Here is a 113,487-nt window from a genome sequence, read left to right as displayed (position 1 = left end):
AGGGGTCAGCTCGACCCCGCGGCTGTCGCGATAGAGCAGACGGCTGCCCAGTTGGCTTTCCAGTGCTTTGACACGCGCGCTCGCGGCGGCCGGGGACAGGTGCGCGCGTCGTGCCCCTTGGGTCAGGCTGGGAGATTCAGCGACATGAATGAACAGGCGCAGGTCGGCCAGATCGAAATGCATAGTTACGCTCAGGCGATTCGTGTGCGTTCAGCTTAGCCGAACGCGGGCCTCGGTAATTGCTGATTCTCTGTATGCCGGGCAGGGCGCATCCTACCGAAAAAATAACGCGGGAAGCTCAGATGACCGACTTGACTGCCTGGATTGGACGCAGCGAAGAAGCCCACGACCAACTGAGTCGAAATCTCCTGATGCGCATCGCTGCTACGCTTGGTGATGAGACGCCTGCCCACGGCGAAGCGCTGCCACCCCTCTGGCAGTGGTGCTTCTTTCATGAACCGGTGCCAGAAAACGGGTTGGGTGAGGATGGGCATCCGGTGCGGGGTGGCTTCCTGCCGCCGGCGGACAACCGTAATCGTATGTGGGCCGGTGGACGCCTTGAGTTCCTCCGGCCGCTTGAAGCCGGCGGCGAGGCGCGGCGGGTGTCGACCATCAAGCACATAGAGGAAAAACAAGGGCGCACTGGCGCGCTGCTCTTCGTGACCGTCCAGCACGACTATCTGCAGGAGGGGCGCCTGGCCATCCGCGAAGAGCAGGACATCGTCTATCGCGAGCCGAGCCCGCCGAAGGCCGATAGTGGCGAGCCCATGAGGGCCGGCGATTGGCGCGAGGCGGTCACGCCAACCTCGACGCTGCTGTTTCGTTACTCCGCCGTCACCTTCAACGGCCACCGCATTCACTATGACTGGCCTTACGTAACCGACACCGAAGGGTATTCGGGACTGGTCGTGCATGGCCCGCTTATCGCGACGCTCAGCCTGCGCGCGTTCTGCCGTGCCCACCCCAACGCGCGTTTGCGCCGTTTCGCCTATCGCGGCCTGCGTCCGCTGGTAGCACCGCAACCCTTCGAAGTGGGTGGTCGCATCGTCGCGCCAGGCAAGGCCGAGCTTTGGGCCGGTGACCACCGGGGTCTGGCACAGAAGGCTGAAGTGGAATTCGACTGAACAACGGATCGCGACTGGATGACGGCACAGCCCTATCCAGCGCCGAGACCTGCCGCCTGAAAAAGCATCGAGGAACCGAGATGACGCCGCACAAGAAAGAAGAATTGAACGCCATCCGAGAAGGCGTACGCGCACTCTGCGCCGAGTTTCCTGCTGAGTACTGGCGCCAGCTCGACGAGAAGAAGGGCTTTCCTGAAGCCTTCGTCAGTGCCATGACCGAAGCGGGCTGGTTGTCGGCGATGATTCCGGAAGCCTACGGCGGCTCGGGACTGGGCCTGGCTGAAGCCTCCCTGATCCTTGAGGAAGTGAACCGCTGCGGTGGCAACTCAGGGACCATCCATGGCCAGATGTACAACATGTTTACCTTGCTCAGGAACGGCAGCGAGGAACAGAAACGCCATTACCTGCCGAAGTTGGCCAGCGGTGAGCTGCGCCTGCAGTCCATGGGCGTGACCGAGCCCACCACCGGTACTGACACCACCAAGATCAAGACCACCGCGGTGCGCAAGGGTGACAAGTACGTGATCAACGGCCAGAAGGTATGGATCTCGCGCATCCAGCATTCGGACCTGATGATCCTGCTGGCCCGTACCACGCCACTGGCTGAGGTACAGAAGAAATCCGAAGGGATGTCTATCTTCCTTGTTGATCTGCGCGAGGCCATCGGCAACGGGCTCACCGTCCAGCCGATCGCCAACATGGTCAACCACGAGACCAACGAGCTGTTCTTCGACAACCTGGAGATCCCCGCCAGCAGCCTGATCGGAGAGGAGGGCAAAGGCTTTCGCTACATCCTCGACGGCCTCAACGCCGAGCGCACCCTGATCGCCGCCGAGTGCATCGGGGACGGTCGCTGGTTCGTGGAGAAGTCTGCCGCTTACGCCCGTGATCGCGTGGTGTTCGGGCGACCCATCGGCCAGAACCAGGGCGTCCAGTTCCCCATCGCCGAAGCGCATATCGAAATCGAGGCCGCCGACCTGATGCGTTGGCGTGCTTGCGAGGAATACGACAGCGGCCGCAATGCCGGCGCGGCGGCGAACATGGCCAAGTACCTGGCGGCCAAAGCCAGCTGGGAAGCCGCTAACGCCTGCCTTCAAACCCATGGCGGGTTCGGCTTCGCCAATGAGTACGACGTCGAGCGCAAATTCCGCGAGACGCGGCTGTACCAGGTCGCGCCGATTTCAACCAACCTGATCCTCTCGTACGTGGCCGAGCATTTGCTTGAACTGCCGCGCTCGTTTTAACGGAGCCAAAGAGGGAAGTGCGTCATGAATATCAGCCATCTCGACCACCTGGTGCTGACCGTCGCTGACCTTGAGGCAACGATCGACTTCTACACCCGCGTGCTCGGCATGCAGGTGTCGACCTTTGGCGAAGGACGCAAGGCGCTGACCTTCGGCAACCAGAAGATCAACCTGCACCAGGCCGGAAGCGAGTTCGAGCCAAAGGCCGACCGGCCCATGCCGGGCTCGGCGGACCTCTGCTTCATTGTCGCCACACCGCTGGAGCAGATGATCACCCACCTCCAGTCGCAACAGGCCGTTATCGTCGAAGGTCCGGTGCAGCGCACTGGCGCGACCGGGCCGATCCGCTCCGTTTACCTGCGCGACCCTGACCGGAACCTGATCGAGCTTTCCAACCCACTGGAGCCGAATGCATGAGCCAGCACACCCGGGCGCTAACGGAATTTCTTGCCGGGCTCGCCTACGAGCAGATCCCCGACACCGTGCTTGCGCGCACCGAAGACTTGTTTCTCGACTGGCTCGGCTCTGCGCTGGCCAGCGCCGGGTCACATCCCATTCCGCTGTTCGAGCGATACGCCGAAAAGATGGGCCCTGCCGAAGGCCCGGCGCAGATCTTCGCCAACGGCAAGCGCAGCAGCGCCTATTTCGCCGCGCTGGTGAACGCCGCCAGCTCGCATCTGGTGGAGCAGGACGATCTGCACAACAGCTCGGTGCTACATCCGGCTACGGTCGTGTTCCCTGCCGCGTTGGCTGCAGCGCAGGACCTCGGCAGGTCCGGCCGCGAACTGTTGGTGGCCTCGATCGCCGGCTACGAGGCGGGCATCCGCATCGGCGAGTTCCTCGGTCGCTCGCATTACCGCATCTTTCATACCACTGCGACCGTCGGCACCCTGGCCGCGGCGGTGGCGGTGGGCAAGCTGATGGGCTTCGACCAGCAGCGATTCACCCATCTGCTCGGCAGCGCTGGCACGCAAGCGGCGGGCCTCTGGGAGTTTCTCCGTGACGCGGCGGACTCCAAGCAGCTGCACACCGCCAAGGCTTCGGCCAATGGCCTGCTTGCGGCCTACCTGACCGCCGACGGGCTGACCGGGGCGCAGAACATCCTCGAAGGCGAGCAGGGGCTGGCAGCCGGCATGTCGACGGATTCCAGGCCAACTGCGCTGTCGGACCGCCTCGGCAGCCGCTGGGCGCTCGCTGAAACCTCCTTCAAGTTCCACGCCTCTTGCCGTCATACCCATCCAGCCGCTGATGCACTACTTGATCTCATGCAGCGCGAGGGGCTGAAGGCTGATGACATCGCTGCCGTCACGGCTCGCGTACACCAGGGCGCCATCGATGTGCTTGGTCGTGTAGTGGTGCCCCAGACGGTGCATCAAGCCAAGTTCAGCATGGGCACGGTGCTCGGGCTGATCGCGCTGTACGGTAAGGCCGGACTGACCGAATTCCACACGCACGCGCTCAGCGATCCGCGCGTTGGCCAATTCCGCGAGAGGGTCTCGATGACTCTCGATCCAGAAGTGGACGGCGCATACCCTGCGCGCTGGCTCGGTCGGGTCGAGGTGACCACCTCGGATAACCGCATGCTGCACGGCGCTATCGACGAACCCAAGGGCGACCCCGGCAATACCCTGAGCCGGGCTGAGTTGGAGGATAAATTTCGACGCCTGGTGCAGTTCGCCGGTGTGCGCAGCGGTAACGAGGCGGGCGAGTTGATCGACCAGGTATGGCGGCTGCGTGAGCTGCAGCGGCTGGACGCGCTGGCCTGAACTGAAACGTAGGGTGGATGACGGCGAAGCCTCATCCGCCAAAGTGGCGCCAGAGTGCCCAAGGGCTTGAACAAACGCGTGGAAATGGCTTCGCCGATTTCCACCCTACGCCGATTTTGAAGGAACCAGACATGAACGACACCCAAGCCAAACCTCGCCCGCTCGACGGCATCACTGTGGTCAGCCTCGAGCATGCCATTGCCGCTCCGTTCTGCACGCGCCAGTTGGCGGACCTCGGTGCGCGGGTGATCAAGGTTGAGCGTCCCGGTGCCGGCGACTTCGCGCGCGGTTATGACGAACGGGTCGATGGGCTGGCTTCGCATTTTGTCTGGACCAACCGTTCCAAGGAAAGTCTGACTCTGGATGTGAAACAGGAAGGTGCAAGCCGGGTTCTCGATCAGTTGCTCGCAAAAGCTGACGTACTGGTACAGAACCTTGCACCTGGCGCGGCGGCCCGTATGGGACTGTCGTTCGAGGCCCTCCATGAGCGTTTTCCGCAGCTGATCGTCTGCGATATTTCGGGTTATGGCGAGGGCGGGCCGTACGAGCAGAAAAAAGCCTACGACCTGTTGATCCAGTCGGAAGGCGGTTTCCTCTCTGTCACGGGCGGGGCGGGCGAGACCGAGATGGCAAAGGCCGGGTGCTCGATTGCCGACATCGCCGCCGGCATGTACGCCTACACCGGCGTGCTCTCGGCGCTGATGCTACGCGACAAGACGGGAGAGGGCAGCCGCGTCGATGTATCCATGCTGGAGAGCTTGGTTGAGTGGATGGGCTATCCGCTGTATTACGCCTACAAAGGCGCCACACCGCCGCCGCGCGCGGGCGCCGCTCACGCCACCATCTACCCGTACGGGCCGTTCCCGACCGGTGGCGGTGGCACCGTTATGCTCGGCCTGCAGAACGAGCGCGAGTGGCTGCTGTTCTGCGAAAAGGTGTTGCTCCAGCCCACGCTTGCCAGGGATGAGCGATTCTGCAGCAACTCGTTGCGTTCGGATAATCGCGAGGCCCTGCGCGCAATCATCAATGACGTCTTTGCTTCGCTTGATGCGCTGGAGGTGATTGCACGCCTTGATGCTGCGCCGATCGCCAATGCACATGTCAACGACATGGCTGGGGTCTGGGCACATCCGCAGCTCAAGGCGCGGCAGCGATGGAGCGAGGTCGGCAGCCCGTCCGGAGCGTTGCCGGCTTTGCTGCCGCCGGGGCGCAACAGTGCGTTCCATCCGCGTATGGACCCAATCCCTGCGCTCGGGCAGCACACCGATGCGTTGCTTGCCGAGCTGGGCTACACGCCAGCCGATATTCAGCACCTGCATGAGCAGGGTGCGGTATGAATCCGACGAGGATTCAGTCGATGAACTCAATGATCATCCGCAGCGCGCTGTTCGTCCCCGCAACCCGCCCGGAGCGCATCCCCAAGGCGCTGGCGAGCGGCGCTGATGCCGTCATTGTCGATCTTGAAGACGCTGTCGCGCAAAGCCAGAAAAGCGAGGCGCGGGCTAATCTCGACGGCTTTCTCGCTGCCAATCCCAATGCTGGGGTACTGGTGCGCATCAATGCCCCGACTCATCCTGAGCAGGTCGAGGACCTGCTGATGTGCGCCCGCCACGAGGCAGCCGTCGGCGTACTGCTGCCCAAAGCAGAAAGCGCGGCGCAGGTGGCCCAGGCGACCCGCTGCGGCAAGCCAGTCTGGCCGATCATCGAAAGCGCACGCGGGCTGGCTAACCTGCCGGAAATTGCCCATGCTCAGGGCGTCGAGCGGCTGTCTTTCGGCGCGCTCGATCTGGGCCTCGACCTTGGTTTGTCCAGTGGCACCGACGGTGCCGAACGCATCCTCGATCAGGCGCGTTATGCGCTGCTTCTACAGTCGCGGCTGGCCGGGCTGGCGCCACCGCTCGATAGCGTTTTTCCCGATATCAAGAACTTGCCCGGCCTCGCCAGTTTCGTTGCCGACGCCCGCGACATGGGGTTCGGCGGAATGCTCTGTATTCACCCCAGCCAAGTGGCTGTGGTGCACGAAACGCTGATGCCCAGCGCCGACGAACTGGCCTGGGCGCAACGCGTCCTCGACGCCGGCACGTCCGGCGAAGGGGTCTTCGTGGTGGATGGACAGATGATCGATGCCCCTGTCATCGGTCGTGCCCGTCGCCTGCTGCAACGTGCCGGGCTAACGGTCCCCTGACTGAAACGCTTGCCCGCGAAACGTACCAACCGACAAAAACAAGAGGGTACTTCCATGCTGAGTCATAAACTCAAGGCCATCGCCTGCGCGCTGTCTTTCTCGATCGCCGCTGTGGTCCAGGCAGAGCCGATCACCATCAAGTTTTCCCATGTGGTAGCGGACAACACGCCCAAGGGGCAGGGCGCCCTGATGTTCAAGCAACTCGCTGAAGAGCGGCTCCCCGGCAAGGTCGTCGTCGAGGTCTACCCGAACTCTTCGCTGTTCGGCGACGGCAAGGAAATGGAGGCATTGCTGATCGGCGATGTGCACATGCTGGCGCCGTCACTGGCCAAGTTCGAACACTACGCCAAACCCATCCAGATTTTCGACCTGCCTTTCCTGTTCGATGATCTGGCTGCGGCTGACCGCTTTCAGAGCAGCCCGCAGGGCAAGGCGCTGCTGACGTCCATGGAGGACAAGAACATTACCGGATTGGCCTATTGGCACAACGGTACCAAGCAGATGTCCGCCACCAAACCGCTGCGTGAGCCCAAGGATGCGCGCGGCCTCAAGTTCCGGGTGCAGGCGTCTCAAGTGCTCGAAGAACAGTTCAAGGCCATCCGTGCCAATCCGCGCAAGATGAGCTTTGCAGAGGTCTACCAAGGCTTGCAGACTGGCGTCGTCAACGGCACCGAAAATACCTGGTCGAATTACGAAAGCCAGAAGGTCCATGAGGTGCAGCCATACATCACCGAGTCCGACCACGGCCTGATCGATTACATGGTGATCACAAACACGCAGTTCTGGCGGGGTCTGCCGGAAGATGTGCGTAGCGAACTGGAAGGCATACTGGAAGAGGTGACGGTCGAGGTGAACCGTCAGGCTGACGAGCTGAACCACAAGGCCAAACGCGCCATTGCCGAGTCGGGAAAAACAGAAATTATCCAGCTGACGCCTGAGCAGCGCCGCGAATGGCGCGAGGCGATGAGGCCGGTGTGGAAGAAGTTCGAGGGTGAAATCGGCGGCGAACTGATCAAGGCAGCCGAGGCGGCAAACCAGCCCTGAGCTAAAACGGGCCGCCTGCATCTGCATGGCGGCTTGTTTCAGCTACTGACCTGAGCCGCCCAGGACAGTAGCTGTCTGCTGACTTGCGTTACCGAGAAGCAGGGTCGCTATATCGAGCCGCATGGAGCGGCTCTACCCTCTGTCAGTGGCGAGGGCCTTCCTCCGGTATCGTCATCAATTGCCGTTCCATGTTCCAGTCGAACGGCTCGTCGTTTTCTTCGGCTTCGTAGCGCCGCTCATCCAGGCGCTGGAAGATCTCGATCTCTTCGTCCGGCATGAAGTGCAGGCAATCGCCCCCGAAGTACCAGAGCAGGTCGCGTGGGACCAGATGGGCTATCTGCGGATAACGGTGGAAGACCTGACAGATCATGTCCTGCCCCATGTGGCGTTCTTCCGGTACGTTCTGCAGGTTCATGATCAGCTCGTCGAAGCGCTCTAGAAATAGCGCATGGCTTTCTTCAGAAACCTGTTCTGTCTCACCCATGGCGAGCAGGATGCCGCGCAGATGGGCCAGCAGTGCCAAATTGTGGTCGTGATAAGGATTGGCCATGGTTCACCTGTGTCGTATTGGCGCGCAATTATAACGGCGCGAGGATTAATTGGGGCGTGCTCAGTTGACTCAAGTCCCTGGACAGGGTTCGGTGCAAACGTCGGGTGATCGTCGAGCGGTAAGGTGTGGCGACGCAACTGGCTTGGAGCTGGAGTGTGGAGGTTGAGCGGGTAATCGTTGGCTAGAGGTGCGAATTGCATTGCGCGACTATGACGCATCCGCCAGCTGTTCGGCGCGGTGGCACGATACAGCTGGCGGTAGCTTCGATGACTACCGATGCCAGCGTTCGATCAACGGATGCGTCCCTCGTCCAGCACCAGCTCATCCTTGGCAAAATCATCAACGCTGATGACCTTGCGTCGTGCTGCTTCCGCCGCGGTGAGCTGCTGTGCCTCGGAGGCGTCGAGCACGCCGGCAGCAAGCGCAGCACAGATGGGGTCTTCGCCTGCGGTCGGCTTGACCTCGCCGCTCTTGAGCGCCTTGTGAAGCTTCTTCTGCAGCGGCTGCGAGGCAGCCAGCGTATCGAACGCATCCCGCAAGGCGCCCAGGGCTTCGTCGCTGCCCTCGGGGCGATACACACCTTCCAGAATCTGCTCGAGCGCCGGATCGCCTTCCGGGCGGCCAATAATGCCGGCAACTTCCGCATCGAGCGCATCGGATGGCCCTTTGTGGCGAGCGCCGAAGGGGAATACGAGGACCCGCAGCACGCCGCCGAGCAGGCGGTTGGGGAAGTTGGCCAGTGTGTCGGCCAGCGCCTGCTCGGCCTTGCACAGGCAGTCTTCCATCGCCCAGCGCAGCAGTGGCGCCTGCTCGACTGGATGACCGAGGTCGTGATACCGCTTGAGCGCAGCGGATGCCAGGTACAGGTGGCTAAGAACATCGCCGAGTCGTGCCGAGAGCCGTTCGCGGCGCTTGAGTTCGCCGCCCAACAACATCATCGACAGGTCAGCAAGCATCGCGAAGGCTGCGGCAATACGGTCCAGCGCGCGGAAGTAGGGCCGGGTCAGTTCGGTGCCGGGCGCCTTGCCCATCAGACCGCATGTAAGCCCGAGCACAAGGGTGCTGGCCGTGTTGCTGACAGCGAAACCGATGTGCTGCATCAGCAACGCATCGAATTTCTTGATCGCGGCCTCCCGGTCGGGCTCGTGAACCAGTTCCATTTCCCTGAGCACGAACGGATGGCAGCGAATCGCACCCTGACCGAAGATCATCAGGTTGCGCGAGAGGATGTTGGCGCCCTCAACCGTGATGGAAATCGGGGCAGACAGCCACATGCGGCCGAGATAGTTGCTCGGTCCCATGATGATCCCCTTGCCGCCGTGGATGTCCATGGCGTCGGTGATGCATGCCCGGCCGCGTTCGGTCAGGTGGTACTTGAGGATGGCTGAGAGCACCGATGGTTTTTCGCCCAGATCGACTGCATTGGCCGTCAGGATGCGGGCGCTGTCCATCAGCCATGCGTTTCCGCCTATGCGTGCAAGGGGTTCCTGGATGCCTTCGAATGCTGAAAGTGGCACGTTGAACTGCTCGCGGATCTGCGCATAGCGACCGCTGACATAGCTGCAGGTCTTGGCTGCACTGGCGCCTGTTGCCGGCAGCGAAATGGAGCGCCCGACCGAGAGACAGTTCATCAGCATCATCCAGCCTTTGCCGATCATCTCGCGCCCGCCAATGATGGCTTCGAGCGGAACGAACACGTCCTTGCCCCAGTTCGGACCGTTCATGAAGGCTGCACCCAGCGGGAGGTGTCGACGGCCGATCTCGACGCCGGCGGTATCGGTGGGAATTAGCGCGAGGCTAATACCCAGTTCTTCCTCGTCACCGAGCAGGTGCTCAGGGTCATAGGTCTTGAATGCAACGCCAAGCAGCGTGGCGACCGGGCCAAGGGTGATGTAGCGCTTCTCCCAGTTCAGGCGCAGGCCGATCACCTCTTCGCCTTGCCACTGGCCTCGGCAGATGACGCCGCTGTCGTTCATCGCGCCCGCGTCCGAGCCGGCATAGGGGCCCGTCAGGGCAAAGCAGGGGATATCCGTGCCATTGGCCAGGCGCGGTAGGTAGTGGTTGCGTTGCTCATCCGTGCCGTAATGCATCAGCAGCTCGGCCGGGCCGAGCGAGTTCGGCACCATCACGGTGGTGGCGAGGTCGCCGCTGCGGGTGGCGAGCTTCATCACGATTTGAGAATGGGCATAGGCTGAAAAACCTTTGCCGCCGTATTCCTTGGGGATGATCAACGCGAAGAAACCTTCGGCTTTGATGTAGTCCCAAGCCTGCTGCGGCAGGTCCATGCGCTGACCGACCTGCCAGTCGCTGACCATCGCGCAGAGCGTCTCGGTCGGCCCGTCGATGAAGGCTTGCTCTTCCTCGGTCAGGGTTGCTTTCGGGTAGCCGAGCAGCACGTCCCAATCCGGTTTGCCGCTGAATAGCTGGCCATCCCACCACACTGTCCCGGCATCGATGGCATCGCGCTCGGTGTCTGAGATTGGCGGCAGTACCTTCTTGAACCAGTCGAACATCGGCCCGCTGAAATATTTGATGCGCAGATCCGCGACCAGCAATGGGATCGCAACAGCAATAAGCAGGACCCAGAGGACGATCATCAGCAGTGCTGGTGTTTCCTCTGCGGCGCCCATAAGCACCAGGTAGGCCGCAACGATGGCTAGCGCGGGTACGGGCGATACGCGCAAATGAGCAATCACGGCGATGCCGAGCAGTAAGACAAGCAGCCAGAGCAGGGTCATGTGGTTCTCCTTGTAGAGCGATTGGCGTCCTACCGGAGCATAGGCTTATGCAGAGAGCAGCGTAGTGGGGCAGGTTGCCACTGTAGTCTCGATAATGACCGGAACTCAGTGGGTGAGTTCGGAAATGACCGAGTGTTAGTGATACGTTGTGTTTCGCTGCTAGCGCTACGCTGGCGTTAAAGAAATCGATTAGACAGCAGCGTTGCAAATGCGCCATCGCGCCCTTACTTAGTCTGAATGTCTCTGTGTTGTGTGCGGGCTTATATGACTACTGCGCTATCCATCCGGCAGTTGACCAAGGTTTACGGAAACGGCTTCGAGGCTCTTAAGGGTATCGACCTGGACGTGGCCGAAGGCGATTTCTTTGCGTTGCTGGGCCCAAACGGCGCTGGCAAATCCACCACGATCGGTATCCTCTCGACGCTGGTGAACAAGACGGCCGGCACGGTCAACGTGTTCGGTCATGATCTTGATCGTGACCCGTCAGGGCTCAAGCGGTGCCTCGGGGTTGTGCCGCAGGAATTCAACTTCAATCAATTCGAGAAGGCCTTCGACATTCTGGTCACCCAGGCTGGGTATTACGGCATACCGGCGAAGATCGCCAAGGAGCGCGCCGAGCAATATCTCAATCAGCTGGGCCTGTGGGACAAGCGCGACGTCTCCTCACGCATGCTGTCCGGCGGCATGAAGCGACGACTGATGATTGCCCGTGCGCTGATCCATCGCCCCCGACTCCTGATCCTCGACGAGCCCACCGCAGGCGTCGATATCGAGCTTCGCCGGTCGATGTGGTCGTTCCTGACCGAGCTCAATCGCGAAGGCATCACCATCATCCTTACGACGCACTATCTGGAAGAGGCCGAACAGCTATGCCGTAACATTGGCATCATCGACCACGGGCAGATCGTCAAGAACACCAGCATGCGTGAGCTGCTCAAGCAATTGCATGTCGAGACTTTCCTGCTTGATCTGAAAGAGTCACAGCTGGTGCCACCGGAGCTTGGTGGCTATCCGGCGCGGTTGGTAGATCACCATACGCTTGAGGTTCAGATAGAAAAGAGCCAGGGCGTGACTGATCTGTTTCGAATGCTGTCGGCTCAGGGCATCGAGGTGGTGAGTCTGCGCAACAAGACCAACCGGCTTGAGGAGCTGTTCGTTTCGATGGTGGAAAACAATTTGCCCAGGGGGACCAAATGAACGCGGAATTTCGGCCCAATCTGGTTGCCCTGCAAACGATCGTTCACCGAGAAATACGCCGCTACACGCGTATATGGCCGCAGACACTGCTCCCGCCGGCGATCACCATGGTGTTGTACTTCGTCATCTTTGGAAATCTGATCGGCTCTCGCATCGGTGAGATGGGTGGCTTCAGCTACATGGAGTACATCGTGCCTGGCCTGATCATGATGTCGGTGATCACCAACTCCTACAGCAACGTGGTTTCCAGTTTCTTCAGCAGCAAATTCCAGCGTTCGATTGAGGAGTTACTGGTTTCGCCGGTGTCGCCGCATGTCATTCTGATCGGATTCGCACTGGGGGGCATCACCCGCGGGCTGGCTGTGGCGCTGATCGTGACGCTGCTGTCGATGTTCTTCACCGATCTGCAGGTGCATCATCTGGGGATCACGCTGCTGGTGATTACGTTGACCTCGACCATCTTTGCGCTCGGCGGGTTCATCAACGCAGTATTTGCGCGTAATTTCGACGACATCTCGATCATCCCCACCTTCGTGTTGACGCCGCTGACGTATCTGGGTGGCGTGTTTTATTCGATCAATCTGCTGTCGCCGTTCTGGCAGACGCTCTCGCTTGCCAACCCTATCCTGCATATGGTCAATGCGTTCCGTTACGGCATTCTGGGCGTCTCGGACATCCGTATCGGTATCGCCATCAGTTTCATGGCGGTGGCGGCAGTACTGATGTACCTGTGGTGCATCCATTTGCTCAAAAGCGGACGGGGGATGCGCCAGTAGCCATCGCATCGCTCGTATGGGGCAGCAAGTTATTGCGCCGAGCTGAGCAAGAGGCGGCAAGGGCGCGATGATAAGCAGCGCGGGAACCGCTACACTAGCGGTCATTTTTCGTACAGGTTCCCGCCATGCAACACCCTGCCGAACTGTCACCGCTGGGCAAATCCAGTGCATACGTCGCGACCTATAGCCCTGAGCAGCTCTTTCCCATTTCCCGAGCGGCTAAGTGGGCCGAACTCGGTTTGACCGCTGAGACGTTGCCCTATAACGGTGTGGATATCTGGAATTGCTACGAGCTGTCCTGGTTGCTGCCGTCCGGCAAGCCGGTGGTGGCCATCGGTGAATTCAGCATCCCGGCCGATTCACCGAATATCATCGAGTCCAAGTCCTTCAAGCTCTATCTGAACTCGCTCAACCAGTCGGTATTCGAGAGCCGCGATTCGCTCGTGGAGGTGATGACGCGGGACCTGTCGGCAGTGGCGGGCAAGCCCGTCGGTGTCCGCTTGAGGTCACTGGAAGACGTGGCTGCCGAGGGGGTTGCAGCGTTAGCCGGACATTGCATCGATGGTCTGGACATCGCTGTTGAAATCTATGATTCGCCTCGCCCCGATCTGCTGCGCTGTGACCCTGCGCGTCAGGCCGAGGAGCGTGTGTACAGCCATTTGCTGAAATCCAACTGCCCCGTTACCGGGCAACCAGACTGGGGCACAGTGGTAATCGAATACAGGGGCGCCGCGCTTGATCACGGAAGCCTGCTTGCCTATCTGGTGAGTTTTCGCCAGCACGCGGACTTCCATGAACAGTGCGTGGAGCGGATCTTCCTCGACTTGCAGCGCTTGCTGACGCCGGAACGGCTGAGCGTCTATGCTCGCTACGTGCGCCGCGGTGGCCTGGATATCAATCCTTATCGCAGCACTGACAGTGTCTTGCCGAGCAATGGCCGGCTGGTTCGTCAGTAAGCGGCAGCTGAATGCGGCGAGCGTGGATGATTCCACGCTCTCGTCTCAGGTTTTGTTCAGATACCCATGTTCGCCAGTGTTTGCATGATGTTTCGAAGCGTCATCGCCATATTAGGATGGCTGACCTCGAAACGCTCGACCGCCAGGTTAACCCCGTCGACCAGCGAGTCGTTCTGGTCGACTATGCCCTGGTTGGCCAGGCGAAGCTCGATATCCTGAGCAATCAGCTGCAACGATGCGCGCTCTTCGTTCGTCAGCGGAGCATCCGACGCTAGTTGACTACGCAGCTCTGCCAGCTGTGACTGCAGGTCATGTTCCGACATATTTCGTCCCTCTGTGATTGTTTCTGGGATCTGTTCCGCCAAAGCGTCATGGATTCAGGTTAAGCCAGCGGTCCAGGCTTGTCGTCCGTTTGATTGGATCGAGCACAGTGAAGTTCGCCGTTGCCGCTCCGCATGTCTGCCAGCTGCCGGAAATGGTCCCATTGGATTTATACTGCTGCGCTTTGGTGGGTAGCCACCCCACATATGAGAAGGAGAGGCCTGCGATGGGATTGATCAGCAAGGTTTGGGTCCGGGATTTCACTACTGTCTTCGTCGTCGTGCTGTCGATGTTCGGTGCTTCATCGTTGCAGGCTGGCGAGGAGGACCCATGGGAAGGCATCAACCGCGTGATTTTCAACTTCAACGACAAAGTTGATACCTACACCCTCAAGCCGCTTGCTCAGGGCTATCAGACAATCACGCCGACCTTTCTCGAAGACGGTATCGGCAACGTATTCAGCAACCTCGGCGACGTCGTTGTGCTGACCAACGACCTGCTGCAGGGCAAGGTCCGCGACGCTGGTATCGATACCAGTCGCATCCTGTTCAACAGTACGTTTGGGCTGCTGGGATTCTTCGACGTCGCGACCCGTATGGGCTTGCAGAAGAATGATGAAGATTTCGGCCAGACGCTGGGGGTATGGGGTTTAGGTAGCGGGCCCTACGTCGTGTTGCCGCTGCTGGGGCCGAGCACCGTGCGCGATACGGCAGGGCGTGTATCGGATTCGCTGCTGCAGCCCTATCCCTATATGGATCATGTGCCGACACGCAACGTGACCCGGGCCATCGATGTGGTCGATACGCGCGCAGAGCTCCTCTCCGCCGAAAGAATGGTCACAGGCGACCGATACATCTTCATTCGTAACGCTTATTTGCAGAATCGCGAATTCAGAACTCGCGATGGCCAGGTCGAAGACGATTTCTGATGAATCCGGTCCGCGCTGGCTTGGCCAGGGCGGACCATAGAGGCATCTAGGCGGTCTGCGATACGCTGTCTTACAACTTGGCGATGCTCAGCTCATCGATAAGATGGCCAGGCCCAGGCTTTGCTGGCCATCGCTGTGGACGCCGACACGCACGACCTCTGCTTCTGCATTCAACCCCTTCAGCTCGCTGTGCTCAGAGGGAATATGCACGCTTACCTTATCGCCCATCTGAAGGTGGGTTGCCGCAACTACCTGCATGCCTGTGCTGGAAAGATCCAGGCACGTGGCTTCGTACCGCTGATCGCCCTGCGTCAGGGTGATTACGGTCTCGATCTGCATGCGAATGAAGTCGCGTTTCTCGCTGTAGTCTCTATCTCGCAGGGTCATGATTTCGTCCTCTGGGTTCAGGTTTCGCCAGTGCTTATAGCGCCCGTTAATTCAGCCTGTAAAGTACAGACGGAGCGGTAGCGCCTGGCTTGAAACACGGATCGTATGGGAGTACCGTCTGCGCCTTGAAAAGATCCCATGCCCGGCGCTTTCGCTGGGCCGATGCTTTCGCCAATCATCCTGGCGATACCGCCTGGTAGGAACATGCACAACCCAAGCGCGACGCTGCTGATCATAGATGACGACGATGTGGTACGAGCCAGCCTGGCTGCCTATCTGGATGACAGTGGTTTCAAGGTGTTGCAGGCGCCTAACGGGCCGCGGGGCGTAGAGCTGTTCGATACGGAACATCCCGACCTGGTGATTTGCGACCTGCGCATGCCTCAGATGGATGGCCTGGAGCTGATCCGGCTGATCAGCGAGCGCCAGGCTGACCTTCCGGTAATTGTGGTCTCCGGGGCCGGCGTGATGAGCGATGCTGTCGAAGCACTGCGGTTGGGTGCAGCGGACTATCTGATCAAGCCCCTCGAAGACCTGGCGATGCTCGAGCACTCTGTTCGTCGAGCCCTCGACCGTTCACGCTTGCGTCTCGAGAACCGGCGCTACCGTGAACAGCTGGAAACGGCCAACCGCGACCTTCAGGCGAGTTTGCATCTGCTTCAAGAGGATCAGGATGCGGGCCGCCAGGTGCAGATGAACATGCTGCCGGTTACACCCTGCAGTCTCGACGAATTTCAATTCGCCCATCAGATCATCCCGTCGCTCTACCTTTCCGGCGACTTCGTCGATTATTTTCGCGTTGACGAGCATCGTATCGGCTTTTATCTGGCGGACGTTTCCGGTCACGGTGCCTCTTCGGCCTTCGTCACTGTCCTGCTGAAATTCATGACTACGCGTTTGCTGTACGAATCGCGGCGGGGCGGAGCGCTACGGGCCTTCAAACCTTCCGAGGTGCTCGATCATATCAATCGCGGGCTCATCAACTGCAAGTTGGGTAAGCACGTCACCATGCTTGGTGGCGTGATCGATCAGGAGCGCAACGTCCTGCACTACAGCATCGGCGGGCACCTTCCGATGCCCGTGCTGTTCAGCGGCGACAGTGCGAAATATCTCGAGGGAAAAGGCCTGCCTGTTGGTCTGTTCGTTGAAGCCACCTACGATAATTACGAGATCGAGCTACCCGATTCTTTCAGCCTGACGTTGTTGTCCGATGGCATTTTGGACCTTTTGCCTGGCGAAGCCCTCAAAGAAAAAGAGGCCGGGCTTCCTGGGTTGATTTGCGACGCCGGCGGTACGCTGGCGGGGCTGCAGCAGGTGCTGGGCCTGGCTGATCTGGAGGATATGCCCGATGACATCGCGTTGCTGGTATTAAGCAGGAACCTTGCATGAGCACTGGTAAAATCCAGTTTGCTGAGCAGAACGGTACGTTCGTTCTCAAGTTCGTCGGCGAGATTCGGCTGACGCTTTGCTCAGCGCTGGACGCCACGATCGAGAAAATTTTTTCTTCGCTGAATTTCTCTTCGATCGTTATCGACCTTACCGAAAGCCGTAGCATCGACAGCACGACGCTGGGCCTGCTTGCGAAGCTTTCGATCCTCTCCCGGCAGAAAGTCGGCATGCTCCCGACACTGGTCACGACCCATGCCGACATCACCCGCTTGCTGCAATCGATGGGCTTCGATCAGGTCTTCAACATCGTCGATCAGCCGCTGCCGTCTCCGGAACAGTTGGCCGATCTGCCAAGCCAGGACCAGTCCGAGGACATCGTGAAGAGCAAAGTGCTTGAGGCTCACCGTATCCTGATGAGCCTCAATGAATCCAACCGCGAGGCGTTTCGTGACCTCGTGACCGCCCTGGAGCGGTCCTGAATCAAAGCTTGGTAGGCAGTAACGCTTCGAGCTTTTCCTGATCCCGCGCAAATTGGCGAATGCCCTCGGCAAGCTTCTCGGTCGCCATTGGATCTTCGTTCAATCCCCAGCGGAAGCTGCCTTCATCCATGCTGATACGCGGTTCGGACGCACGGCCAGGTGACAGCTTGCGTTCCAGCGTGCCTTCTTCCTGTGCCAGTTGGCTGAGCAGCTCGGGGCTGATGGTTAGGCGATCGCAACCTGCCAACGCTTCGATCTGACCGGCGTTGCGGAAGCTTGCGCCCATCACGACTGTCTCGTAGCCGTGCGCCTTGTAGTAATCATAAATTCGGCTGACCGACTGGACGCCCGGATCGTCTTCGCCGACATAGTCACGGCCTTCGGCCTTTTTGTACCAGTCGTAGATACGACCGACGAAAGGTGATATCAGAAACACCCCAGCTTCAGCGCAAGCGACGGCTTGAGTAAAGGAAAATAGCAGTGTCAGGTTGGTCTGAATTCCTGATTTTTCCAGCTGCTCAGCGGCACGAATGCCTTCCCAGGTGGACGCAAGCTTGATCAGCACGCGGTCACGAGACACACCGGCCTGCTCGTACAGGCCGATCAGGCGTTCGCCGCGCTGAACCATGGCCTGGGTGTCGAATGACAGCCTCGCATCGACCTCCGTGGAGATTCGTCCCGGTATCAGCTTGAGCACTTCCTGGCCTACCGCGACTGCGAAGAGATCACAGCCAAGGCCGATGTCGCCCTCGCAGCGGGACATGGCCGCTTTCAGATGCTCGGCGTAGCGTGGCAGGGCGGCAGCCTTGAGCAGAAGGGAAGGGTTTGTGGTTGCATCAACCGGCTGGAGGCGGGCGATGGCATCGAGATCGCCGGTGTCGGCAACTACGGTGGTGAATTGCTTGAGTTGTTCCAACTTTGACGTCATAGGGCGCTCTTCCTTTGGTTGGCATGGCTTGGACCCAAGCCCATCGCACCGTTCGCGTTTCGGATGGTCCGGTGGGGCTGCTGTTGGATCGAAAATGACACCGGGTGTTCCAAAGCACTATATCAGTGCCCTTCGAGCAGGTCCGTCGCTTGATCAAGAAGTACCAGCGGCGCCTCTGTTTTGTGCACGTCGACGGACAGCAATTGGCGAAACCGCCTTGCCCCAGGGAAGCCCTGGCCCAATCCCAGAACGTGGCGGGTCACATGATGCATCGAGCCGCCGCTGGCGAGGTGCGCTTCGATATAGGGCCGCATTCGTCGGAGCGCGTCGGCGCGGCTGATGCAGGGCTCCTCGCTGCCAAACAGCCTGGCATCGACCTGAGAGAGCAGATAAGGGTTATGGTAAGCCTCGCGGCCTAGCATGACGCCATCGAAGCGCGACAGGTGGGCTTCGCATTCGGCCAGCGTCTTGATTCCGCCGTTGAGGATGATTTCCAGATCCGGAAAGTCGGTTTTCAATTTTTCCGCAACGTCATAGCGAAGCGGCGGAATCTCGCGGTTCTCTTTAGGAGAAAGCCCTTCCAGTATCGCGATACGGGCATGCACGGTGAAACTTCTGCAGCCGGCCTCTTTGACGTGCCCAACGAAATCGCAAAGCTCGCCATAGCTGTCGCGCCCGTTGATGCCGATGCGGTGCTTAACGGTGACATCAATTCCGACTGCGTCGCGCATCGCTTGCACGCAATCCGCCACCAGTGCCGGGTGGCCCATGAGGCAGGCACCGATCATGTTGTTCTGTACCCGGTCGCTGGGGCAGCCAACGTTGAGGTTGACCTCATCATATCCTGCTGCTTCGGCCATCTTGGCGCACGCGGCAAGATCACTCGGTACGCTGCCTCCTAGCTGCAATGCCAGCGGATGTTCCGCCGCATCATGCCGCAGGAACCGCTCGGCATCGCCGTTGATCAGGGCGCCGGTAGTGACCATCTCGGTGTAGAGCAGAGCGTGCCGAGAGAGCTGACGTAGGAAGTACCGACAGTGCCTGTCTGTCCAATCCATCATGGGGGCAACGGAAAACCTTCGGGATAATATCGAGCGTTCGGTGGCTGGGTTGGAGCTTGGGTTCATGGCATTCCGGCTTTCGATAACAGGTGCTTTGCTGATGGCTTGGTACGCTTGTCTCAATGGGTCATTTCGACGTGGCACTGGCAAGGGGACTTAGCTGGCAAGATGCGTAACGAGACACCGTAACGGTTGTTGCCCCGTTTGCTTCAGTAAAAGGCGGCAAGTTTATCAGTACGGTTGGTACTTCGCGTGCCAGGGTTCGAAGAGCTCCGGGGTTCGGGTCTGCGGCGCTCGCGGTGGCGGCGGTAGGTATGCTGATAGGGATGGTCTGATAAGTGTCAGCAATCGCAGGGCTTGGGCTGTTATCAGCCCAAGCCCTGCGAGAAGTTGACCGATTCCGGCCCTTGCTGATGCTCAGGGCTCTCCTGTACCGCCGGTTGCACCATAGACCTGGCCGGTTATATAGCTGGCTGCCGTCGAGGCAAGCAAGACGTAAACGGGCGCCAGCTCCACAGGCTGGCCGGGTCGCCCAATTGGGGTGCTGCTGCCGAAGCTTTTGAGGTTCTCCATCGTCTGGCCGCCGCAAACCTGCAATGGCGTCCAGAACGGGCCAGGCGCCACGGCATTGACCCGTATGCCTTTGTCGATGAGCTGCTTGGCCAGGCATTTACTGAAGTTGACGATGGCAGCTTTGGTCATCGAGTAGTCGAGCAGATTAGGCGGAGGATCGTAGGTCGTCACCGAGGAGGTGTTGATGATTGAGGAGCCGGCTGGCATGTGTGGTATGGCAGCTTTGGTGATCCAGAACATCGCGTACAGGTTCGTTTTTAGCGTCCAGTCGAACTCGTCGGTGGTGATGTCCAGTATCGATTGCTCACTGTTTTGCCGCGCCGCGTTGTTGACCAGAATGTCGAGTCCTCCTAGCTCTTCTACAGCCTGCTCCACCAGCCGCTTGCAAAAGGCTTCGTCGCGGATATCGCCAGGCAGCGCCACTGCATTGCGTCCGGCTTCGCGAATAAGCCTCACCACATCCTGAGCATCGGGTTCTTCATCGGGCAGATAACCAATCGCGACGTCTGCGCCTTCACGTGCATAGGCTATCGCCGCGGCACGACCAATGCCCGAGTCACCACCGGTTATCAGTGCCTTGCGGCCAGCCAAGCGGTTAGTGCCGTGATAGCTGGACTCGCCGTGGTCGGGTTGTGGTTCCATCTTTTGGGCCAGCCCTGGCCATGGCTGTGGTTGCGCCGGAAAGGGGGGTTGAGGATAGATCTTTTTCGGCGAGCGCAGCGGGTCAGGCGGCGGCGTGGTCGATGTGGACGCTGTGCTGGCGGTCTGGCCCAGGGCTGAGGCTGTCGCGCCGACTGCTACGGTTGCGGCGGCGCCTTGAATGAGTCTGCGGCGTGAAAGGGGATGGTCATCGGAATGCATGGCTACTCCTTCGGGGCTATGCAGCACCTCGCGGTCCGTTGCTTGATGTCGCAATGGATTCGGCCCATTCATACCGTTGGCGGGCTTCGTAAAGTGTTTTTATAGATGCGCCAACGCTGGTGCCGTTCATCGACGGTGATAGTCGGTATCTAGGTAGCGAGCGGTCTATCGGTCGCTCTGACCCTGCTGCCCGACTGGCGGATGCGCACTATCGAGCGCTGGACGGCTCGAAGCTGTAGGTCAATTGACGACTGTAGCGAGGTGAAACATGCGAGATGAAATGCTAGAAACGCACATTAACATCGGCCAATTGTTAGCCGCGAACGATGCGAGCAGCGGGCAAGCCCTTCCGGGAGACCCAGAGGGCGCCACAATCAATGATGCGCCCATGTCCGATCCGGATGTGACGGATGCCGGCGATGACGACATCGATATGTTCGAAGACGACCCAACCATCCCTACCGAGTGACGAAACGACAACCCGTGCGCTGGGCCGGATCAAGCGTGTTCGACAGGCCAAAAAAAAAACCGCAGTCGCGCTGGGCTGACTGCGGTTCGGGTCAAGCCGATGGTGGCTTGAGCGTTACGCTGTTATCGGTTGAATGCGGCACCGGTACCGATGACGCTAGCCGATGGCAGCAGCTGGCTGATGAAGCGATTCCAGCGGGTGATACCAGCCGGCCCAACGAACACAACGTCCTGCGGTTGTAGCGGGAAATGTTGAGCGAGGGCGAATGCTGCCGGAGACTCGGCGTTCAGCTGGAATACAGTGGCCTTCTCGGTAGCGATATTTTGTGCGCCACGAATGACGTATACAGCCTCGCCGTCAGCCGTGTCCTGACGAATGCCGCCTGCGGTGCCGATGGCGTCCATCAAGTTCAGGCTGGTTGCCTTGAATGTCATTGCTTGCGGCTGAACGACCTCACCCAGTACGTAGATCTTTTTCTGATCGTTGTATGGCAGGTGAAGCTGGTCGCCGTCCTTGAGGTAGACCTGATGCAACCAGGAATCCGGGCGGTTCAGGTCGTCAAGGTCAATCATGTACTCACGGCCGTCGCGCTTGAGCATCAGACCAGAGAGGTCCGCGGTGTCTGTGTCGACACCGGCCTGGCCAATGACCTGCACGATTGTCATCGGTGCGGTGGTGACTTCCACTTCTCCAGCAGTGTTAAACGCGCCGGAGAGAACGATGCGCTGGCTACCGAAGCGCAGGAGGCTCACGTCAACCTGCGGGCTGTCGATGTAGTTGGCCAGCCGTCTGGAAATGTCAGAACGCAGCTGTTCAATTGTTTTGCCAGCGGCTTCGACATTTCCAATGTAGGGGTAGAAGAGGGTGCCATCGGGGCGTACCAGGCGACCGTTGGCGTCCAGCTGTTGTTGCGGACCCGACGGAGCGGTCAATTCGGGGTGGTCCCAGACGGTGATGTAGAGCAGGTCGTTAGCGCCAATTCGATAAGTTTCAGGCTTGAAGTTCAGCAGCTCTTGTTTGCTGGAAGTGCCTTTGTCGGACGATAGCTCGCCCTTGAGCATGTCAGGCGTGATACGCATCAGCTGGACTGTACCGTCTTCGACTTCTGCGCCGTCCTTGAACTGGTCGGGGTCCAGATGCTGACCGGGTGCGAAAACGCATCCCTGCAGTACCAAAACGGAAGAGAATGCGAGAGCAAATAAAGGTTTCATGATTTCTTCATCCTTGACGGAATAGTTGTTTTTACGAAGTGAAACTGCAATTCACTTTCTGCTGAAAGAGCAAACAAGCACCGATGCGTCAGCCCGATTGCTCACCAAGCTCATCCGAAGGTGCAACTGAACGCATCCAATCTTTCTGCTCCTCAATATCGCTACTGCGAGCCAGGAAGGACTACCTCCGCGACTCAATGTGAGACCGCTACCTGATGAGCCGCTGGATGGCTGTCGCTCGGTCTGCTTGAGAATCGTCCTCAAGCGGAAACAGACGCTGCATTACTCACAGTAGGCATAGACCGCTTCGTTTCTCGGCGGTTCACGACAAAGTGCATAATTGAAACGATGCTGTGAGAGGAATGCGACGCAGGATAAAACGACCCAGGACAGTGCAGATCATAGGTTTAACTGCCCGCTCTGGCTGCCTCGAACTGGCGCCCTGTCCACCACTGGTACACAGGTTGACCAGCGGTTGTGCTGTGGTCTCGACAAAGTTATTCGCGGACTTCAGCGGGCTGTTCGATCATCCAGCGCAGGGTGTCCTTCAGTTCGATTCGAGGCATGTCGCCAATGAGCGAATCCAGCTTGGCTCGGTTGCCAAACAGGTTCTTCACGTCTGCGCTGCGTACAAAGGCTGGGTTGACCCTGACTTCCATCTGGTGCCCTGAGATAGCGGCAGCCTGATCAAGCACGTACTCAAGCGTATAGGCAGAGCCCGAGCAGATATTGACGGTTTCGCCAATCGCTGTGGGCGTTTCGAGCAGGCGACGGTAGGCTTGGACAACCTGGCGAACATCGCAGAAGTCACGAGCAATGTCCAGATTACCGAGTTCGATCACGCTGGCTCGACGGCGCGTGTGCGAAACGATTTTGGGGATTAGAAATTGTTCAGCCTGGCCGACGCCGGTGTAATTGAAGGGGCGGGTAATAATCAACGGCAAGCGGCCTTGGTACAACTTAGCCAAGAATTCCATCGCGGCTTTGCTGACCGCGTAATCGTTCGCTGGCGCAAAAGGCGACAACTCATCCAGCACACCCTCGGTAGCGTTGCCGTAGACATTCGCGCTACTGGCCAGCAGGACGCCTTCGAGCTCAATTGCGGTGGCTCGTAGCGCTTCAAGGAGGTGCCGTGTACCTAGCAGGTTGGCCGTGTATATTGCATCCGCATCGATATGAGCCACAAACGAAACGGCCGCCAAGTGCACGACGTAGGTTGGCCGTATCTCTGTGAGGATTGTCCGCAGCATCTCGGTGTCGTTCAGCGAGCAGCAATGGATAGCTGATACAGCTGCCGGCAGTTCGCCGACCGGCTGACGGTAGCTGAGGCCATGGACCTCGTAGCCACAGGCTGCGAATTCTTCGGCCATATAGCGGCCTGTGAACCCGGTGACGCCGGTAATCAGCACTTTACGCATGGTCTTCCCGATAGGATGAGTTCCAATTTCAACGACGATAATCACCTTGTATAGGCATGGGATATTGCGCCCCGGTTACGGCCGTCGTCGCACTGGGTTGGCCTAGGAGCAATACGACCGTACGCCGCTGGCATTACCAACTGGCCGCTAGGGTGACGCACCGGCTAGACAGGAGCTGGGTCGGTTACGCAAATGAGGTAACCGGTACAGCCATCTATATGGTGCGTTACCCGTAGCCAGTTATCGCACTTAGAAGGAAAAGCCCTGCTGATTGCGGCGCATGTCGGCGTCCACCATCATCCGGCACAGTTGTTCCAGCGATGTTTTGGGTTCCCAACCCAGCACGTCCTTGGCCTTTTGCGGGTCGCCGATCAGGAGGTCGACTTCCGCCGGGCGATAGTATTTTGGGTTGACCCGCATGACGACTTTGCCGGTTGCACAGTCTATTGCCTGCTCCTGTTCGCCGGAGCCTTCCCATTTCAGCTCGGTATCAACAGCCTTGAATGCCAACGTCACGAAGTCACGTACTGTCTCCGTGCGGTTGGTCGCCAACACGAACACGTCGGGCTCGTCCGCCTGCAGCATGCGCCACATACCTTCGACATATTCCTTGGCGAAGCCCCAATCTCGTTTCGCGTCGATGTTGCCCAGCTCCAGGACGTCAAGCTGACCCAATTTGATTTTGGCTACCGAGTCGGTGATCTTGCGGGTTACGAATTCACGGCCACGTAGCGGCGATTCGTGGTTGAAGAGGATGCCGCTGCAGCCGAAGATGTCGTAGGACTCACGGTAATTGATGGTCATCCAGTGTGCATACAGTTTGGCAACACCGTAGGGGCTACGAGGATAAAAGGGTGTGGTTTCGGCTTGCGGGATAGCCTGGACCTTGCCAAACATCTCCGAGGTTGAGGCTTGATAGAAGCGGATCTTCGGGTTAACGATCCGGATGGCTTCCAGCAGATTCACTGCGCCTGCACCGGTGATGTCCAAGGTCGTCAGCGGCTGTTCGAAAGAAACCCCCACAAAGCTCTGCGCGGCCAGGTTGTAGACTTCGGTTGCGCCGGTGCTTTCCAAGAGACGGATGCTTGAAGAAAGGTCGGTCAGGTCATATTCAACGAGATGCAGGTTGGGATGTTTGTCGATACCCAGCTCTTCGATCCGCCAGAAGTTGACCGAACTGGTGCGACGGAACGTGCCGTAGACGGTGTAGCCTTTCTCCAGCAGCAGTTCCGCCAGATATGCGCCGTCTTGCCCTGTAATGCCCGTAATAATCGCTTTCATGTTCTTCCCTGTTTGAGGATATTTTTGCAAAAGTTGCGTTTACTTCGCTTGTGTCTGGCGAGTGCCGACATCCGCGGATATTTCTAATCTACAGATAGATCGCCTTTCACTTCGTCACGGTGATAGGCATTGATGTGGTTGGAACTTGTTGAATCATGACTCCTGTTTGGCAGGGCTGGCTTTTTGTCTGGCGCTTTTCTCTCTTAGAAAAGCAGGCACGATGTACAACGCATCAATCCAATAACGTTTGGCTAGTCTGCGAGGCTCCATGCACATGCGATGCAGCCATTCGAGCTTATATTCGCGCATCCACGTCGGGGCCCGCTTGATCGTTCCTGTCGCGAAGGAAATGGAAGCGCCGATACTGAATCCCATGCCTGTGCGTTCGGAAGGCTGAGTGGCTGCTGCTAGAACCTCCCCACGTGGTGTTCCCACGGCATAGAGAACGAGTTCGGATGGATGTTCCCGAACAAACTGCAGACACCGCTGCACTTCTTCTGGCTTCTTTATGAAGCCCATAGGCGGGTTGTAGTGATAAAGATTAATGCCTGGGTAAAGGGCTCGAAGTTTGTCGGCTTCGGTCTGTGCCGAGCCGATCAGAACGACACTCAAGCGGTCACTGTCCGCCCACTTGAGCAGGTCAAGCGTCAAGTCACTGCCAGGAATGGCTTCGTCCAGGTGGACGCCAAGCCGGCTGAGCAATGACAACAAGATTCGGCTGTCGCAGAGCCGCCAACGGGCTTTAGCGTAAGCGTCACGCAGCTGGTCATCGTGTTCCAACTGAACGAGGTGATCGACGTTCGGCGTCACCACAAACGAATAGGGTTGCTTGACGCCCTCGCGTATGCAGGACAATAACGTCTTCTTATTGCCAGAATAGAAGTCTATTCCGAACGCATTAGTATCACTCGACACTCATTGATACTCCCTTGAAAGCGCCCTTGATACCTGACCAGGCGAGGGTGGGATTTTTGTATTCCTTGATCGTCGTAACGGCCGACAGCAAGAACGCGGACGCAATCGCAAATGTCGGGCCATAGAAACGCTTGTTGAAGCGGGTGGCTGCGCGGTTGCGGTAATAGTGATAAAACGCGGAGCGGTTACCCAAACTCAGTGACCCATAGTGATATAACCGGCTTTCGGGGATCACCTTCGTCGAAACACCGAAGCGTTTCGCACGGTATTGCCAATCCACTTCCTCGAAATACATGAAGTATTCTTCGTCCATCAGACCGATTTCCTCAGTCAGAGCGGCCGAAAAGGCCAAGCTGCAACCCATGATGTAATCCGGCACATGCTCTGGGTTCTGCTGCTGAGAAGCTTCTATGCTCTGGTCTTTCCCAAGTAAACGAGCCTTGCCCAGGATCGGGTAAAGCTTCCCACCGCCGTAGCACTCCAGACGACCAGTGTCAGCGCTTAGTACGAGCGAGCCGACGAATTGGCGATCGTTACGCTGCAGCGCTTCCAGTAGGGGGGAGAAGGCATCGCTGTCAACATAGGTATCGTTATTGATCACCCAGAAATACTTGGGATTCAGATGTTCCATTGCCCAGCGCAACCCGTAATTGTTGCCACCGGCATAACCGCTGTTGTCGGGGTTACATAATAGGGTCACGTTTGAACAGGCTTTTTCATCCAACCAGTTTTGAAGGGCGAGGGCGGAGCCGTCCCTTGAATCATTGTCGATGATGACGATATGGCCAATCGTCGCGCAATGTTTCAACAAGCTCTCTGCGCAGCTGATAGTTTCAGTAGCAGCCTTGTAGTTGAGAATAAGTGCGACGTTCATGTACTCGTTCCTTGCTGCGGAGATGGCGGGCCCGTAGAGCGTGTAAGACGAAAAGCATGCAGATTACTGGTTGGGTATATTCAAAAAGTCCGTTGAGTGGCCATATCACAAAAAAGGCAAGCATTACCGGATAAACGAATTCCATGTCGCTATTGATGCTACGAGCGATGCGCAGGTAGACGAATAGCGTCAGCGGGACCAGTAGGAATGTTAGAAAACCAAAGCGAAACAGTGTGCCAATAATGCCGATGTCGGAAAGGAAGAAGTGCTCACCGAAATAGGGGATGAAGCCGTCTTGCCACATCAGTGATAAGGATCCGCTGGGTAGCCAGCTCACCAAATTCAAATGACTGAAGACAGATGCAATCGTATGTGGCCGAACACCATCCTCCACATCGCCGTCCAGACTGCTCTCGTAGAACTCGACGTTCAACCCCAGGATTTCCAGCAATTCGGGATAGAAGTAGAGCGGAGACAGAAGGACGCAAAGAGAGGCTGCCCAAACAACGGCCTTGGCTCTTAGTGAAAACAGCGTGAACGCCAAGCATAGGACAATGAGCTGGCGGGTTTGCGTTGCGAATACCAAGGTCAGCAGGAGTACTGCTGCTATAACGAGATACACATTTCGCTGGCGTCGCTCACCATTGATAGGTGACTTCCCTTTTGCCCATATCTGGATGCTGTAGAAATAGGCAAAACAGATCAGGAAAGGCCCGATTGAGGAGCGATCCGGGCGATCCCATGACGTTTGCTCTTCACGTAGATCCGGGAGCAGTCCGAACTTGAAGCACCAGGATAAGAAGACGGCCGTAAGTGCGGCATAGATGAGCGCATGTTCAAACTGGCGAGTGCTGATGTGCTTGGCAAGCAAAAGCAGCGGTACAAACCCAAACGTAAACAGGATTCTCCGCTCTTCGATCAGACCGTAGGTTATGGGTTGGCCAAACGTGAAATAGGAAAAAATGGCTGGCAGAACAGTGAAGACGACTACGCTGTAAAACGCGTAATACATCAGAATACGAAATTCCCTCGATGCGTCTTCAGTGCTTGAAAGAATCAGCAGAACTGCAAACCCAAGGCAAACGGCAAGATAGGCTTCATTGAGGAATTTGAAACCAATCGGGTTGTGCGTGCTGTCGCCGAATACGGAAAAGTGCAAGATGATCGCTAGCACGGTCAACGGCAAAAAAAAGAATCTTGAGCTTATGTTTGTCATTCACCTGGGTCCTTCGGTGCTTTTCCATTCCAGTGCCACTGAGCCGCCACAAACTCAAGCTTTTCTACAGCATCACCACGTTGGTTAATGCTCTGCGCGTCGTCGCTCTACTTATCGCTGAAGTCAGCGCGTCGTCTCACGACGTAACCAGTCACATTCGACGGTGCTGAGCTGTCTGAGTTCCGCTCGCATTAAGCCGTTCGACGTGAAGGTCTAGGTTGGACAAGCGAGTCGCGGCAGGGTTGCGTTCATTGTTGGGCTTTGGCAAAACTTTCTGAACAGCCTCACACCCTGCTGTTGGCTATCGATCACTGCATGTCCGCTCAATCAGAGGTAGGACCGAACTCCGTGCAGCTGTTGGAAATGTGTTTCTGCATCACGTTCATTTGCGGTCTGTCTTTGCCGTCAACAGGTTCGACCGCTAGAACATATTTCCCCCAACCCGGCCCGCCTGCCCAATAAGCGCTCGGAATGCAGTTTTCGTTGAGGTAGCCGAGCAGGTTATCCATAGCGATCAGCATCGACTCGGAGTGACCGGGGACACCGTACTCGCCCAGGAAGCCCTTCAGGTTGTTTTCCTTCAACCACTCGACGAACGGCCGAGCCCGCTCCACGCCCAACATCGGGTCAACCTTTTCATCTTTCGCGTAGCGACCCGAAAAGTCCTTGTCCAAGTAAAGGTGACCTTCGTAAACGAGTTTGTCGGCCGGGTCTTCGATCAGAAAATCCTCGTTGACCTTGCGCCAATGGAACGTGCTGGCCCAACGGTCACCTTCGACAAATATCAAGGTTTCCATATCGACCTGGCGGATAGCGTCGACTGCCGCTTGCGCAGCGGCCGGCCACAGCCCTTTGGTGGAGTGGGGCTCGTTCATGATGTCGTAGCCGAAAAGCGCGGGATGGTCTTTGAATTCCGATGCAAGCTTGCGCCAGACGTTTGCGTAGGCTTCGTAAGGAACGGCAGCGGAGCCAATCAGCTTGCCCTTGTACCGGGCATAGTTGTGCATATCCAAAATGACTTTCTGGTCGTATTCGGCCGCGAAGTCGAGGGTTCGTTTGAGGAGCCGCATCTGGTCAAAGTTAACGCCTTTATAAAGGTCATGTTGCAGGCGCTCCCAGATGAATGGAAAACGTATCAACCTGATGTTCTTGCTTGCGTAATACTCAAAGTAACGTTTATCTGGGTAGAAATAGTTAGTGCCGACTTTCCCAGGCGTTATATGGGGAGCGAAGTTGGCCCCCGACATGTTGATCCCGATAAGATCAATGCCGGTTTTCTTTTCGTCAGGCTGAGCATGTGCAAGCGATACACATCCTGCAAGCATTAGCCCCGCGAGCAATTTTGCGAAGCCAAACAGCGAAGGGTAATAGTGATTTTCCATGGTCACAGATAGCTCCAGTAGCCTTTTCGCTCAGGGCGTGTAGAGTTCCAGTCGAGGTGCGATCCGTTCTCCAAAAAGGAGAACGGATCGGGAGGGGCAGGGTGGAGACGATTGCAGCCGAGCTTACGAAGCGATATTAGATATCTCGGCTCGCGTTACTTGCTTTGATACTCGTACTGGTAATAACCGTATTCACTGTAGGTAGAGGCCTTACGGACCACAGCGTTGAATATCACGCCCTTAACCAAGATGCCGTTTTGCTCAAGTCGGCGCTTGGCAAACTCGATTTCCTTGACGCCGTTGAGGCCGTAGCGCGTGACCATCAGCGTGGTGCCGGCTTGGCTGCCAACCAGTGCGGCGTCGGTTACGGCCAGGATTGGCGGAGTGTCGAAGATCACCAGGTCGTACATGCTGCTGATCTCCTTGACGAAGCGCGAGAAGTTCTCGTGCATCAACAGTTCCGAAGGGTTGGGCGGAAGCTGTCCATGAGTGATCACGTGCATGTTGTTCAACTGGGTTTTCTGAATGGCATCGAACAGCGTGATGCGACCAGACAGAATGTCGGAAAGACCTTTTTCACCCTGACAACGCATGACCTTGTGTAGATAGCCCTTACGCATGTCTGCGTCGATCAGCAGTACTTTCTTGCCCGATTGCGCGATTACCGCAGCGAGGTTGCTGGTCACGAACGATTTGCCCACTGCCGGGCTTGGGCCGGTGACCATGAGAATGTTGTTCTTCGCCTCGATCATTGCGAAGTGCAGGCTAGTGCGCAGGCTGCGCATGGCTTCGGTCGCTAGATCGGCTGGATCGTTGATCGAAAGCAGATACGAGGCGCTGCTCTTGTCGCGCTTGAAATTGGCCAGACGCTTTTCCAGCTGGCCCTGTTTTTCGCTGAATGGAATCGCCGCATAGACGGGAATGCCAACGCGCTCGATCTCCTCAGGATTTTCCACGCCGCGCTTGAGCGCTTCGCGAACATAGACGAAGGCGACGGCAAGGATCGCGCCCAGCAAGGTAGCTACGATGACAATCAGGGGTTTGTTCGGTTTGATCGGCTGGTCGATATCAGCAGCTGCATGGTCGACGATGCGCACGTTGCCCACCGTACCGGCGCGGATAATGTCCAGCTCCTGAGTCTTGTTCAGCAGCATCGAATAGGTTTCCGAGGACACTTCGACGTCCCGGTTCAGGCGTAGCAGTTCCTGCTGGGTGGACGGCAGGGTGCCAATCTGCTTCTCCAGTTCAGTCTTCTGCGCCTGCAGCTGATTGATCTGGTTCATCAGTGCCTGGAAATTCGGGTGCTGGCGGGTAAACCGACTTTCCATCTCGGTGCGTTTGAGGTTCTGCTCTGAAATCTGACTTTCGAGGTCTACGATCCGGTCGAGTACCGACTGGGTTTCTGCAGAGATATCCACCGACCGATTGCCGGTCTGGAACTCGTTCAGAGCCGTTTGCGCTGCGTCCAGCTTCTTGCGCACTTCTGGCACCTGCTCACTCAGAAACTCCAGGCTTTGGGTCGCTTCTGCCGCATTGCGCGCAATGTTCTGGTCGACGTAACGCTGAGCAACGGCCTCGAGTACCCTTACAGCCTTGGCTGGATCCTTGTCTTCCAATGTCACGTTCAGAATGCCGGACTGTTTGCCGCGCTCACCGGCGTTCAGGCGATTCTGATAATCCTCGGTGGTGGCGTAGGTACGGTTTTTCACTACGGAAAAGGTGGTGCCCGGACGTGCGTTCAGCTCCGCTACGGTGATTCCATAATCCGGCGTTTCGATTGGCTCGCCGACGATGCCCTGTACCACGACCTCACCGTCGGGGTCGCGCAGGATGAAGCCATTGTTCTCGGCAGCTTCCAGCGTCAGCTCTTCCCCATGCATCTGGTCTGGCACGATCAATTGCGTGACGCGCAGCGACTCGCCACCCCAGGCGTAGGCTTCGAAGCCCTCCGGATACCAGCCCAGCTCGCCTTCTTCGGTGGGTTCGAATCCGCGGTATATGTAGCCGCCAATGATCGGGAAGTGGTGGGGCTCGATGATGATATCGAGGTTCAGATCCTCGACCGCTCCGCCAACAACCGAACGCGACTTGAGCAGGGCAATCTCGGTTTGTGCAGGCGAAACGGCGGGCGCGGTACCCACCACGTCGGTGAGGCTCGGCAATCCGCCTTTCGGCTGGATCTGAATCATGGCGCTGGCGAGATAGACCGGCGTGGCCAGCAGGGCGTAGGCGACGCCGAGCGCTGCGAAGAAACCGGTAATCGCAAGTATGAGCGCTCGGTTATTCAGAAAAGTGTCAAAGAGGTGCGCAAGATCAATGTCCTTGTCCTCTTTCGTTTCGTATATAGGGCGCGGCATGGTGGTCATTGAAGTTCCTTCTTCTTATTTCAGGTAAGGAATCCAGCTTTCGACGGACTGAGTCAAAAGGCTGTGAACATGTTCAAAGGCGGGCTTGGACTGGCGATAAGGGTCCGGTATCTCCGTATCGTCCAGCCATTTACCTAGCAAGAAGGTCTTGCCATGTACTTCTGGTGCTATCTGGCGGATATGCTGGATGTGACTCTGTTCCATCGTGAGAATCAGGTCCGCCTGGTGCAGCATTTCGCTATCGACCTGTCGGGCACGGTGGGACACATGTTCCAATCCGTGGTCGGTAAGCACTTCATGTGCAGTCTTGTCCATTGGGTTGCCTACTAAAGCACCAATGCCTGCAGAGCTGATGGTTAAGCCTTTGCCCTGCAATTTGTGGGCTAGTAACGCTTCGGCTGCGGGGCTTCTGCATATATTGCCCACGCAGACGATCAATATGTTCTGGAACATCTAAGCTCAGCCTCGCAGCCCTGATTCAAAAGGCACACAAGCAGGCCTGTTACAGAACGCAAATGTGATATTGGCTCGCTTCATTAGTTCAATCTTCCTGCTGCGCGCGCGCATGTCATGTGGCGTAGTTGCCAATTGGTTTTTGATCGATGCGTCGCAGTCAGTAGACGTCTTTATTGAGCAGCAGAGCAGGGATGGTCCGGGCGAGGATGTAGAGGTCGAACCAGACCGACCAGCGCTCGATATAGTCGAGGTCATACTCGACGCGCTTTTCGATCTTCTCGACTGTGTCCGTCTCACCGCGGTAGCCATGAATTTGCGCCCAGCCGGTGATGCCCGGTTTGACGCGATGGCGAGCGGAATATTCCGACACGGCGTCTTCGAAAAGAACACCTGCCGCTTTCGTCGCGGTTGCATGGGGGCGGGGGCCAACCATCGACATGCTGCCCAGAAATACATTCAACAGCTGTGGCAACTCATCGAGACTGGTTTTACGAATAAACCGACCCACTCGGGTGATACGGTCATCGTTACGAGTGGTCTGGCGCTCGGCATTGGCATCCGACTTGGCGTGATACATCGAGCGGAACTTGAAGACTTCGATCAGCCGGTTGTTGTAACCATAGCGCTTCTGTTTGAACAGGACCGGGCCGGGCGAGTCGAGCTTGATTGCCAGGGCCAGTAGCAGCATCACCGGAGCGGCTGCCAGAAGTGCAACGCTTGAAAGAACGATGTCTTCGATGCGCTTGAACATCGGGGACCAGCCACGTAGCGGCAGGTCTGAAGCGATCAGAGTCGGCAAACCGCCCACTTCGGTGATGCGCTTGTTCGCATGGCGGAAGGCGACCATATCCGGAACGAGCAATACGTTAACCGGAAGCTTGCGCAGTTCATTGATGACCTGGCCAATCCGGCTGTCAGCGAACCAAGGCAATGCGACCAACACCTGGGTTACCTTTTCTTCGCGGATCATCTGTTCCAGGTCGCGGGTGTTGCCAAGCAAGGGTAGATCCGCAAGTGTTTTCGGAAGGCGCTCGAGGCGGTCGTCGATGAATCCAAGGACACCGGTGCGAATATCGCGATGATGGGCCAGATATTCGGCAACCCGCACACCGTTGTCGGTGCCACCCAGAATGACGGCGTTCTGCAGATACACCCCTTTCGACATCAGACGGCGGAACAAGGCGAGCATCATCAACCGCTCAGCCCCGAAGAGGATGCCGCTGGTGACAAACCAGAAGGTCAGGTGCTTGGCTTCGAGATAGTCGAACATGCCAAGGCCCTGGTGCATGAAAATCATCAGACTGAAAGCCGCCGCCCAAGCGACGAGCATGGTGCGGAAGCGCAGCAGCGTACTGAACACTTCCTCACTGTAGATGCCTACCGACTGGAAGATGACTACGCTGATGACGCCGAAGAACATCAGGAAAGTGCTGAAGGTGCCTCCGCCGGCAGGTAAATCGAGGGGCAGAAAAAGCAGCAACAGAACGCCCGGCAGCACAGCGGTCAGCCCGTGAATCAGGCGAATGCTGGCTAAAAAGTAATCAACGAAACTGGGGTGGGCGTATTCAAGGGTTCCAACGGACTGTAAGCGCATACAAGGCTCCTTCCTACGGCTATTGCTAGCTCAATACTCGATTTGATCGCCGCGATCCGCGGTTCTGATGGCAGGCGGCTATTGCAACCTCCATCTGGACTAGTGCTCCGACCGCCGCTGCTGAGATGAGTTCACAAAATGCCTAGAGAGGGCGGTTTGCCCGAAAAGAATTAAATGGGCCTCGTAACTAACTGACCAGCAAAAGAAAAATCAATCGAAGCAGTCTTAAGCGGCTCGTTGGGAGGCCTCGTTTCTGACCGATGGTATGCAGCCCATTGCCTGCGGCTTAAGCCCCGGTACGCCGCGTCCCGACAACTTTATGAGGCAGAATCGGGTCTATCTGCGCACATCAGAACGGATGAATGGAATATCGGCATGAATGAATCCAAGGCATTGCTCGTGCTTCATGGCAAGCAGGGGCTCAATGAAGAGCTAAGGGCAGCCGTTCATGAATGGCGGCGGCTCGGAAACGACCTCGCCGTGCGGGTGACCTGGGAGTCGGGGGACACCGCTCGGCTGGTACGGGAGGCGCTTGAGGCGGGTTATCGGACCTTGGTCTCGGGTGGCGGCGACGGTACGCTCCGAGAAATGGCGCAAGCTCTAGTCGACAGTGGAGTCGATGCGAGTCTGGCGGTGTTACCAATGGGCACCGCCAACGACTTTGCTCATGCGGCAGAGATTCCGCTAGAACCATTCGATGCACTCACCTTGCTCAATCGAGAGCCGGTTTGGGTAGACGTCGGCGAGATGAATGGCGACGTGTTCATGAACATGGCGACAGGAGGTTTCGGCTCCAAGGTCACGGCGACAACGCCGTCGGAGTTGAAGCGGGTACTGGGCGGAAGCGCCTATCTATTGACCGGCTTGTCTCGCTTCAGCGAATTGCGCTCCACATGGGGGCATTTCGTGGCGCCGGGGTTCAGCTGGGAGGGCGAATTTCTCGCCTTGGGCATTGGCAATGGGCGTCAGTCCGGTGGTGGGCAGCAGCTTTGTCCCCAGGCTTCGATTGATGATGGGTTGCTCGATATCTGCATCGTTCCGGCGCCTGCCGATACCGTAGGCACGCTAGGTACGTTACTCAGTGGCGGACTGCTGGGCATCGACACTGTCTCCGTCAAGGCACGAGCACCATGGCTTGAAGTTGATGCGCCCGAAGAAATCAGTATTAATCTCGACGGTGAGCCCTTTGCTGCGAAGCGTATGTGCTTTGGTGTCAAGCGTCGGGCGCTGCGGCTTCATCTGCCTGTAGACAGCCCACTTCTGCGCGACGAGCCGCTTATCGAACAGGATGAACCACTTGCATGACCGGTCCAGGTCGCCTTGGTGCCCAGCGACACGCCGCTGGGGAATAAATCGCTAGCTGATCGATAAAGCATGGGCACGATCGGCCGATATCATTGAAGTCCGTATTCGCCAAGGAGCCCGCAATGGCCGGCATTCTAGAGTCAGTCGATCAACGCACCCGATTGGTGGGGCAGAATCGCCTGGAGATTCTCATGTTCCGGCTCTCTGGCCGGCAAAAATTTGCCATCAACGTGTTCAAGGTCCAAGAGGTGGTGCAGCTGCCTAAGATGACGTTGATGCCGCACCGACACAGTTCGGTTTGTGGCGTGGTCAACCTCCGCGGCCAGACGCTGCCGGTTATCGACCTGTCGCGTGCCATCGGCCTGCGCCCACTGGTTCCGGATGAGCGCAGCACCATCATCGTGACCGAATACAACCGTTCCATTCAGGCGTTTCTGGTCGGTGGAGTGGACCGCATCCTCAATCTCAACTGGGAAGAGGTGTTGCCGCCTCCAACCACAGCGGGTCGCCAGCATTACCTGACCGCGATTACCAAGGTCGACGATCAGCTGGTCGAGGTGATCGATGTCGAGAAAGTGCTAGCCGAAATCGTGCCATACGACACCAGCATTTCGCCGGATCGTCTGAAAGATCCAGTGCTTGAGCGCGCCCGCGGTCGCGAGGTGCTCTGCGTCGACGATTCGACGGTAGCGTTGTCGCAGCTGCGCGAAACCCTGAGTCAGCTCGGCATCACCGTGCACACCGCAAGCGACGGCATGAAGGGCCTGAACAAGCTCAAAGCCTGGGCTGATGCCGGTGAAGTGCTTACTGATCGGTTGTTGATGGTTTTTACCGATGCCGAGATGCCGGAGATGGATGGCTACCGCCTCACCACCGAGATTCGAAACGACCCTCGTCTACGCGATCTTTACGTGGTGCTCCATACCTCCTTGTCGGGAAGCTTCAACCTGGCGATGGTGCAGAAAGTAGGTTGCGATAACTTCCTTTCCAAGTTCCAGCCGGAGAAACTGGTCGACGTCATCCGGGAACGGCTGTTGCTGGATGAGAAAGGTTAACTGCGCATCTGCCTGAGGCTCCAATCGAATGCATCTTTCATCGCTCTACCGCTTCCCTCTGAAATCCGGTGCCGGAGAAAAGATCGAGCAGGCTAGCAGCGATGTGCTTGGGCTGGTTGGCGATCGTCGCTGGATGGTCGTCGACGCAGATTCAGGCAAGTTCCTTTCTCAGCGTGTGCTGCCGCAAATGGCGGTACTACAGGCGCGTTGGCAGAACGAACAGCTGGTACGACTCGACGCGCCGGATATGGAGTCGCTGTTGGTCAAGGTGCCCGAGCCGCTGGCTGACGAGCGCGGCGTGGTGATCTGGCGCGATAGTCTGAGGGTACCTGATGCCGGCGATGATGCTGCGGCTTGGCTGACTCGACTACTGGGCCGTCCAGCCCGGCTTGTGTATCTGCCAACGGAACGAGGGATTCAGATCGATCAGGGTTATGCGCAGCCAGGCGAAAGAACCGCTTTCAGCGATGGCTTTCCGTTCTTGCTGATCGGCCAGGCGTCGCTCGATGATCTTTGCGCGCGTATCGGACGCCCACTCGACATGCTTCGGTTCCGACCGAACCTTGTGGTAGCGGGTACAGCGCCTTACGCGGAGGACAGCTGGCGCCGTATCCGCATCGGCGCCATCGAGTTTCGCGTGGTGAAGCCATGTACGCGCTGCGTCATTCCTACCGTCGATCCGCTGACAGCTGAGCGCAGTCCTGACAGAGAGCCACTGGCTAGCTTGATGACGTATCGAAAAGGCGAGGGTGGTGTGTTCTTCGGTCAGAACCTCATCGCTGACGGGACGGGGCAGCTGGAAGTAGGCATGCCGGTTGAAATCCTGGAATAACAAGACGCATATCCTGGGCCCGCTTCCTGGCTTGCCTTATCACTGAATACAGTTAACAACCGTTCGTTCTACGCCGAATCGCTGGTTACACCGGCGATCCGGCGGCGTGTTCATTGGCTTTCGAAGTAGCGCTCATGCCATTCCACAAGTGGCTGCGGCGCGTTTAGCTTCTGCCCGTAAATCACCGAATAAGTGAGCACGTTCTGCACGTACTGGCGAGTTTCGTCGAACGGGATGTTCTCGACCCAGACGTCGAAGGGTAGATGCTTCGCATTCTTTAGCCACTGGCGAACCCTGCCCGGACCTGCATTATAGGCGGCCGATGCGAGCACGCGGTTGCCCTTGAACTGACCGTAGATCTGACTGAGATAGGCTGCGCCCAGTTGAATGTTGGTATGCGGGTCCAGCACTTGCCGCTGGGACGCGAGCGGGATGTTGAACCGCTTCGCCGTCTCCTTGGCCGTAGCTGGCATGAGTTGCATCAGCCCGCTTGCGCCTACACCAGAGCGTGCGTCGGTCATGAAGGCGCTTTCCTGCCGGGTGATTGCAAACACCCAGCTCGGATGAATCTCGCGCGCCTTCGCTGCGCTGACAAGCTTGTTGCGGTAGGGCATCGGAAAGCGAATATCCAGATCATCCCAGTATTTTGCCTGGCTGATGGTTCGGATGGCTGGGAAATACCATTCCAGGTCATAAGCCATGCGTGCCTGAGCAACGAGCTCGTCACGATTGAACAGGCGGCTCACGTGATACCACTCTCGACGTCCATCGACGATCTGACCACGCGCGTGAAACTCCATGGCGCGACGAATACCAGGCGTGTTGCGTACCTTTTCTACAAGTTGCGCGTCGAGCGCAAGCGGCTGATGGTTGAGCTTGTACGGTGCCTGGATGCGATCGGCAGAAAGAAACCCATAGAAATCCCGCTCGGTCGCGACTGGCTTGTACAGCAGGGCTGTCTGCTTGTCGTTGGGGCGCGCCAGCTCAAAGCTGCGGGCCTTCCAGTAGCGCCAGCGGTTGGTGTCGGCTAGCTCTGCAGGGAACCTCTGGATCAGATCGTACGCGTCCTGCCAGCGGCCCAATCGCAACAGCAGGCGTGCGCGCCACTCGCTGACGGTGTTGTCGCGAAGGTCGGGATCGTAATCGATCATGACGTCCAGGGCGCGCGGATCGAAGCGCTTGGCCAGGGTAAGCCCAATCTGCCGCGCAATGGCGACCTTTTCATCCGACGAGAAGGACATCCGGCGGGCATAGTTATCGAGCAAGCCCAAGGCTTTTTCAGGGTCTTGTCTGGCGAGTCGACGCAAGCCGATCGCCACCACGTCAGCCATGGCCTCGGTCGGCGGTGTGAAGCGATCTGGCTGGCTCAGCAATTGTGGCTTCTGCGCTACGTCTACCAGCAAATCGCCTTGTCGCTTGAGCGTCGGCAGGCTTTTGATCAGAAACTTGGCCAAGGAGTAGTTACCGCTCTCTACGGCCAGCTTGGTGCGTTTCCACCGCAGTTCTTCGGTGAGCTGCCCGGCCGCCTCCCAGCGCTCGAACAGCGCATCGCAAGCGTTGTGCTGAGATTTACCGACCAGCCAGAGCTCCTGCGCCGTGGCGAAGCCTTGTTCTTTCTGCCCGCTGATGAGCTGGTATTGACCGTGCAGGCAGTCAAGCTCGGTGAAGTTCATCTTCGGGTCGTAGTGGGCGACGAAGGGGCGCCAGTCGCCGCGCGCAGCCAGCAACCGCAGCCAGCGCAGCTTCATCCAGCTGGCCTGCGGCAAGTCACCGTGCTCGGCGAGAAACTTTTCAACCTCCTCATTGCTGGCGCTTTTGAGTCGTGCGGTCAGGTCGTCATAGGCCAGGTAGGGCTCGAGCGGATAGTCGCGCAGCTCACTGGCGTACCGTCGATAGGGTCCGCTGTCGCCTTTTGCCAATGCCCGCTTGGCTTCGTCGTAAAGCTGACGTTGCTGTTGCAACGTTGCGGCATGAGCGGTTTCGAGGGTGACGACAGATAAAAAAAGACACAAACAGATGCTGGAGAGTCGACCGCGCATGAGACTTCCGATGACGGGGGTACAGGAGAAATTCCGCCGCTAGCTTAGCTTGGCCGGTCAAGCAGTTAAACGAGGATTAAGCGATGGAGAGCGTCTGAACGAAACTTCCGACGAGCGTCATCCCGTCTTGCGGTCTTGCCCACCTCAGCTCGCCCGATTCAGCGCGCTCGGCCACCTAAACGCAACCGCCTCGAAGCTTGCCGAAAGGCGCTGCCAGGCGACGGGTACAGCCCGGTTACGCGGCGCCTCTGTTAGAATGCGCGCCCTGTTTACCGGAGGTAGTCATGACCCTGCTCAAGTTGACCGATGTGTCCCTCGCCTATGGCAACAATCCATTGCTCGATGGAGTGTCCTGGCAGATTGCGCGGGGTGAGCGGGTGTGCATCATCGGCCGTAACGGCACCGGCAAATCCAGCATGCTCAGCCTGGTCAAGGGCAGCCAGCTGCCAGACGATGGCGAGATCTGGCGTGCGCCGGGTTTGAAGATTGGCGAGTTGCCCCAGGAGTTGCCTGTCGCAGACGGACGCGCCGTGTTCGACGTCGTGGCTGAAGGCCTTGCGGGGGTGGGGCAGCTGCTCGCCGACTATCACCATCTGAGCCAGAACATTCAAAACGAGGCCGACCTCGACAAGCTCATGCATGTTCAGCAAGAGCTCGAAGCCAAAGATGGTTGGCGTCTGCAGCAGTTGGTCGACAGCACCTTGAGCCGCTTGCAGCTCCCGGCCGACAAAACCCTCGCCGAGCTGTCCGGCGGTTGGCGTCGGCGTGTGCTACTGGCGCAGGCACTGGTATCCGAGCCGGATCTGCTGCTGCTGGACGAGCCGACCAACCATCTGGACATCGGCGCCATTGCCTGGCTCGAAGAGGCGCTGACCGGATTCAATGGTGCGGTGCTCTTCATCACTCACGACCGCGCCTTCCTGCAAAATCTTGCGACCCGGATTCTGGAGCTCGACCGCGGCCACATGATCGACTGGAACGGCGACTACGCCAGCTTCCTGGTGCACAAAGAACAGCAATTGGCAGCTGAGGAAACCGCCAACGCACTGTTCGATAAAAAGCTTGCTCAGGAAGAAGTCTGGATTCGTCAGGGTATCAAGGCGCGCCGCACCCGCAACGAGGGCCGCGTGCGTGCGCTCAAAGCGCTGCGTGCCGAACGCAGCGAACGACGCGAGCACCAGGGCAAGGCCAATATCCAGATCGATGCGGCTGAAAAGTCGGGCAAGCAGGTCATTGTCGTGGAGCATGCGAGTTTCGGGCACCCGGGGGGCGAATTGCTGGTTCGCGACTTCTCGATGGTGCTTCAGCGCGGTGACCGTATCGGCTTGCTGGGTGCCAACGGCACGGGCAAGACCACGCTGCTCAAGTTACTACTGGGCGAACTGGAGCCTACTAGCGGCTCGGTTGAAGCCGGCACCAAGCTGGAAGTGGCGTATTTTGACCAACTGCGTCACCAGCTGGAGCTGGAGAAGACGGTGATCGACAACGTTGCAGAAGGTCGCGACTTCATCACCATCGATGGCCAGAACCGCCATGTGCTTAGCTATCTGGGTGACTTTCTGTTCAGTCCGCAGCGCGCGCGTACGCCAGTCAAGGCGCTCTCTGGCGGTGAGCGGGCACGGCTCTTGCTGGCAAAGCTCTTCAGCAAGCCGTCCAACCTGCTGGTCCTCGACGAACCGACTAACGACCTCGACGTGGAAACTCTGGAACTCTTGGAAGAGGTGCTGCTGAGTTTCCAGGGCACGGTGCTGATGGTCAGCCACGACCGGGCCTTTCTCGACAACGTGGTGACGAGCACGCTGGTGTTCGAAGGCAATGGAGTGGTTCGCGAATATGTAGGGGGCTATCAGGACTGGCTGCGTCAGGGTGGCTCGGTGAAGCTGCTCGGGGTAGCTGAAGGCAAGGAGAGCAAAGAAGCAAAAGCCGAGGCAGCGCAGGCCAAACCAGCTGCGCCGTCAGCGCCTGCCGAGCCCGCCCCGGCGAAGAAGAAGCTGAGCTACAAGGTGCAACGCGAACTGGAAGCGCTGCCGGGCCGGATCGACGAAGCTGAAAAAACAATCGCTGCGTTACAGGAGGAGATGGCGCAACCGAACTTCTATCAGCAGAGCGCTGAGCGAACCGGAGAAACCATCGCCAAACTCGAAGCGATGCAACTTGAGCTTGATGGGCTTCTCGAGCGTTGGGCCGAGCTGGAAGACTGAGTCTCGCGCGATGACGCGGGCTCGGCATGTTAGAGCCGCACATACCCAGTATGTGCGGAGCGACACGTCTACGTGTGAGCGGGACGTCGTGAAGTCAAGACATCTGCCAGCAGACGGAGCATAGATGGCAATTGAATACCGCATCATTCTCGATGACGAGCATGAGTTCAGCTACCGCATAGAGCCGGACCGTGTCTTTGATCATGAGGCCGCGAAGCAAGCTCCGAGATGGACACGCCTGGATCACCAGCAGTGCAGTAACTGCCCGTTGAGTCGTGATGAGTTCAGCCATTGCCCTGCAGCAGTGGACCTGCATCGAGTCATTGAGGATTTCCAAGGCCTGCCTGCAATTCGTAAAGCACAGGTGCTTGTCGGTACGCCCGAGCGGGAGTACAACAAGCTGGTCGGGCTGGATGAGGGACTGCGCGCGTTGCTGGGTGTGATCATGGCCACCAGCGCATGCCCGATACTGAGTCGCCTCAAGCCGATGGCCCAGCAGCACCTGCCATTTGCGAGTAATCAGGAGTTCGTTCTGCGAGCGGTATCGCTCTATCTGGCGCGACAGTACTTCAACCTGCGCGAAGGTCGACATGCCGACTGGGAGTTGCGAGGGTTGGTGCGGTCGTTCCAGCAGTTGCAGCTGGTTAATCAGGCTTTCTGGCAGCGCATCCACGATACCTGCCAAGGGGACTCGAACCTCAAAGCCTTCCTGGCGTTTTTCTCCATGGCATCAAGCCTGACTTACTCATTGGAAACCCAGCTGCAAAAGATTCGGCCGCTTGTGATGAGCGCGGGAGAGGGTGTCGAAACGGCCTGAGCCAAGCGACTCAGGCCAGGGCAACGGCTTATTCGGGTTTCTTCAAGCGCACCGCGAGCACATCGCATGGCGCACCATGCAGAATGTCGTTGGACGTCGAGCCGAGTAGCAACGCCAGGCCGTGCCGGCCATGGCTGCCGACCACCACCAGATCGCAGCCCTGCTCCTTGGCCAATCGGTGCACTTCCTGGCGCGGCTGACCGTACGCCAGATGTCGTTGTTCGGCGGTCAGCCCTGGGTAACGGTCGGCGAATCCCGCCAGGCGCTCACGGGCCTGGTCGAACTGCTGTTGCTGCAGCATTGAAAGATCCATCGGTACGTCGCCACCAAAGGCCATGGCCATGGGCTCTATCACATGGACCAGCGCCAGTTTCGCACCGCTGGCGGTTGCCAGCGCCTGCGCCCGGGCTACTACCGGATGGCAATCCTCGTTCAGGTCTGTGGCGACCAGAATATGCTGGTAGATCATGATGAATCTCCTGATATGTCAGTTGCGACAAGTATGGCTTCTCGGCACGCGGTATGGGCAGCGACGTTTTTTTCAGGGTTTATACGGCGTTGAACGCCTGATGACTAGCGTGCATCGCATCAGGTGACTACCCGTGCCGCGGGTTACGACTGTTATCATGACCGGCGTTAATGCCGGTGCTTCCTCCGGTCTGCCTAGAGATCGCCATGTTCCTACTTCAGAATGAATACCTACTTGCCTGGTCCGTTTATGGTGTCGCCGCGCTAGGCTGCCTGCTGGTCTGGTTTCGCATCACTCGGCCTATGTGGCGCTGGCTTCGGGAGCCGTTGCGGCTGATCATGGCCATTGTGCTGTTGACCCCCACGATCGTCGATCCGGCTAAAGACCTATATGCACCGGCTGTTGCCATCACTGCACTGGACATGTTGTTCAAGGTTGGCAGTAATGCCTGGCGTGCTGTAGCTGATCTTGCACTCTACGGATTGATCGCATTCGCGCTGTATGCGGTGTTCGTGGCCGTGCGCTGGCCGATCGAGCGCCGTCTGCAGCAGCGCCGGAGCGAGTCGGACGGGCATGAGGACTCGCGCACGCTGCGCGAACGGCTCGAAGACGATGAGGAAGACAGCTATCGCCCAGCTGGCCGCTATCAGACACGGACTGAACCCAGGCTCTAAATTCGTATTTCTCAGCTCCAGACGCAGCAGGACCTATCGGGAGGTAGTGCATGTGTGAACTGCTCGGCATGAGTGCAAACGTACCGACTGACATTCATTTCAGTTTTACCGGGCTCATGCAGCGCGGTGGACGTACCGGCCCGCACAAGGATGGTTGGGGAATTGCCTTCTACGAAGGCCGCGGCTTGCGTCTGTTCCAGGATCCTGTGGCCAGTTGCGAATCCGAAGTGGCGAAGATGGTCCAGCACTACCTGATCAAAAGCCAGGTGGTTATCGGTCACATCCGTCACGCCAACGTAGGGAAGGTCGCGCTGGTCAATACACACCCCTTTGTCCGTGAGTTGTGGGGCCAGCACTGGTGCTTTGCCCACAACGGCCAATTGGCAGATTTCGACCCGCCGCGAGGCTTCTACCGACCTGTTGGCGATACCGACAGCGAAGCGGCGTTCTGTGATCTGCTCAATCGGGTTCGTAGCGATTTTCCCGAGAGGGTCGAGGCTGAGGATCTACTCCCACGTTTGCTCGAAGCCTGTGCCGGCTACCGCTCCAAAGGCGTGTTCAACTGCCTGCTGAGCAATGGCGAATGGTTGTTCAGCTTCTGTTCTACCAAGCTTGCGCAGATAACCCGGCGGGCGCCATTCGGCCCGGCGCAACTGAAGGATGCTGAGCTCACCGTGGACTTCAATGCCGAAACCACCCCAAACGATGTGGTAACGGTATTGGCAACCGAGCCGCTGACCGACAATGAACAATGGGACATTCATCGCTCGGGCGAATGGACTCTCTGGCGGCTGGGTGAATGTGTGGCGCGCGGGCAGGTGGCGTGATGCTGAGAAGCTATCTGCGTTTGACCTTGTTCGCCTTGGGCTTGCTGGTCGGGATCCAGATACCAGGCTTTATTCAGTCCTATGCAAATCACGTCGAAGCGCGTCGACTCGAGGCGCATCAGGGGTTGGTTGGCTTCCAGGACACCGCTGGGCGCTTCTTTCAGGGGGATCTGAATGCGCTAGTCGAACACTACCGAGCCAGCGCAGATCCGGTAATCCAGAGCGATGCGCGGAGTGTTTCGGCCTTGGTCGAACGCGCACGATTGCTCGATCGTGAATGGCGGATCATGGAGGGGCCTTGGTATGCGCAGGCCTGGCACGTGTTGGTCGGCGCGGACGAGACGATGAGACGTCAAGTCTGGGACAGCTACCGCTTTCAGGTGATGCTCGCGCCCGAGGCGATCGCTTGGGGCATAAGCTGCGCGCTGCTGCTCGCATGGATCATCGAAAGCCTGTTCGTTTTGCTTCGTCAGGCTCTGTCCCCTCAGCGCTATCGACGCCGGCGCCGGACGGCTATCCCGCCTGCGCCGAAGCGATAGGTTGAGTCGCCTGAATTCTCGCTGAACACGCACCGCGGTGGTAGGCCCATTCCCCCAGACCAATCTGCAGGAACGGAAATGAGAAACTTGCCGGGATCAACCATTTCAGCCGCGTGGCCTCGATGATTCGCAGGGCCGCTGTTAAGGGTTCCTGATCGGGTAAACCCGACACCTGTTGCAAAACGCCTAATACAGCCGCCCAGATCAGGATCATCTGGACCAGTACCCAGCTACCGAACGCGGCATTTGCCAGCCTCAACGCTGGCCGGTGAGTTGGCTTGGCTGTTGCCATCAGCCACCAGATCAGCAGCGAAGCCGAAACGACGAGGTTCGCGATGTTGATTGGCTGTTGATGCTCGACTAAAAAGCGGGCTATCGCGGGTGCGCTGGCACTGACAATCGGTCTGGCAGACCCATCTGACGAATTAACAGCCGCCTGCAGCGCGCCGGCGGTGGTCAATGCCGTAAGGGCTGTGACGGCCCAGTGGGCAGATCGTGGATTCATCTACTGCGTCCTTGCAGCGCTGGGCAATAACAGCCTATTTCGACAAAAACTTCATGCCTTCCTCAAGCCCGCTCAAGGTCAGAGGGTACATGCGGTCTTCCAGCAAGTCGCGGATGATGCCCGTGGACGAGGTGTAGCCCCAGGTGTCTTTTGGGTAGGGGTTGATCCAGATGAGCTTCTTGTACTTTTCCATGAAACGCTGCATCCAGACGTAGCCTGCTTCCTCGTTCCAATGCTCGACGCTGCCGCCTGGCTGGGTGATCTCGTAGGGTGCCATGGCAGCATCGCCGACGAACACAACCTTGTAGTCGGCCCCGTACTTGTGCAGCAGATCCAGGGTGGAGGTGCGTTCGGACGTGCGGCGAAAGTTGTTTTTCCAGACCGACTCGTAGATGAAGTTGTGAAAGTAGAAATACTCGAGGTGCTTGAACTCGGTCTTACAGGCCGAAAACAACTCTTCGCAGACCTTTACATGGGCATCCATCGAGCCGCCGATGTCGAACAGGATCAGCAGTTTCACGGCGTTGCGACGCTCGGGTCGCATCTGGATGTTCAGCAGACCGCCGTCCTTCGCGGTGTGGTCGATGGTGCCGTCCAGGTCCAGTTCGTCCTGAGCGCCCTGGCGCGCAAACTTGCGCAGTCGGCGCAGTGCGACCTTGATATTGCGCGTACCCAGCTCGACCTGATCGTCGAGGTTCTTATACTCGCGCTGATCCCAGACCTTTACAGCCTTGCCTTGGCGCTTGCCCGCGTCACCGATGCGGATGCCTTCAGGGTTGTAGCCGCCGGAGCCGAACGGACTGGTGCCGCCCGTGCCGATCCACTTGTTCCCACCGGCATGCTTTCCTTTCTGCTCCTCGAGGCGCTTCTTAAATTCCTCGATCAGCTTGTCCAGCCCGCCTAGCGACTCGATCTTGGCTCGCTCCTCATCGCTCAAGGAGCGCTCGAACTCCTTGCGCAGCCACTCTTCCGGGATCAACGCCTCGATGTGCTGATCTAGATTTTCCAGGCCTTTGAAGTAGGCGCCGAAGGCGCGATCGAATTTGTCGAAGTGCCGCTCGTCCTTTACCAGAATCGCTCGCGACAGGTAGTAGAACTCGTCCATGTTGGAGAAAACGACGTTGTGTTTCAACGCATTGATCAGATCGAGCAATTCGCGGACCGATACCGGAACCTTGGCGGCGCGCATCTCATTGAACAGGCCAAGCAACATGGCAGAACCTCAGGTGTGCCGTCAGCGCGGCACCTTGTAATTAGTGGTCAGCGATCTTTGTCGTGGACAGGCAGTCCGTCGCGGATCTCGTACCAGTCCGCCTTCGAGCCCACGAAAATATGCGCTTGAGGCGGGGCGGGCAAAGGCGAGTCGAGCGTGCCGGCAGCAACGCCGAGCTCATGCTCGCGGTTGTCGACGAATTGCAAATTGGAGCCGCAGCGAATGCAGAATGTCCGCGTCACGTGTTCGGACGAGTGATAGACGCCCAGCTGGTCCTTGCCTGAGAGAAAGTGAAACGCATCCAGCGGCACGCCTGCATAAGTGGCAAAGGCCGCGCCGTGGGCCTTGCGACACATTTTGCAGTGGCAATGGGTCAGCTCGTTGATGGGCGCGTCAATGCGATAGCGAACGACGCCGCAGAGGCAACTACCGGTATACGTTTGCATGGATCTTCCTCCAGTAAGTGAGGCGTCCGGCTCCTGTGAGCCGACGCGGTCAACGGCTGGCGCGACGACTCATGAACGCCAGACGTTCAAGTAACTGCACGTCTTGCTCGTTTTTCACCAGCGCGCCGGCCAGCGGCGGAATCGCCTTGGTCGGATCGCGCTCGCGCAGGACGGCCTCGCCGATATTGTCGGCCATCAGCAGTTTCAGCCAGTCGACCAGCTCGCTGGTGGAAGGCTTTTTCTTCAAGCCTGGCACCTTACGTACATCAAAGAACACATCGAGCGCTTCGGCCACCAGATCTTTCTTGATGTTCGGGTAATGCACATCGACGATCCGCTGCAGCGTGTCGCGATCAGGGAATGCGATGTAGTGGAAAAAGCAGCGGCGAAGGAAAGCATCAGGCAATTCCTTCTCGTTGTTCGAAGTAATGATGATGATGGGCCGCTGCTTGGCCTTGATGGTCTCGTCAGTTTCGTAAACGTAGAACTCCATCTTGTCGAGTTCTTGCAGCAAGTCGTTCGGGAACTCGATGTCGGCCTTATCGATCTCGTCAATCAGCAGGATGACACGCTGCTCGGACTCGAATGCCTCCCACAGCTTGCCCTTCTTGATGTAGTTGCGTACGTCGTGAACGCGATCCGAATCCAGCTGGGAGTCACGCAGACGGCTCACCGCGTCGTACTCGTACAAACCCTGGTGCGCTTTGGTGGTGGATTTGATGTGCCAGGTGATCAGCCGCGCGCCAAACGATTCGGCCAGTTGCTCGGCCAGCATGGTTTTCCCGGTGCCTGGCTCGCCTTTCACCAGAAGCGGGCGCTCGAGGGTGATGGCGGCGTTTACGGCAAGCTTGAGGTCGTCTGTGGCGACGTAGGACTGGGTGCCTTCGAACTTCATCGGGGTTTCCTTGGAATCGGGCCTGGCACGCAGGCGCTGCATGTTGGATTAGATGGTCGACTATAAGTGATGGGCGTGCAGGTGTGAACGTGAGTGGATCATTCAGTCACTGAATGGGCAGCCGCTGCGTTGATGTTCTCGCTTATTGCTCATCGTCACCCAGCGAGCGCTCGAAGCGTGCCGAGAAGGCCTCGACGAAAGCGTTACGCAAAATCGCGATGAACGCCTGGAAAGGGCTCACATCGGTGTTTTTGGTGCTGCCATTGAGTTCGACACGCGTGGCAAATTGGTCCTTGCGCTGATTCTGCAGCACCTCCTGACCGCCACCGACAACCGCCTCCCAGATGCCGCGAAAGAATCCTTTGTCTTCGTTTTCAACGTCTTGCTCGAAGTTGAACACTTCAACATCACGCAGCAGCGGCTTTATGTAACCGTCCAGCTGAGCGTCCTTGGCCTCGACTTCAACCACCAGATCGCCAGTGCCGCCTGCGAAATCAAAGTTTCCGTAGGCGTTGCTGAAATCGTTTAGCTTAGTCAGCTCGACGCCTGTTACACGCAAGCTGAACTGGAAGTCTTCCCAGTCGGTGAAGGGGTCGAACCTTGCGCTGGCTTCCATCGGTGCCTGGTTGAAGAACTGGGCGCTACCCTCGAAGCGCGCAACACGCCCTTGCTCCTGGTCGGTGGTGTTGGTCAGGTTGAAGAAGCTCGCATTGATCGCGTTGGCATAGACATGAACGGGCGGATCTGCCTGGAAGTTGCGAAACGAGACCTGCCCATCCACCACCTTAAGCTCGTTCAGGGTGAAGGGTATCAGTCCGTTGATGCGGTCCCGCCAATCGACCCCGTCACCGGTTTGCGTACTTTCCTCGTTCGTGCCGTCCACGAAATTCAAGTGGGGCCGTTCCAGGACGATTTCACCAACCAGGGCCTGATCCTGCCAAAGCGCCTTCCAGCTAAGACCAATATCAATAGAGTCGGTGGTGAACAGCGGCGCCTGGATCTGCTCGTTCTTGTGCTCGATTACCAGGCCGTCCAGTCGATAGGCGCCTCGCCACCAGGCGAGGTCAACATCATCGATATGGCCGCGGTAGTCGCCCATGTCGGCGAGCTTGCCGTTCAGGAAGTTGAGGACCACGTACGGCAGTACCAGATGAACAGCCAGCAGCAGTAGTGCAAGCGACAACAGAATCCAAAGGGGGCGACGGTAACGTGTCTTCATCTGAGGCCTGATTGGGCGGGAAACATGGGCGGACCTGCTTATGGATGGACCCCGCTTGTCTATCATGAGTTCGGCTGGACGACTCGCGCGACTGCGCTTAGGCTCATCAGTCTGGTTTTTTCATCGCAGGGACACCGTCATGAGCCGCATCTTCGCTGACAACGCGCAAACCATCGGTAATACGCCGCTGGTAATGATCAACCGGCTGGGCCCCAAGGGCGTCAGCATCATGGCCAAGATCGAGGGTCGAAATCCCGCTTATTCAGTCAAGTGCCGGATTGGCGCGGCGATGATCTGGGACGCCGAGGAAAGTGGCCGGCTCAAGCCGGGGATGACCCTGGTTGAACCGACCTCCGGCAATACGGGTATCGGCCTGGCGTTCGTCGCAGCGGCACGTGGCTACAAGCTGATGTTGACCATGCCAGCCTCGATGAGTCTGGAGCGTCGCAAGGTATTGAAGGCGCTTGGTGCTGAACTGGTGCTGACCGAGCCCGCAAAAGGGATGAAAGGCGCGATTGAGAAGGCCGCTGAGATTGCTGCCTCGGCGCCAGACACCTATTTCATGCCGCAACAGTTCGAGAACCCGTCCAATCCGGCCATTCACGAAAAGACTACTGGCCCGGAAATCTGGAACGACACCGAAGGCAACATCGACGTGCTGGTGGCAGGTGTGGGAACGGGCGGGACCATTACGGGTGTGTCTCGCTATATCAAGAATACCAAGGGCAAGCGGATTCTGAGTGTCGCCGTGGAACCGGTCAGCTCGCCTGTCATCAGCCAGACCCTGGCAGGTGAAGAGGTCAAACCCAATCCGCACAAGATCCAGGGCATCGGAGCCGGCTTTGTGCCCAAGAATCTCGACCTGTCCATCGTCGATCAGGTCGAGCGAGTCGACGATGATGAGTCGAAAGCCATGGCGCTGCGCCTGATGCGTGAAGAAGGCATTCTCTGCGGTATCTCCTGCGGCGCGGCGATGGCGGCGGCGGTGCGTCTTGCCGAGAAGCCGGAAATGCAGGGCAAGAACATCGTGGTAATCCTGCCGGATTCCGGTGAGCGCTACCTGTCGTCCATGCTGTTTTCCGACATGTTCGGCGAGCAGGAGCTGCAGCAGTAATCGGTGCTGCGCGGGGCTGTGTCCACAGTCCCGCGCAGCCGCAACTACCGCGGGAACGAGCGCGCTCTCGCCTAGCTGCGTTGGGTCTGAGGCGCCGCCACGATCGGAGTCGGTGCCTGCCTCAGCACGAGCCAGAGCGCCACAGCGATCAGCAATCCTCCGTAGGCATAAGCCCAATCCAACGGTTCGCCGAGAAACAGTGCTCCCCACAACACGCCGAACGGCGGAATGACGAAGGTCACCGTCAAAGTTCGGACCGGGCCTATATCGGCAAGCAGCCGGAAGTAGAGGATGTACGCGAAGGCGGTGCAACCGATGCCTAGGCCAGCAAGGCTTAGCCAGACTCGACTGTCACCCCATGACATCGGGGGTGCTACAAAAAGCGATACGGCGAACAATGGCAGCAGACATAGCGCCGCGCCGACCTGACTGCCAAATGCAACCAGCTCACTGGTCAGCCCACCGTTCTGGTTGATCCAGCGACGCGTTAGAAAGCCACCGAATCCATAGCAAGCGGTTGCGCCCAGACAGGCCAGTGCGCCGATCAACAGCTGCAGGTCGAAGGTCACGGGACCCGTACGCGTCAGTAACGCGACACCGCTCAGACCAAATAGCACACCGATCCACTTTGAAGCGGTCATCGTCTCGCTAAAGAACAAGGCGCCAATGATCACGCCCATCATGGGAGTCGTAGCGTTGAAGATGGCGGAGTAACCCGTCGGCAGAAACTGCGCCGCCAAAGCATAAAGCGCGAATGGCACGCCGGAATTGATCATTCCCAGGATCAGGCATAGCTTGAGCTTGCCGCGGAAATCCCAGCGAATCCGCAAGATCCACAGGATCGGCAACAGGCCGAGGCAAGCGAACAGCACGCGAAAGAAGGCGGTGGGAAAGGTGCCAAGCTCCGGCGCGATAATTCGCATGAAGAGGAAACTGGCGCCCCAGATGGCAGCCAGACTCAGCAGACGCAGCAGATCGAGAGGGCGCATTTAGGGGCTCCGGTAGGGGAGCGCTCAGTGTTGGCCAGCCCGGATACGCTGACAACACCAATCACGCTTTCAAACTTTCCGTTTGGCTGATCCGCTTTCATTGGCCTATGGCTCTGGATAAGCTCGGGGCTTCCACGCAACGGGACTACCTATGGCTCAGCATTCGCCGGATGTCGATATCGCCCGACAGATTCTCCTGGGTTTCGATGATTATCGCGAACAGTTCAGATTGATAACAGAAGGCGCCAGGTCGCGTTTCGAAAAGGCGCAGTGGCAGGATGCCCAGCGTGCCTCGGCTGCTCGGATCAATCTATACGAAGAGAAGGTGGGTGAAACCGCTGCCACCTTGCGCTCAGCCTTCATATCGCACGTGCTGCTTGATGTAGCGCGCTGGCCGCAAATCAAGGCCGAGTACATCGAGCTGATCAATCCGCGTTTCGACGATGAATTGTCCGAAACCTGGTACAACTCGATTTTTTGTACGTTGTTCAGCCACGACTGCATCAACGACAGCACCATGTTCATCCACACCACACGGCCGTCCAGTCGCGCTCAGCGGATGGCTCAGACACGTCGTTACCAGCCCAGTGGAGACCTTCATGGTGTGCTGGAGCAGGTCCTCAACGATTTCGCTCTGGATGTGCCTTATGCCGATCTGGCGGGTGACCTCGAACGGCTAGAGGGGCAACTGCAGGTATCGCTCCCCGATTGGGTGTGCAAAGACCCTGAGCTTACGCTCGAGCTGTTTTCCTCGGTGCTCTATCGCAACAAGGGCGCCTACCTGGTTGGGCGCATCTTCACTCGGGATGAACAGTGGCCGCTGGTGATCCCACTGTTGCACCGTGAAAGCGTTGGGTTGGTCGCTGATACCTTGATAACAGACGAGGCGGAAGTCTCGATCATCTTTTCCTTCACCCGTTCGTACTTCATGGTCGAGGTGCCGATCCCCGCTGAGTTCATCGGCTTTCTCAAACAGATCATGCCGGGCAAGCATGTCGCTGAGCTATACACCTCGATCGGGTTCTACAAGCACGGCAAGTCCGAATTCTACCGCGCGTTGATCAACCACCTGGCCACCACCGATGATCGCTTCATCATGGCGCCTGGCGTGCGGGGCATGGTCATGAGCGTTTTTACGCTGCCGGGCTTCAATACGGTGTTCAAGATCATTAAGGATCGGTTTTCCCACACCAAGAACGTCAATCGGGCAACAGTGATTGAAAAGTACCGGCTGGTAAAAAGCGTTGACCGGGTAGGACGTATGGCTGACACCCAGGAGTTCGCTGACTTTCGGTTTCCGCTGTCGAAGTTCGAGCCCGAGTGCCTTGCCGAGCTGCTGGAGGTGGCGCCGTCGACGGTGGAGGTACAAGGCGACACTGTCCTGGTTCGCCACTGCTGGACCGAGCGACGCATGACGCCGTTGAATATCTATGTGGAGAACGCCAGCGAGCAGCAGGTCCGGGAAGCGTTGGACGATTACGGACTGGCGATCAAACAGCTCGCAGCCGCCAATATCTTCCCTGGCGATATGCTGCTTAAGAACTTTGGGGTAACTCGTCACGGTCGGGTCGTATTCTATGACTACGACGAGATCTGTTTCCTGACGGAAGTAAATTTTCGTTACATCCCGGAGGCCAGATACCCCGAAGATGAAATGGCCTCGGAGCCCTGGTATTCGGTCGGACCGAATGATGTCTTTCCCGAAGAGTTTCCGCGTTTCCTGTTTGCCGATATCCAGCAGCGGCGACTGTTCGCCAAGCTGCACGGAGAGCTCTATGACGCCAACTTCTGGAAGGGACTGCAACAGGCAATCAGCGATGGCAAAGTGATCGATGTCTTTCCGTATCGTCGCAAAGCGTAGGCTACTCGATGGTCTGTTTGAGGCGAACGCTTCCGGATGATATGGGTCGCTATTGATAAGGCCATATGAAAGGCGCGGCGGCTGCATACTCTGCAACACCTGTCACGAGCGATGTTGCGATTGTTCGGTTATGCTGGCCCCGAAGTCCCATGGCTCCACCAACACCCGTATCAAGCAGGAGGGGTTAGACCATGAAAGCATGGCTGAGCAGTGTGTGCTGGAATCTGGCAGTGGCGCTTGGGTTTGTCGAACCGCCTCGTTTGCAGCCTATTGCAGTTCGCGCGCAACGAGACACAGCGGCGGCTCGACGTCGCTGACTCTGGCTAAGCCGGGCGTGGCGGTTTAGCGTCCCGGCATCACCGGACCACCTTTATCCACGGCGCGCTGATACGCGGGTCGTTCTCTTATCCGTTTCAAGAATGCAGTCAGGTTCGGTCGGGTGGCGTCCAGGCCGGCACGCGACTGGGCGGCCTCCAGCGGAAAGCTCATTTGTATATCCGCCACGGTGAAACTGTCCCCCGCAAACCATTGCGTCTTGGATAGTTCGCTTTCCATAAAGTCCAGATGGAGTTTGAGCTGCGGGCCGATGAAAGCCTGATTGGCGCCTTTGGCGATAGCCCGCGCCACGGGGCGAACAAAGAAGGGCATCGGCCCATTGGCGACGCGGTCAAACACCAGTCGCAAAAGCAATGGCGGCATCGCTGAGCCCTCTGCGTAATGCATCCAGTAGCGAAAGCGAAGGTGCTCTGGGGTGCCGGGCGACGGCGCCAGGCGGCCTTCGCCATAGCGGTCCACCAGATATTCCAGAATGGCAGCAGACTCGGCCAGCGTCAGATCGCCGTCGGTAATCACCGGAGACTTGCCCAACGGGTGTACCCGCTTCAGTTCGGGCGGCGCCAACATGGTTTTGGGGTCCCGGGCGTAGCGCTTGATGTCGTAGGGAAGCTGCAACTCCTCCAACAGCCACAACACACGTTGGGAGCGAGAGTTCTCCAAATGGTGGAGCGTGATCATTGGCAACGGTCTCCTGGGTCTTTGTGAGTGCGATCAGCATAGCCTGCCGTTGCCTGCGGTATGGCAGACTTCTGCCGATCAAAGGAGAAGTCATGCCTCGCCCACAATGCCCCCGTTGCCAACGTCCGGCTAGCCACTGCCTCTGCCCGTTGATCCCCTCGCTTACTAGCGCGACGCAAGTACTCGTCCTGCAACATCCCAGCGAAGCCGCGCACGCGCTCAACACGGCTCGACTGGCTACGCTAGGGCTGCGCAATGCTGAGCTGGTGGTGGGCGAAACGGTCAATCTCCCAATCGATGAGCGCGCGAACTATCTGCTGTTTCCGGGTGTTGATGCCATTCCGCTTGAACGTCTCACGACCACTGAGAGGCCGTTGCGTTTGATCGTTCCGGATGGCACATGGCGAAAGGCGCGCAGAATGTTGCACCTCAATCCAGTGCTTGCGACGCTGCCTCGCGTTTCGCTGCCGACAGGGCTCGTCTCGCGTTACCGATTGCGTAAGGCCCCGGCGCCAGGTGCGCTCTCAACGATCGAGGCGATCGTCACGGCGTTGAACATTCTGGAGGGCGAAGGGCGATTCGACGGGTTGCTTCGGCCGTTCGAGGCAATGATCGAGGCGCAGATAGCAGCGATGGGCCTGGATGTCTATCAGCGCAACCATGGTCGCGGTGAAGCCGTTGAGGGCAACTCAGCGGGAGGGGAGCGTCTTCAGACGAACGATATAGATGCTGACTAGCATTGCGCAGGTAAGCATGCCGACCCGGACCCAAAATATGGGAACCAGCCAGCACGAGACACCGATGCTGATCCACATGGTAGCAATCGCATAAATCTTGCCCTTGAGTGGAATGCCGTTACCGTCAAGGTAGTCGCGGAACCAGGGGCCGAGCCTCGGGTGCATCACAAGCCAATCGTAGAAACGTCGAGAGCTGCGGACGAAGCAGGCGGCGGCAAGAAGGAGGAACGGCGTGGTTGGCAGTACCGGCAGGAAGATCCCGATGATGCCGAGCGTGACGCTTAACCAACCGATCACCAGTAGCGCATAACGCGCTACCGGATTGCGATACGTCGGAATATCGCGGTGAGCCAAGAGGCTGTCCGATGTCAGTGCTTGCGTGGCTTGAGAAGGGCGGGCTTCTCTTCTGGCGCATGGCAGATGAGATACAGCGCCGTCAGGATCTCCGGAATCTGCTCAACCATCTCTGCAACCAGGTCCTGATCCGTGGCGATGTCGCTGAACTCAGGTTGCTCGTCGAACAGGCCTGATCCCACCATGATCGGTAGCAGCAGCTCGCTGACTTCTTCTTCGGAGTCCTCGAACCAAACCGACTCGCGCATGAATACGCCTTCCATGAAACCGATACACCAGCCGCGCAGGTCGGACTCGTCTGGCTCGTCGCCCATGTCGAGGTCGCAGGGCAGCTCCATATCCTCATCGCTGGCCAGCTGCCGTGCAATGTGCGCCTTGAGCTGAATGAGCGTCGCCTCTATGGCTTCACGTTCGGTGTCGTCCGCGTATTGTGGGGGCTCGGCGAACAGCGCGTCGATCCACTCACGCTCTGGCACCTGTTCCGAACAGATGCACAACGCGGTCAGGTAGCCGTGAGCGGCGATGTAATCGAGGGCTTCTTCGTGCAGATCATCTGCATCCAGAAACACTTGCAGGCGGGCGAGTTGCTCGGCGAATGACATCGAAGGCTACCTTGGAGAGAAAACAGCGCTGATTCTAGACGAGCTGCGGGCCCCAGGCTACCGCGCGCTTTGGCGCTGCGGCGGCTTGGCGGTTTTACAGCCCTTGAGTCTTCGACAGATTGGAAAAGCTGCACAGAGTTCCGTTTCACGGAGCGGCTGCCCGACTATCGCATGGGCGTCGTGTTTGGCCTGATCCTGGCTGCCGTGTCGCGTATACTCGCGCGTCTTGTTTCGGAGACCGGCATGCTCGATCAGGCACAGCGCATACTCAAAGATGTATTCGGCTATGACGCGTTTCGTGGCAATCAGGGCGCGATCATCAAGCGCGTTGCAGAGGGTAACGATGCGCTGGTGCTGATGCCGACCGGTGGTGGTAAATCGCTTTGCTATCAGGTTCCGGCCTTGCTTCGCGATGGTTTGGCGGTGGTGGTGTCGCCTCTGATTGCCCTGATGGACGATCAGGTGGCGACGCTCGAAGAACTTGGTGTGTCAGCCGCTGCTCTCAATTCGACATTGACGCCCGAACAGCAGCGCGATATCGCCGACCGTTTGCGCCGCAACGAAATCAAGATGCTTTATCTCGCGCCTGAACGATTGGTTCAGCCGCGCATGCTGGCGTTCTTGCAACGTTTGCAGATCGGGCTGTTCGCTATAGATGAGGCGCATTGCGTATCGCAGTGGGGACATGACTTCCGCCCAGAGTACCTACAGCTCGGACAGTTGGCCGAATTTTTCCCGAACGTCCCGCGGATTGCATTGACGGCAACCGCAGATAAGCGCACCCGGGAGGAAATCGTTCAGCGGTTGCACCTGGCAAACGCCGAGCGCTTCCTTTCAAGCTTCGATCGGCCAAACATCTTTTATCGCATTGTTCCCAAGGAGCAGCCGCGCAAGCAGCTGATGGGCTTCCTTGCCGAGCGCCGTGGCGATGCCGGCATCATCTATTGCATGTCTCGTAAAAAGGTCGACGAGATCGCCGCGTTCCTCACCGAGCAGGGCTTTCCAGCATTGCCTTATCACGCAGGCTTGCCGAACGATCTGAGGGCTTTTCACCAGAAGCGCTTTCTCAACGAGGAAGGCCTGATCATGGTGGCGACCATCGCGTTCGGCATGGGCATCGACAAGCCCAACGTACGTTTTGTCGCTCATCTGGATCTCCCAAAATCGCTGGAAGCCTACTATCAGGAAACCGGCCGTGCGGGTCGAGACGGTTTGCCGGCAGACGCCTGGATGGCCTACGGGCTGCAAGACGTCATCTTCCTCAAGCAGATGCTCAACAACTCCGATGGTGATGAGCGGCACAAGCGCATCGAGCAGCATAAGCTCGACGCGATGCTCTCGCTCTGTGAGGAAACCCGCTGCCGCCGACAAGTGCTGCTGGCCTATTTCGATGAGCAGATGCCCGAGCCTTGCGGGCACTGCGATAACTGTGTCGACGGCGTGCAGACCTGGGATGCCACTGAGCCGGCACGGCAGGCCCTGTCGGCGATCTATCGCAGCGGGCAGCGCTATGGTGTCGGTCACCTCGTTGACATCCTGCTCGGGCGAGATAACGAAAAGATTCGCAGTCTTGGACATCAGCACCTGTCTGTGTTCGGCATGGGCAAGGCACTCTCGGAGGGCGAATGGCGGTCGCTGTTTCGCCAGTTGGTCGCACGGGGGCTCGCTGACGTCGATCTGGAAGGTTTCGGTGGCCTTCGTCTCAGCGACAGTTGCCGTAGCTTACTCAGGGGCGAGGTCACCCTTGAGCTGCGACGTGAGCTGTCCACCAAAGCGCCCAAACCTGCTTCCAGCGCAGCGAGTCAGCTGGTGCGCAGCGAGGAACGCGAGACCTGGGAAGCATTGCGTAGCTTGCGCCGCAAGCTGGCCGAGGAGCATGGCGTGCCGCCCTACGTCATCTTTCCGGACGCGACGCTGTTGGAGATGCTTCGCAGCCAGCCCGGTACGCTCGGCGATATGGCCCGCATCAGCGGAGTCGGCGCGCGCAAACTTGAGCGCTATGGACAAGCGTTCCTTGAAGTGCTGCAGGGAACGACACCGATCGTCAAATCGACGGCCGATGTCCGCCACGAATTGATCACTCTGGCGCGTGCCGGGATGACGCCGGCGCAGATTGCGCGGCAACTCGATTGTAGCGAAAAGAACGTCTACGCCATGCTTGCCGAAGCCATAGGCCAGCAGCAGCTGAGCCTTGAACAGGCGCTGGACCTGCCAGAGGCGCTGCTGGAGGAGATCCAGGAGGCGTTCCTTGATGGGGAAGGAGAGTTGCCTGCGGTTGCGGCAGTTGCCGAACAATTTTCTGGACGCGTCCCGGAGGCGGTCCTGTTCTGCGTCCGTGCATCGCTGCAAGCAGAATTCGAACTCTAGCGCTCAGCCCACGTGGCGCGGCGTATTGCCGCTGGGCTTGTTTGCCCGGCTGGCTAGCGCGCGGCACCGCAACACTGGGTTACGTACCAGAGCCGATGGTAGCCTTGCCAGTCTTCCGGTGCTGTGGTTAGCTCGCTAATAATTAGTTTTTCCGGAAAGACCGCTCCATGTATCCCGACCAACATCGCTTCGCCATGCAGTTGGCTCAACTTTCGCGTGGCTGGCGCGCTGAGCTGGACCGTCGTCTGGCAGACCTCGACCTTTCTCAGGCGCGATGGTTGGTTCTCTTGCATCTGGCGCGATTCGATCACGACCCTACTCAACGTGAGCTTGCACAAAGCGTGGCAGTCGAGGGGCCGACATTAGCGAGGCTGTTGGACAGCCTGGAAGCACAAGGTCTGGTCCATCGTCAGCCTGCGCCCGGCGACCGCAGAGCCAAACTCATTACGCTCGGCGCCCCGGCACGCCCGTTGATCCAGAGAATCGAAGCGATCTCCACGCAAGTCAGACAGGAGTTGTTTGACGGCATCGATGAAGAGGACCTTCGGAGATGTCAGCAGGTGCATGAGCGCATCCTCGCAAACCTCGTGAGCGCCAAGCGATAGCCACAAGCTGGCCAGCACTGTGTTCCTGCGCATCCTCGTGTTTACCTGTTGGGCAGCATGTCCGGTGCCTTTGGTCTTACGAAGCTAGGCTGGCCATACCGATAGTGGCACAATGCCTTATCGCGCAAGCCGACGAATTGCATCTATTTTCTTCCGCACCCGTCGATAACCGCGTCACAGTTCAGTAATCGAACCGTGGACCGGCGACGACATACGCCGAGGGCCACCAGCGGAGGTCTCATGGCACTCGGTCGTCGCATCTTGTTAACAGTGGCCTCTGGCTCGCTGATCTATTCGGGCATGGTTTCTGCCCTGGGCATGGGGGACATCACGCTCCACTCCGCTCTGAATCAACCGCTGAGCGCCGAAATCGATCTGCTGGATGTTGGCGATCTGGAAGGCGACGACATTCGCGTTGTATTGGCGTCCAGCAGTGACTTTGCGCGCGTCGGTGTTGAGCGCCTGGCGTTCTTGCAAGACCTGAGCTTCACGCCTGTGATCGACGGCAGTCGCAGTCGGATCCGCGTGGCGTCCAATAAGCCAGTCCGCGAGCCGTATCTGAACTTTCTGGTCGAGATTACCCGAGCGAAGAGCCGGATGCTTCGTGAGTACACGGTTCTGCTCGATCCAATGCCTAGCTCGCCAGAGGCTGCGAGCCGCCTGGCCGTGGAGACCCCGGTAGCGGTTGCTTTGCCGGTCCGTGCCGAGCCAGCGCGTTTCGTGCCGCCGGCTGAACTTCCACAAGCAGCTCAGGGTAAGCGCCACCGGGTGGCGAACGGTGAGAGCCTATGGATGATCGCAGGCCTCTATGCAGGCGGCACGCAAGCCTCTCAGGCACAATTCATGCGGGACATTCAGGCGTTGAATCCTGATGCTTTTGCCGGTGGTGACGCAGCGCGTCTCCAAGCCGGCGCCGCTCTTCTGCTGCCAGATGCCGCATCAGCAATTGTGCCAGCAGCCGTTGAGGCCGTTTCGCCTCAGCCTGCCGCCACGGTTGAACGCCTGCTGAACCCTGAGCCAGAGCCGGCTGATAGCCTGTCTGCCGACCCGGCAACCGTTGACGATCAGGTCGCAATGCTGCGCCGCCAGCTGTTCGAAGAGCTGGCAGCCAGCCGCACGGAAAATCAGCAGCTCAAGCAGATGCTGATCGATATGCGGCTTCAGCTCGAATCTGTTACCGCACAGCTTGCCGATAAGGGTCAACCGGGAGGTGTTCCCCCAGCTGCCGTGCAAACGCCACCGGCAGCAATGACGCAGGGTCAGCCGATTGTGCAGCCAGCCCCCGAGTCGATTCCAACCAAACCTGAAACATCGCTCAGATGGCAGGACTGGACAATGCCTGGCGTCGGGATATTGATCTCCATGCTGCTGGGTGGCTGGTGGTACAGCCGACGTAAAAAGCCTGAGATCGAATACCCGGATGCGCCACCTCTGGCCGTTGCTCAGTCGATGCGTTTGCCACCAGTGCCTGCGGTTGCGGCGGCGGAAATGCCGCGCCAGCCGGCCCATGCTTCGGTTAGCGAGACCGACGTGCTAGAAGCGGCAGACTTGTACATTACCTACGGCCGTCGCGATGAGGCGCTGGAGGTGCTGCTGCGCGGAATCGAGCGGGACCCTGAACAGCTCGATATTCGTCTTCGCCATCTAGGGCTTCTCGCCGAGTCGGGCAAACTTGACGGTTATGGCGCTGCAGCCGAGGCTTATCTGCAGGCAGGGGGTTCGCAGGCGCAGCTCGACCAGCTGCTGGGGTTGCATCCGGCCTTGGCTTCGGCAGTCGATGCGGTCGAACACGTAGCACCTGAGCCTTTCCTGGATCCGGACATCACCTTTGTCTTGAACGAATCGCTGACCGCAGACTTTCTGGATGCTGATTTCGAGCCTGCCCAGCAGTCTGCTGAGGTAGACAACCTCAAGGCACACCCTGCGCAGCCGCTGATCGATGGGTTCGACGAAGCGCTGACGCTTGGCGAGCTGCCGTCGCTGCTTGGCCATTTAGAGCCGGTCGAACCGAAACCGACAGCGGAAGAGCTGCGCCAGCTAGAGCCGAATCCAGAGCATCTGGTGCGCCTCAACCAGGCCGTCGCCTACATCAAACAGGGCGACATGGAGAGCGCCTGTGTCATTCTCGAAACGTTGGCGACCGAAGGTGATGAGGCGCAGCGGCAGAAGATCAACGAGCTGCTGGCCCAGATCGCCTGATCGGAGCCAGCACACCGTTGCGGCTGGGTGCAGCGTCAGAAGCTGCGCCCGAGATTCATGTAGAGCGCGCGTTGAGATTCGTCATTCAGGCCATAGCTGAAATTCAAGGGCCCCAATGGTGTCTCGTAGCCGATAAAGATGCTCCCGGCGTTGATATAGCCACTGTCGAACGAACTGTCGTTGTTCCAGGCACGTCCTCGCTCAAGGGATGCGCCCAGATACAACGGGAAGTCCAGCGGCAGAAACGAGCGAGGCGTTATCCGACGGAAATAGATCATTCGCGCGAGGCTGACATTCTGGCCGGGAAGTGCGTCTTGTCGATAACCTGACAACTGCCGTGCGCCACCGAGCAGGAAGCTGGACGTAACAACCTCGGCATCGTCCAGCGTACGGCCGTATCGCCCACCGAGCACCAGCGTGTCCAGCCCGAAGTTGAACGCCTTATCCAGGCGCAACTCCCACTGACGGTAGCGCTCATCGGAACCCAGCGCTGGATCGTATTGGCGAAGGGTCAAGCCGATATCTTCTCCCTCACGGGGGAAATCCACGTTGTCCATTGTGTCGAATGAGTACTGAAGCTGGTAGTAACCCTCCTCGAATGAAAAGTCTGGCAACTGTCGGTCGCCCACCCGAACGTCGGCTTCACCCCAGGCTTGCCCCACGCCGAAGCGAATTTCTCCGTTATTGGCGATTTGCCTGCCCAGGTTCAGCCCATAGCCGTAGCGTTGCAGCCTGTATTCAGCGATGGGGTCGTTATCGATCAGAGCCTCGACGTTCTGCGCTTCGGCAATCAGTGTCGGTGCGACGAACCAGCGCGAGCCAGCATCCAGAGGTTGATAGAACTCGCTGAAGAACTCTTGCCGGTCACCTAGCTGCAGGCGAGTCAGCCACTCGGCGCCGAGTTTGTTGATGCCGTTCTTGCGGAAACTGGCACCGATGTTGAAATCGCTGTCGCCTCGGAAATCATCTGACAGGTTGATGCCCAAACGCAGGTAGTCAGTACCGGAGCGCTTTTCCCGCGTGGTGATCACCAGGGTGTTACCGGCTTTACCATGGATCACGCGGTACTCCACCTGATCGAAGTAGTCCAGTCCATACAGGGTGCCCATGTCGTTCTGCAAGTCTTGCAGATCCAAGCGCTTACCCTCCTGCTGACGGATATGGCGACGTATGACGGCGTCATCGACCTTCGAGTCGTTTTCGATGCGCACGCGGTTAATCACCGGCGAGCGCGGCTCGGCAGAGCGAGCGAGGCTAAGCGCCAGATTGCCGCCGCTTTTACTGCTCATCGATGTCAAACGGCTTTCCAGCGCGCTAGCAGCGCGATAACCGGCGTCGATCAGCTGTTCGGCCCGGTCGAAGTCGGTGGAGCCTATCCCGGCCAGCATCGGCTGCACCAGCAGGTCCTCCGGCCTTAGCGTGGCCAGCTGAGCCTCCGAGTTGCGCCGGGTCATCATGGTTGTCGACTGGTTGAGCACATCGACGACGGTGAGCAACTGCTCGCGGGGTAGAAGTGGCGTCCCGATATCCACTACGATCAGCCGGTCCACGCCCATGTCGCGCGCGACATCCATCGGGATGTTGTCGACCATGCCACCGTCGACCAGTAGCCGGCCATCAATTTCGACCGGAGCGAAAACTGCCGGGATGGACATGCTCGCGCGGATCGCCTGGGGCAAATGGCCGCTGCGAAAGATCACCTTCTCGTCGTTGGCGATGTCCGTTGCGACTGCGCGAAATGGAATGGGTAAACGGTCGAAGTCGCGCGTGTCGCTGGCATGCACCAGCAGGCGTTCAAGCAGCAGTGCGAGGTTCTGGCCCTGGATCACGCCAAGGGGGAGGCCGAGGCTACCGTCTTCGCGAAAGCTCAATTTGCGTTTAACCAGGAAATCTCGGTCGTCCTGCTTGCGACGGAAAGGAATGTCCCGACGCGGCGGATCGTCGGACAGTACCTGCTGCCAATCCAGCTCGAGTGCCAGTTTCTCCAGCTCAGTGGCGCTGTAGCCAGCGGCATAGAGACCACCGATCACAGCACCCATGCTGGTGCCGGCAATCGCATCGATGCGCACGCCTCGTTCTGTCAGGGCTTTCAGCACGCCGATGTGCGCCAGTCCTCGCGCCGCGCCGCCAGACAACACCAACCCAGTGCGTGGCTGGGTATCAGCAAAGCCTGCCAGGGGCATGAGCAGGATCAGCAGCAATAGGAGACGGGACATGAGGGGACACCGGACAGATCAAGGTGAAATGGCGGCTATTATAGGCGTCCCGCCAGCTACCCGAGCCCCTCGACATGACCGATACCAAGCCTGAAATTGTCATCACCTATTGCACCCAATGCCAATGGATGCTGCGCGCCACATGGCTGGCGCAAGAGCTGCTTTCGACTTTTTCGGATGACCTTGGCAAGGTATCGCTGGTGCCAGCAACGGGCGGGACCTTTCACATCACCTGCAACGGTGTGCAGATATGGGAACGCAAGCTCGACGGCGGTTTTCCTGAAGCCAAGGTCCTGAAACAGCGCGTACGGGACCAAATCGACCCGGAGCGAGATCTTGGACATAACGATCGGGCCTGAGCATGCTCAAGCGGCCAAACGATCAGATCGACAGCTGCTCGGTTTGCAGTTCTTCCAACAGCAGCTGCCCCGCGGCTGACAACGTGCTGCCGTGGCGGGCGATCACGCCATAGGGCTCGCTGCGTGACTGCAGTTTTAACGGCAAGCGGCGAATCATACCGAACTTCTTACTGAATTCGGCCACGGCCAATGGCATGACGGCTACCAGTTCGGGGTCCTCCTGCAGGAGGCTGAGCATGGTGAAGGTCGAAGCGGTTTCGACCGGGTAACGTGGAAATTCCAGCCCACACTGACTGAACTCGCGTTCGAGCAGCAGGCGCATGGGCATGTTTGCTGGATAGACCACCCAACGGTAGACGCTGAGGTCGGCCAGCTCCAGCGTCGTGGCGGCGCGCGCCGGGTGATCTGGGTGGGCCACGACCGTCAATTGTTCGGGGTGTAGTGTCAGACAGTCGTAGGCGTCCGGGCGTTGGCTGACACTGCTGCGGCAAATCGCCAGATCGAGTCGGCCCTGATCGACCATGCCCAGAAGCCGCGCGCTAGTGTCCTCGACGATCTCGACCGAAAGCTCCGGCTGTTTTCGCCTTAGCCGGCCGAGCGCGCGCATCAGCATAGGTACCGCGCCCATGATGGTGCCGACGGAAAGCCGCCCCCCATGCCCCTGCAGAATGCCCACCATCTCTTCACGCAGGTGCGCCAGATCGCTGTGGATCAACCGGGCATAGCGGATCACGCAGCGGCCCAGATCGTTGGGCACCAGTCCTTGGCTGTTGCGAGTGAACAGCTCTGCTCCAAATGTATTTTCAATTTCATGCAGCGATTTGGTCGCGCCAGGCTGGCTAATGAAGACCTGCTCGGCTGCGCGGTGCAGCGAGCCCTGTTCGTCTAGCGCGATCAACAACCGCAGCTGTTTGAGTCGAAGTCGGGACACGATGGAGGGGAGAGCGGCAATCATGGGATGACTGAAAGTTATCGCTTAATCAGAAGCCGTCATTAGGCACCAGCGGAGGCGGTTTTTAAAGTGATCGCCGTAAACCTCCATCAGGCGGGGCGTTATCACAATAAGAGGAAGGTGCGCATGCGGTTGATTCAATTCGAAAACGAGCAGGGGCGCAGGCACGTGGGGCTGGTAGCTGGCGAGCGAATCGACGTGCTTGCCGAGCTGTCCAGCACACGGGAGCTGGCCCTGGCGGCAATACGCAATCAACGCAGCCTGGCCGAGCACGTCCAGTGCCAGGCGCGGGAAGCCGGTCCGTTGTACCGCGACCTGCTCCAGGCGGGGCGGGTCCTGCCGCCGCTCGACCATGAAGATCCTGCCCACTGCCTGGTCAGCGGTACGGGCCTGACCCACATGGGCAGCGCCGCGACCCGCGACAAGATGCACCAGCAGGGCGAGCAGGACGAAGCCAAGCTTACCGATTCCATGCAGATGTTTCGCTGGGGTATGCAAGGTGGCCGGCCGAATCCAGGCAGCATCGGTGCGCAGCCCGAATGGTTCTACAAGGGAGACGGCAGCATTGTGGTACGCCCCGGTAGTGATTTTCCCGCTCCTGATTTCGCCGAAGACTATGGTGAAGAGCCTGAGCTAACAGGCCTCTATGTGATCGGCGATGACGGTCAGCCGTACCGCTTGGGCTTTGCCCTGGGCAACGAGTTTTCGGATCACGTGCTTGAGCGCAAGAACTACCTTTATCTTGCGCACTCGAAGTTGCGCTACTGTTCGTTTGGTCCCGAGTTGCGGGTAGGGCCGTTGCCGGCGCACTTGGCTGGAGTCAGTCGTATTCGCCGCGGGGAGCAGGTCCTGTGGGAGAAAGAGTTTCTGTCCGGCGAGGAAAACATGTGTCACACGCTGGAAAACCTTGAGTATCACCATTTCAAATATGCACAGTTTCTGCGCCCCGGCGATGTTCACGTGCATTTTTTCGGGACGGCGACGCTCTCCTTCGCGGACGGAATAAAGGCCCAGCCGGGCGATCTGTTCGAAGTCAGCCTGGATGAGTTTGGCGCACCGCTGCGCAACGGCATCAGTATTTGCCGAGCGGGTATTTCCCCAGGCGGCGTGAAGCCACTCTGACGTCCGCATAGCCAGTGACTGGCCGAAACGCCCTGGCGCACTGCGCGCCGGGTTATCACATCTCAAACTCTTCGCTCGTAGGCGGACTGGGCGAAGCCTCATGAACCCCGTCATCAGAGGAACAATTCCATGCCGAATATCAGCGGTCAGAACTACATAGCCGGGGCCCGCAGCGCGCAGGGTTCCGTTGTGATCCAAAGCGTCGACGCCAGCACCGGCGAAGCATTGCCGTATGGATTTCATCAGGCGACCGAAAACGAAGTGAATGCTGCGGCGCAAGCGGCAGCCAACGCCTACCCTGAGTACCGTGCCCTGAGCGCCAGCAAACGAGCCGACTTCCTCGATGCGATTGCCGATGAGCTGGATGCATTGGGCGATGACTTCGTTGCGCTGGTCTGTCGCGAGACAGCATTGCCAGCAGGTCGGATTCAGGGTGAGCGTGGGCGTACCAGCGGGCAGATGCGGCTGTTTGCCAAGGTGCTGCGCCGCGGGGATTTCCTGGGTGCACGAATCGACCGCGCGCTGCCGGAGCGCAAGCCACTGCCACGCCCCGATCTTCGCCAGTGCCGCATGGGGCTGGGGCCGGTTGCGGTATTTGGCGCGAGCAACTTCCCACTGGCGTTTTCGACTGCCGGTGGCGATACCGCATCGGCGTTGGCAGCTGGGTGCCCGGTGGTGTTCAAGGCGCACAGTGGCCATATGGTAACGGCCGAGTGCGTAGCCGATGCGGTGATTCGCGCGGCAGAGAAATCCGGCATGCCCAAGGGCGTGTTCAACATGATCTACGGCGGCGGTGTCGGTGAATGGCTGGTCAAGCATCCGCTCATTCAGGCGGTCGGTTTCACCGGTTCGCTACGTGGCGGTCGTGCACTCTGTGACATGGCCGCAGCGCGTCCGCAGCCGATTCCGGTCTTTGCCGAGATGTCCAGCATCAACCCTGTGGTGCTGATGCCTGACGCGCTCAAAAGCCGCGGCGACGCTATCGCCAACGAGCTGACCGCATCGGTGGTGATGGGGTGTGGTCAGTTCTGCACCAATCCTGGCTTGGTGATAGGCGTGCGCTCGCCTGAATTCGATGCATTTCTGGAGAAACTGGTCGGCTTTATGAATGAACAGCCGGCGCAGACCATGCTCAATGCCGGGACGCTGAAGAGTTACTGCAGCGGCGTTGAGCATTTGAAAGGGCATTCGGGCATCAGCCACTTAGCCGGCAAGGAACAGCAGGGCAGCCAGGCGCAACCGCAATTGTTCAAAGCTGACGCGCGGCTGCTGATTGACGGGGATTCGCTGCTGCAGGAGGAGGTGTTTGGTCCTACCACCGTCGTCGTCGAAGTCGCCGATAAGGCCGAACTGATGCGCGCACTGCTGGGCCTGCATGGCCAACTCACCGCCACGCTCATTGCCGAACCGAGCGATCTGGCCGAGTCCGCAGACCTGGTGGCATTGCTGGAGCAGAAGGCCGGACGGATTTTGCTCAACGGCTATCCGACAGGTGTGGAAGTGTGCGATGCGATGGTGCATGGCGGGCCGTATCCGGCCACTTCGGATGCGCGTGGTACGTCTGTAGGCACATTGGCGATTGACCGATTCCTGCGTCCGGTGTGCTACCAGAACTTCCCGGATGCGTTACTGCCGGATGCGCTGAAGAATGCCAATCCGCTTGGCATCACACGCCTCGTGGACGGCGAAAACACCAACGCCGCGCTCTAAAGCGCCAAGCGGCTCGCTCAGCTATGAGCGGGCCGCTCCTGGCTGACCCATCCCCATTTCCAGAGCGGTAGTGCGGACCAGCTCAAGAACGCTGCCGGCTGCCGGTGAGAATTGCTGCTGAGTCTTGGTGATGATGCCGTACGCCATCAAGCCTTGATTCAGGTCGGCATCGATGCTCGCGTCCACTTCGATTTCTTCCAGCATGCCGTACCGCGCATAGTGCGCCAGTACATCGCGTGGCAGCACGGTCAGCATGTCGTCCTTCTCGACCAGCGTGGTCACCATCAACAGGTTTTCCGCATTCACGACCTTGCGCGGTGGGCGCATGCCGACCCGTTGAAACAGCGCATCAAACTCCTGTCGCAACACGCTGCCAACTGGCGGCAGCACCCAGTCGGCTGCGTTCAGTTGCGCGCGGGACATCGCGCCTTCGATCAGCCCGGCTCGCGCACAGATCTGCAAGGGCTCATTGGCCAACGGCTCGAAGCGTAAATCGTCTTGCTGACTGCCCGCCGAAAACCGTGCCACCAGGAAATCCAGTTCCCCGTCATCCAGTATTGCCAACAGGTCGCGGCTCGAGCCCGTTCGGATGCTGACTTCCAGTTCCGGAAACCGCTGCTTGGCGCGTCGGATGACTTCGGGCAGCAATTCTGCACAGGGCGTCAGGATGGTGCCGATGCGCACATGCCCCTGTTGCCCCTGACGGAGCGCGTCGACTTCGCTGTAGGCACTGTCCAGCGTATTAAGCATGCGTCTGGCGTGGCGAATCATCGCTTCGCCGTACAGCGTGGGTACGACGCCACGCGCGTGGCGCTCGAATAGCTCGACGCCCAACCCATCCTCCAGCTCCTTCAGGAGTTTCGAGATCGCAGGTTGGGAAATGCCCAGCCCGATTGCGGCTCGATTGAGATTTCCGGTGTCGCCAAGCGCCGCCAGCAGCGGGATGTGGCGGTTCTTCAAACGCGCCCGGACGAACCAGTTGCTATTGATCGGCTTCATTAAGCTATATCCATTCATGTATCGGTTTGGCTGAAATATATATTTGTTGATGATGTCTTGTCTCTCTACGCTCTGGATCAACGACAGACGCTGCGGTGCTGCTGGCGAGTGCCAGCGTCTTGATCGAGACGATGCCTATAACAATAATCGGAGAGGCAGCTATGCAATCGAAAATCCAGCGTTTCGGGTTTGGCCTTGCGGCAACCCTGGTACTCGCGTCCAGCGATGCCTATGCCAAGCAGGATTGGAAGTTCCAGATCAACGTCAACGCCGGTGATGACGAGTACCGTATCGCTCAGCAATGGGCGAAAAGCGTCGGCGAAAAAACCAACGGCGAGATCAACATCGAAGTTCTGCCCACCGGCACCATCGTTGGCAACAACGAGACGCTGGATGCGGTTGGCGCGGGCATCATCCAGGGTCATATCACCGACCCCGGCTATTTCTCGGGCAAGAATCCAGCGTTCGCGGTGTACGGCAACATGGTGGGTGCCTGGAACGGCCCGGAGCCATTCCTTGATTACATGCGCAACGCGGGCGGCGAGGCGGGCTACAACCGTCTGGTCGAGCCGTACAACGTCCACCTGATTCGAGCCGGCGCGGTTGGCGCGGAGTCGCTGATCAGCAAACGGAAGATTGAGAGCCTCGACGACCTCAAGGGTCTGAAGGTGCGTGCGCCGGAAGGCATGGTTTCGAACATCTTCAAGCTTGTTGGGGCAGCGCCCGTAAATCTGCCGACTTCGGAGGTTTATACCGGCCTGGAGAAGGGCGTGATCGACGCCGCCGATTACACGGTGTTTTCCACCAACTACCAGCAGGGCTACCACAAGTACGCGCCGTTCGCTGTCTATCCGGGCTTCCATTCAATGCCGATGAAGGATATCTCGGTCAACAAGGCGCTCTGGGATGATCTGTCGCCAGAGCAACAGAAGATCCTCGAAGACTCGGTCGATGCCTTTACCGAGCAGCTGGTCAGCGACCTGCAGAAGAAGGATGAGGAGCAGGTCGCGGTGGCCAAGCAGAAAGGCGACGTGACGCTGACTTCGCTTCCCGAGGACGAATTGAAAAAGTTTCGTCAGGCCGCGCGAGACGAGTGGTCGCGCTGGCGTGATCGCAGCCCCCAGGCCAAGCAGGCGGTAGATTCCATCCAGGCCTACCTGCAGGACAAAGGCATGCTCTGAGCCGCGCGAGGCGGCCAGTCCCACCTCCGATGACCAACGACTTTCCGGCCGAGGCCGGAGGGTCCGGGGAGTTCTGCTGTGAAAAACACTCAACCTTCGTCCGACGACCAACTCGACGTCTGCGCCCCAGAGCCGGGGCGTGGCAGGCTCGATCGCGCTATTCGACGCGGCGGCCAACTGATCGCCTGGCTGGTGTTTCTCGCCATGCTGGTCAGCGTGTTCGAGGTTGTCATGCGCTACGGATTCAACGCACCTACGGAGTGGGCCCACGAAACAACGACCTTTCTCGTCGCTGCCATCTTTGCGCTAGGCGGGCCCTATGCATTGGCCACCAACCGGCACATTCAAATTCGCATCCTGCTTGATCGTTTGTCGCCACGTAAGCGCAGCTGGTTAGAGCTGCTGAATCTGGTATTGGGCGTCTTGTTCTGTCTGGCGATCGGTTATGCCGCTTGGGTGCTGGCCTACAACGCGACGCACGCGCCGGACGGCAGCTGGCGACTGGAAACGTCCGGCTCGGCCTGGAACCAGCCGCTGCCAGCCTTTACCAAGATCGTCATCCTGGTCTCCATCGCGCTGATGGCCGTGCAGCAGATTGTGCGGATTGCGACTTTCAGACGTGCGCGTCTCGATGAGGATGGCAAGCCATGAGCATCGAGATCGCAACTTACCTGATGATTTTCGCGATCTTCGCGCTGCTGGTGCTGGGCCTGCCGCTGGCATTCGTCACTGGGCTGGTTGCCGCTGGCTTCACCTTGGGCTGGTTTGGCCCGATGGCCGTGCCGCTCGTTGCGAGCCGCATGTTTGGTTTCATCACCGAATACTCGCTGGTGGCTGTTCCGATGTTCGTCTTCATGGCGGGCTTGCTGGATCGATCAGGACTGGCACGGGACCTGTTCAATGCCATGCGCTTCTTCGCCGGCAGGTTGCCTGGCGGGGTTGCGGTGCAGACCATCGTCGTCGCTTTTTTTCTCGCCGCCATTTCCGGAATCATCGGTGGCGAGATCGTCCTGCTCGGTGTGCTGGCGTTACCCCAGATGCTGCGCCTCGGTTATGACAAGCGCATCGCCATCGGCGTGGTCTGCGCAGGAGGATCATTGGGCACCATGGTTCCGCCGTCGATCGTGCTGATCATCTACGGCCTGATCGCCAGCGTTTCGATCGCTGATCTGTTCAAGGCGGCGATCATTCCGGCAGCGCTTCTGATGGGCAGCTACATGCTCTACGTCGTCGTGATGTGCATGCGTTATCCGCACATGGGCGGTGCGCATCTGGAAAAGGACAGCAGCGTACCGCGGCTCACCCTTGGCGAGGCCTTCAAGGGCATGTTTTTCCCGATAGCCATCGCCGGGCTGGTGCTCGGGAGCATCTACGGCGGTATTGCTTCGGTCACCGAGGCCGCAGCCATGGGCGCCCTTGGCGTGCTGCTGGCGGTGCTGGTGCGTGGAGAGTTCAGCGTCAAGCTGCTTCAGGAAAGCCTGACGCAGACCCTGGAAACCTGTGGGATGATCGTCTGGATCGGTATCGGCGCAGCCTGTCTGGTCGGGGTTTACAACCTCATGGGCGGTAACCGTTTTGTCTCGTCGGCGATCACCGGACTGGACGTGGCGCCTTTCGTCATCGTTCTGGTGATGATGCTGATCTTCCTGCTGCTGGGCATGTTCCTCGACTGGATCGGCATCGCCATGCTCTGTCTGCCGATCTTCGTACCCATCGTCGTGGAACTCGGCTACGACCCTGTGTGGTTCGGCATCCTTTTCGCGGTGAGCATGCAGGTCTCCTATATCTCGCCTCCGTTTGGGCCGGCCGCGTTCTATCTCAAGAGCGTGGCTCCTCCCGATATCACCCTGACTGACATCTTCCGCTCGATGGTGCCCTTCATCGTGATCCAGATAGCAGTGCTCGGCGTGCTGCTGTACTTCCCGGCCATTTCGACCTGGCTGCTGTAACCCAACCCGAACGTTCAATCAGGCGGGCCAGGTGAGCCAGCCGACGATAACAGGTGCATCGCAATGACTGACAAACGCCCCCTGCGCTCCGCTCAATGGTTCGGTACCACCGACAAGAACGGCTTCATGTACCGCAGCTGGATGAAGAACCAAGGCATCCCCGAACACGAATTTCAAGGCAAGCCGATCATCGGTATCTGTAACACATGGTCAGAGCTGACGCCCTGCAACGCGCACTTTCGCAAGATTGCAGAGCACGTGAAAAAGGGCGTGCTGGAGGCGGGTGGATTTCCGGTTGAATTCCCGGTCTTCTCGAACGGTGAATCGAACCTGCGACCGACCGCGATGCTGACGCGCAACCTGGCGAGCATGGATGTGGAGGAGTCGATTCGCGGTAATCCGGTGGATGCGGTGGTGCTGCTGGTCGGCTGTGACAAGACCACTCCCGCGCTGTTGATGGGCGCGGCGAGCTGCGACGTGCCGACGATCGTGGTCACCGGTGGGCCGATGCTCAACGGCAAACACAAAGGTCGTGATATCGGCGCGGGCACCATCGTCTGGCAGATGCACGAGCAGTATAAGGCTGGGCAGATTGACCTCAACGAGTTCCTTTCTGCCGAGGCCGGTATGTCGCGCTCGGCGGGCACCTGCAACACCATGGGAACGGCCTCGACCATGGCTTGCATGGCAGAAGCCCTCGGTACTTCATTGCCGCACAACGCAGCAATTCCAGCAGTGGATTCGCGCCGTTATGTGCTCGCTCACCTGTCCGGTATGCGCATCGTTGACATGGTTCACGAGGATCTGCGCTTGTCCAAGGTGCTGACTAAGCAAGCCTTCGAGAATGCCATCCGAGTTAACGCTGCCATTGGCGGTTCGACCAACGCGGTGATCCACCTCAAGGCGATCGCTGGGCGGGTTGGGGTCGAGCTCGAACTGGATGACTGGACACGTATTGGACGCGGCATGCCCACCATTGTCGATCTACAACCTTCAGGTCGTTTCCTGATGGAAGAGTTCTACTACGCAGGCGGGCTGCCCGCGGTGATTCGCCGGCTGGGTGAAAACAACCTGTTACCGAACCCTGATGCGCTGACCGTCAACGGCAAATCACTCTGGGACAACTGCGCTCAGGCCCCGATTTACGGCGAGGACGAGGTCATCCGTACGTTAGATAACCCGCTGCGCAAGGATGGCGGCATCTGCGTATTGCGCGGCAACCTCGCACCCAGCGGCGCGGTACTCAAACCCTCGGCGGCAACACCAGAGCTGATGAAGCACCGAGGGCGCGCGGTGGTGTTCGAGGACTTCGACGACTACAAGGCGCGCATCGCCGATCCGGAATTGGACGTCGACGAAACCTGCATCCTGGTCATGAAGAATTGCGGGCCCAAGGGTTATCCGGGTATGGCCGAGGTCGGCAACATGGGCCTGCCGCCTAAGGTATTGGCTAAAGGGATTACTGACATGGTGCGCATTTCCGACGCCCGTATGAGCGGAACCGCCTACGGCACCGTTGTGCTGCATGTCGCGCCGGAAGCCGCGGCCGGCGGACCGCTGGCGGTCGTGCGCAACGGCGACTTCATCGAGTTGGACTGTTACGAGGGCCGCTTGCACCTCGACGTTTCGGATATCGAGTTGCAGGAGCGGCTGGCGGCCTGGCAGGCCCCGCAGGGCCTGCTGTGGGACGGCGGCTATCGGCGGCTGTTCGTCGAGCATGTGATGCAGGCCGACGAGGGTTGCGACTTCGACTTCCTGGTGGGCTGCCGTGGCGCCGAGGTCCCGCGCCACTCGCACTGATGACTGTTAGCCGCCGGTATGGTTGCCGTCTCGCTGAAAGCCAATCACTATGGGGCTTTTACCATAGGCGAGGCAGCGTCCGTCACGGCCGGGGCTTTCAGCCGGCTGGTGATGACCGAGGCGAGGATGATCAAGGCACCACCGAACAGCATCCGCATTGTGGGTTGTTCATTGAACAACCACCAGGCGATAGCGATACCGTAAACCGGTTCCAGCGCGAAAATTACCGCCGTCGTTCGCGCTTTGAGTACCTTCAGGCTCGCCACGAACAGGCTGTGGGCCACGCCGGTACAGAACACGCCGAGCAATGCCAGCCACAGCCAGTCCATAGCCGGGACGGCGGGCAATGTTGACCATGTAAAAGGTAGAAGACACAGCAGGATAGTTCCGTTCTGCCAGAGTGCGGCCTGCACCGGGTCAATGCCCCCGGTAATCGCACGGTTGAGCAGGGAGAGCAGGGCGAACATCAATCCCGAAACGATGCCGTAGATCAGGCCCAGTGTGGTCTCGCTGGCAAGATCGAAGTGCGGTGTCACGAGCAGCAAACCGGCGCAGACCAGTCCCACCATGCCAAACTCCACCGGCCGGGTGCGCTCGCGGAACAGCAGCCCTTCCAGCAGTACGGTAAAGGCAGGGAAACTGGCGAAACCCAGTGTGGCGATACCTACACCTGCTACTTTCACGGCCATGAAGAAGGTGAGCCAGTGGCCGCCGAGCAAAAGACCGCCGAGCAAAAGTCCGGCCCGCTGGCGCCAGTTTGGGGCCACGCCCCCATTACGCAAGAATTGCGCGGCCAACAAAAGCGCCACGACCGCAAAGCCTGCTCGGCCAAGCGTGATGATCAATGCCGTACTTTCGGCGAGTTTGCCGAAAATCCCCGAAAGCCCAAACATCAGCGCGCCGAAGTGGATTGCCAGCAAAGCGTTGCGATGGGTCATGGCCTGGCTTCCAGCGGAGCACGTTGACAGAAAGGTAATACGGATGACTTGGAGCGGTTCATGAAGCCTCGCGTTAGCATGCGTTTGCACATGCGCAACTGGTGAGCGCTCATGGTAGGAGAAGGGTGGCGGTTGGTCTGTCGCACTACTCTCGCGATTTGTCGTGCGTCTCGCGCCGGAGTGCCCGTGGGGTGATGCCGTATTGACGAACGAGCGCTGCGGTAAACGCACTCTGGGACGCATAACCGACCCGTGCTGCGATCTCGCCGACTGGTAGCCGGGTAGTGAGCAGCAATGCTCGCCCCTGGTGCAAGCGCCGTAGCCGGACGAACGCCTGAGGCGTGAGGCCCGTTTCGCTGACGAAGCGCGCATGGAATCGCTGCGCGGAAAGGCCGGCCACTGTCGCAAGGTCTCGGACTTCAAGTGGATGGGACAGGTGCCGGTCGACATAAGCCTGTATCGCTGCCGCTGGAAGCGAGTACCGCTGACCGGCGGGCTCGCAACCGGAAGTGAGGCTTGCGAGCAACAAGGCTGCGCCTTGTTCGCTGATGACCGCATCGTTGATGGGGCTGGCGGCGAGCCAGCCGACCAGCTGGCTTTGCGTCGCGTTCAGGCGCAGCGAAGCGGGGCGCTCGAGCAAACGCTGAGCGGGGTCCGCATGGTGCCCAAGACGTTGCTGCAGCCAGCTCAAGTCCGGGATGTCGACAACCAGACATAGGCTACCCTCGGCGCTAGCGCACGCATGCTGTGCATCGCTGGGCACCACAGCCAGGAGCTGCTGCTGTATACGGCTGCCCCGGCCGGAAATCTCGAAATCCAAGCGTCCACGCAGGCCGAACACAAGCTGGGTGTGCTGATGGCTGTGGGTGATCTGGTCGTGGCTATATCGACGCAGAGATAGGATGGGCGACATGGTAGGTCTCGACTGCATACGGAGTGCCGGCATGTGTGAACTCGCACCGCCCATTGGACCGCGCCGAGGACTGGAGGTGCTACATGATGACCTTGTCGCGCAATTTGTCAGCGGCCTGATTGAGCGCCTGGATGACACGCTCCTTGTCGAAATTCTGCACACCGTTGGTGTCGAGGTACATCGAAAAGCCTGGAAGCTCGTGCTCGACGAAGCTATTGGTCGCGCCGAGGTCGCGACGGAAGTCCACCACCTGATAGATCTGTACCGGACGGGTGAAGCCCTTGACGCTGATCTGGCCCTTGTCGCGACACATGATCACTTCCTTCACCAATGAGTATGTCTCGTGGGAGATGAGGATTTCGCCAGCCTCGGCCGAACTCTCCAGGCGACTGGCGAGGTTAACGTCACGGCCAATGATGGTGTAGTCCATGCGGGTATCGGCGCCGAAGTTGCCGACCGTGCAATAGCCCGTGTTGATCCCCATTCGGATTTCCAATGGCTTGGTTATGCCTTGGCCGCGCCATTGCTGGCGAAGAACCTTCATGTGCTTGCGCATGGCAATAGCCATCGAAACCGCGGCTACTGCGTCCTTTTTTGCGCCCTGACTGGTCGGGTCGCCGAAAAACACCATCACGCAGTCACCCACGAACTTGTCGATGGTGCCGCCGTATTTGAGGGTGATCTTGGACATCTCGTTGAGGTACGTGTTGAGCAGGTCGGTCAAGGCTTCGGCTTCCAGCTCTTCGGACAGCTCAGTGAAGCCTTTGATGTCGGAGAAGAATACCGTCAGCTTTTTGCGCTGAGTTTCCAGGCGAACAGTGCGCTTGCCAGAGAAGATCGATTCCCACACCTGCGGCGACAAGTACTTCGCCAGGCTTCGTGCGAGCCGTGCAGCTTTGGCTTGCTGAGCTTCCACTTCGCTACGCGCTTGGGCCAGTCGGACGCCCTGCTGGTGGACGTAGTAAGCCGTAATGCATACGTACAGCGAGGTAAACAGGATGCTGACCGACGAGACCAGAGGCGAGTTGGCGCTCTCGAATCGCAAAGGCACCAACAAGCTGGTAAGCCCTATGCCGACGGCAACCATCAACAACGTCATCAACAGATTACGCAGGCTGCCGACCACCAGCGCGCTGAAACACAGTGTCAGCAGAAACATCAGGCTCGGCACAAGGGTACACCCGAGCAGCACGATACCGGCGCCAGCATTCAGCGCATCCAGGCAGAGGAGTGTCTGAGAGGTCTTTTCGGGGTGTTGGCGCTTGAATCGATAGCTCAGGTGATAGGCGAAATGCGGATAGAGCAGCGTGTAAGGCACCATCCAAAGCAGGTCTAGCGGAAACTGCTGGACGTACACACCAGCAGCAAGCGTGGCGGCACTGATCAGATAGGCGAAAACACGGGCGTAGTACTCACGCAGGGGGCGAGTAGCGAGCCCGTTACGGCGTTCACCGGTCACGGTTGACATTATGGTTGCTATCCCTGAAAGGTACGGCGCTCTAGCACGCGCCGCTGCTATGACAGCGCATCGGTTTGTCGCTGGCTTGCGATCATAACCAAGTCGCCGCCGCTGCGCCAAACTGGCCGTTCGTTCCGAGACCAGCGGTGCCGGCTGGTGCTCGACGGCACCGGCCGGTTGAGTCTGAGTATCAGAATGGGATTCTGCCGGTGAGCATGTCTTTGAGCATCACCCAGTCGCCGAGGAAGCTGTAAAGCGGGTATTGAAAGGTCGCCGGCCGATTTTTCTCGAAGATGAAGTGACCCACCCAGGCAAAGCCGTAGCCGGCCAACGGCATCGCCAGCAACCAGAGCCATTGCTGCGTAACGAGGGCGTAGGCGAGGATGCCGAGCACCAGCAGGCTGCCAAGATAATGCAGACGGCGGCAGGTGCGGTTGCCATGCTCGGCCAGATAGAACGGGTAAAAGTCTGCAAAGCGGGTGAAACGCTCGGCGGTCTGTGTGCTCATGCTGCACCTCCTATTGTTGTGGTGGTTGAAGTCTAGAACCGCAATTGCTGCTGGACACTGACCCACGGTGCCAGTTTAGTGCCCTTGTATACCGTCGGCAGGCGGTTGAAACTTCCTGGGCCGTGACCACGGCGTGCCTGTTCAGCCGATGTGAGTTCATTCGATTGATGACAGAACGCACCACCTCCTCAAGCTGGGCCTTGAGTATTGTCCAGGCGCTCGAGCTTGACGGCCTCGACAGCCGCAGCCTGTTCGCCGAGCTGGGTCTCGACCACTCGGCGCTGAGCGACCCCGATGCACGTTTCGCCCAGGACGGCATCACCCGGCTCTGGCAGCGTGCAGTCGAGGTTACCGGCAATCCGGCGATCGGTTTGAACCTGGCAAAGGTGATGCGACCTGGCGCGATGCACGTGGTTGGCTACGCGCTGATGTCAAGTAGCACGCTCAGGGAGAGTTTCCGACGGCTGGTGCGCTACCAGCGCATCATTGCCGAAGGTGCGGACCTCACGTTCGCGCCCACTGAGAAGGGCGCGCTGCTTGCCCTGTCCATCCATGGGGACCAGCTCCCTCCTGCTCGGCAAAGCGCTGACGGCTCGCTGGCCAGCACACTCACATTCTGCCGGTGGCTCACAGCCAAGCCGCTGGTGCCCCTGGAAGTCTATCTGCAGGGGCCGCCGCCTGCCGATCTTGAACCTTATCAGGCGGTCTTCCAGGCACCGCTGCGTTTTTACGCCGAAAGGCATGGGTTGATGATGCGTGACGCTGATGTGGATATGCCGCTGCCCACGGCCAATGCCGAACTGGCACAGCTGCATGATCGTTACGCCGGTGAGTACCTGGCGCGCTTTTCTGACAGTCGGGTAACGCATCGGGCGCGGCAGGTGATCTGCCGCTTGTTACCTCAGGGCGAGCCCCGGCGCGGTTCGGTTGCACAGATGATGCATCTGCCTGAACGCACACTTCAGCGGCGTCTGGATGAGGAGGGCACCAGCTTCCAGCAGCTGCTCGATGACACGCGTCGGACACTGGCGGAGCAATATCTGGTGCAGCAGGATCTCGCCGTGCTGGAGGTTGCCTACTTGCTGGGTTTTGCCGATCCGAGCAATTTCTATCGTGCGTTCAAACGCTGGTTCTCGATGACGCCAGGCGAATATCGGGCGCAGCTGTAAGCTTGGCAATATCGGAACTTGTGCTTTGCCCCAGCAGCCTTAGCTTCCATATAGGCGGCGCACCGTCGCTTCTCTGCCTGAGGAAAACCTGCATTGGCCAGTAGCCTTCTAGCCCTGATCGACGATATCGCTTCGGTTTTGGATGATGTGTCCCTGATGACCAAGGTCGCTGCCAAGAAAACCGCTGGCGTGCTTGGAGACGATCTTGCCCTAAACGCCCAGCAGGTCACCGGCGTCAACGCCGACCGGGAGTTGCCCGTGGTATGGGCAGTGGCCAAAGGATCCTTTCGCAACAAGCTTATCCTTGTGCCAGCGGCTCTGCTGATCAGCGCGTTCATTCCATGGGCGGTGACGCCCTTGTTGATGCTCGGCGGCGCATTTCTGTGCTTTGAAGGCTTCGAGAAGTTGGCACACCGATTCATGCATCGAGACGATGCCCATCATGCGCAGCAGATTGAGGCGCTCGCGAATCGGAACGTCGACATGGTGGCGTTCGAGCGCGAAAAGATAAGCGGCGCGATACGCACCGACTTCATCCTTTCTGCAGAGATCATCGCCATCACCTTGGGCACGGTTGCCGACGCAACCTTCATCCAGCAGGTCGCCGTGCTCGCGGGTATCGCCATCCTCATGACCATCGGTGTCTACGGCCTGGTCGCCGGCATCGTCAAGCTGGACGATGCCGGTTTGGCGCTGAGTAAAGGCACCAGCGGAGCGGCACAGTCTGTCGGTCAAGCGATTCTTTCCGTCGCGCCGTGGCTGATGAAGTCGTTGTCCGTGATCGGCACCGCAGCGATGTTCATGGTGGGCGGCGGCATCCTGACTCACGGGTTCAAGGCGATCCACCATTTCATTGAAAACAGCGCGGAGCACACCGTTGCCTTGCCTTACATCGGTTCGGTGCTGGCCGGGCTCGTGCCGACGCTAATGGACGCGGCTTTCGGCATACTGGCTGGCGCTCTGGTATTTGCAGCCGTGCAACTGGGTGGTCGTCTATTCAAGCGCGATTCTCAAACCGCCTGACTGGGGCTGGCGTAGACAGAGCGGCTTCTGGCGGACCGGACAGCGATAGGCATTGGAAGGAGCAGCACTATGAATGAATACATGCAGGTAGCAATCGACGAGGCGCAGAAAGGACTGTCCGAGGGCGGCATTCCGATTGGATCGGTGATTGTGCACAAGGGCGGCATTATCGGCCGCGGCCACAATCGGCGGGTGCAACAAGGCAGCGCCGTGCTGCATGGCGAGATGGACGCCTTCGAAAATGCGGGAAGGCAGCCTGCCAAGGTTTATGCCGAATCAGTGCTGTACACGACCTTGTCGCCTTGCTCGATGTGCACAGGTGCGATTCTGCTCTATGGCATACCCAAGGTCGTGATCGGCGAGAACCAGACGTTCATGGGCGAGGAGCAGCTATTGCGTAGCCGAGGCGTTGAGGTTGAGGTGCTGCAAGAGACGAGTTGTGTCGAGATGATGCGCCGCTTCATCGCCGACTGCCCCGAACTGTGGAACGAGGACATCGGCGAAACCTGAGCCGATCAATGACGCCAGAAGGACGGAGTCAGCATGACCAGCACGGTGATGATTTCCAGGCGTCCGAGCAACATGCCAAACGACAGCAGCCACTTTGCAGAATCCGGCAAGGTTGAAAAGTTACCGGCCGGTCCGATGATCGGGCCCAGCCCCGGACCCACGTTGCACACCGCAGTGGCCGCTGCGGTGAGTGCGGTGAGCATATCGAGGCCTAGCAGGGCCAGCGCCAGCGCCAGCGCGCCGATCGTGATTGTGAAGAAAAATGAAAAGGTCAGAATAGACCGCACGATTTCTTCATCGAGGGTGTGCTTGTTGTAGCGCTGTTTGATTACGGCGCGTGGGTGCACCAGCTGCGCCAGGTTAGCGCGCAGCAGGGAATACGCAACTTGGAAGCGGAAGATTTTTAGACCCCCGGATGTCGAACCCGAGCAGCCGCCGATGAATGTCAGATAGAAAAAGGCCAGCACAGCGAACTCGCCCCATAGCGTGTAATCACCGAGTGCAAAACCGGTAGTTGTGACCACTGATACAACGTTCAGCGAGACGACCCGTAGGGCATCCAGGAAAACGTAGTCGGAGTTGAATGTCAGCCAGATCGCGAAGGCAAAACATATGATCAGCAGCATGCCGATGAAGCCCTGCACCTGTTGATCGTGAATCAGCGCGTAGCGGTTACCCCGGACGGTGGAGACCATCAGGATGAACGGCAACCCACCCAGCAGCATGAACACCACGGCTACCCAGTGGGCCGCGGGGGTGAACTTGCCCATGGAGCTATCGGAGGTCGAATAGCCGCCCGTCGAGATCGTTGTCATGGCGTGGTTGATCGCCTCGAACGGCGTCATTCCGCTGAACCAGTAGGCCAGTCCGCAGAGCAGGGTAAGTGCGAGGTAAACAATCAGGATCGACTTGGCCATCACGTGGGACCGCGGCATGGCTTTCTGCGACCAGTCTGACGACTCGGTCTGGAACAGCCGCATGCCACCGATGCGCAGCAGCGGCAGGATCGCCACGGCCATTCCGATAAAGCCTATGCCGCCGAGCCACTGCAGCATCGAGCGCCACATCAGCAAGCCGGGTGAGGCCGAATCCAGACCGGACAGCACTGTCGAACCTGTAGTCGTAATCCCTGACATTGTTTCGAAGAACGCATCGGTATAGCTGATGTGGTGAATCAGCATCATTGGCAACGCGGCAAAGCAACAAACGATCAACCAGCTGGCAGTGGTCAGGAAGTACATGTCTCGCGGCCGTAGCTGGGTGAGTTCCGGTCGCCCGGGCGCGACCAGAGCGATGCCGCAGCTGAATGTGATCAGGCTAGCCCAGAGGAAGGCTTGCAGGTCATCAGTTCGGTCAAACGCGAACAACGTGATCATCGGAATGACCATGCTGACAGCGAGTGTGATCAGGAAAATGCCGAGGATGAAACCGATGATGCGCAGGGTCGGCAGGGCCATGTGTAATTGCTGCTCGGCTCAAAATGAGGCCGCCATTCTACGCCTGTAGCTGTGGCAGTAAACTGGCGATCGGCTTGTCGAAAAATCTTTTCGAAAGCCCCCTGAAGACCTCTTCCCAACTTTGTGGGGATGAATAGAATAGCGGCCCGGTGCCGGCCCTTTGCCGGTTTCTGGGTGTTCCCCTGCCATGTCCATCGATAATCCCTGCCTGACGTGCGGCGCCTGCTGCGCGTATTTTCGTGTGTCTTTCTTTTGGGGCGAGTGCGCCTCAGCCGGCGGCGTAGTTCCTGATAACGCGACCGTGCAGGTCAGCCCATTCCACGTCGCCATGCTGGGGACAGAATCCAAACCGGCGCGTTGCGTCGGCTTGATGGGCGATGTGGGGTGTGGTGTCCGTTGCACGATGTACGAGCAGCGTTCGAGTACCTGTCGCGAATTCGAGGCCTCCTGGGTCAACGGTCAGCACAATGCGCATTGCGACACCGCTCGGGCTGCGCATGGATTGCCGCCCCTGGTGCCCCCGTTGGAGCCACAGCTTTCGCCTGACCGCGTGGCCTAAGGCGAGTCGCGCTTTTGCACCAACCGCACTGCCAAACGAACGGCTCGGGCCTCTAGAATGTCCGATTCGTTTTCGGAGGTAGTCGGATGGAAGCTCTCGACCTGATGCTCAACCGTGTGTCTGTTACACGGCTTACTGACCCTGCGCCAACATCGGCCCAACTGGACCTCATGTTTCGTGCCGCCTTGCGCGCACCTGACCATGGTCAGCTGCGCCCTTGGCGGTTCCTGACCATTCAAGGCGAAGCTCGCACGCGGCTGGGCGCTTTGATGGCTAAGTCGCTGCGTGTGCGCTCGCCAGAGGCGAGCGATGAAGCCTTGTTGAAAGCCCGCAAGATGCCGTTGCGTGCGCCGTTGCTTGTAGTGGTCATTGCGCGGGTGCAGCCGCACCCGAAGGTGCCTGGTTCGGAGCAGGTGCTTGCGGTGTCGTGCGCTGCCCACGGGCTCTTGCTGGCTGCTCATGCGCAAGGCCTTGGCGCCGTGTGGCGTACCGGCGATTTTTCTTACGATCCGTACCTGGCGAAGGCGCTGGGGCTCACCAGCGACGAGCAGATGCTGGGGTTCATCTATGTTGGCACCCCAGAAGGGACCCTGCGGACCCCGCAGCACGTAGAACCCCAGCAATTCGTCAGTGAGTGGACGGGCGCAAGCTAGGTCATTCCACCTCTTGGCGATCCTCGATAGCAGGGTGAAGTGGTAGCTTCAACGTCGCGATGAAGCCACCGTCCGGGTGATTGCCTAGCAGTAGCTCGCCGTTATGCCGTTCCGCGGCCCGGCGGGCAATCGCCAGCCCCAATCCGTGCCCTGCAGTGGTTTGTCCGGGGGCACGGAAGAAGGGTTCGCTCAGTTGCGCGAGGTGTGTGTCGTCCACGCCCGGTCCTTGATCGCGAATGCTAAGCAGTAAATGCTGTGCGTCGCTGCAGGCCCGCAGTTCGATGGGGGCTCCTTCCGGGTTGAAGCGCAGTGCATTGCGTAACAGATTGTCCAAGGCACGCTCCAGCATGTCCGGCCAGCCGTGCAACTGGGTTTCGGTGTCAACGTGGCTGTCAATGCGTTGATTAGGCGAGACAATGCGGGCGTTCTCTTCAAGCTGCTCAAATATCGAATGCAAGTGGATTGGGCTCGGTGCGCCTGGATCGGCGTCAAGCCTCGCGAGTTCGAGGATTTCGCTGATCAGAGCTTCCAGTCGGTCGCATTCTTTGGCCAGGCGCGGCCAGATGACCTCGCGTTCGGTGGGTGTCGCCCGTTCCGCCAATGCCAGTGCAATCCGCAGGCGTGCAAGCGGCGAACGCAGCTCATGCGAGACGTCACGCAACAGCTGCCGCTGACTGCCGATCAGGCTTTGCAGGCGTGCACCCATGCGGTTGAAGTCCTTGGCCAGGACCCCAAGTTCGTCGCGTCGGTTCGCCAGGCGAGCCAGGGAATTCTGTTGATAGGTCGTCTGCCCGAGGTCATGAACGGCACCGCGGAGCCGGTCGAGCGGACGAGTAATCGAAAGGGTCAGCAGCAGGCTGAATCCGGTCAGGACGACCAGAGCGATGCCGAGCGCACTCAGCGGCCAGAACAGGCTGCCCCGGTGCCACGCTTGCAGCTCCTGATTCGGGATGCGGTAGATGAACAGGTAGGTGTTGCCGGTCTCGGGGCTGGTGTAGTCGGCGGTCAGCCGCCGCCAGGGAAGGCGCCCATCTCGGTGTGCCTGACGTGCTTCGAAAGCGGCAGCGCGAGCCGGGAAGGTGCCTCGGATGATGGGTTGGCCGTTTTCGCCCAGAACCTGCACGTCGACCCCGTAGCGGTTGCGGTGCCGCTCGAGCAGAAACTGTGCAGTGATAGGCCCCTGGCGCTCGTAGACCTTGGTCCATACTTCGGCCAGGCCATTGACGCCAGGATGACGATTGAGAATCCAGGCGTCCTGGTTGAGCGCGTGCCCAAGGAGCATGGCCAAGCCTGCCACCAGCGCAATGGCTAGCCAGAACGTCGCGAGGATGCGCCAGAACAGGGATCGCACCAGTCAAGTACTCCAAGGGCAAAGCCCGAGTCGCTTGGTCCTTTAGAAGGGCGATCGGGCAGGTTTGCGGTTTGTGCGGAATCAGCTCTTCTGATCGCGCTCGGCTTTCCACTGTTCGAACTCAGCGCGGTCGGCGCGCTTGGCAGCCATCTTTTCGTGCAGCTCGTCGAACTTCTTCTGCTGTTCCGGGCTGAGCAGATCACGCACCTGCTTTTGGGCTTTCTCTTGATTGGCTTTCAACTCGTCCTGCAGCGCGTTGCGTTCGGCTTCCGGCAGCTTGCTCAGATACCGTTGGGTGATTTCGCGACGATTTTTCATCTGCTCACCCATCAGTTGATGCATTTCGATCCGTTGCTCTTTGGTCAGGTCAAGCTGTTCGAAGGGCGAGTGCCTGCCACCATGATGGCGCTTGCCATCGTCTGGCATGGCCATGGCCATAGTGGGCAGGGTGGAGGCGAGCAGTACGGCGATGAGAGTCTTGCGCATTATGACGTTCTCCTTGGGATGAAACCGGTTCGCCTGTCGACGCCTGTCTAGGCGCCTCAAGTGGCTTCGACCGGATGAGCTCAGTCTAGGGTGCGCAAGGTCAACAGCGGTCAGGGCTGGGTAAAGGCTGGGTAAAGGCTGGTCATGATGCGTAAAGGTATCCACGGCTGCGTAAGGCGACTATGCGCTGACGGCCGTCTGGATGGGGGCCTAGCTTTCGGCGCAGGTTGCTGACATGCATGTCCAGGCTGCGATCGTAAAGGGTGAGCTTGCGGCCCAGCGCCAGCTGCGCCAGCGCCTGCTTTTCCAACGGTTCGCCTGGCTGACTCAGCAGTGCTTCAAGAATACGTCCTTCGGAAAGGGTAAGCGTGACTTCGTGATCACCAACGCTTGCAACGCCGCGCGCCGGGCTGTACCAAAGATCTCCCAGCTCCAGCTGTGTGGGCGTGCTGGCCGGCTGGCTGCGGCGTAGAACAGCCTTGAGGCGAGCGGTCAGTTCGCGCGGATCGCAGGGCTTGGCCAGGTAATCGTCCGCTCCCAGCTCCAAGCCCAAAATACGGTCCAGCGGTTCGCCCCGCCCGGAAAGCATCAGTACAGGCAGGTCAGGGTGCTCGCCGCGCAGCTGCTTGAGAAGGTCCAGTCCACTGCCGTCCGGTAGCATCACATCGAGCACGACCGCGGCGGGTTGATGTTCGGTGAGCGCGGCGCGTGCGCTTTGGCCGTCATGGCAAGCGCGGGCGGAAAAGCCTTCCTGGGCTAGCCAGCTGACCAGTAGCTCGCAAAGCTCCTGGTCATCGTCTATCAGCAGCAGATCGCTCATGGTTCGCTCGTGTCGATTCAGTTCAGCCATTGACGGCGACGGCGGCCACGGGTGGTCAGGACGCCAAGCAGAAAGCCCAGCACGCCGACTCCACCTCCAACCGCAAACCACTGCTGCTGTTCATTGAACAGTTGCGGCTGTGGTTGCGCCTTCGCCTGTTCCTGTTCGAGTTGCATGCGCAGGCGCTTGTTCTCCTGCCGCAGCCTGACGAGCTGAGCCTGGTCAGCCGTATTGGCAGCGTCGAGGTTTGCCTTGAGTGCCTCGCGTTCCTCTTGGTTTTCCATCAAGCGGTGCTCTAATTCGGCCTGCTGTTCGGAAACAGTGGTGGGTGGCGCTTCTTGAGCCTGTAGCTGGGGTGTGGCAAGACACAGAGCGAACAGCAGGAACAGCGGACCTTGGCGCATCGGAACTCCTTTTTCCTAAACGGTTTCCCAGCGGGCCGTGGCGAAGCGACGACCCGTGTCAGGTGGCGGCTTTAGTCGACCGGATCAGGGATAGACTTGCTTGAATGGTTTGACAATGACCTCGCCATACACGCCTGCTGCCTTGTAGGGGTCGGCTGCAGCCCACTGCTCTGCCGCTTGCAGTGAGTCGAATTCAGCAACCACCAGGCTTCCGGTAAAGCCCGCTGCTCCAGGGTCGTTACTATCGACAGCTGGATGTGGGCCGGCCAGTACAAGGCGGCCTTCGCTTTTCAGCTTGTCGAGACGCTCAAGATGAGCAGGGCGTGACGCAAGGCGGTTTTGCAGAGAGTTTGGTACGTCGGTAGCGATAATCGCGTAGAGCATGTGGACTCCTATGATTCTTCAGGTTCAGGTTCAGGTTGCATGTGGCGCACCAGATAAAGCGTCTGGCCGGCCATGAACAGCAGCGTCAGGCCGAGGCTGCCAAATACTTTGAAGTCTACCCAGATTGCCGGATAGGCGAACGCAACGAAAAGATTGGCGGCGCCGCAGACAATGAAGAACAGAATCCATGCAACGTTCAGCAGCGCCCATTGCGCGGCTGGCAAGCGGACGGCGTTACCCATCATGCGCTGGATTAGGGGTTTGTCGCCAATGAAGTGACTGCCCAGAAACGCTAGTGCGAATAGCCAGTTCACTACAGGCGCTTTCCACTTGAGTATCGCTTCGCTGTGCAACACCAAGGTCAATCCGCCAAATAGTAGGCACGCCGTCAGCGTGAACCATTGGCTCTTTTCGAGTCGACGCTGATGGACAAACAGTACTGCATAGACAATGACGGACGCGATTATCAGAACGGCCGTGGCGCTGAAGACGCCACCAATCGCTATGTTCAGATCCGCAACTTCAACCATCCTCGGCTCGATTTTATAGACGATGAAGAACAGCAGCAGCGGAACGAAGTCGATGATTTGTTTCACAAGGCAAGCCAGAGGCGGGATGTGCCCGCATAATAACAAACCGCGCTTTTGGCGGAACGCTGCCGGCCTGCCGTTTCCAAGACGTTGCGCATGTTTTGACAACTTGGACGACAGCACGAGCACTGGCGGCGACGGTCACACACTGTAAGCTGCCGAGTCCCTGGAGAGTCTGTACCGAATGATTGTTGATCTTCACTGCCATAGCACCGCGTCGGACGGCGTACTTGCGCCTGATGTACTGGTACAGCGAGCCCATGCACGTGGCGTCGAGTTGCTTGCGCTGACCGATCACGACACCCTTGAAGGGATTGACGAGGCTCGCGCGACGGCTGATTCGCTTGGTGTCCGATTGGTCAACGGCATCGAGCTGTCCTGTCTCTGGAGTGGCGCGACCATCCATGTGCTCGGTTACGCGTTTCGTCAGGATGCCGTTGCTCTGCAGCGGGCCATTGCCGATCTGCACCAGGGACGCTGGCAGCGCGCCGAGACGATTGCCCAGCGCCTGGAAGCCAAGGGCATGCCGGGTGCGTTGGAGGGCGCGCGCGCTATACAGAACGAGCTGGGCGATAGCGGCAATGCGCCTGCGCGGCCTCATTTCGCTGACTTTTTGGTGCGTGCGGGACACGTGCGCGACCGCGCCGAGGCATTTCGCAAGTGGCTCGGCGCGGGCAAGTTGGGTGACGTCAAACAGCATTGGCCGACACTGGAACAAACCGTGACCACCTTGCGCGATGCTGGCGCCTGGATCAGTCTGGCGCACCCCTGGCAGTACGATTTCACGCGCAGCAAGCGGCGCCGACTGGTAAGTGAGTTCGCCCAGGCTGGCGGCCACGCGCTGGAGGTGGTCAATGGCATGCAACCGTTGGAGCAGGTAGGTGGCTTGTCGATCCTGGCGCGAGAGTTCGGGCTGATGGCCAGCATCGGCAGCGATTTCCATGCGCCGGGCGATTGGTCAGAACTGGGAATGTATCGTTCCCTGCCTGATGATCTGCAGCCGCTGTGGCAGTGTTTCGATCACGCGCCTGGCGAGTCTGTGGCCCGCTGAATAGGTAATTTTTCATGAGCCAATTCTTTCAGATACACCCCGATAACCCACAGGCAAGGCTGATCAAGCAGGCCGTAGAGATCATTCGCAGTGGCGGCGTAGTCGTCTATCCCACCGACTCGTCTTATGCCGTCGGTTGCGCAATGGGCAACAAGACAGGCATCGAGCGGATTCGCCGTCTCCGTCAGTTGGATGACAAGCATAACTTCACGCTGGTCTGTCGCGATCTGTCCCAGCTCGGCCTGTTCGCAAAGGTGGATACGGCGGCTTTTCGCCTGCTCAAAACGCATCTGCCAGGGCCTTACACCATTATCCTAACGGCGACCCGGGAAGTGCCGCGTATGCTGCTGCATCCCAAGCGGCGAACGATCGGCCTACGCGTACCTGCTCAGCCGATTGCCCAAGCATTGCTCGCCGAGCTTGGTGAGCCGTTGATGAGTGTCAGCCTGATATTGCCAGGCCAAACCGAGCCGATGAGTGATCCCTACGAAATGCGGGATGCGCTGGAGCATCATGTGGACCTGATCATCGACGGCGGGTACGGTGGCGTCGAGGCGTCTACTGTCATCAGCCTGGTGGATAGTGATCCGGAAATCGTCCGTGTTGGCTGCGGTGATCCTGCGCCGTTCGCTGGCTGACTGCTTCGCTTTTTTAAACCTACGAAGGAAACCCTTTTGAGCTCCATGGATTCGCAGCGACGTGTAGTTTCCGGAATGCGGCCTAACGGCCGTCTTCACCTTGGCCACTATCACGGCGTACTGAAGAACTGGGTCAAGATGCAGCATGAATACCAGTGCTTCTTCTCGATAGTCGACTGGCATGCGATGACGACTGATTACGCGGCCGGCGCAGAAATCACGCGCAACGTCCAGGACATGGCTATCGACTGGCTCGCTGCGGGTGTCAGCCCGAGCTCAGCGACGCTCTTCATACAATCCCAAGTACCCGAGCATGCGGAGTTGCATCTACTGCTGTCGATGATCTGCCCGCTGGCGTGGCTTGAGCGTGTGCCGTCCTACAAGGAACTGCAGCTCGACTCTGAGCAAAAGGACCTCGGCACCTATGGCTTCCTCGGCTACCCGTTGTTGCAGGCGGCTGACATCCTGGCTTATCGCGCAGGTGTTGTGCCAGTCGGCGCCGATCAGCTACCACACGTGGAGTTCGCACGTGATGTGGCCCGGCGATTTAACCACCTCTATGGCAGTGAAGAGGATTTCGAAGTCAAGGCCGAAGCCGCAGTTCGTAAACTCGGCAAGAAAGGTTCGAAGCTATACGCGAGTCTGCGCAAAAGCTATCAGGAACAGGGCGACCTTGAGGCGCTGAATACTGCCCGAGCGCTGCTCAAGGACCAGCAGACCATTACCATCGGTGACCAGGAGCGGTTGTTTGGTTACCTGGAAGGCGGAGGCAAGTTGCTGCTCCCTGAGCCGCAGGCATTGCTAAGCGATGCGCCCCGGTTGTCCGGGCTGGACGGTCGAAAGATGTCGAAGTCCACCAACAACCCCATTTTTCTGCGTGATACACCTGCCGAGATCGAGGAAAAGATCAAGCGTATGCCCACGGACCCGGCACGCGTGCACCGGCACGACCCTGGCGAGCCGACACGCTGCCCGGTCTGGCAGATGCATCAGGCACATTCGACTGCAGAGGTTTGTCAGTGGGCCGAGCAAGGCTGTCGCAGCGCAGGGATCGGGTGCCTGGAATGCAAGGCGCCGCTGATTGACGCCATCAAGTTGGAGCTCGCTCCGTTGCAGGAGCGCGCCCTAGATTACGAGCAGAATCCTGATCTGGTGCGCAGCATCTTGGCCGAAGGTGCTGAGCATGCCCGCGATGAAGCGCGTGAGACCCTAGTGATGGCGCGCCAGGCGATGGGCCTGAATTACCGCTAGAGCCATAACCTCAACCGGCTTAAGCTGTCGCGCGTTCAACTTGTCGGTCGCCCGGAGAAAGCATGCAGGAACCCCAGGTCGAGGCGGTGATCAATCCGCCCGGCGAGCAGTTGCGGCTGGCGCTTGTTTACGGCGAAGCCTTCAATAATCTGCCGCAGGATCTCTACATTCCACCGGATGCGCTGGAAGTGTTTCTTGAGGCATTCGAAGGGCCGCTGGACCTGTTGTTGTACCTGATCCGCAAGCAGAACATCGATATTCTCGACATCCCGGTCGCCGAGATAACCCGTCAGTACATGGGTTATGTAGAGTTGATGAAGACCGTGCGCCTGGAGCTGGCCGCCGAGTATCTGGTGATGGCGGCCATGCTGGCCGAGATCAAGTCGCGCATGTTGCTGCCGCGCTCATCAGAGGTTGAAGAGGACGAGCTCGATCCGCGTGCTGAGCTGATCCGTCGGCTACAGGAGTACGAGCGGTTCAAGGCAGCCTCGGAAGATCTGGATCAGCTGCCGCGGGTAGGTCGAGATCTTCTTGTTCCGAAGCTCGATGCGCCGGACGCGCGGGCGCGCAAGCTTTTGCCCGAGGTCGGTCTGGAGGAGCTGCTGATCTCCATGGCCGAGGTGTTGCGCCGGGCAGACATGTTTGAAAGTCACCAGGTATCGCGCGAGACGTTGTCGACGCGCGAACGCATGAGTAATGTGCTCGATCGGCTCAAGGGCGGTGCTTTCGTGCCGTTCGTTGCGTTGTTTACGCTTGAGGAAGGACGCTTGGGTGTAGTGGTGACGTTTATGGCTGTGCTGGAACTGGTCAAGGAGTCTTTGGTGGAGCTGGTACAGAACGAGCCTTTTGCACCAATCCATGTAAGAGCGCGCGGTGAGGAATCGTCGTTGATGACACAAGAGCCAACGGAGCCGGTGTTGTGAATCTTTCGGACCCCAAGGATCTTGCGTCGTTGCTCGAAGCATTTCTGCTGGCATCCGGCAAACCTATGTCTGTCGAGCGTATGGCCGAGTTGTTTGATGAAGTCGAGCGACCGACACCGGCTGTGTTGCGCAAGGCATTGGACGTGCTCGACAAGTCCTGTAAGGGGCGTGCGTTCGAGCTTAAAGAGGTTGCCAGCGGTTATCGCTTGCAGGTGCGTCAGCGCTTTTCGCCGTGGGTGGGCCGGCTTTGGGAAGAGCGGCCGCAGCGTTACTCACGAGCGCTGCTGGAGACGCTTGTGTTGATCGCTTACAGGCAACCCATCACTCGTGGTGAGATCGAAGATATTCGCGGTGTTGCGGTCAACAGCCAGATCGTGAAGACGTTGCTTGAGCGCGAGTGGGTTCGCGTGGTCGGGCATCGAGATGTTCCTGGTCGCCCGGCGATGTTCGCCACGACCAAGCAGTTCCTTGATCATTTCAATTTGAAGAATCTTGACGAACTGCCGCCGCTGGCGGTGCTGCGTGAAATGGAGCCGGAACCGGCACCCATCGATGTCGAGGAAGCGCCCGTGCCTGCGGCGTTGCAGGCGCGAGCCGATCAGTCGCTGGAAGCCACGGCTCCGCGAGAGCAGACAAGTTTCCGGAGCTTGCTGGCAGAGCTGGACGGCATGGAAACAGGGCTCAAGATCGACTTTGATGATTTGGTCGAGGTGTCGTCTGACGATACCCAGAACAACCTGGACGAAGACCCGCGCGACTATTGATCTGCTGGCTGCCGCCCCGCGCGGTAGCTGCTGTAATCGGGGATGCGCAAGCTGTGCGGCTGGTCCAGCAGTGGGCTTGAAAGGATGTAATCGGCGCTGCTCTCGTTGGCGGCCAGCGGGATGTTCCAGACTGCAGCGACCCTTAGCAACGCTTTCACATCCGGATCATGCGGTTGCGGTTCGAACGGATCCCAGAAGAACACCAGCATGTCGATACGGCGCTCAGCGATGCGGGCTCCGATCTGCTGATCGCCACCCAGCGGTCCGCTGATCATGCACTCGATCGGCAAGTCCAGATGCCGACCAAGCAGCAGACCAGTGGTCCCGGTGGCGAGCAATTGGTGATTCGTCAAGCGAGGCTTTTGTCTTTCGGCCCATTCCAGCAGCCGCGCCTTGCAGTGATCATGCGCAACCAAGGCAATGCGTTTGCGCGCTGGCAGTGTTGCGGTAACCAGTTCGATGCGGTTCATCACTTTCCCTGCCTAGCTGGAATAGGCCATCAGATCCTCAAGAGGCCTGGTGCAAAGTGCGGCACGTGTCGAGCATGCGGTTGGAAAAACCCCACTCGTTGTCATACCAAGCCATCACTTTAAGCAGGCGTCCGCTAACCTTGGTGTGGTTAGTATCGAAAATAGACGACATTGGGTTGTGGTTGAAGTCGCAGGAAACCAGTGGCAATGAGTTGCATGCCAGTATCGGCGAGTGCTGGCTGGCTTCGAGCATTAGCGCGTTGACCTCTTCGGCTGTAGTTTCGCGGCTCAGTTCGAGGGTCAGGTCTACCAGTGAGACGTTGATGACAGGCACCCGCACGGCCATGCCGGTCAGCTTGCCAGCCAGGTCCGGCAGCACCAGGCCGACGGCTTCGGCGGCTCCAGTCTTGGTCGGGATCATGGACTGGGTGGCTGAACGCGCCCGGAACGGATCGCTGTGATAGACGTCGGACAGGTTCTGGTCATTGGTATAGGCATGAATCGTGGTCATCAGCCCGTGTTCGATGCCGTATTCACGCGACAATACTTGCGCAACCGGAGCCAGGCAGTTGGTCGTGCATGATGCGTTGGAGATGATCTGGTGCGATTGGCGCAGCGTGTCGTGGTTGACGCCGTAGACGATCGTGGCGTCAACGCCCGAGGCGGGCGCCGAGATGATGACCTTTCGGGCTCCGGCCTGCAGGTGCGCGCTGGCTTTGTCACGAGAGGTGAACAGCCCAGTACACTCGAAGACGACGTCCACATTGTGTTCACGCCAGGGCAACTCTGCAGGGTTTCGAATGGCAGTCACGGCAATCGGATCGCCGTTGACTCGCATTTCATCGTCTGTCACCTCGATGTGTGCGTCGAAATGCCCGTGCACGCTGTCGAACTGCAACAGGTGGGCGTTCATAGACGGGCTGCCGAGGTCGTTGATCGCCACGACCTGCAAATGCTCGCGATAGCTCTGGCTGTACAGGGCACGAAGGACATTACGTCCGATACGACCGAAGCCGTTGATGGCGATGCGAATAGTCATGAGAGGGCCTAGGACTGAATTTTGTTATGGGAATTACAAGATTATTCCTGTCAAAATAGAAATCAAGCCCAGATTAATGCTGTTTTGTTGGTAAAACTACAGATTCACGAGCAGGAGTGATGGCATGCACCCGCGGATTCAAGAAGTTACCGAGCGATTGATCGAACGCAGCCGGCCGACGCGTCAGCGCTATCTTGCCCAGATGGCGGGAGCGGCGAGCGATGGGCCCCAGCGCGGCAAGCTGCAATGCGCCAACTTTGCTCATGGGGTCGCCGGCTGCGGATCGCCGGACGATAAACAACGGCTACGATTGATGAACGAAGCCAACGTAGCCATCGTTTCAGCCTATAACGACATGCTTTCGGCGCATCAGCCGTATCAGTATTTTCCTGACGTGATCAAGGAAGCTTTGCGCGAGATGGGGTCGGTCGGCCAGTTTGCCGGAGGCGTACCGGCGATGTGCGACGGTGTCACCCAAGGCGAAGCGGGCATGGAGCTTAGCCTTGCCAGCCGCGAAGTAATCGCCATGGCGACCGCTGTTGCGCTTTCACACAACATGTTCGATGGCGCGCTCTATCTCGGTATCTGCGACAAAATCGTCCCCGGCTTGATGATAGGCGCGCTGCGCTTTGGGCACTTGCCGACTGTTTTTGTGCCTGGCGGGCCAATGACATCCGGCATTCCCAACAAGCAAAAAGCGGAAGTACGTCAGCGCTACGCTGAAGGCAAAGCCAGCCGTGAAGAGTTGCTCGAGTCTGAAATGCTTTCGTACCACAGCCCCGGGACATGCACATTTTACGGCACAGCCAACACCAACCAGGTGGTGATGGAAATCATGGGCCTGCATTTGCCTGGCGCTTCTTTCGTCAATCCTTATACCCCGCTGCGCGACGAGCTGACCCGTGAGGCTGCGCGTCAGGTGACTCGCTTGACGCCGCAATCGGGTAATTATGTGCCGCTTTGCAAGATCGTCGATGAAAAGTCGATCATCAATTCAGTCGTGGCGCTCAATGCTACAGGCGGCTCGACCAACCATACCCTGCACATTCCCGCGTTTGCCCAGGCGGCCGGCATCCAGCTGACTTGGCAGGATATGGCAGATATTTCGGCAGTTACGCCAACGCTGGCCAAGGTCTATCCGAATGGCCAGGCCGATGTGAATCATTTCCACGCCTGCGGCGGCGTTCCGTTCATGGTGCGGACGCTTCTCGAGGCGGGCTTGCTGCACGAAGACGTGTATACGGTGTTGGGCAAAGGCCTCAGCCAGTACACCCAGGAACCCTTCCTCGAAGACGGAAAGCTCGTCTGGCGCGAAGGCTCTGAAAGCAGTCTGGACGAGGCGATTCTGCGCCCCGTTACCCACGCGTTCTCGCCCGAGGGCGGTTTGCGTGTGCTGGAAGGTAATCTCGGACGCGGTGTTACGAAGATCTCCGCCGTTGCGCCTGAGCATCGTATCGTCGAAGCGCCTGCTCGAGTGTTCAGCGACCAGACCGAGCTGGCCCAGGCGTTCAAGAATGGCGAACTGGAAAAGGACTTCGTAGCGGTTGTGCGTTTTCAGGGGCCAAAGGCCAACGGAATGCCCGAGTTGCACAAGCTGACGCCATTCCTCGGCGTGTTGCAGGATCGAGGTTACAAGGTCGCACTGGTAACGGACGGACGTATGTCCGGTGCTTCAGGCAAAGTCCCCGCTGCGATTCATGTGAGTCCGGAAGCGCTCGATGGCGGCCCTCTTTGCCGTGTGCGCGACGGCGACATCATCCGAGTCGACGGTGAAACAGGTGAGCTCCGAGTGCTGGTCGATCAGGCCGAGTTCGACAGTCGCGACGCCGTATCAGCCCCGAGCGATCTGGGAATCGGATGTGGGCGCGAGCTGTTCGGATTCCTTCGAGCGGCCTTCAGCCCGGCCGAAAAGGGCGCAAGTGTGTTCACTGACGAGTTGGAGGCACTCAAGTGACGGCACTGGTAGGTGATATCGGCGGCACCAATGCGCGCTTCGCATTGTGGCGTAACCAGACGATCGAATCGGTGCGCGTGCTGCCTACTGTTGAGTATCCGCGTGCGGAGGATGCCATTCGTGCGTACCTGCAAGGCATCGGGCAGAGTGTCGAGGCCCTGCAGGCGGTGTGCCTCGCCTGTGCCGGCCCTGTTTCGGGCGATGAGTTCGCTTTCACCAACAACCATTGGCGCTTGAGCCGCAAATCCTTCAGTGAAGACTTGGGGTTGAGCGATTTTTTGCTGGTCAATGACTTCACCGCAATGGCACTGGGTATGACCCGGTTACGCGAAGGCGAGCTAATTGAGGTATGCCCCGGCCAGTCAGCGCCGGACGCGGCACGTCTTGTTATCGGCCCTGGTACTGGGCTTGGCGTTGCTACGCTTCTGCCTTTACCCGGCGGTGGCTGGCGTGCGCTGCCGGGGGAGGGTGGTCATGTCTGCCTGCCGGTCGGCACAGCGCGTGAGGCAGCACTTTGGGCACGGCTGCACGATAAATTTGGACACGTGAACGCGGAGGCGATTCTCAGCGGTGGTGGGCTACTGGAACTCTATCGCACCAGCTGCGCGCTGGACGGAGAGCAGCCAAGGCTGACCTCGCCAGCGGAAGTCACCGCAGCGGCGTTGACCGGTGACCTATACGCCTCATCCGTTTTGGAACAATTCTGCGTCTGGTTGGGTCGGATCGCTGGCGACAATGTACTGACTACCGGTTCTCGAGGCGGCGTATACATTGCAGGCGGTATCGTGCCGCGATTCGCAGAGTTCTTCATACAGAGCGGGTTCAGCCAGAGTTTTCGCGACAAGGGCTGCATGAGCCGCTATTTTGACGAGGTTCCGGTCTGGGTGGTGACCGCCGAATACCCAGGACTTGAAGGCGCGGGCGTGGCGTTGGAGCAACTGCTGGAGGGCCGAACCAGCGGAGGCTGAACCGCTTCGATACACCTATACAACAAGAGAATGGATGCGTGTGAGCCAGATTGGAAGATCGATTTTGCTGGTCGACGATGATCAGGAAATCCGCGAGCTGCTTGAGACCTACCTCAGCCGATCAGGCTTTCACGTGCGTACCGTCGCTGACGGTACGCAATTTCGCGAAGCCATGGGCAGCGATCCTGCTGACCTGGTCATTCTTGACGTCATGTTGCCCGACGAAGACGGGTTCAGCCTCTGCCGCTGGGTCAGAGGCCACAAGCGTCTCGCTCAGATGCCGATCATTATGTTGACCGCCAGCTCCGATGAGGCTGATCGGGTTATCGGGCTCGAGCTAGGCGCCGACGATTACCTTGGCAAGCCCTTCAGCCCACGCGAACTGCTCGCTCGGATCAAAGCGTTGCTGCGCCGGGTTCATTTCGGGCAGGAGCGCGTCAGCGATGTACTGGCGTTCGATGAATGGCGGCTGGATATGGTGAGCCATCGGCTTTTTCACCAGGACGGAGAAGAAGTCCTGCTCTCTGGCGCTGACTTCGCGTTACTCAAACTCTTTCTTGACCATCCCCAGCAGATCCTCGACCGCGACACTATTGCAAACGCCACCCGCGGTCGCGAGGTCATGCCGCTCGAGCGAATCGTTGACATGGCGGTCAGCCGCCTGCGTCAGCGGCTGCGCGACACCGGCAAGTGCCCACGGTTGATTCGTACTGTTCGCGGTAGCGGCTATCTACTTGCAGCCCAGGTGGCGCCGCACTATGACTCGCTTGGCTAAGCGTCGCTGGCTGCCGGTCCCACGCTCGCTGCTGGGCCGGATGCTCTTGCTGACGCTTCTGGTCGTGCTGATGGCGCAAGCGTTGTCGAGCTTCATCTGGGTTTCGCAACTTCGCGCAAGCCAAATGGAAGGCTTGTTGACCAGTGCTCGCAGCCTGGCGCATTCGATGTCGGCCAGCGTCAGCTATTTTCGTTCCCTGCCTTTGGGCTATCGACCGCTGGTGCTCGATCAGTTGCGCAGCATGGGCGGCACGCGTTTTTTCGTATCGTTGAACGACAAGCCACTGGAAATGCAGATATTGCCGCCAACCGAGCGAAAGCAGGCGGTATTGGCCGAAGTGGACGAGGTGCTGCGCGAGCGCCTGGGCAAAGAGGTCGACATGTTGGTGAGCTTTGTCAGTCCCGACGACCTGCGCATTTTCAACGGCGGCTTGAAGCTCGACGAATTGCCGCGTTCCTGGGCGCACTATGCGCTTAGTCTGGAGCCGCTGAACCCGCCCGTGCTGGTCACGCAGATCCAGATCGCGCCGGATGAGTGGCTTTATCTGGCTTCACTGATGCCCGCGCCTTACGTCAGCCTAGAGGACGAAGGGATACCGCGTCAGCAACTCTGGTTCATCTTTCTCACCAGCAGCTTTCTGCTGTTGTTCATCGGTATTCTGGTGCACTGGCAAAGCCGCCCGCTCAAGCATTTGGCGCGAGCTGCCCGCGAAATGTCGTTAGGCAGCGAAGTGGAACTGCTTCCTGAGGCCGGCGGTAGCGAGGTTGTCGAAGTCAGCCGCGCTTTCAATAGCATGCGTGAACGCATCGGACGCTACCTGACCGAACGCAGTCAGCTGTTCAGCGCGATTTCACATGATCTGCGGACCCCAATCACGCGGCTGCGGTTGCGCGTGGAGCTGCTTGAGGATGAAACCTTGCAAAGCAAATTCAGCCGCGATCTCGACGAGCTGGAATTGTTGGTCAAGGGTGCCTTGCAGTGCGTCAAGGACACCGATATCCACGAAAACATCGAGCCCCTGGACCTCAATCTGCTACTCGATTGCGTGACAGAGCCGTATCTGGCGCCCGGCGGCAACGGCCGGGTGACGGTGCAGGGCAAGGCGGTTGCGCCTTATGCAGGCAAGCCGCTGGCACTCAAGCGTTGTATCGGCAACCTGCTCGACAATGCACTGAAGTACGGTGACCGGGCGCATCTATCAATCGAGGATGATGACAATGTCTTTGTTCTTCACGTCGACGATGAGGGGCCGGGTGTTCCGGAAGCCTGGCTCAAACAGGTGTTCGAACCCAATTTCCGATTGGCCGCAAAACAGCCGGGTTATGGTCTGGGGCTTGGTATCGCGCGCAACATCGCCCACGCGCACGGCGGCGAGATCAGCCTGTGCAACCTTCAGACAGGGGGGCTGCGGGTGACCTTGAGCCTGCCACGCAGCTCCGAATGAGCTAACCAACCTAGCGATTACCGGTTGCCTTGTTACGAAACCCAACTTTTGTAACGAAGCGGTGACCATTCGCTATCCCTTCGTTACCCGGCTCGCTAATTGCCGAGCCTAGAATCGGTGCAGCGCAGGCGAAGCCCTGCATCGATAACAACAAGAAAGGAAGACCCATGAACGCGATTCATCGTTTGGTTACCGCTGTATCCCTGGCCTCCATTTCTTTGGCATCTGTTGTTCCGCTCGCGCACGCGGGCGAAGTTGAAGTGCTGCACTGGTGGACGTCTGGCGGCGAGAAACGTGCTGCTGACACCCTGCAGCGACTGGTCGAAGACGAGGGCCACACCTGGAAAGATTTCGCCGTTGCAGGCGGTGGTGGTGAGGCGGCCATGACCGTCCTCAAAACCCGAGCCGTTTCCGGTAACGCACCCGCTGCCGCTCAGATCAAAGGTCCCGACATTCAGGAGTGGGGCGAACTGGGCCTGCTCACCGATCTCAACGAGGTGGCTGAGAAAGCCAACTGGGACAAATTGCTGCCCAAGCAGGTATCGGCAGCGATGAAGTACGACGGTGATTACGTAGCCGTGCCGGTCAACGTCCACCGCGTTAACTGGCTGTGGATCAACCCGGACGTGTTCGAGAAAGCAGGCGTTGAACCGCCGAAAACGCTCAAGGAGTTCTTCGCGGTAGCCGACAAGCTGAAAGCAGCGGGCTTCATGCCAATCGCTCATGGTGGGCAACCATGGCAGGACGGAACCGTCTTCGAGGATTTGGCGCTGGCCATCCTTGGCCCTGAGGACTTCCGTAAGGCCTTCGTTGAGCTTGATCGTGAGGTGTTGACTGGCGACAAGATGGTCAAGACGTTCGAGGCGCTGAAAAAGCTGCGTAGCTACGTCGACAACAACGCAGCGGGCCGTGACTGGAACAGCGCTACGGCCATGGTCATGAATGGCAAGGCCGGCATGCAGATCATGGGCGACTGGGCCAAGAGTGAGTGGACCGCGGCGAAGAAGATCGCTGGGGAAGACTACACGTGCGTGCCGTTCCCAGGCACCCAAGGCAGCTTCGCCTACAACATCGACTCGCTTGCAATGTTCAAGCTGAACAACGATGACAATCGGAAGGCCCAGCAGGATCTGGCTCGGATCGTCATGGAGCCGGAATTCCAGCAATTCTTCAATCAGAACAAAGGCTCGATCCCAGTAAGACTCGACCAGGACATGAGCGAATTCGATGCCTGTGCTCAGAAGTCGATGGAGGACTTCAAGGAAGCCGCCCAGGGCCCAGGGTTGGTGCCCAGCCTTGCTCATGGCATGGCCGCATCGAGTTACGTACAGGGCGCTGTGTTCGACGTCGTGACGAACTTCTTCAACGACCCGTCGGCCGATCCGAAGAAAGCCGCTCAGCAATTGGCTGCTGCGATTCAGGCGGTCCAGTAGCGTTTACGGGGCTCGGATCCTCGGGCCCCGTCTTAAAACACATAAACCGATGCCTCGGGCATCAACTCTTTGCGGCCAAGCCAGTCGGCTGGCCGCAACGGGACCGGCTTGCTCGATATCTCTGGTGTCGGTCGACGTATTGATCGCCGATGTTGAAGCGCTATCAGTAACGGGACTGTGATGGAACCTGAACTCAATCGGAGCCAACCATGAGCTCAACGGCTGTATTCACTAAGGCTTCGCCGCTGGATGCGCTACAGAACTGGCTGCCAAAGTTGGTGCTGGCGCCCAGCATGTTGATTGTGCTGGTGGGCTTTTATGGCTATATCGCCTGGACCTTCCTGCTTTCGTTCACCAATTCAAGCTTCATGCCCAGCTACAAATGGGTCGGGCTGCTGCAGTACGAACGGCTCTGGGACAACGACCGCTGGTGGGTCGCCAGCAAGAACCTGCTGGTCTTCGGCGGGCTGTTCATCGCGATCAGCTTGGCGATCGGTGTGCTGCTGGCCGTTCTGCTGGATCAGCGCATTCGCCGCGAAGGCTTCATTCGTACCGTCTATCTCTATCCGATGGCGCTGTCGATGATCGTCACCGGCACCGCCTGGAAATGGCTGCTCAACCCTGGGCTGGGTATCGACAAGATGCTGCGGGACTGGGGTTGGGAAGGCTTTCGTTTCGACTGGCTGGTAGACCCCGACCGCGTGGTCTATTGCCTTGTGATCGCGGCGGTGTGGCAAGCCTCGGGTTTCGTCATGGCGCTATTTCTTGCCGGATTGCGCGGTGTCGACCAATCCATCGTGCGGGCAGCGCAGATCGACGGCGCAAGCCTGCCGAGCATCTACTTGCGCATCATTCTTCCCAGCCTGCGTCCGGTGTTTTTCAGTGCGCTGATGATCCTCGCGCACATCGCAATCAAGGCGTTCGACCTTGTGGCGGCGATGACTGCAGGGGGGCCGGGGTACGCCTCCGACCTACCGGCAATGTTCATGTACACGCACACCTTCACGCGCGGGCAGATGGGGCTTGGCGCAGCGAGCGCGATCCTCATGCTGGGCGCTGTGATGGCGATCGTCGTGCCTTATCTGTATTCGGAACTGAGGAACAAGCGCCATGACTAGCCATGTGGGGCAAAAGCGCCTGACGTTCGGTCGAGTGGCGATATACGCAACGCTGCTACTAGCCGTCGCGATGTATCTCGTACCGCTGGTGGTCATGCTTCTGACCAGTTTGAAGACGCCAGCGGACATCCGCACCGGCAACCTGCTGTCCTGGCCGGAAGTCACGACCGTTATCGGGTGGGTCAAGGCTTGGGATGCGGTTGGCGGTTATTTCTGGAACTCGGTAAAGATCACCGTTCCGGCAGTCATCATTTCGACCTTGCTCGGTGCGCTGAATGGCTACGTACTTGCCATGTGGCGTTTCCGTGGCTCGCAGCTGTTCTTCGGACTATTGCTGTTCGGCTGCTTCCTGCCGTTCCAGGTAATTCTGCTGCCTGCGTCCTTCACCCTCGGGCAGCTCGGACTGGCCAACACTACGCCGGGGCTGGTGCTGGTGCACCTGGTTTATGGCCTTGCCTTCACCACACTCTTTTTCCGCAATTTTTATGTGAGTGTGCCGGATGCACTCATTCGCGCGGCTCGGCTGGACGGTGCAGAATTCTTCACCATATTCGCTCGAATCCTGCTGCCGATGTCGATCCCGACCATCATGGTTTGCCTGATCTGGCAGTTCACGCAGATCTGGAACGACTTCCTCTTCGGCGTGGTGTTCGCCAGCGGCGATACACAGCCGATCACCGTGGCGTTGAACAACCTGGTGAACACCAGTACGGGCGTCAAGGAATACAACGTCGATATGGCTGCGGCGATGATTGCCGGGCTGCCAACGCTGGTGGTGTACATCCTCGCCGGCAAGTATTTCCTGCGCGGGCTCACCGCCGGCGCGGTCAAGGGATAGGAGAACAACAATCATGGCTGCACTCGAACTTTGTAACGTCCGCAAGAGCTATCCCGGCAGCAACCACGACACGCTGAAAGACATCGACCTGAAGATCGAGGACGGCGAGTTCTTGATCCTGGTCGGACCTTCCGGCTGCGGCAAATCCACCTTGATGAACTGCATCGCGGGTCTGGAAGAGATCACCGGTGGGGAGATTCGCCTGGACGGAGCCGACATCAGCGATGCCAGCCCCAAGGACCGCGACATCGCCATGGTGTTTCAGTCATACGCGCTGTACCCGACAATGACCGTGCAGGAAAACATCGCCTTCGGCTTGAAGATGCGCAAAGTCCCAGCGGCGAAGATCGAGGAAGAAGTCTCGCGTGTTGCCAAGTTGCTGCAGATCGAACATCTGTTGAGCCGTAAACCTTCTCAGTTGTCCGGCGGTCAGCAGCAGCGCGTTGCCATGGGAAGGGCGTTGGCACGGCGGCCGAAGATCTATCTGTTTGACGAGCCGCTTTCCAACCTCGACGCCAAGCTGCGCGTTGAAATGCGCACAGAAATCAAGTTGATGCATCAGCGCCTGAAGACCACCACGGTGTACGTCACCCATGATCAGATCGAAGCGATGACGTTGGGTGACAAGGTTGCCGTGATGAAGGACGGCATCGTCCAGCAATTTGGTACACCCAAAGAGATTTACAACAACCCAGCCAACCTGTTCGTGGCGAGTTTTATCGGTTCCCCCCCTATGAATTTCATCCCGCTGCGGTTGACCCGTCAGGCGGATGGCTGGCGCGCATCACTGGAGAGTGGCCAGGACCGCTGCGAGTTGCCGTTGAATCTGACCGATGGCCAGACGCTGGAAGGCCGGGAAGTGATCCTCGGAATACGGCCGGAGCAGATCGGGCTTGGCACCGAAGCGGGTCTACCTTCGCTACGTGCCGAAGTCCAGGTCATTGAGCCGACCGGCCCTGACACCATGGTCTTTGTCAGCCTGAACCAGACCAAGGTTTGCTGTCGGCTGGCACCGGATGCCGCGCCGAATCCTGGCGAGACGCTGACGCTGCAGTTCGAGCCTGACAAGGTGTTGCTATTCGATGCGCAAACCGGGGAGCGGCTGGGTGTCGCGCCGGGTAACGGCTCATCTGGTCGAAACGGCACCATCACCCGCCTGGTTGCGCGCTAGGTCGCTGTACCGGGTGGAGTGAGAAATAGGCTCGGTCGCCGAGTGTCTGCGTACCGGCGATGGGCGCATAGGAGTGTTATTTATTAGTGGTTTTCAACGGTTGGCGGTCCAACGCCGCGAACTATGAAAAGTGGTCCGCAACGAGCTGATAGCGAAACGCGGATCGAAGGAGAGCCAAAGCGGCTCGATCCAACGGCAGTAACAACAATAAGAGCTAATTGGAGCGGATATGAAGAAAACGACACGCCTGGGCCTCGCAGTCGCGCTGGCCGGTCTCGCTATGCCGTTTGGCGCGCAGGCCCTGGACTTCAACGGCTATGTGCGAAGTGGTATCGGCGAATCGACTGCAAGCGAATCGCAAGCCTGTTTTCAACTGCCGGGCGCAGCGTCCAAGTTCAGACTGGGCAACGAGTGCGAGCAGTACGCCGAATTGGGGTTGCGTCAGGATCTGTTCACCATGGACGACGGCTCGGTGTTGAGCGTCGAGGGCATGGCGGCGCTGTATAACGAGTACGACCACACCCCGAAATTCACTGACGACCATGGGTTCGCGCGGCTAGTTCAGGCCTATGCCGAATGGAGCAACATCGCGGCGCTGAACAATGGGTCGCTGTGGGCCGGTCGACGGTTCTACAAGCGGAACGACATTCATATCTCTGACTTCTACTATTGGAACCAGAGCGCGACCGGTGCCGGGATCGAAAACGTCGAGATCGGAGGCCTGCAATACAGCTACGCCTTCTCGCGCAAGGACAACGTCTTTCAGGAAAACTACACCAATCGTCACGATTTCAACGTTGGCGGCATCAACACCAATCCTGACGGTGAACTGCAGTTCGGCGTGAGCTACATCGCTGACCCGGACCGCGGCGACTCCAACAGTGGCTGGTCTGTGACCGCTCAGCATGAGCAGATTGGTTTCCTGGGTGGTAGCAATACCTTTGCAGTGCAGTATGGCGAGGGTCCAGGAACAGGACTCGGCTACACGGGCAATGTGCAACTAGACGACAGCGCCAAGAGTTGGCGGATCGTGGAGTTCTTCGATTGGCAGGTGACGCCGCGTTTCAGTGGACAGTTCCAGGTCGTCTATCAGAAGGACAAGCGTCAGGGCGACGATCAGGATTGGATTTCGGTAGGTATGCGTCCGGTGTATGCCTTGACCGAAGAATTCAAGCTGGTCGCTGAAGTCGGCCACGATCAGATCGATGCGGAAGCCGGGACCCGGAAACTCACCAAGTTCACCATCGCTCCGACCTGGTCGCCGGCAGGGCCTGATTTCTGGGCGCGTCCCGAGTTTCGTCTGTATTACACCTATGCTCAGTGGAACGACGCAGCGCAAGATGCAGCCAATCTGATAGCCGCTGGCAGTGCACTCTCGGAAACCGGCGCTTTCGGCGACGCGCAGCATGGCTCCAACTTTGGCGTTCAGGTCGAATACTGGTGGGACTGATTGGTGCTATAGGCTAATTCGCTTAGAACCTCCAGGCAGTCAGGGCCTCTACTAGCCGTAGGGGCCTTGGCTGAACGGGAGGTGGTTTTGGGCGATAAAGCGAAAAATCCATGCATCAGTATCTGCAAGCTCAAGGACGACATCTGCATCGGCTGCGGCCGCAGCCGGGACGAGATGAAAGCCTGGAAGAGCATGAAGAACAAGGAGCGTAAAGCGGTCAATGAAGTGGCTGCCCAGCGGCTTAAAGAACTAGGCAAACCAACGAAGAAAAAGAAGTAATCAACTGTCTTCGGATGGGTAACGGGTCGCCATCAGGCTTTCCTTGATCTTGCGTAGATGCGGCTGGAAATCGACGCCGCGTCTCAGCGTTACGCCTGCGGCAAGTGCGTCCAATACTGTCAGCTGAATGATTCTTGAGGTCATCGGCATGTAGATGTCTGTGTCCTCTGGCAGAGGGATATCGAGGCTCAGGGTGCAGATCTTTGCCAGCGGTGAATCTGCGGCGGTCAGGCCTAGCACCGAAGCACCGTTATTTCGCGCGATCGTCGCGGCTTCTACCAGCTCACGGGTACGACCGGTATAGGAAACGATCACAAACAGGTCGCCCGTGTGTGCGACCGACGCGAGCATCCGTTGCATCAACACGTCCACATGCGCGGTTACCGGCAGATTGAAGCGGAAAAACTTGTGTTGCGCATCGAGCGCGACCGACGCGGACGCGCCTAACCCGAAGAAATGAATCTGGCGCGCCTGGATCATCAGATCTACAGCGTGACTTACAACCTGAGGGTCGATGGCTCGACAGGCGCTATCGAGCGACGCAATTGCGCTACCGAAAATCTTTCTTGTATACGCCTCAGGGCCGTCGTTCGCTTCAACGGCCCGACTGACATAGGCGGCGCCGCTGGCCAGGCTTTGAGCCAGCTGGATCTTCAAGGCTGGGTAGCCCGCCGCTCCAAATGATCGGCAAAAGCGATTGACGGTAGGCTCGCTTACTTTCGCCGCTTGAGCCAGCGCCGCGATGCTGTAACGGGTCGCTTCCTGCGGATCACGAAGGATGACTTCAGCCACCTTGCGCTCCGCTTTGTTCAGCTCATCGAGCCGATTTTTTATCTGTTCCAAGAGATTTTTCATGCGATCCATGTCTCTTCCTTCAGGGACTCGTGCCCGAGACTACGGATAGTAGCGAAATCGATGCACGAAAAAATTTGGGCGTGTTGTTTTAATAACAACATCTTGTGCTTAAACTGCGCATAATCACCCGTCACGCAGCCTAATTTGGTTAGTATAAAGATCATGCCTGCTATTACAGTTGACGCAACTACCTTCGCCTTGTTTGGCGCCCTCGGCGATCTGGCACTGCGCAAGTTGTTTCCTGCACTTTATCAGCTCGATCGAGCAGGGCTGCTGAACAGCGACACGCGCATTTTGGCCCTGTCGCGAGATCAAGGTGAGCCGGCTGTTCATCTTGAACGCATCGACCAGGCGCTGCGACGCTATGTGCCGCCTGCTCAGCTGGACGAGTCAGTGCTCAGCCGGTTTCGGGGTCGGTTGGGGTATCTGACCATGGACTTTCGTGAGGCGGAAGACTACGCGGCGTTGGCTGGAACAGTCGCTCCCGATATGCCGCTCATCGCTTACTTCGCTACGCCTGCCTCCGTGTACGGCTCGATCTGTGAAAATCTCGCAGCAGCTGGACTGGCCGAACAGGCACGAGTGGTTCTGGAAAAGCCAATCGGGCACGATCTCGACTCGTCGCGGTTGGTCAACGATGCCGTTGCGCAGTATTTCCCCGAGACACGCATCTATCGGATCGACCACTATCTTGGCAAGGAAACGGTCCAGAACCTGATCGCGTTGCGCTTTGCCAACAGTCTGTTCGAGACCCAGTGGAATCAGCACCACATCTCGCATGTTGAGATTACTGTCGCCGAGACGGTCGGCATCGAAGGGCGTTGGGGATACTTCGATCAGGCGGGTCAGTTGCGGGACATGATCCAGAACCACCTGTTGCAGCTGCTGTGTCTGATTGCCATGGACCCGCCAAGCGACCTGACCGCCGACAGCATTCGCGACGAAAAGGTAAAGGTGCTCAAAGCCCTGGCGCCGATCACAGCAGAGCGTTTATCCCGCCAGGTTGTGCGTGGCCAGTATGTGGGTGGGGCGGTCGGCGGCAAGCAGGTGCCGGGTTATCTTGAGGAAGAAAACTCCAACGCTGAGAGCAGCACCGAAACCTTCGTTGCGCTGCGTGCCGACATCTGCAACTGGCGCTGGTCCGGTGTCCCGTTCTACCTGCGAACAGGCAAGCGGATGGCCGAAAAGGTTTCGCAGATCGTCATCCACTTCAAAGAACCGCCTTTTTATATCTTCGCGCCCGAGCAACGGTCGTTGATCAGCAATCGACTGATCATCCGCCTGCAGCCGGACGAAGGCATCTCGTTGCAGGTTATGACCAAAGAGCAGGGCTTGGACAAGGGCATGCATCTGCGTAGCGGCCCGCTGCAGCTGAATTTTTCTCAGACCTACAAAAGCTCGCGTATTCCGGACGCCTATGAGCGGCTGTTGCTCGAAGTGATGCAAGGCAATCAGAACCTGTTCGTCCGTAAGGATGAAATCGAGTACGCGTGGAAGTGGTGCGATCAACTGATCGATGGCTGGTCGCGAATCGGTGACGCACCTAAACCTTATCCGGCGGGCTCGTGGGGGCCCGTTGCCTCCATAGCATTGATCACACGGGACGGGAGGTCTTGGTATGGCGATCTCTGAACTCGAACTGCCGCCCGATGTGGTGGCTCATAGCCTGCCTGGGCCGGAGCAGCTGGCGCAGGCGTTGGCCGATAGGGTTGCCGGCGCGTTGCAGTATGCAGTGACCAATCAAGGACGAGCGAGCCTGGTGGTGTCAGGAGGGCGCAGCCCGATAGCGTTCCTTGAGGCACTGTCGATGCGCGAGCTGCCGTGGGCAAAGGTTCAGGTCAGCTTGGCTGACGAACGCTGGGTCGAGCCCGAACACCCGGATAGTAATGAGGGCTTGCTTCGCCAGCACCTCTTGCAAAACGCTGCGGCTGAAGCACAGCTTGTTGGCCTGTATCAGGCGGCCGAAACCCTGGAAGACGCGGCAGAGCAGGCTGGCAAGAAGCTGGCTGGTTTCTCCCGACCAATCGATGTGCTGGTGCTTGGAATGGGAGATGATGGGCACACCGCCTCGTTGTTTCCGAACAGCCCGTTGCTGGAGAAGGGATTGGACAAACACGGTGCTGATCTTTGTCTTCCCATGTTGGCACCTGTCAGTCCGGAGCAGCGCATCACCATGACCTATCCGCTGCTGGCGTCCGCCCGCGTCCAATGCCTGGCGATTCAAGGCTCCGCCAAGCTCGACACGCTGCGCCAGGCCATGCAGCTCGAACCGTCGCAGATGCCGATTCGCGCATTTCTGCATTCCCCATTAGAGATCTACTGGTGCCCTTGAGGCCCGAGGACATTTTCCATGACCATGGACCAGAAAAACGCGCAGATTGAGAAGATTTGTACTGAGGCCCGCATCCTGCCGGTCATAACAATCGGCAGCGAAGAACAAATTCTGCCGTTGGCCGACGCCTTGGCGGCTGGGGGCATGACTGCACTTGAGATAACGCTGCGTTCGGCACACGGACTGACTGCCATTCGACGCCTGCGTCAGGAGCGGCCGGACTTGTGTGTAGGCGCCGGTACGGTACTCGATAAACGAATGATGGATGAGGTCGAGGCGGCTGGAGCACAGTTCATCGTATCGCCGGGCTGCACCGATGAGCTGCTGCAAGCCGGCGTGAATTGCTCCGTGCCGCTGCTGGCCGGCATCAGTAACGCGTCTGACATCATGCGGGGCTATGCACTCGGCTATCGTCGCTTCAAACTGTTCCCGGCTGAGGTATGCGGTGGCGTGGCTGCAATCAAGGCGCTGGGCGGACCTTTTGCCGATGTTCGTTTCTGCCCCACCGGCGGCGTCAATGCCAACAACGCAGCGCAGTACTTGGCGCTTCCTAACGTCATGTGTGTCGGTGGGACCTGGATGATCGATGGCGCCGCGTTGAAGAATGGCGATTGGGCGGCGATTCAGCGGGCAACGGCTGAGGCCCTGGCCGCTTTAGACAAAAACTAACTGTAAGTAGAGGCGCGACGGGCGCGCCTTTGACCCGGCTGCTAACCTTCTCGTGCTTCGGCAATCCGTTGCGCGTATAGTGCGCGGCCTTTCAATCGGAACTGCCACGCCGGGAGGTGCCCAGATGACCGAACACGAAGATACAACCCCTCATATCGCCCACGGCGAAAAACTCCAGAAGGTGCTGGCGCGACTAGGGCTCGCCTCGCGTCGCGACGTGGAGAGCTGGATCACCGCTGGCCGAGTCAAGGTTAATGGCGCCATCGCCACGCTCGGCCAACGCGTCGACCTACACGATGCAATCGCTGTGGACGGCCGCTTGCTCAAGCGTGAAGAGGCGACTGAAACGGTTCGTCGCGTGCTGATTTACAACAAGCCTGATGGTGAAATTTGCACACGTGATGACCCTGAGGGACGTCCGACCGTATTCGATCGCCTGCCGCGCCCGAAAGAGGGCCGCTGGATCAATATCGGTCGCCTCGATATCAACACCACAGGTTTGCTGCTGTTCACCACCGATGGCGAACTGGCAAACCGTCTAATGCATCCGTCCTACGAGATGGACCGGGAATATGCGGTGCGGGTGCGCGGCGAAGTAGACGACGAGATGATCGAGCGACTCAAGACCGGCGTCATGCTTGAGGACGGCCCAGCTCGTTTCACCGATATCCAGGAAGCACCCGGTGGTGAAGGCTTTAACCATTGGTACCACTGTGTGGTGATGGAAGGGCGTAACCGGGAAGTCCGGCGCCTATGGGAGTCGCAGGGACTGGTGGTAAGCCGCTTGAAACGCGTGCGTTTCGGTCCGGTGTTCATGACTTCCGATCTACCAATGGGCCGCTGGCGTGAAATGTCTCAAAGCGAGGTGGACATTCTCAGTGAGGAGGTTGGTCTCAAGCCGGTCGCGCTGCCAGGTATGAAAGCCAAGACCAAGGACAAGCTCGATCGGATGCAGCGCAAGGTTGCCAAGCCGATCGGACGTGGTGAACGCCGGCCTCGCGTCCTCCGGTCGGCGCAGGATGCTGATGTGCCGGCTGACACGGGTCGTGGTCGCAGCGGACGTGGTGACCAGTCCGCACGCAAGCCTCGTGACGGGGATGACCGGAACAAGCCAGCCCGTGGCACCCCAGTGGCGGAGCGGCCAAATGCTGTCGGTCGTGAGCGTGGCAAACCGTCTCCTGCAAAGCGCGGTAGCTCCTCTGCAGGAGAGGGACAACGACCCGGTTTCGGTCGCGGCGACCGCTCGAAGCGCCCCTGACGAACCAGTGCCCAGCGGTATGAAAGGGTGAGGCTGTAATGGCTTCACCCTTTTTTTGAGGCAGGGTTGCGGCGGTCTATGTTTGCGCCGAGGCGACGCGGGTCAGATTACGACCGTCGCGTTTGGCTTGGTAAAGGGCCAGGTCAGCGCGACGCAAAAGGTCGTCCTGAGACTCGCTGGGTTGGTAGGTGGCGCAGCCCAGGCTGGCTGATAGTCGGATTTGTTTTTCTCCAACAAAAAAACACAGGTTCTGAACGGCTGCCCTGATCCGTTCAGCAACAACCAGTGCGGCTTCTTGATCGGTGTTGGAGAGGACTAGAACGAATTCCTCGCCGCCGAAGCGGAACACCATGTCGACATTGCGCAGCTGCTCCCGCAGCAACAGGGCTGTAGCCTTCAGAGCGGCGTCTCCGGCCTGGTGACCGTAGGTGTCGTTGAGGCTCTTGAAGTGGTCCATGTCTAACATGACGATGGATACGGCTCCATTGTGCCGACGCGAGAGCTCTGTTTCTCGAGTCAGCGACTGGAGCAGCGCCGCGCGATTTCCGGCTCCGGTCAGTGGATCCTTCAGTGACGCTTGAATGGCCTCCCGATAAAGCAATGCATTGCGCAACGGGAATAGCATGCAGTCGAGCGCTTTTTCGAGTTGCTCCAATACAGAATCAGGCAAATATTGACGGCTAAACAGGCAGAGTTCTCCGAGAGAATCACCGGTGTGAGAGAGCGAGTAGCTCACACCGAATCCCCCGGCTTCGCCTATCAGCAGCTGGAAGTCGGTGCCGCTGTGCTGATAGGAGAGGGCGGAGAAAGGAATCAGGTTCTTGACTTCTTCAAAAAAGAAGCCCAGGAGGCGCTCGATTTCCAGGCTGGTTTGCAAGCGCAACGTCAGGTATTTGAGGCGCTCGGAAAAGCTGTGCTGGCGGGCAGACAGCGTCATGCTGCTGGAAATGTCTAAGCGTCGAACACGTGCGGTACCGATATCGACGGAAGTTTGGGAGTGCTTGTCTGCCAGCATGGAAGTGAACCTCGAAACGCTGCCTGCGTTGGTAGAGGTTCATAAGCTATTTTGATGCCAACTTATAATATCTATTGAGATCAGTAGTTTAGGCGATTTTTTTACGTGTACTGAAACTGAGCTGCCAGCGAAACGGCAAAATGATGCCAATTTGATATGAAGGTTGTCGCCGTTGCGCCGGAAAACAGGCGCAACGGCGGGATACTATTGGGCGTCCAGCGCTTGTCCATTCACGCCCTGACTGTCTGGCCCCATCAGATACAAATAGGCCGGCATGATTTCGGCAGGCAGCGGATTAACAGTCGGATTTTCGCCGGGATAGGCTTTTGCACGCATGTCGGTGCGGGTCGCACCTGGGTTGATGCTGTTGCTTCTCACGGAACCGGTGCCGTCTAGTTCATCAGCGAGTACTTGCATCAAACCCTCGGTGGCAAACTTGGAGACGGCATACCCACCCCAGTATGCCCGGCCTTTACGGCCGACGCTGCTCGACGTGAATATCACCGATGCGTCAGTCGCCAGCTTCAGCAAAGGCAGCAAAGTGCTCGTAAGCATGAAGGTTGCGTTGACGTTAACTTGCATTACGCGCATGAAGTTGTCGCCGGACAGCTGTTCGATCGGAGAACGGGGGCCAATGATACTGGCATTGAGCAATAGGCCGTCCAGTCGTCCAAACTCCGCTTCAATGGTTGCGGCAAGTTCGTCGTATTGATGCGGCAAGGCTGTTTCCAGATTAAGCGGTATAACCGCCGGACGCGCGCCGCCGGCTGCTTCGATGTCATCGTAGACCCGATTGAGGTTGTCTTCGTTTTTGCCCAGCAGAAGCACCGTTGCTCCGTGAGCCGCATAGGCCTTGGCTGCAGCTTCGCCAATTCCGCGCCCTGCGCCGGTGACCATGATGATCCGATCCTTGAGCAGGTCGGGGCGCGCTGAGTACTCGAACATCTGAAGCCTCATTAACAAGATATGGGGCGATAGCCCACCGGGGATTGTAAAAACGGCGTATGAGAAGGGGCTTTAGCCGGAACGGCCAAAGTCTAGGTGTTCGCGCAGCTCCGAAGGGTGGCTTATGACTAAGTCCGCGCCCCAGGTGTCCGGATCGTCATCCGGATGAATATAGCCGTAGCGCACTGCCGCCGTACGGCTGCCGGCTGCGCGTCCGGACTCGATGTCGCGCAGATCATCTCCAACAAACAGTACAGTCGACGGGGCTAGGTCCAGTTGGCTGCACGCCAATAGCATGGGTTCCGGATCAGGTTTGCTCCGACTGACGTGATCGGGACAAACCAGAACCGCTGAGCGGGAAGCAAGGCCGAGCTGCTGCATGATCGGTTCGGCGAAACGTACCGGCTTGTTGGTCACCACGCCCCAGATCAGGTTGGCGTTTTCGATGCAAGCAAGTAGCTCGGCCATCCCTTCGTACAACCGGCTCTCGACGGCGCAGTGCGCTTGATAGCGCTCCAGGAATTCCAGCCGCAACACCTCGAACTCATCCGAGAGCGGGTCGACGTCAAATGCACTGAGTACCATTGCCCTGGCACCGCCTGAGATAACGTCGCGTATCTGTTGGTCAGGAACGCGATCAAGGCCACGAGCCAAGCGCATGGCTTGCGTCACTGCAATGAAGTCCGGAGCGGTATCAAGCAGCGTACCGTCCATATCGAATAACACTGCGCTCAGGCGCATCATGCCTCCCGAAGCGTCTGGATCATGTAATTAACATCCACATCCGATGACAGCTTGTAGTGTTTTGTCAGAGGGTTGTAAGTCAGGCCGATAATGTCCTTGACCTGCAGTCCGACCTCGCGGCTCCAGGCTCCAAGCTCCGAAGGGCGAATGAACTTGCGATAGTCATGCGTACCGCGGGGCAACAGTTGGAGCAGATACTCTGCGCCGACGATGGCAAGCGCATAGGCTTTTGGGTTGCGGTTGATCGTCGAAAAGAATACCTGTCCGCCAGGCTTTACCATCTTATGGCAGGCGCGGATGACTGATGCTGGGTCAGGTACATGCTCAAGCATCTCGAGGCAGGTCACGACATCGAACTGCCCTACCATTTCTTCAGCTAACGCTTCGGCAGTGATTTGTCGGTAGTCGATTTCCAGCTCTGACTCGAGCAGATGAAGTCGGGCAACCGACAGCGGCGCTTCGCCCATGTCGATCCCAGTGACCGTAGCGCCGCGCTGAGCCATTGCTTCGCTAAGAATTCCTCCTCCGCAGCCGACGTCCAGTACCTTCTTGCCGGCCAGTGATACGTGCTCATCAATCCAATTGACCCGCAACGGATTGATCTCATGGAGCGGTTTGAACTCGCTTTCGCGGTCCCACCAGCGATGGGCTAACGCTTCGAATTTCGCGATTTCGGCGTGGTCGACGTTACTCATGGTCTGTTCCGTTTATAAACCTGGTGGAGAAGCTTGGGCTGCTAACGCTCATCTTGCCAGCTTCGGTCGGATGCGGGGCACCCCAATAAAACGCTGCGTGTAAGTCAGTTTGTCGCGGTGCATCGGTCTACCGAAGTCCCGTCTATTGTTTGGAGGCGATTCTGTCACCCCATTCTCGGGCGGACGCAACCAGTCGTTGCTCATCCATTCGGGTCAGCTGCCGATCATCAAGCAATTGCTTTCCAGCGACCCATACATGGCGGACAGAGTCGCGGCTGCTCGCATAAATGAGAGTAGACACGGGGTCGTACACGGGCTGCTGCCCTGGTTTTGAGAGGTCGAAAGCCACCAGGTCAGCGAATTTTCCAATCTCAAGCGATCCGGTATGGTCTTCCAGGCCAAGCGCACGGGCGCCGTTGAGCGTCGCCATACGCAGCGCGCGGTGAGCATCGAGAGCAGCGGCTGATCCCGAAACTGCTTTTGCAAGCAGGGCGGCAGTGCGGGTTTCTCCCAGCAGGTCGAGATCGTTGTTGCTGGCAGCACCATCAGTACCGAGGCCTACATTGATACCCGCTTCCCACAGGCGCTCCACTGGGCAAAAGCCGCTGGCCAGCTTTAGATTCGACTCGGGGCAATGAATCACGCTGCAGTTGTGCTCGACCAGCAGGGAGATATCTTCATCGTTTACCTGAGTCATATGCACCGCTTGGAAGCGAGGGCCCAAAAGCTGCAGGCGGGCTAATCGAGCAAGCGGTCGCTCGCCGTGCTGCTGCAGCGCTTCTTCGACCTCACGAGCCGTTTCGTGGACGTGCATATGAATACCGATGTCCATTTCCGCAACTAATGTACGGATGCTTTCAAGCTTATTGTCAGTAACCGAATAAGGCGCATGGGGGCCGAAAGCGATACTCAGCCGCGGATGGTGCTTGAGGTCATCAAACAGCGCGACGCCCTTGCGAAGTGCTTCGTCTGCGTCGCGTGCACCCGGGATAGGGAAGTCAAGCACGGGGATGGTTATCTGGGCGCGGATGCCATGCTTATGTACAAGTTGGCTTACGACGTCAGGAAAGAAGTACATGTCCGAAAAGCAGGTGATGCCGCTTTGTAGCTGTTCCGCGATGGCTAGCTCGCTCCCTGCTTCCACAAAGGCCTCGTTTATCCATCGACTTTCTGCTGGCCAAATGTGCTCGCGCAGCCATGACATCAAAGGCAAATCGTCCGCTAACCCACGAAACAATGTCATAGCTGCGTGGCCATGAGCGTTTACGAGGCCAGGAGCCAGAAGCATCCCTGATAGGTCTCGTGTCTCGTTAGCAACATGTTTCTCGG

111 protein-coding genes (2 of these 111 cut by a window edge) are annotated in these 113,487 nt (G+C 58.7%); 60 read left to right on the top strand and 51 right to left on the bottom strand.

The features are described 5' to 3' along the window. Positions 1–183: the 5' end (the start) of a LysR substrate-binding domain-containing protein gene (locus tag JQR87_RS12210; protein ID WP_407296807.1), read on the bottom strand. It extends 729 nt beyond the left edge of the window; 183 of the gene's 912 nt are visible here — the first part of the coding sequence; its start codon is at positions 181–183; its stop codon lies beyond the left edge, outside the window. A 119-nt stretch (positions 184–302) separates the two neighbouring features. Between JQR87_RS12210 and JQR87_RS12205 the strand changes: the two genes are divergently transcribed. From JQR87_RS12205 to JQR87_RS12175, 7 genes are all read left to right on the top strand, one after another. Beyond that, the gene (locus tag JQR87_RS12205) at positions 303–1,124 is read left to right on the top strand and encodes an FAS1-like dehydratase domain-containing protein (protein WP_407296809.1); all 822 of its coding nucleotides are present in this window, start codon (positions 303–305) and stop codon (positions 1,122–1,124) included. An 80-nt stretch (positions 1,125–1,204) separates the two neighbouring features. After that, on the top strand, positions 1,205–2,368 hold the full coding sequence (locus JQR87_RS12200; protein WP_407296811.1) for an acyl-CoA dehydrogenase family protein: 1,164 nt from the start codon (positions 1,205–1,207) through the stop codon (positions 2,366–2,368). Positions 2,369–2,392: 24 nt separating this feature from the next. Next, positions 2,393–2,785 (top strand): VOC family protein, encoded by a 393-nt coding sequence (locus tag JQR87_RS12195; RefSeq protein ID WP_407296813.1) that lies wholly within the window; start codon positions 2,393–2,395, stop codon positions 2,783–2,785. Continuing rightward, entirely contained in the window at positions 2,782–4,134 is a 1,353-nt protein-coding gene (locus JQR87_RS12190; protein WP_407296815.1) for an MmgE/PrpD family protein, read from the top strand. Before JQR87_RS12195 ends, JQR87_RS12190 begins: the two co-directional genes overlap by 4 nt. 131 nt (positions 4,135–4,265) lie before the next feature. After that, positions 4,266–5,471 (top strand): CaiB/BaiF CoA transferase family protein, encoded by a 1,206-nt coding sequence (locus JQR87_RS12185; protein ID WP_407296817.1) that lies wholly within the window; start codon positions 4,266–4,268, stop codon positions 5,469–5,471. A 20-nt stretch (positions 5,472–5,491) separates the two neighbouring features. Further along, positions 5,492–6,319 (top strand): HpcH/HpaI aldolase/citrate lyase family protein, encoded by an 828-nt coding sequence (locus JQR87_RS12180; protein ID WP_407296819.1) that lies wholly within the window; start codon positions 5,492–5,494, stop codon positions 6,317–6,319. Between the two features lie 54 nt (positions 6,320–6,373). Further along, the gene (locus JQR87_RS12175; RefSeq protein WP_407296821.1) at positions 6,374–7,363 is read left to right on the top strand and encodes a TRAP transporter substrate-binding protein; all 990 of its coding nucleotides are present in this window, start codon (positions 6,374–6,376) and stop codon (positions 7,361–7,363) included. A 142-nt stretch (positions 7,364–7,505) separates the two neighbouring features. Here the strand turns inward: JQR87_RS12175 and JQR87_RS12170 are convergent, their stop codons facing one another. Together JQR87_RS12170 and JQR87_RS12165 are read right to left on the bottom strand one after the other, a co-directional pair. Beyond that, positions 7,506–7,913: a PA2817 family protein gene (locus JQR87_RS12170; protein WP_407296823.1), complete on the bottom strand. Its 408-nt coding sequence runs from the start codon at positions 7,911–7,913 to the stop codon at positions 7,506–7,508. A gap of 290 nt (positions 7,914–8,203) precedes the next feature. After that, positions 8,204–10,651, bottom strand: coding sequence for an acyl-CoA dehydrogenase (locus JQR87_RS12165; protein WP_407296824.1), 2,448 nt, complete (start codon positions 10,649–10,651; stop codon positions 8,204–8,206). A 264-nt stretch (positions 10,652–10,915) separates the two neighbouring features. On the opposite strand from JQR87_RS12165, the gene JQR87_RS12160 reads away from it, so the two are divergent. From JQR87_RS12160 to queF, 3 genes are all read left to right on the top strand, one after another. Continuing rightward, positions 10,916–11,848 carry an ABC transporter ATP-binding protein gene (locus tag JQR87_RS12160; RefSeq protein ID WP_407296826.1) on the top strand — a complete coding sequence of 311 codons (933 nt, stop codon included), beginning with the start codon at positions 10,916–10,918 and terminating at the stop codon, positions 11,846–11,848. After that, the gene (locus JQR87_RS12155; protein WP_407296829.1) at positions 11,845–12,624 is read left to right on the top strand and encodes an ABC transporter permease; all 780 of its coding nucleotides are present in this window, start codon (positions 11,845–11,847) and stop codon (positions 12,622–12,624) included. Before JQR87_RS12160 ends, JQR87_RS12155 begins: the two co-directional genes overlap by 4 nt. 125 nt (positions 12,625–12,749) lie before the next feature. Beyond that, positions 12,750–13,580 carry an NADPH-dependent 7-cyano-7-deazaguanine reductase QueF gene (gene queF / locus JQR87_RS12150; protein ID WP_407296832.1) on the top strand — a complete coding sequence of 277 codons (831 nt, stop codon included), beginning with the start codon at positions 12,750–12,752 and terminating at the stop codon, positions 13,578–13,580. A 56-nt stretch (positions 13,581–13,636) separates the two neighbouring features. On the opposite strand, the gene JQR87_RS12145 is transcribed toward queF, so the two are convergent. After that, positions 13,637–13,903 (bottom strand): DUF4404 family protein, encoded by a 267-nt coding sequence (locus JQR87_RS12145; protein WP_407296835.1) that lies wholly within the window; start codon positions 13,901–13,903, stop codon positions 13,637–13,639. A gap of 287 nt (positions 13,904–14,190) precedes the next feature. Between JQR87_RS12145 and JQR87_RS12140 the strand changes: the two genes are divergently transcribed. Further along, a complete protein-coding gene (locus tag JQR87_RS12140) occupies positions 14,191–14,829 on the top strand; it encodes an MlaA family lipoprotein (RefSeq protein WP_407297725.1) in 639 nt (212 codons plus the stop codon). A gap of 87 nt (positions 14,830–14,916) precedes the next feature. On the opposite strand, the gene JQR87_RS12135 is transcribed toward JQR87_RS12140, so the two are convergent. After that, positions 14,917–15,216, bottom strand: a complete 300-nt coding sequence (locus tag JQR87_RS12135; RefSeq protein ID WP_407296838.1) for a PilZ domain-containing protein — start codon at positions 15,214–15,216, stop codon at positions 14,917–14,919. Between the two features lie 204 nt (positions 15,217–15,420). Between JQR87_RS12135 and rssB the strand changes: the two genes are divergently transcribed. Together rssB and rssC are read left to right on the top strand one after the other, a co-directional pair. Continuing rightward, positions 15,421–16,605 (top strand): two-component system response regulator RssB, encoded by a 1,185-nt coding sequence (gene rssB / locus JQR87_RS12130; RefSeq protein WP_407296841.1) that lies wholly within the window; start codon positions 15,421–15,423, stop codon positions 16,603–16,605. After that, entirely contained in the window at positions 16,602–17,084 is a 483-nt protein-coding gene (gene rssC / locus JQR87_RS12125) for an anti-sigma factor antagonist RssC (RefSeq protein ID WP_407296844.1), read from the top strand. The genes rssB and rssC overlap by 4 nt, the downstream gene beginning before the upstream one ends. Before the next feature lies 1 nt (position 17,085). Here the strand turns inward: rssC and tal are convergent, their stop codons facing one another. The 3 genes from tal to JQR87_RS12110 all read right to left on the bottom strand — a co-directional run bounded on the left by tal (position 17,086) and on the right by JQR87_RS12110 (position 20,507). After that, entirely contained in the window at positions 17,086–18,012 is a 927-nt protein-coding gene (gene tal, locus JQR87_RS12120; RefSeq protein WP_407296846.1) for a transaldolase, read from the bottom strand. A gap of 122 nt (positions 18,013–18,134) precedes the next feature. Next, the gene (gene dusA / locus JQR87_RS12115) at positions 18,135–19,139 is read right to left on the bottom strand and encodes a tRNA dihydrouridine(20/20a) synthase DusA (protein WP_407296849.1); all 1,005 of its coding nucleotides are present in this window, start codon (positions 19,137–19,139) and stop codon (positions 18,135–18,137) included. 351 nt (positions 19,140–19,490) lie between these two features. Further along, complete coding sequence (locus JQR87_RS12110; RefSeq protein WP_407296852.1) at positions 19,491–20,507, bottom strand: SDR family oxidoreductase; 1,017 nt, start codon at positions 20,505–20,507, stop codon at positions 19,491–19,493. A gap of 268 nt (positions 20,508–20,775) precedes the next feature. Between JQR87_RS12110 and JQR87_RS12105 the strand changes: the two genes are divergently transcribed. Continuing rightward, positions 20,776–20,976 (top strand): hypothetical protein, encoded by a 201-nt coding sequence (locus JQR87_RS12105; RefSeq protein ID WP_407296855.1) that lies wholly within the window; start codon positions 20,776–20,778, stop codon positions 20,974–20,976. 122 nt (positions 20,977–21,098) lie between these two features. Here the strand turns inward: JQR87_RS12105 and JQR87_RS12100 are convergent, their stop codons facing one another. From JQR87_RS12100 to JQR87_RS12055, 10 genes are all read right to left on the bottom strand, one after another. Then, positions 21,099–22,187: a polysaccharide biosynthesis/export family protein gene (locus JQR87_RS12100; RefSeq protein ID WP_407296857.1), complete on the bottom strand. Its 1,089-nt coding sequence runs from the start codon at positions 22,185–22,187 to the stop codon at positions 21,099–21,101. Positions 22,188–22,684: 497 nt separating this feature from the next. Continuing rightward, the gene (locus JQR87_RS12095; protein ID WP_407296860.1) at positions 22,685–23,605 is read right to left on the bottom strand and encodes a GDP-mannose 4,6-dehydratase; all 921 of its coding nucleotides are present in this window, start codon (positions 23,603–23,605) and stop codon (positions 22,685–22,687) included. Positions 23,606–23,854: 249 nt separating this feature from the next. After that, positions 23,855–24,886: a GDP-mannose 4,6-dehydratase gene (gene gmd, locus JQR87_RS12090; protein ID WP_407296864.1), complete on the bottom strand. Its 1,032-nt coding sequence runs from the start codon at positions 24,884–24,886 to the stop codon at positions 23,855–23,857. 153 nt (positions 24,887–25,039) lie between these two features. Continuing rightward, positions 25,040–25,801, bottom strand: coding sequence for a WecB/TagA/CpsF family glycosyltransferase (locus JQR87_RS12085; protein WP_407296866.1), 762 nt, complete (start codon positions 25,799–25,801; stop codon positions 25,040–25,042). Further along, complete coding sequence (locus JQR87_RS12080; protein WP_407296868.1) at positions 25,791–26,675, bottom strand: glycosyltransferase family 2 protein; 885 nt, start codon at positions 26,673–26,675, stop codon at positions 25,791–25,793. The genes JQR87_RS12085 and JQR87_RS12080 overlap by 11 nt, the downstream gene beginning before the upstream one ends. Continuing rightward, positions 26,635–27,891, bottom strand: coding sequence for a hypothetical protein (locus JQR87_RS12075; RefSeq protein WP_407296870.1), 1,257 nt, complete (start codon positions 27,889–27,891; stop codon positions 26,635–26,637). The genes JQR87_RS12080 and JQR87_RS12075 overlap by 41 nt, the downstream gene beginning before the upstream one ends. Before the next feature lie 323 nt (positions 27,892–28,214). Beyond that, a complete protein-coding gene (locus JQR87_RS12070; protein ID WP_407297726.1) occupies positions 28,215–29,216 on the bottom strand; it encodes a glycoside hydrolase family 5 protein in 1,002 nt (333 codons plus the stop codon). A gap of 212 nt (positions 29,217–29,428) precedes the next feature. Continuing rightward, positions 29,429–31,639: a polysaccharide biosynthesis tyrosine autokinase gene (locus JQR87_RS12065; RefSeq protein ID WP_407296872.1), complete on the bottom strand. Its 2,211-nt coding sequence runs from the start codon at positions 31,637–31,639 to the stop codon at positions 29,429–29,431. A 15-nt stretch (positions 31,640–31,654) separates the two neighbouring features. Next, positions 31,655–32,092 carry a low molecular weight protein-tyrosine-phosphatase gene (locus tag JQR87_RS12060; protein WP_407296875.1) on the bottom strand — a complete coding sequence of 146 codons (438 nt, stop codon included), beginning with the start codon at positions 32,090–32,092 and terminating at the stop codon, positions 31,655–31,657. A gap of 160 nt (positions 32,093–32,252) precedes the next feature. Then, on the bottom strand, positions 32,253–33,689 hold the full coding sequence (locus JQR87_RS12055) for an undecaprenyl-phosphate glucose phosphotransferase (protein WP_407296877.1): 1,437 nt from the start codon (positions 33,687–33,689) through the stop codon (positions 32,253–32,255). A gap of 375 nt (positions 33,690–34,064) precedes the next feature. Between JQR87_RS12055 and yegS the strand changes: the two genes are divergently transcribed. The 3 genes from yegS to JQR87_RS12040 all read left to right on the top strand — a co-directional run bounded on the left by yegS (position 34,065) and on the right by JQR87_RS12040 (position 36,881). Then, entirely contained in the window at positions 34,065–34,994 is a 930-nt protein-coding gene (gene yegS / locus JQR87_RS12050; protein WP_407296878.1) for a lipid kinase YegS, read from the top strand. A gap of 122 nt (positions 34,995–35,116) precedes the next feature. After that, the gene (locus JQR87_RS12045) at positions 35,117–36,049 is read left to right on the top strand and encodes a chemotaxis protein CheV (protein WP_407296880.1); all 933 of its coding nucleotides are present in this window, start codon (positions 35,117–35,119) and stop codon (positions 36,047–36,049) included. 28 nt (positions 36,050–36,077) lie between these two features. Continuing rightward, a complete protein-coding gene (locus tag JQR87_RS12040; RefSeq protein WP_407296881.1) occupies positions 36,078–36,881 on the top strand; it encodes an MOSC domain-containing protein in 804 nt (267 codons plus the stop codon). Between the two features lie 110 nt (positions 36,882–36,991). Here the strand turns inward: JQR87_RS12040 and JQR87_RS12035 are convergent, their stop codons facing one another. Then, positions 36,992–38,920 (bottom strand): transglycosylase SLT domain-containing protein, encoded by a 1,929-nt coding sequence (locus tag JQR87_RS12035; RefSeq protein WP_407296884.1) that lies wholly within the window; start codon positions 38,918–38,920, stop codon positions 36,992–36,994. Between the two features lie 284 nt (positions 38,921–39,204). Between JQR87_RS12035 and JQR87_RS12030 the strand changes: the two genes are divergently transcribed. Continuing rightward, positions 39,205–41,121, top strand: coding sequence for an ATP-binding cassette domain-containing protein (locus tag JQR87_RS12030; RefSeq protein WP_407296886.1), 1,917 nt, complete (start codon positions 39,205–39,207; stop codon positions 41,119–41,121). A 124-nt stretch (positions 41,122–41,245) separates the two neighbouring features. Continuing rightward, positions 41,246–41,938, top strand: coding sequence for a DUF6901 family protein (locus JQR87_RS12025; RefSeq protein WP_407296888.1), 693 nt, complete (start codon positions 41,246–41,248; stop codon positions 41,936–41,938). 28 nt (positions 41,939–41,966) lie between these two features. Here JQR87_RS12025 and JQR87_RS12020 read toward each other — a convergent pair whose 3' ends face one another. Further along, a complete protein-coding gene (locus tag JQR87_RS12020; RefSeq protein ID WP_407296890.1) occupies positions 41,967–42,407 on the bottom strand; it encodes a universal stress protein in 441 nt (146 codons plus the stop codon). 206 nt (positions 42,408–42,613) lie between these two features. Here JQR87_RS12020 and JQR87_RS12015 point away from each other — a divergent pair, with 206 nt between their 5' ends. Genes JQR87_RS12015 through JQR87_RS12005 form a run of 3 tightly spaced genes read left to right on the top strand, consistent with a single transcriptional unit; the run spans position 42,614 to position 44,447 of the window. Next, positions 42,614–43,081: an MFS transporter gene (locus tag JQR87_RS12015; RefSeq protein ID WP_407296892.1), complete on the top strand. Its 468-nt coding sequence runs from the start codon at positions 42,614–42,616 to the stop codon at positions 43,079–43,081. Positions 43,082–43,131: 50 nt separating this feature from the next. Beyond that, positions 43,132–43,908 (top strand): class II glutamine amidotransferase, encoded by a 777-nt coding sequence (locus JQR87_RS12010; RefSeq protein WP_407296893.1) that lies wholly within the window; start codon positions 43,132–43,134, stop codon positions 43,906–43,908. Then, positions 43,908–44,447, top strand: coding sequence for a DUF2937 family protein (locus JQR87_RS12005; protein WP_407296894.1), 540 nt, complete (start codon positions 43,908–43,910; stop codon positions 44,445–44,447). The genes JQR87_RS12010 and JQR87_RS12005 overlap by 1 nt, the downstream gene beginning before the upstream one ends. Here the strand turns inward: JQR87_RS12005 and JQR87_RS12000 are convergent. From JQR87_RS12000 to JQR87_RS11980, 5 genes are all read right to left on the bottom strand, one after another. Beyond that, positions 44,422–44,907, bottom strand: a complete 486-nt coding sequence (locus JQR87_RS12000) for a hypothetical protein (protein ID WP_407296896.1) — start codon at positions 44,905–44,907, stop codon at positions 44,422–44,424. The two genes, JQR87_RS12005 and JQR87_RS12000, sit on opposite strands and share 26 nt — an antisense overlap. A gap of 79 nt (positions 44,908–44,986) precedes the next feature. Then, positions 44,987–46,165, bottom strand: a complete 1,179-nt coding sequence (locus JQR87_RS11995; RefSeq protein ID WP_407296898.1) for a vWA domain-containing protein — start codon at positions 46,163–46,165, stop codon at positions 44,987–44,989. Between the two features lie 47 nt (positions 46,166–46,212). After that, positions 46,213–46,611: a GFA family protein gene (locus JQR87_RS11990; protein ID WP_407296900.1), complete on the bottom strand. Its 399-nt coding sequence runs from the start codon at positions 46,609–46,611 to the stop codon at positions 46,213–46,215. Positions 46,612–46,660: 49 nt separating this feature from the next. Beyond that, positions 46,661–47,506: an AAA family ATPase gene (locus tag JQR87_RS11985; RefSeq protein ID WP_407296902.1), complete on the bottom strand. Its 846-nt coding sequence runs from the start codon at positions 47,504–47,506 to the stop codon at positions 46,661–46,663. A 142-nt stretch (positions 47,507–47,648) separates the two neighbouring features. Continuing rightward, positions 47,649–48,725 (bottom strand): DUF748 domain-containing protein, encoded by a 1,077-nt coding sequence (locus JQR87_RS11980; RefSeq protein WP_407296904.1) that lies wholly within the window; start codon positions 48,723–48,725, stop codon positions 47,649–47,651. Between the two features lie 139 nt (positions 48,726–48,864). Between JQR87_RS11980 and cysK the strand changes: the two genes are divergently transcribed. Then, positions 48,865–49,839 carry a cysteine synthase A gene (gene cysK / locus JQR87_RS11975; protein ID WP_407296906.1) on the top strand — a complete coding sequence of 325 codons (975 nt, stop codon included), beginning with the start codon at positions 48,865–48,867 and terminating at the stop codon, positions 49,837–49,839. 71 nt (positions 49,840–49,910) lie between these two features. On the opposite strand, the gene JQR87_RS11970 is transcribed toward cysK, so the two are convergent. Then, positions 49,911–50,828, bottom strand: coding sequence for a DMT family transporter (locus tag JQR87_RS11970; protein ID WP_407296908.1), 918 nt, complete (start codon positions 50,826–50,828; stop codon positions 49,911–49,913). Positions 50,829–50,979: 151 nt separating this feature from the next. On the opposite strand from JQR87_RS11970, the gene aceK reads away from it, so the two are divergent. Further along, positions 50,980–52,689, top strand: coding sequence for a bifunctional isocitrate dehydrogenase kinase/phosphatase (gene aceK / locus JQR87_RS11965; RefSeq protein ID WP_407296910.1), 1,710 nt, complete (start codon positions 50,980–50,982; stop codon positions 52,687–52,689). Positions 52,690–52,880: 191 nt separating this feature from the next. Then, positions 52,881–53,006, top strand: coding sequence for a PA1414 family protein (locus JQR87_RS11960; protein WP_407296912.1), 126 nt, complete (start codon positions 52,881–52,883; stop codon positions 53,004–53,006). 25 nt (positions 53,007–53,031) lie between these two features. Here JQR87_RS11960 and JQR87_RS11955 read toward each other — a convergent pair whose 3' ends face one another. Beyond that, positions 53,032–53,703, bottom strand: a complete 672-nt coding sequence (locus tag JQR87_RS11955) for a glutathione S-transferase family protein (RefSeq protein ID WP_407296914.1) — start codon at positions 53,701–53,703, stop codon at positions 53,032–53,034. A 92-nt stretch (positions 53,704–53,795) separates the two neighbouring features. Here JQR87_RS11955 and JQR87_RS11950 point away from each other — a divergent pair, with 92 nt between their 5' ends. Next, positions 53,796–54,440, top strand: a complete 645-nt coding sequence (locus tag JQR87_RS11950) for a tRNA-uridine aminocarboxypropyltransferase (RefSeq protein ID WP_407296916.1) — start codon at positions 53,796–53,798, stop codon at positions 54,438–54,440. Here the strand turns inward: JQR87_RS11950 and JQR87_RS11945 are convergent. Together JQR87_RS11945 and JQR87_RS11940 are read right to left on the bottom strand one after the other, a co-directional pair. Then, a complete protein-coding gene (locus JQR87_RS11945; RefSeq protein WP_407296918.1) occupies positions 54,393–54,794 on the bottom strand; it encodes a YbaN family protein in 402 nt (133 codons plus the stop codon). The two genes, JQR87_RS11950 and JQR87_RS11945, sit on opposite strands and share 48 nt — an antisense overlap. A gap of 14 nt (positions 54,795–54,808) precedes the next feature. After that, positions 54,809–55,396: a UPF0149 family protein gene (locus JQR87_RS11940; protein ID WP_407296920.1), complete on the bottom strand. Its 588-nt coding sequence runs from the start codon at positions 55,394–55,396 to the stop codon at positions 54,809–54,811. Between the two features lie 243 nt (positions 55,397–55,639). Here JQR87_RS11940 and recQ point away from each other — a divergent pair, with 243 nt between their 5' ends. From recQ to JQR87_RS11925, 3 genes are all read left to right on the top strand, one after another. Then, entirely contained in the window at positions 55,640–57,763 is a 2,124-nt protein-coding gene (recQ, locus tag JQR87_RS11935) for a DNA helicase RecQ (RefSeq protein WP_407296922.1), read from the top strand. Positions 57,764–57,930: 167 nt separating this feature from the next. Next, positions 57,931–58,368 (top strand): MarR family transcriptional regulator, encoded by a 438-nt coding sequence (locus JQR87_RS11930; protein ID WP_407296924.1) that lies wholly within the window; start codon positions 57,931–57,933, stop codon positions 58,366–58,368. Between the two features lie 240 nt (positions 58,369–58,608). Beyond that, the gene (locus JQR87_RS11925) at positions 58,609–60,567 is read left to right on the top strand and encodes a FimV/HubP family polar landmark protein (protein WP_407296926.1); all 1,959 of its coding nucleotides are present in this window, start codon (positions 58,609–58,611) and stop codon (positions 60,565–60,567) included. A 35-nt stretch (positions 60,568–60,602) separates the two neighbouring features. On the opposite strand, the gene JQR87_RS11920 is transcribed toward JQR87_RS11925, so the two are convergent. Then, on the bottom strand, positions 60,603–62,783 hold the full coding sequence (locus tag JQR87_RS11920; protein WP_407296928.1) for a patatin-like phospholipase family protein: 2,181 nt from the start codon (positions 62,781–62,783) through the stop codon (positions 60,603–60,605). Positions 62,784–62,857: 74 nt separating this feature from the next. On the opposite strand from JQR87_RS11920, the gene JQR87_RS11915 reads away from it, so the two are divergent. Next, the gene (locus JQR87_RS11915; protein ID WP_407296930.1) at positions 62,858–63,142 is read left to right on the top strand and encodes a SelT/SelW/SelH family protein; all 285 of its coding nucleotides are present in this window, start codon (positions 62,858–62,860) and stop codon (positions 63,140–63,142) included. Positions 63,143–63,164: 22 nt separating this feature from the next. Here the strand turns inward: JQR87_RS11915 and JQR87_RS11910 are convergent, their stop codons facing one another. After that, on the bottom strand, positions 63,165–64,097 hold the full coding sequence (locus JQR87_RS11910) for a LysR family transcriptional regulator (RefSeq protein ID WP_407296932.1): 933 nt from the start codon (positions 64,095–64,097) through the stop codon (positions 63,165–63,167). Positions 64,098–64,220: 123 nt separating this feature from the next. Between JQR87_RS11910 and araD1 the strand changes: the two genes are divergently transcribed. Both araD1 and JQR87_RS11900 read left to right on the top strand, forming a co-directional pair. Then, positions 64,221–65,216 (top strand): AraD1 family protein, encoded by a 996-nt coding sequence (gene araD1, locus JQR87_RS11905; protein ID WP_407296933.1) that lies wholly within the window; start codon positions 64,221–64,223, stop codon positions 65,214–65,216. 129 nt (positions 65,217–65,345) lie between these two features. Continuing rightward, the gene (locus JQR87_RS11900) at positions 65,346–66,926 is read left to right on the top strand and encodes an aldehyde dehydrogenase (NADP(+)) (RefSeq protein WP_407296935.1); all 1,581 of its coding nucleotides are present in this window, start codon (positions 65,346–65,348) and stop codon (positions 66,924–66,926) included. A gap of 21 nt (positions 66,927–66,947) precedes the next feature. Here JQR87_RS11900 and JQR87_RS11895 read toward each other — a convergent pair whose 3' ends face one another. After that, entirely contained in the window at positions 66,948–67,925 is a 978-nt protein-coding gene (locus JQR87_RS11895; RefSeq protein ID WP_407296937.1) for a LysR substrate-binding domain-containing protein, read from the bottom strand. Between the two features lie 161 nt (positions 67,926–68,086). Here JQR87_RS11895 and JQR87_RS11890 point away from each other — a divergent pair, with 161 nt between their 5' ends. The 4 genes from JQR87_RS11890 to JQR87_RS11875 all read left to right on the top strand — a co-directional run bounded on the left by JQR87_RS11890 (position 68,087) and on the right by JQR87_RS11875 (position 72,855). After that, on the top strand, positions 68,087–69,106 hold the full coding sequence (locus JQR87_RS11890) for a TRAP transporter substrate-binding protein (protein WP_407296939.1): 1,020 nt from the start codon (positions 68,087–68,089) through the stop codon (positions 69,104–69,106). 78 nt (positions 69,107–69,184) lie between these two features. After that, positions 69,185–69,757, top strand: a complete 573-nt coding sequence (locus tag JQR87_RS11885) for a TRAP transporter small permease subunit (RefSeq protein ID WP_407296940.1) — start codon at positions 69,185–69,187, stop codon at positions 69,755–69,757. Then, complete coding sequence (locus tag JQR87_RS11880; protein ID WP_407296942.1) at positions 69,754–71,055, top strand: TRAP transporter large permease; 1,302 nt, start codon at positions 69,754–69,756, stop codon at positions 71,053–71,055. The genes JQR87_RS11885 and JQR87_RS11880 overlap by 4 nt, the downstream gene beginning before the upstream one ends. A 63-nt stretch (positions 71,056–71,118) precedes the next feature. Further along, positions 71,119–72,855, top strand: a complete 1,737-nt coding sequence (locus JQR87_RS11875; protein WP_407296944.1) for an IlvD/Edd family dehydratase — start codon at positions 71,119–71,121, stop codon at positions 72,853–72,855. A gap of 47 nt (positions 72,856–72,902) precedes the next feature. Here JQR87_RS11875 and JQR87_RS11870 read toward each other — a convergent pair whose 3' ends face one another. From JQR87_RS11870 to JQR87_RS11855, 4 genes are all read right to left on the bottom strand, one after another. Beyond that, the gene (locus JQR87_RS11870; RefSeq protein ID WP_407296946.1) at positions 72,903–73,793 is read right to left on the bottom strand and encodes a DMT family transporter; all 891 of its coding nucleotides are present in this window, start codon (positions 73,791–73,793) and stop codon (positions 72,903–72,905) included. A gap of 145 nt (positions 73,794–73,938) precedes the next feature. Then, on the bottom strand, positions 73,939–74,697 hold the full coding sequence (locus JQR87_RS11865; RefSeq protein ID WP_407297727.1) for a helix-turn-helix domain-containing protein: 759 nt from the start codon (positions 74,695–74,697) through the stop codon (positions 73,939–73,941). A gap of 88 nt (positions 74,698–74,785) precedes the next feature. Beyond that, positions 74,786–76,174, bottom strand: coding sequence for an adenylate/guanylate cyclase domain-containing protein (locus JQR87_RS11860; protein WP_407296948.1), 1,389 nt, complete (start codon positions 76,172–76,174; stop codon positions 74,786–74,788). Positions 76,175–76,355: 181 nt separating this feature from the next. Further along, the gene (locus JQR87_RS11855) at positions 76,356–76,673 is read right to left on the bottom strand and encodes an Mpo1-like protein (protein ID WP_407296951.1); all 318 of its coding nucleotides are present in this window, start codon (positions 76,671–76,673) and stop codon (positions 76,356–76,358) included. A gap of 167 nt (positions 76,674–76,840) precedes the next feature. Here JQR87_RS11855 and JQR87_RS11850 point away from each other — a divergent pair, with 167 nt between their 5' ends. The 3 genes from JQR87_RS11850 to JQR87_RS11840 all read left to right on the top strand — a co-directional run bounded on the left by JQR87_RS11850 (position 76,841) and on the right by JQR87_RS11840 (position 79,375). Then, a complete protein-coding gene (locus JQR87_RS11850; protein ID WP_407296953.1) occupies positions 76,841–77,842 on the top strand; it encodes an AraC family transcriptional regulator in 1,002 nt (333 codons plus the stop codon). 93 nt (positions 77,843–77,935) lie between these two features. Continuing rightward, positions 77,936–78,865: a DUF808 domain-containing protein gene (locus JQR87_RS11845; RefSeq protein WP_407296955.1), complete on the top strand. Its 930-nt coding sequence runs from the start codon at positions 77,936–77,938 to the stop codon at positions 78,863–78,865. A gap of 69 nt (positions 78,866–78,934) precedes the next feature. Continuing rightward, complete coding sequence (locus tag JQR87_RS11840) at positions 78,935–79,375, top strand: nucleoside deaminase (RefSeq protein ID WP_407296957.1); 441 nt, start codon at positions 78,935–78,937, stop codon at positions 79,373–79,375. A gap of 5 nt (positions 79,376–79,380) precedes the next feature. Here JQR87_RS11840 and JQR87_RS11835 read toward each other — a convergent pair whose 3' ends face one another. After that, on the bottom strand, positions 79,381–80,832 hold the full coding sequence (locus JQR87_RS11835; RefSeq protein WP_407296958.1) for a TrkH family potassium uptake protein: 1,452 nt from the start codon (positions 80,830–80,832) through the stop codon (positions 79,381–79,383). A 187-nt stretch (positions 80,833–81,019) separates the two neighbouring features. Between JQR87_RS11835 and JQR87_RS11830 the strand changes: the two genes are divergently transcribed. Continuing rightward, positions 81,020–81,391, top strand: a complete 372-nt coding sequence (locus tag JQR87_RS11830; protein WP_407296960.1) for a YkgJ family cysteine cluster protein — start codon at positions 81,020–81,022, stop codon at positions 81,389–81,391. A gap of 86 nt (positions 81,392–81,477) precedes the next feature. Then, a complete protein-coding gene (locus tag JQR87_RS11825; RefSeq protein WP_407296962.1) occupies positions 81,478–82,044 on the top strand; it encodes a nitroreductase family protein in 567 nt (188 codons plus the stop codon). 1 nt (position 82,045) lies between these two features. Here the strand turns inward: JQR87_RS11825 and JQR87_RS11820 are convergent, their stop codons facing one another. The 6 genes from JQR87_RS11820 to ispZ all read right to left on the bottom strand — a co-directional run bounded on the left by JQR87_RS11820 (position 82,046) and on the right by ispZ (position 86,085). Continuing rightward, a complete protein-coding gene (locus JQR87_RS11820) occupies positions 82,046–83,395 on the bottom strand; it encodes a sensor histidine kinase (RefSeq protein ID WP_407296964.1) in 1,350 nt (449 codons plus the stop codon). Between the two features lie 81 nt (positions 83,396–83,476). Beyond that, positions 83,477–83,881 (bottom strand): Spy/CpxP family protein refolding chaperone, encoded by a 405-nt coding sequence (locus tag JQR87_RS11815; protein ID WP_407296965.1) that lies wholly within the window; start codon positions 83,879–83,881, stop codon positions 83,477–83,479. Between the two features lie 142 nt (positions 83,882–84,023). Then, positions 84,024–84,701 (bottom strand): response regulator transcription factor, encoded by a 678-nt coding sequence (locus tag JQR87_RS11810; protein ID WP_407296967.1) that lies wholly within the window; start codon positions 84,699–84,701, stop codon positions 84,024–84,026. Between the two features lie 17 nt (positions 84,702–84,718). After that, positions 84,719–85,105 (bottom strand): hypothetical protein, encoded by a 387-nt coding sequence (locus JQR87_RS11805; protein WP_407296969.1) that lies wholly within the window; start codon positions 85,103–85,105, stop codon positions 84,719–84,721. 84 nt (positions 85,106–85,189) lie between these two features. Then, positions 85,190–85,489, bottom strand: coding sequence for a YciI family protein (locus tag JQR87_RS11800; protein ID WP_407296971.1), 300 nt, complete (start codon positions 85,487–85,489; stop codon positions 85,190–85,192). 8 nt (positions 85,490–85,497) lie between these two features. After that, positions 85,498–86,085 carry a septation protein IspZ gene (gene ispZ, locus JQR87_RS11795; RefSeq protein ID WP_407296973.1) on the bottom strand — a complete coding sequence of 196 codons (588 nt, stop codon included), beginning with the start codon at positions 86,083–86,085 and terminating at the stop codon, positions 85,498–85,500. A gap of 178 nt (positions 86,086–86,263) precedes the next feature. On the opposite strand from ispZ, the gene JQR87_RS11790 reads away from it, so the two are divergent. The 5 genes from JQR87_RS11790 to scpB all read left to right on the top strand — a co-directional run bounded on the left by JQR87_RS11790 (position 86,264) and on the right by scpB (position 90,706). Then, positions 86,264–87,130: a PHP domain-containing protein gene (locus JQR87_RS11790; protein ID WP_407296975.1), complete on the top strand. Its 867-nt coding sequence runs from the start codon at positions 86,264–86,266 to the stop codon at positions 87,128–87,130. A 14-nt stretch (positions 87,131–87,144) separates the two neighbouring features. Next, a complete protein-coding gene (locus tag JQR87_RS11785; RefSeq protein WP_407296977.1) occupies positions 87,145–87,768 on the top strand; it encodes an L-threonylcarbamoyladenylate synthase in 624 nt (207 codons plus the stop codon). Between the two features lie 75 nt (positions 87,769–87,843). Then, complete coding sequence (locus JQR87_RS11780) at positions 87,844–89,019, top strand: tryptophan--tRNA ligase (protein ID WP_407297729.1); 1,176 nt, start codon at positions 87,844–87,846, stop codon at positions 89,017–89,019. Between the two features lie 62 nt (positions 89,020–89,081). After that, positions 89,082–89,942: a segregation and condensation protein A gene (locus JQR87_RS11775; protein WP_407296979.1), complete on the top strand. Its 861-nt coding sequence runs from the start codon at positions 89,082–89,084 to the stop codon at positions 89,940–89,942. Further along, positions 89,939–90,706 (top strand): SMC-Scp complex subunit ScpB, encoded by a 768-nt coding sequence (gene scpB / locus JQR87_RS11770; RefSeq protein ID WP_407296981.1) that lies wholly within the window; start codon positions 89,939–89,941, stop codon positions 90,704–90,706. The genes JQR87_RS11775 and scpB overlap by 4 nt, the downstream gene beginning before the upstream one ends. Here scpB and JQR87_RS11765 read toward each other — a convergent pair. Next, positions 90,700–91,176, bottom strand: coding sequence for a methylglyoxal synthase (locus tag JQR87_RS11765; protein ID WP_407296982.1), 477 nt, complete (start codon positions 91,174–91,176; stop codon positions 90,700–90,702). The two genes, scpB and JQR87_RS11765, sit on opposite strands and share 7 nt — an antisense overlap. A 37-nt stretch (positions 91,177–91,213) precedes the next feature. Next, positions 91,214–92,215, bottom strand: a complete 1,002-nt coding sequence (gap, locus tag JQR87_RS11760; protein WP_407296984.1) for a type I glyceraldehyde-3-phosphate dehydrogenase — start codon at positions 92,213–92,215, stop codon at positions 91,214–91,216. A gap of 124 nt (positions 92,216–92,339) precedes the next feature. On the opposite strand from gap, the gene edd reads away from it, so the two are divergent. From edd to JQR87_RS11710, 10 genes are all read left to right on the top strand, one after another. Then, positions 92,340–94,169: a phosphogluconate dehydratase gene (gene edd, locus JQR87_RS11755; protein ID WP_407296986.1), complete on the top strand. Its 1,830-nt coding sequence runs from the start codon at positions 92,340–92,342 to the stop codon at positions 94,167–94,169. Next, positions 94,166–95,137 carry a glucokinase gene (locus tag JQR87_RS11750; RefSeq protein ID WP_407296988.1) on the top strand — a complete coding sequence of 324 codons (972 nt, stop codon included), beginning with the start codon at positions 94,166–94,168 and terminating at the stop codon, positions 95,135–95,137. The genes edd and JQR87_RS11750 overlap by 4 nt, the downstream gene beginning before the upstream one ends. Positions 95,138–95,177: 40 nt before the next feature. Continuing rightward, positions 95,178–95,912 (top strand): response regulator, encoded by a 735-nt coding sequence (locus JQR87_RS11745; RefSeq protein WP_407297731.1) that lies wholly within the window; start codon positions 95,178–95,180, stop codon positions 95,910–95,912. Next, positions 95,896–97,356 carry an ATP-binding protein gene (locus tag JQR87_RS11740; RefSeq protein WP_407296990.1) on the top strand — a complete coding sequence of 487 codons (1,461 nt, stop codon included), beginning with the start codon at positions 95,896–95,898 and terminating at the stop codon, positions 97,354–97,356. Before JQR87_RS11745 ends, JQR87_RS11740 begins: the two co-directional genes overlap by 17 nt. A 167-nt stretch (positions 97,357–97,523) precedes the next feature. Further along, the gene (locus JQR87_RS11735; protein ID WP_407296992.1) at positions 97,524–98,789 is read left to right on the top strand and encodes an ABC transporter substrate-binding protein; all 1,266 of its coding nucleotides are present in this window, start codon (positions 97,524–97,526) and stop codon (positions 98,787–98,789) included. 209 nt (positions 98,790–98,998) lie between these two features. After that, on the top strand, positions 98,999–99,907 hold the full coding sequence (locus JQR87_RS11730; protein WP_407296993.1) for a carbohydrate ABC transporter permease: 909 nt from the start codon (positions 98,999–99,001) through the stop codon (positions 99,905–99,907). Further along, the gene (locus JQR87_RS11725) at positions 99,900–100,745 is read left to right on the top strand and encodes a carbohydrate ABC transporter permease (protein ID WP_407296995.1); all 846 of its coding nucleotides are present in this window, start codon (positions 99,900–99,902) and stop codon (positions 100,743–100,745) included. Before JQR87_RS11730 ends, JQR87_RS11725 begins: the two co-directional genes overlap by 8 nt. Positions 100,746–100,758: 13 nt before the next feature. Further along, entirely contained in the window at positions 100,759–101,916 is a 1,158-nt protein-coding gene (locus JQR87_RS11720) for an ABC transporter ATP-binding protein (protein ID WP_407296997.1), read from the top strand. A 229-nt stretch (positions 101,917–102,145) separates the two neighbouring features. Further along, on the top strand, positions 102,146–103,366 hold the full coding sequence (locus tag JQR87_RS11715; protein WP_407296999.1) for a maltoporin: 1,221 nt from the start codon (positions 102,146–102,148) through the stop codon (positions 103,364–103,366). Positions 103,367–103,453: 87 nt separating this feature from the next. Continuing rightward, positions 103,454–103,645 carry a DUF1289 domain-containing protein gene (locus JQR87_RS11710; RefSeq protein WP_407297001.1) on the top strand — a complete coding sequence of 64 codons (192 nt, stop codon included), beginning with the start codon at positions 103,454–103,456 and terminating at the stop codon, positions 103,643–103,645. On the opposite strand, the gene JQR87_RS11705 is transcribed toward JQR87_RS11710, so the two are convergent. Next, the gene (locus tag JQR87_RS11705) at positions 103,646–104,509 is read right to left on the bottom strand and encodes a MurR/RpiR family transcriptional regulator (RefSeq protein ID WP_407297003.1); all 864 of its coding nucleotides are present in this window, start codon (positions 104,507–104,509) and stop codon (positions 103,646–103,648) included. Between the two features lie 153 nt (positions 104,510–104,662). Between JQR87_RS11705 and zwf the strand changes: the two genes are divergently transcribed. The 4 genes from zwf (at position 104,663) to rluB (ending at position 108,759) form a co-directional block, all read left to right on the top strand. After that, on the top strand, positions 104,663–106,132 hold the full coding sequence (gene zwf / locus JQR87_RS11700) for a glucose-6-phosphate dehydrogenase (protein ID WP_407297005.1): 1,470 nt from the start codon (positions 104,663–104,665) through the stop codon (positions 106,130–106,132). Further along, complete coding sequence (pgl, locus tag JQR87_RS11695) at positions 106,119–106,832, top strand: 6-phosphogluconolactonase (protein WP_407297007.1); 714 nt, start codon at positions 106,119–106,121, stop codon at positions 106,830–106,832. Before zwf ends, pgl begins: the two co-directional genes overlap by 14 nt. A gap of 18 nt (positions 106,833–106,850) precedes the next feature. Beyond that, complete coding sequence (locus JQR87_RS11690; protein ID WP_407297009.1) at positions 106,851–107,501, top strand: bifunctional 4-hydroxy-2-oxoglutarate aldolase/2-dehydro-3-deoxy-phosphogluconate aldolase; 651 nt, start codon at positions 106,851–106,853, stop codon at positions 107,499–107,501. 124 nt (positions 107,502–107,625) lie between these two features. Beyond that, positions 107,626–108,759: a 23S rRNA pseudouridine(2605) synthase RluB gene (gene rluB / locus JQR87_RS11685; RefSeq protein WP_407297011.1), complete on the top strand. Its 1,134-nt coding sequence runs from the start codon at positions 107,626–107,628 to the stop codon at positions 108,757–108,759. 76 nt (positions 108,760–108,835) lie between these two features. Here the strand turns inward: rluB and JQR87_RS11680 are convergent, their stop codons facing one another. The 5 genes from JQR87_RS11680 to JQR87_RS11660 all read right to left on the bottom strand — a co-directional run. Next, positions 108,836–109,774, bottom strand: coding sequence for a GGDEF domain-containing protein (locus JQR87_RS11680; protein ID WP_407297013.1), 939 nt, complete (start codon positions 109,772–109,774; stop codon positions 108,836–108,838). Positions 109,775–109,978: 204 nt separating this feature from the next. Then, the gene (locus JQR87_RS11675; RefSeq protein WP_407297015.1) at positions 109,979–110,719 is read right to left on the bottom strand and encodes a YciK family oxidoreductase; all 741 of its coding nucleotides are present in this window, start codon (positions 110,717–110,719) and stop codon (positions 109,979–109,981) included. A gap of 72 nt (positions 110,720–110,791) precedes the next feature. Beyond that, on the bottom strand, positions 110,792–111,460 hold the full coding sequence (gene mupP / locus JQR87_RS11670; RefSeq protein ID WP_407297017.1) for an N-acetylmuramic acid 6-phosphate phosphatase MupP: 669 nt from the start codon (positions 111,458–111,460) through the stop codon (positions 110,792–110,794). Continuing rightward, entirely contained in the window at positions 111,460–112,158 is a 699-nt protein-coding gene (ubiG, locus tag JQR87_RS11665; protein WP_407297018.1) for a bifunctional 2-polyprenyl-6-hydroxyphenol methylase/3-demethylubiquinol 3-O-methyltransferase UbiG, read from the bottom strand. Before ubiG ends, mupP begins: the two co-directional genes overlap by 1 nt. A 142-nt stretch (positions 112,159–112,300) precedes the next feature. Further along, a protein-coding gene (locus JQR87_RS11660; protein WP_407297020.1) for a TRZ/ATZ family hydrolase crosses the window boundary here: on the bottom strand, positions 112,301–113,487 show its 3' portion. It continues 145 nt past the right edge of the window; only the last 1,187 of its 1,332 coding nucleotides appear in the window; the start codon falls outside the window, past its right edge — the gene reads right to left on this strand; the stop codon is at positions 112,301–112,303.

This window comes from Stutzerimonas stutzeri, assembly GCF_051028275.1.
Lineage (GTDB): Bacteria > Pseudomonadota > Gammaproteobacteria > Pseudomonadales > Pseudomonadaceae > Stutzerimonas > Stutzerimonas stutzeri_AS.
This window is presented reverse-complemented; position numbering and strand designations above follow the sequence as displayed.

Coding starts and splice junctions, on each gene's coding strand:
- JQR87_RS12140 (WP_407297725.1), top strand. CDS start 14,191: ATGTTCGGTGCTTCATCGTTGCAGGCTGGCGAGGAGGACCCATGGGAA.
- edd (WP_407296986.1), top strand. CDS start 92,340: ATGCACCCGCGGATTCAAGAAGTTACCGAGCGATTGATCGAACGCAGC.
- JQR87_RS11985 (WP_407296902.1), bottom strand. CDS start 47,506: ATGAAGTTCGAAGGCACCCAGTCCTACGTCGCCACAGACGACCTCAAG.
- JQR87_RS11765 (WP_407296982.1), bottom strand. CDS start 91,176: ATGAACCGCATCGAACTGGTTACCGCAACACTGCCAGCGCGCAAACGC.
- JQR87_RS11970 (WP_407296908.1), bottom strand. CDS start 50,828: ATGCGCCCTCTCGATCTGCTGCGTCTGCTGAGTCTGGCTGCCATCTGG.
- gap (WP_407296984.1), bottom strand. CDS start 92,215: ATGACTATTCGCATCGCCATCAACGGCTTCGGTCGTATCGGACGTAAT.
- JQR87_RS12175 (WP_407296821.1), top strand. CDS start 6,374: ATGCTGAGTCATAAACTCAAGGCCATCGCCTGCGCGCTGTCTTTCTCG.
- mupP (WP_407297017.1), bottom strand. CDS start 111,460: ATGCGCCTGAGCGCAGTGTTATTCGATATGGACGGTACGCTGCTTGAT.
- JQR87_RS11850 (WP_407296953.1), top strand. CDS start 76,841: ATGACAGAACGCACCACCTCCTCAAGCTGGGCCTTGAGTATTGTCCAG.
- JQR87_RS11995 (WP_407296898.1), bottom strand. CDS start 46,165: ATGTTGCTTGGCCTGTTCAATGAGATGCGCGCCGCCAAGGTTCCGGTA.
- JQR87_RS11690 (WP_407297009.1), top strand. CDS start 106,851: ATGACCATGGACCAGAAAAACGCGCAGATTGAGAAGATTTGTACTGAG.
- dusA (WP_407296849.1), bottom strand. CDS start 19,139: ATGAACCCAAGCTCCAACCCAGCCACCGAACGCTCGATATTATCCCGA.
- JQR87_RS11785 (WP_407296977.1), top strand. CDS start 87,145: ATGAGCCAATTCTTTCAGATACACCCCGATAACCCACAGGCAAGGCTG.
- JQR87_RS12190 (WP_407296815.1), top strand. CDS start 2,782: ATGAGCCAGCACACCCGGGCGCTAACGGAATTTCTTGCCGGGCTCGCC.
- JQR87_RS11835 (WP_407296958.1), bottom strand. CDS start 80,832: ATGGCCCTGCCGACCCTGCGCATCATCGGTTTCATCCTCGGCATTTTC.
- JQR87_RS11830 (WP_407296960.1), top strand. CDS start 81,020: ATGTCCATCGATAATCCCTGCCTGACGTGCGGCGCCTGCTGCGCGTAT.
- JQR87_RS12030 (WP_407296886.1), top strand. CDS start 39,205: ATGACCCTGCTCAAGTTGACCGATGTGTCCCTCGCCTATGGCAACAAT.
- JQR87_RS12110 (WP_407296852.1), bottom strand. CDS start 20,507: ATGCATTCCGATGACCATCCCCTTTCACGCCGCAGACTCATTCAAGGC.
- JQR87_RS12105 (WP_407296855.1), top strand. CDS start 20,776: ATGCGAGATGAAATGCTAGAAACGCACATTAACATCGGCCAATTGTTA.
- JQR87_RS11875 (WP_407296944.1), top strand. CDS start 71,119: ATGACTGACAAACGCCCCCTGCGCTCCGCTCAATGGTTCGGTACCACC.
- JQR87_RS12060 (WP_407296875.1), bottom strand. CDS start 32,092: ATGTTCCAGAACATATTGATCGTCTGCGTGGGCAATATATGCAGAAGC.
- JQR87_RS11955 (WP_407296914.1), bottom strand. CDS start 53,703: ATGATCACGCTCCACCATTTGGAGAACTCTCGCTCCCAACGTGTGTTG.
- JQR87_RS11895 (WP_407296937.1), bottom strand. CDS start 67,925: ATGAAGCCGATCAATAGCAACTGGTTCGTCCGGGCGCGTTTGAAGAAC.
- JQR87_RS11800 (WP_407296971.1), bottom strand. CDS start 85,489: ATGCTCTACGCGATTATCGCTACCGACGTACCAAACTCTCTGCAAAAC.
- ubiG (WP_407297018.1), bottom strand. CDS start 112,158: ATGAGTAACGTCGACCACGCCGAAATCGCGAAATTCGAAGCGTTAGCC.
- JQR87_RS11990 (WP_407296900.1), bottom strand. CDS start 46,611: ATGCAAACGTATACCGGTAGTTGCCTCTGCGGCGTCGTTCGCTATCGC.
- JQR87_RS12010 (WP_407296893.1), top strand. CDS start 43,132: ATGTGTGAACTGCTCGGCATGAGTGCAAACGTACCGACTGACATTCAT.
- JQR87_RS12080 (WP_407296868.1), bottom strand. CDS start 26,675: ATGAACGTCGCACTTATTCTCAACTACAAGGCTGCTACTGAAACTATC.
- JQR87_RS11890 (WP_407296939.1), top strand. CDS start 68,087: ATGCAATCGAAAATCCAGCGTTTCGGGTTTGGCCTTGCGGCAACCCTG.
- rssC (WP_407296844.1), top strand. CDS start 16,602: ATGAGCACTGGTAAAATCCAGTTTGCTGAGCAGAACGGTACGTTCGTT.
- JQR87_RS12070 (WP_407297726.1), bottom strand. CDS start 29,216: ATGCTTGCAGGATGTGTATCGCTTGCACATGCTCAGCCTGACGAAAAG.
- araD1 (WP_407296933.1), top strand. CDS start 64,221: ATGCGGTTGATTCAATTCGAAAACGAGCAGGGGCGCAGGCACGTGGGG.
- JQR87_RS12185 (WP_407296817.1), top strand. CDS start 4,266: ATGAACGACACCCAAGCCAAACCTCGCCCGCTCGACGGCATCACTGTG.
- JQR87_RS11805 (WP_407296969.1), bottom strand. CDS start 85,105: ATGCGCCAAGGTCCGCTGTTCCTGCTGTTCGCTCTGTGTCTTGCCACA.
- JQR87_RS12205 (WP_407296809.1), top strand. CDS start 303: ATGACCGACTTGACTGCCTGGATTGGACGCAGCGAAGAAGCCCACGAC.
- JQR87_RS12045 (WP_407296880.1), top strand. CDS start 35,117: ATGGCCGGCATTCTAGAGTCAGTCGATCAACGCACCCGATTGGTGGGG.
- JQR87_RS11775 (WP_407296979.1), top strand. CDS start 89,082: ATGCAGGAACCCCAGGTCGAGGCGGTGATCAATCCGCCCGGCGAGCAG.
- JQR87_RS12200 (WP_407296811.1), top strand. CDS start 1,205: ATGACGCCGCACAAGAAAGAAGAATTGAACGCCATCCGAGAAGGCGTA.
- JQR87_RS11810 (WP_407296967.1), bottom strand. CDS start 84,701: ATGAGCGATCTGCTGCTGATAGACGATGACCAGGAGCTTTGCGAGCTA.
- JQR87_RS11940 (WP_407296920.1), bottom strand. CDS start 55,396: ATGTCATTCGCCGAGCAACTCGCCCGCCTGCAAGTGTTTCTGGATGCA.
- JQR87_RS11870 (WP_407296946.1), bottom strand. CDS start 73,793: ATGACCCATCGCAACGCTTTGCTGGCAATCCACTTCGGCGCGCTGATG.
- JQR87_RS11960 (WP_407296912.1), top strand. CDS start 52,881: ATGAAAGCATGGCTGAGCAGTGTGTGCTGGAATCTGGCAGTGGCGCTT.
- JQR87_RS11720 (WP_407296997.1), top strand. CDS start 100,759: ATGGCTGCACTCGAACTTTGTAACGTCCGCAAGAGCTATCCCGGCAGC.
- zwf (WP_407297005.1), top strand. CDS start 104,663: ATGCCTGCTATTACAGTTGACGCAACTACCTTCGCCTTGTTTGGCGCC.
- pgl (WP_407297007.1), top strand. CDS start 106,119: ATGGCGATCTCTGAACTCGAACTGCCGCCCGATGTGGTGGCTCATAGC.
- JQR87_RS11675 (WP_407297015.1), bottom strand. CDS start 110,719: ATGTTCGAGTACTCAGCGCGCCCCGACCTGCTCAAGGATCGGATCATC.
- JQR87_RS11855 (WP_407296951.1), bottom strand. CDS start 76,673: ATGAGCACACAGACCGCCGAGCGTTTCACCCGCTTTGCAGACTTTTAC.
- JQR87_RS12075 (WP_407296870.1), bottom strand. CDS start 27,891: ATGACAAACATAAGCTCAAGATTCTTTTTTTTGCCGTTGACCGTGCTA.
- JQR87_RS11840 (WP_407296957.1), top strand. CDS start 78,935: ATGAATGAATACATGCAGGTAGCAATCGACGAGGCGCAGAAAGGACTG.
- JQR87_RS12195 (WP_407296813.1), top strand. CDS start 2,393: ATGAATATCAGCCATCTCGACCACCTGGTGCTGACCGTCGCTGACCTT.
- JQR87_RS12055 (WP_407296877.1), bottom strand. CDS start 33,689: ATGCGCTTACAGTCCGTTGGAACCCTTGAATACGCCCACCCCAGTTTC.
- JQR87_RS12170 (WP_407296823.1), bottom strand. CDS start 7,913: ATGGCCAATCCTTATCACGACCACAATTTGGCACTGCTGGCCCATCTG.
- JQR87_RS11730 (WP_407296993.1), top strand. CDS start 98,999: ATGAGCTCAACGGCTGTATTCACTAAGGCTTCGCCGCTGGATGCGCTA.
- JQR87_RS11880 (WP_407296942.1), top strand. CDS start 69,754: ATGAGCATCGAGATCGCAACTTACCTGATGATTTTCGCGATCTTCGCG.
- JQR87_RS11950 (WP_407296916.1), top strand. CDS start 53,796: ATGCCTCGCCCACAATGCCCCCGTTGCCAACGTCCGGCTAGCCACTGC.
- JQR87_RS11925 (WP_407296926.1), top strand. CDS start 58,609: ATGGCACTCGGTCGTCGCATCTTGTTAACAGTGGCCTCTGGCTCGCTG.
- JQR87_RS12145 (WP_407296835.1), bottom strand. CDS start 13,903: ATGTCGGAACATGACCTGCAGTCACAGCTGGCAGAGCTGCGTAGTCAA.
- JQR87_RS11715 (WP_407296999.1), top strand. CDS start 102,146: ATGAAGAAAACGACACGCCTGGGCCTCGCAGTCGCGCTGGCCGGTCTC.
- yegS (WP_407296878.1), top strand. CDS start 34,065: ATGAATGAATCCAAGGCATTGCTCGTGCTTCATGGCAAGCAGGGGCTC.
- JQR87_RS12135 (WP_407296838.1), bottom strand. CDS start 15,216: ATGACCCTGCGAGATAGAGACTACAGCGAGAAACGCGACTTCATTCGC.
- JQR87_RS11825 (WP_407296962.1), top strand. CDS start 81,478: ATGGAAGCTCTCGACCTGATGCTCAACCGTGTGTCTGTTACACGGCTT.
- JQR87_RS12035 (WP_407296884.1), bottom strand. CDS start 38,920: ATGCGCGGTCGACTCTCCAGCATCTGTTTGTGTCTTTTTTTATCTGTC.
- JQR87_RS11910 (WP_407296932.1), bottom strand. CDS start 64,097: ATGATTGCCGCTCTCCCCTCCATCGTGTCCCGACTTCGACTCAAACAG.
- JQR87_RS12160 (WP_407296826.1), top strand. CDS start 10,916: ATGACTACTGCGCTATCCATCCGGCAGTTGACCAAGGTTTACGGAAAC.
- JQR87_RS11780 (WP_407297729.1), top strand. CDS start 87,844: ATGCGGCCTAACGGCCGTCTTCACCTTGGCCACTATCACGGCGTACTG.
- JQR87_RS12165 (WP_407296824.1), bottom strand. CDS start 10,651: ATGACCCTGCTCTGGCTGCTTGTCTTACTGCTCGGCATCGCCGTGATT.
- JQR87_RS12180 (WP_407296819.1), top strand. CDS start 5,492: ATGAACTCAATGATCATCCGCAGCGCGCTGTTCGTCCCCGCAACCCGC.
- JQR87_RS11860 (WP_407296948.1), bottom strand. CDS start 76,174: ATGTCAACCGTGACCGGTGAACGCCGTAACGGGCTCGCTACTCGCCCC.
- JQR87_RS12155 (WP_407296829.1), top strand. CDS start 11,845: ATGAACGCGGAATTTCGGCCCAATCTGGTTGCCCTGCAAACGATCGTT.
- JQR87_RS12015 (WP_407296892.1), top strand. CDS start 42,614: ATGTTCCTACTTCAGAATGAATACCTACTTGCCTGGTCCGTTTATGGT.
- JQR87_RS12065 (WP_407296872.1), bottom strand. CDS start 31,639: ATGACCACCATGCCGCGCCCTATATACGAAACGAAAGAGGACAAGGAC.
- JQR87_RS11740 (WP_407296990.1), top strand. CDS start 95,896: ATGACTCGCTTGGCTAAGCGTCGCTGGCTGCCGGTCCCACGCTCGCTG.
- JQR87_RS12040 (WP_407296881.1), top strand. CDS start 36,078: ATGCATCTTTCATCGCTCTACCGCTTCCCTCTGAAATCCGGTGCCGGA.
- queF (WP_407296832.1), top strand. CDS start 12,750: ATGCAACACCCTGCCGAACTGTCACCGCTGGGCAAATCCAGTGCATAC.
- JQR87_RS11920 (WP_407296928.1), bottom strand. CDS start 62,783: ATGTCCCGTCTCCTATTGCTGCTGATCCTGCTCATGCCCCTGGCAGGC.
- JQR87_RS11735 (WP_407296992.1), top strand. CDS start 97,524: ATGAACGCGATTCATCGTTTGGTTACCGCTGTATCCCTGGCCTCCATT.
- gmd (WP_407296864.1), bottom strand. CDS start 24,886: ATGAAAGCGATTATTACGGGCATTACAGGGCAAGACGGCGCATATCTG.
- rssB (WP_407296841.1), top strand. CDS start 15,421: ATGCACAACCCAAGCGCGACGCTGCTGATCATAGATGACGACGATGTG.
- recQ (WP_407296922.1), top strand. CDS start 55,640: ATGCTCGATCAGGCACAGCGCATACTCAAAGATGTATTCGGCTATGAC.
- JQR87_RS12025 (WP_407296888.1), top strand. CDS start 41,246: ATGGCAATTGAATACCGCATCATTCTCGATGACGAGCATGAGTTCAGC.
- JQR87_RS12005 (WP_407296894.1), top strand. CDS start 43,908: ATGCTGAGAAGCTATCTGCGTTTGACCTTGTTCGCCTTGGGCTTGCTG.
- JQR87_RS11900 (WP_407296935.1), top strand. CDS start 65,346: ATGCCGAATATCAGCGGTCAGAACTACATAGCCGGGGCCCGCAGCGCG.
- JQR87_RS11680 (WP_407297013.1), bottom strand. CDS start 109,774: ATGCTGGCAGACAAGCACTCCCAAACTTCCGTCGATATCGGTACCGCA.
- cysK (WP_407296906.1), top strand. CDS start 48,865: ATGAGCCGCATCTTCGCTGACAACGCGCAAACCATCGGTAATACGCCG.
- tal (WP_407296846.1), bottom strand. CDS start 18,012: ATGACGTCAAAGTTGGAACAACTCAAGCAATTCACCACCGTAGTTGCC.
- JQR87_RS11980 (WP_407296904.1), bottom strand. CDS start 48,725: ATGAAGACACGTTACCGTCGCCCCCTTTGGATTCTGTTGTCGCTTGCA.
- JQR87_RS11815 (WP_407296965.1), bottom strand. CDS start 83,881: ATGCGCAAGACTCTCATCGCCGTACTGCTCGCCTCCACCCTGCCCACT.
- JQR87_RS12020 (WP_407296890.1), bottom strand. CDS start 42,407: ATGATCTACCAGCATATTCTGGTCGCCACAGACCTGAACGAGGATTGC.
- JQR87_RS11930 (WP_407296924.1), top strand. CDS start 57,931: ATGTATCCCGACCAACATCGCTTCGCCATGCAGTTGGCTCAACTTTCG.
- rluB (WP_407297011.1), top strand. CDS start 107,626: ATGACCGAACACGAAGATACAACCCCTCATATCGCCCACGGCGAAAAA.
- JQR87_RS12095 (WP_407296860.1), bottom strand. CDS start 23,605: ATGCGTAAAGTGCTGATTACCGGCGTCACCGGGTTCACAGGCCGCTAT.
- JQR87_RS11915 (WP_407296930.1), top strand. CDS start 62,858: ATGACCGATACCAAGCCTGAAATTGTCATCACCTATTGCACCCAATGC.
- JQR87_RS11705 (WP_407297003.1), bottom strand. CDS start 104,509: ATGGATCGCATGAAAAATCTCTTGGAACAGATAAAAAATCGGCTCGAT.
- JQR87_RS11790 (WP_407296975.1), top strand. CDS start 86,264: ATGATTGTTGATCTTCACTGCCATAGCACCGCGTCGGACGGCGTACTT.
- aceK (WP_407296910.1), top strand. CDS start 50,980: ATGGCTCAGCATTCGCCGGATGTCGATATCGCCCGACAGATTCTCCTG.
- JQR87_RS11725 (WP_407296995.1), top strand. CDS start 99,900: ATGACTAGCCATGTGGGGCAAAAGCGCCTGACGTTCGGTCGAGTGGCG.
- JQR87_RS12100 (WP_407296857.1), bottom strand. CDS start 22,187: ATGAAACCTTTATTTGCTCTCGCATTCTCTTCCGTTTTGGTACTGCAG.